Origin of the sequence: Methanofollis tationis (genome assembly GCF_013377755.1) — an archaeon.
Lineage (GTDB): Archaea > Halobacteriota > Methanomicrobia > Methanomicrobiales > Methanofollaceae > Methanofollis > Methanofollis tationis.
Genome location: NZ_JABXWR010000001.1, coordinates 1893154 through 2002548, shown reverse-complemented (window position 1 = coordinate 2002548; position 109395 = coordinate 1893154). Strand labels below are relative to the sequence as shown.

Genomic DNA, 109395 nt, shown 5'->3' with positions numbered 1-109395 from the left:
TCGATGGAGCGGGACTCCTTCATGAACTCAAGTTTTCTCGGGGACTGGCGGACGCCGTTGAACTTGTAGAACTCGGTCTTCTCGGACTGGACGTCCTGTCCCTGGAACTTCTCCTTGAGTGCTTTCAGGAAAAGCTTCTGGGATCTCTCAATCTTTGCCATTGTATTCACTCCTCCTTCGGCATGAAGCCGTATTTGGTCCTCAGCGAGTGGATCCGCTGGAGGTACTCGATGTATTCTGGGTCTTCACGGAGCGCAGTCCCGGCAAGGGAGTGGAAGATCGTGCTGTGCTCCTTGAGCCACGCTGCGTCCATGGGCTTGCCGACCTCGACCGGGCGGTCGAGGGGAACGCCGATCTGGTCCTTGACGTAGCGGACGATGCCGTCCTCACCGAGCACACAGCGCTGGAGAGCGTCGAACATCATGCCGTCTTCTGCGAGACGGAGGGAGTGACCGTGCACGGTCGCACCACGGCAGGAGACGGTCGCCGGGTCGAAGACCTCGGTCTCGATGAGGTCCTTGGCGTACATGTCGAGGTCGCGCTCGCGGCACTCGACGATCTGACGGCCGGAGAGGGTGCCGGGGTCGATGCCGCGGAAGCGGTAGCACTCCATGTAGGTGCGCTGGTACGGCTGGGACGGGGCGTTGAACATCGAGTCGGCAAACTGGACGTAGCGGACGCGGTCGCCGGCCTTTGCGCCCTCGGTGGGCTTGACCAGCTTGCGCATCGGGTCCGCGGGCTCCTGCTGCTCGGCAAGGGGCGGGTGGGCGGTCGGGTAGGCCGCGCCCGGGGCGCGGTGGCCGAGAACCAGGACGACGTCCTCGTCAGTAACTGAACGAAGTTTCGAGAGTTCATAGGTGGGGTTCATCTGGTTGCGCCGGTTCTGGGCAACGACAGAGGTACCCGGACCATACTGTGGTGTGTATGCCATTTTGTCACCTCAATTGAATGAATCTGGTGTATTTTCCATCTGCATATTGTCAGACAGACTTCCCCCGCTCTGCGCTGCCGGGATGATGATCGGTCCGTCCCGTTTTCTGGGATCAGAGAGTCCGATGACACGCCCATCGGCATTGGGCCCATAGCGTGCATAGTCCACCATGGTGGGACTGCTCTTCATGAACCGGCCGGTCTGGAGGCGATAGGGCATCATGGTGAAGAACTCGTCGCAGAGCGCCTTCACCGCCCTGATCGTCTCTTCGTCCTCGACTTCGAGGGTGACCGTGCCAGTCTGGATCTTCATCTCGAATGCGGCACCGCAGACCTGGATCGTTCGCCTGTTGGTATTGGGGTTGGCCGAGCCTCTCGCCGGGCCGTACGGGACGGTGGCCGGGAGGCCGGGACCGTTAAGCACGATCCGCCGGACTCCCGGGATCCCTGCAATCCGGGTGAGAAGCCGCTCTGCCGTTGTGGGCGAGAGAAGCCTCAGGGGAACGATCCTGCACTGGGGGAAGGCTGAATCAGGCAATAAGATCAACGCCCTTGGCGATCTGGTCCATCGGCTTGTTGAACACATCGATCTTGCCATAGGTCTCGCCCATCACCTTGGAGGTGCCTTCGGGCGTGAACATCTGGGTGCCGGCATCGAGGGCGCAGGCGGCGACCACACACGGGATGGCGACGCCGTTGGCGTGCCTGGTAACGACGTGGTTGCCGTTGAAGATACCCGGACCGCCGCCACCGTAGATCGAGTGGCTGAAGAACGAGAAACCGACGGCGGTACCCATCATGCGGCCGAAGTCGCAGGAGGGCAGGCCGGTCTCGTGCTCAATGAGGTCGTTGAAGTACAGCAGGGTCGAGGAGACAGCCTGGGCGAACCGGCCGGCACCACAGTTGACGATGGTGGCGGCGAGGGAGCCGGCTGCAACATAGGCGTTCCAGAGCATCGGGTCCTTGGTGTCGTAGAACTGGAAGTAGCCGCCCTTCTTGCCGGGCAGGATGACCTTGTCCTCGATCGCACGCTCGACCAGGGACTGGACGACAGAGCCGACGGTGCCGGTCTCGCCGTTTGCCTTGACAAGGTCGTAGACCATGTTGTTGGCGTTGAGGCCCTGGTAGGCGTAAGAGAGGAGCTGGTAGCGCTCGAAGGCACCGATGGCGGCGCCCATCTCGAACTCACCGGCGGTCTCGAGGGTCGAGGCGAGAGCGACGCCCTGGAGAGAGTTCCTGCCGGTCATCATGACAACGTGGTTGACCGGGACGTTGCGCAGGGCAAAGCCGATACCTTCGTTGTTCTGCGGGATGGACAGGATAGAGGAGACGAGTGCGCCTTCCATGTCCATGGTGTGCGGGTAGCCGCCCCAGCATGCGGCCTTGACGGTCGATGCGTTGAAGGCGTCGATGTTGAACTGGTCAACGATCGCATAGGTGGTCGCCGAGGCGACGGCGGTGATTGCCGCGTCGTAGGTGGCGGCGTTCATCAGGCGCTTCTTTGGAACCTGAACGAGCAGGAGCTGACCATTGTTGAACTCGAGGATCTCGGTATCGTCACCCTCCTCGACCTGCACCATCTCCTTGATCCTGGCGACGATGGCGTCCTTGTTCTCCATGATGGCGAGGTCGAGTTCACGGCCCCGGATCTTGCTCTTGCCCTTTCCAAGCTTTCCGGTCTTGAGAGCATTCTGAATGCCCCCGAGGTTTACATTAATCGTTCTCTTCGTCAGGTCGATGATCTTGCTGGTCGCGGGGTTCACCAGCGGGCTGATCTTATCGAGGGTGACGCCGCTTTTCAGCAGCTTCCCATCATCTGAATAGAGATCGATTGTTTCTGAATATGCTGCCATATCAGTTCATCCTTTTACCCTTTGCGCAGGAAGAAACGTTCCCATAGGATTCAGGCCGGCTAACCGGAACAAATCCCGGAGCGTACTACCTGCAAGCCCCGAATTGGGACATTAGATGTTTTCAGGAAGCCACATATAAAATTTCCTAAGTAAATTAGATATTTTAACAGTTCATGCTAAATTATAATCATCAATTATAAAAAAATAATATTAAAATAAGGCAACCATAAGCCTCAATATAGATATAGAGCAATTATTACTAAAATCTATCTAAAAACCAGATATAAGCCCATTTTTAATACATATTTAATCATAAATATTGTATTAAAAATCACATTAAGTAGTAAAAATATAGATAAAAAATAAACCATCAGAACCCACAGATCGAGGATATTAGCCAGAACAGGAATCAACATCTGCTTTGATAGCACTAAAAGGTCTGAATAACGATTAATAACCTTTTTGCCGCGCATAAATTACAGATATAAAGGAACAGCGCGGAAAAAGGCCCCAGAGGAGCATACACGCAGGGAGGCTACGGATGATTCAAAGAGGGACTCTTCACCATTGTGGAGGGGGGCTATACTCCCGTCTAACCATCCCACCGGCGAATCTGGATGATGGAGAGGATCGTACACGACAAGATGCGGGGTGCGATACCGGACGATCGCGTGGTTTTTCGGGAGAGGCTCACGCCCCAGGCGCGAATTCTGCGAAGCTAACCGGGACTCGATCCGGGCTTTGGTTCTTTGCGTGAAGAGATGCCGGTGCCGGGAGTCACCACCATGAAACAGAGGAGAACCGGAAACATTGCCGTACGCATATACTCCGGGAAACGGACAGACAGAATAAGCCCGGCTTCGGGCATAACAAAAGAAAAAAAATTAGTACCTGGGTTTCCTATGCTTGGGAAGGCACTCCCGGCAATAGACAGGTCTCCCCTCAGTCGGCTGGAAGGGCACTTCACATTCTTTACCGCAGTCAGAACAGACTGCCTTGTGCATATCGCGGGGGCCGCGGGAGAAGTTGTCTCCACCCCTCTGGCCACCAAATCTGTTGCCGTACATTACGCTACCTATGCAGTGGGATGCTGCAACAACCATTTGTCCCCTCAGTATAAATACTCATGCATGACACCAAAATATCCGGAATCGCAGCAGATACGCACAGTTCAGGCATAAAATCCAGAACCGGGTATAATAATGCAGATCAGACCTGGCAGTTCCCCCGACCGTACCCCCCGGAGCCAGGGATGCACGGGCGATTGCAGGAACACCGGCATACCGCAAAAAGGGCCACCAGACCGTTCGCCACAGCAACAAAACCCGGGAAACGGTTTTGATAGAGAGAAGTGTTTCCTCCCTTCCTCTGGCATACCCCCCCGGGGTTTTCGACCCTCTCCCCATGGGCGGAATCACCAGGGAGCAAAAATGTAAAATGGCAGGCCGCGCCATCCCCCAATGATTGAGATGAAGATCGTCGGGATCAACGGAAGCCCGCGCGGGCGGGAGAGCAGGACAGGCACGCTTCTGGACGCCGTCCTCAGGGGAGCACAGGAGGCCGGGGCCAGCGTGGAGCGGATCGACGCGGCGGCCCTCGACATCAGGTTCTGCACGGGGTGCACGCTCTGTTACGACCAGGGCGAGTGTCCGAAGAAGGACGACTATAAAGAGACCCTCGGAAAAATGATCGCGGCCGACGGGATCGTCCTGGGCTCGCCAAATTACATCAACAACGTGACCGCGCAGTTGAAGGTGCTGCTGGACAGGATGGCAGATGCGATCCACTGCCAGCGGTTCGTCGGAAAATACGGCTGCGCAGTCTCGACCGCAGGCGGATCAGGTGCAGGCGATGTGGCGAACTACCTCAATGGCGTGCTCAGGGTGCTCGGGGCCGACACGGTCGGCGCCGTCGCCGTCGATATCGGCGCCGACGCTGAAGCGCTCTTTATTGCGGAGGCGCAGGCATTCAGGCTCGGGCAGGACCTCGCCGCAGCGATCGCAGAGGGGAGGGCGTACCCGGACCAGGAAGCGTTCCACGCGGAGATGGCAGAGAGGATGAAAACGCTCGTCACCGCAAACAAAGAACGTTGGAAGCACGAATATGATTACTGGAGTGCAATGGCACAGAAATAAAAATCATATCGTTCATATATCGAAAATATGAAATAGATGTATGCGCAGAACAGCCATACTCCTCCTCCTGATTCTGACCGCTGCCTGTGCGGCCGGGTGCTCAGCCCCGCCGCCCGAAGGATCGCCGGCACCGACGACCGCGGCCACCCCGGCACCGGCAGGCAGCGAAGAACCCGACATTGTCGTTACGGTTGCGTCCCTCACCCCCCGCTACAGTCCTGACCGACCATTCGTCTTCACCGCCCGGATCAAGGCGGAGAACCAGGGAGCGATCGAGGGCCGGGGCGTCGTGATCACGGTCACCCTCATCGACGAGGAGGCGAACAGGATCACAGACACGAAAAACCAGTATATCGAACGGTTCATGCCCGGAGATACAAAGATCTTTGATATCACCCTCAGCAACGCCGACCCGGCGCGGGCCTACCGGGTCGAGACCGGCGTGATCTTCAATCAGCCCTGAGGTCAGGGACGGCGTCCTGGATCTGCCGGCGGATGCGCCGCGTATGCGAGCCCTCCCAGTAGAGGCGGCGGCAGAGGGGACACCAGTAAAACGAGAGCCCCTGCCGCTCTTTCGGCGCATAATCCGCACCCTCGACCTCCCGTTTTTTCGCCGGCCGAAGAGGCGTATTGCAGAGGGAGCAGCGGTCGAACCGCAGAGACGGCACGACAAGACCCATCGCCACAAGATGGCGCACCTGTTCGGTCGGATCCTCCGAAGCGAGATAGACCGCCCGCTCTCCGCCCCGCCGCGCCAGTTCGGCGTCGCGGGTTAAGAGGATACGCCCGTCAGAGACGGCGATCGAGAGGAGGACCGTATCCTCGCGCGGGTTGCCCGGAGAGAGGGCGTTCGCGCTGAGGGTGTCGTAGCCCATCAGCCTGAGGTACCGGGTCAGGGTCCCGAGCATCCGGTCGGCGACAAATCGCGCACGACCCTCAGGCCGGGAAGACACCGGGTATCCTCTCCCCGCAGGAACCGCATCGATCCTTCGAAAGCCCGACTGTCCTGCTCATAAACCCGGAGCGCTCGATCAGAAGCGACCCACAGGACGGGCAGAGGGTGTTCTCATACGGCCCCGGCGGGACATTGCCGAGATAGGGGTAGTGCGCGCCGAGTTCGCGCGCACGCCGGTAGATCCGCTCGAGGAGGGCAAACGGCGTCGGTTCCCGGTCCCGCATATGGTAATCCGGGTGAAAACGGGTAAAGTGCATCGGCGTGTCCGGGCCGAGGTTCTCGACCACCCACCTGATCAGCGCCTCCATCTCCTCCATAGAGTCGTTGAGGCCAGGGATCACCAGCGTGACCGTCTCGATATGCATCCGGTGTTCGTGCGCGGCGACCGCGGCGTCGAGCACCGGTTGAAGCCTGGCCCTGCAGACCTTCCGGTAAAAGTCGTCGGAAAACGCCTTGAGATCGACCCGGAAGGCGCCGAGCATGGGAGCGAGTTCCGCAAGCGCCTCCTCGGTGATATACCCGTTCGTCACATAGACGGTCTGGAGCCCCCGCGCTCTGGCGATCTTCCCCATCTCGAGGGGGTACTCGTGCCAGATCGTCGGTTCGTTATAGGTCCAGGCAATGCTGGCCGACCTCGATGCGAGCGCCCGTTCCACCCCTTCTTCAGGGTTGATCGTCATCAGCGGGAGGTCTTCAAGGCCGGCCTGCGAGATCTCCCAGTTCTGGCAGTGCTGGCACCGGAAATTGCAGCCCACGCTCCCGAGCGAGTAGGAGAGCGTCCCGGGAAGGAAATGAAAGAGCGGTTTTTTCTCGATGGGGTCCACCGCCTCGGAAACGACCTTTCCGAAGGTGGCGGCGTAGAGCGTGCCGCCGCGGTTGATGCGCACACCGCAGATCCCGTGTTTTCCATCGGCGATCGTGCAGCGGTGGGCGCAGAGCGAGCACCGCACCGTACCGTCCCCGATACGCTCATACTGGTGCGCTTCATGCATATGCCTGCCTGGGGCAGGGAAGAGGTTAAAGGTATTGGCATTGACGGCAGGTATCAACAAGATATATGTGAGTCATTATCAAACGGATAAGGTTGGATCAGCATGAAAAAGATCGTACTCTCTCTGGGCGGCTCAATACTTGTACCAGCCCTTGAATCCCACACAATCCCCGAGTATGCAGAGGTTTTGAAACAGATGGCCAGGCGGGGGCAGGTGTTCGTCGTCGTCGGCGGCGGCGGCGAGGCGCGGCGGTATATCGGCGTCGCCCGCTCGCTCGGGATCAACGAGGCGGCCTCCGACGAGATCGGGATCATGATCACCAGGATCAACGCCTCGCTCCTCTGCTACGCCCTTGGCAATGCCGCATATCCCTGCATCGCCACCTCGTACCAGCAGGCGCGGGAGTACGGCGAGTCAGGAAAGATCGTCGTCATGGGCGGCGTCACCCCCGGGCAGACGACCGACGCAGTATCGGCGGTGCTCGCCGAGAGTGTCGGGGCCGACCTCATCATCAACGGCACCTCGGTCGACGGCATCTACAGCGCCGACCCCAAGACCGACCGGACGGCGCGGCGCTATGAGAGGATGACCCCGCAGGAACTCCTGGGCATCATCTCGGGCGCTCGCCTCGACGCCGGGTCCAACACGGTCATCGATATCGTGGCCGCAAAGGTGGTCGAGCGCAGCGGCATCCCGCTCCTCGTCATCGACGGCAGAAAACCCGAAAATCTCGCCGCGGCGGTATGCGAGGGGACGTTCACCGGAACCATCGTCAGCGACGGTAAATGCACCCCGCTCCCCCTCTAAAACAAAAAAACACCATAATTATTTTAGGACAGACCACAGAAAGTATAGGGGCTGCGGGGTAGTAGGGTAGCCTGGTCCATCCTAGAGCGTTTGGGACGCTTTGACGGCAGTTCGAATCTGCCCTACCCCACTTTTATGGACGTTGCAACCCCCTGCGCAATCTACCGGGCACTGCTCCGGCACTATCCTGACACCATTCCTGGCGGCATCAGTTACGGCGATCCCTTCGAGGTACTGATCCTCACCATACTCTCGGCACAGACCACCGACCGCGCTGTCGAAGCCGTGCGGCCGATCCTGTTTTCACGCTATCCGACGCCGGCCGCCCTTGCAGCGGCCGACGAGGAGGAGGTCGGCGAGATCATCAGACCGACCGGATTTTACCGGGTGAAGGCGCGCCATATCATCGGCGCCGCCCGCAGGATCCAGGAGGAGTACGGCGGATCAGTCCCCCCCACCATGGAAGACCTGACCGGTCTCCCGGGTGTCGGGAGAAAGACGGCGAACATCGTGCTTTCAAACGCCTTCGGGATCGACGAAGGGATCGCCGTCGACACGCACGTGAAACGGATCGCCGGCCTGCTCGGGCTGACCGACGAGACCGACCCCGCAAAAATCGAATCCGACTTAAAGGCGCTCTTCCCGCAGGAGGCCTGGGGGCGGATCAACGCCCTCCTCGTCCAGCACGGCCGGGCGGTCTGCATCGCCGGGCGGCCGCGCTGCGCCGCCTGCATGCTCACGCCCTGGTGCCGGTATTATAGTGAGGGGAAGAAGATCGTGACAAGGACATAGCAGCCCCATGCAACCGCCGCCGAGGCCGGGACGGTCATCACCCATGCGGCAACGATGTCCCGCACAATCCCCCACTTCACCGCCGAATAGCCCTTGGTCGCCCCGACCCCCATGATCGCACCGCTCATCGCATGGGTGGTCGAGACGGGAACACCAAAGGCGGTCACGACCGAGAGTACCGCACCGCCTGCACTTGAGGCGCAAAAGCCCTGATACGGCTGCATTTTTGTGATCTTGTTCGCCATCATATCGACGACCCGCCACCCCCCAAGCAGGGTTCCAAGAGACATTGCAGCACAGGAGAGGAGGATCACCCAGAGAGGAACGGTGAACTCGGTAAGGATCCCTGCCGCAACCAGCATCGCCGTGATAATGCCCATGGCGTTCTGGGCGTCATTGCTCCCGTGCCCGATCGACTGAAAGGCGGCCGCCACGATCTGAAGTTTCTTGAAACCATGATTGAGCAGGGGGGAGTTCGAGTGAGAAAAAAGCCGCATAATGATAATGCCGAAACCATAGGCAACCATAAACCCGAGCATCGGTGAGACGACCATAAAGACGATGACACCCAGGATGCCTGATCTCGGGAGAAGGCGGGAGGCGACCAGGATCGGGATCAGGACGGTGATCCCGGAGAGCGCCCCGATAGGAATATACCGCGCCCAGTGTTCGCCGTGCGTCTTCGAGAGATATATTGCGACGGCGATCCCGCCAGCCGCACCGATCAGGAGCATCAGGACGAGTTCGACCACCAGCGTCCCCGAGGGCCAGAGGATCGATCCAATGCCGGCCCGGGCGGTCGCCGCCCCAATAAGGCCGCCGATGAGGGCGTGGCTGCTGGAGACCGGTATCCCGAAGTACGAGCAGAAGAACACCCAGAGCACCGCACCGATCAGGGCCATGAGTATGAGCATCGGGGTGAGGATGCCAGGGTCGACAAGGCCGCGCCCGATGGTCTTGGCGATCGCCGTCGTGAAGAGGAGGGGACCGACGAGATTGAAAAAAGAGGCGAGAAGGACGGCCTTGAACGGCGAGAGCACCTTGGTGGCGATCACCGTTGCAATGGAGTTTGCGGCGTCGTTGAGGCCGTTGACAAAATTGAACAACAGGGCCAGGGCGATACCGAGGATGATGATTTCCATGCTCTCACGAATGCCGGATCGCAATGTCTGACAGCACGTTCGCTACGTCCTCGCACTTGTCGGTGGCCACCTCAAGGTTCTCGTAGATGTCCTTGAGTTTGATGATCGTAATGGCATCGTTGGTGGCGAAGAGGCTCTTGATGGCATTGCCGAGCACGACATCGGCGAGGTTTTCAAGCCGGTTTATCTCGATGCAGTGCTGTTCCACGGCACGGGGGTCGTCGAGTTTGCGGATCAGGCGCACCGCCGTCTGGACCTCCTGGGTCGAGAGGAGAATGAGCCGCGCAAGCTCTTTCATGAAGTCGTCGGTCTCGGTTACGCCGTAGCCGTACATCTGCTGGGTCGTGCCGTCGATATAGTCCAGGATGTCGTCGAGCGCCGTGGCAAGCCTCGAGATCTCCTCGGGCTCGAGCGGGGTGATGAACGTCCGGTTCAACTGCTCGTACACCTGATGCGCGATCAGATCGCCCTGGTGCTCGATCTGCTTCATCTTGTGGCACTGGTTCTGAACGTCGACATAATTGTTGATGATAACGTTGAGAAAAACGGCGCCCTCGTTCACCATATCGGCCATCTGTTCGAAGAGGTCAAAAAATGCCTTATCCTGCGGCACAATCCATTCTTTCAGGCCCACAATACACCCAAGATTCATCGATCGCCACCGGGCAAAAAACCTCTGTCACATTCCCGGTGCGCACCGGCCTGATGGGCAGAGGCCGTATCGACCATTCAGAGGCATATTTTCAGTTCAAAGCTGCAAATCAGCACTATTTATCCGGTAAAACGGGTCTTTCCCGGATATTCGGACACTGTACGGACATGGGGCCGTCGCACGCCCGTACCGGGGTTAGGGCGCACTCAGCCCTTCTTCTCCTGGTTGCGGATAACGGCGGCGGCAAGGATGTGGGCGACACCCTGGAGAAAGTGTACGTCGTCCTCGGTGAAGAGGCGTTTATCTCCGGTGTGCGCCCCCAGCACGCCGAACGGCCTCTCCCTGCCACCGATGATGACGCTCATCCCGCTGACCACACCATGGTCGAAGAGGAGGGGCGGGCCGAAAAACCGTTTCTCGGTGCGCAGGTCCTCGACGATCACCGGGCCGCTGAAGAGAAGCGTGTAGCCGGCCTGCGACCTGACATCGGCATCGACCGCGGCGCACCCCACCAGACCGGGGCGCCAGCCGACACCGGCGCGGAGAAGAAAGGACCGACCGTCCGGCGCGAGCTCCAGCACCTTGGCGTATTCGACCCCGAGGGCATCGGCAACCCGGGCAACCGCCGCCTCCAGAAGAGTCTGGACATCGACGCCGGTCAGGGCCATCCGCCCGAGTTCGGCGACGACGGCCTGCTGGCGTGCCCGGATTTCAACGAGCGCCCAGGATCGTTTGAGATCGGTGATCTCCTCGGCCACGATGAGGAAGGCCCCGACAGTGCACCCATCACAACAATGAGGGATCACGGAAACCCGGAAGTATCGTGGCTGCCCGTCCTTCAGTTCGGCAACCTCTTCGTAGGTGAGATCGGCAGTGCAGGAAATCCCGGCCAGCCGTTCTCTGAGGCCCAGGTAGACGCGTTCAGAGATGATCTCCTTGATGTCCTTGCCGATGCACTCCTCCTCGGAGAGGCCATACCATTCGGCAAACTTCCGGTTCACAAACAGGCACCGCAGATCAGAACCGACATAGGACAACAGCGCAGGTATTTTTTCGATGATCAGCGCGAGTTGCTCGTGCTTGCTTTTCAGGGCTTCGGCCGTCCGTTTTCGTTCTACCGCCGTTCTGATCGCATGCGCCAGCTCGGCGTACTGGGCGCAGATCTCGCCCCCCTTCTGAATATAATAATCGGCCCCGGAGTTGATCGCCTGAATGACGATCTCCTCCCTGCCCTTCCCGGTGAAGATGATGAAGGGCGTGGTGTCCCCCGCATCCCGCAGCGCTTTCAGGAAGGCGATCCCGTCCATATCCGGCATCTGGTAATCAGAGACGATAGCGTCGAAGTGCTTCTCCCGGACCAGATCGAGGGCGATATGCGCTGAAATTGCGGTCTCGCAGACGATGTCGGGATAGGTTTCCGCAAGATAGATCGATGCGATCTCCAGCAGTGATGGTTCGTCGTCGACATACAATACCGATAGCAAAATGAAGTGAACCTCCTGCGGGGGAATGCTATGGTGACCGTAGTATTTCAAGTTCTTCATTTAATTCGCAGCAGGGCGGTTTACCTCTGCTGCCACGGTGTTGCCAGCGGCAGAGAGAAAAGACAGCCGAAACCACGTTTTTTCCCGGTGCCCGGCGATGCCGCGGGAGGAAGGGCGCATTATGGGGGTGGACATCCGCGGCACGAGCGTTGTTTCAGAACCCCGGAACAGACGGAAACCGGCCGGTACGGAAAAATGATCATGAAAAAGAATATTCGCAAAAACGAGTGGACCGAGCGGGAATTGAACCCGCGGCCTCTTCCATGCCAAGGAAGCGATCTTCCCCTGATCTATCGGCCCGCTGCTACCCTACAATGTTGAATTCCATCTAATAAAAGGATTGGGTTCACCCACCCCACAGAGGGGTCAAAAAGGGCACGTACGGTCAGAGGAGCGCGAGCACACGCGCCCGGGCCGCCTCCATGCCAGTGTCGCCGACGATCGTCCCCGCCCTGACCTGCGCAACAAGCATCGGGGCCGCATCCGCAGGCCCGGGTACAGATACGGGCAGGATCGTATGCAAACCGTCAGGGCGCTCCCACACCTGCTTTGTCCCGCTCCACTTGCCGCGCTTCGCGCAGGCCCGCCCTTCGATCTCGACGATATCAAGGGAGAAATCGATCACCTGGGCATTGGCGATAGCGCCGCCGACGCCGAAGGCGGTGACGATATCCCGGTAGGCGAGGACATCCTCCTCGGTGATCCCGCCGGAAAGGAAGATCCCGACGTCGCCGTGGCCGTGGGTGTCGAGTTCCCAGCGCACCTCCTCGAGGATGGCGCGCATATCCCCCCGCCGCGACCGCGGCGTGTCCAGACGGACGGCGGTCGCCACCCCGGTCTCGGCCGCCTTCAGGCACTCCTCCTTCTCGTCACCGAAAGTGTCGCAGAGCATCAGGCGCGGCACGCCCGGCGGCATATGGCGGTCAAAGGCAATCCACGCCTCTTCAGGCGAGGCATGGCACATCACATAGGCATGCGGCATCGTCCCGACCACCGGGATGCCGGGCGGTGCCGTGGTGTTCGAGACGCCGTCCACGCCCCCGATCCATGCCGCCCGCTCGATCATCGGGGCGATCGCCGGGTGCTGCCGCCGTGATCCAAAGGAGTAGACCTGCCGCCCGCCGGCCGCACCTTTGATCCGGGCGGCGGCGGTGGCGACGCCCGAGGCATGGCAGAGAAAGCCGAGGAGGGCAGTCTCGAACCGCCCGAAGTCCCGGTAGCGCCCGGCAATCCGCATTACCGGCTCGCGCGGGTAAAAGGCGCTCCCCTCAGGCATCGCATCGACGTCCACCGGCAGCCCCTCCAGCAGGGCCAGGGCGTTGTCCAGGCCGCAGAAGATCCCGCGGCCACCCGGGACGCCGGTCGTCGTCACCTCGACGGTGACGCGGGGATTTTTTCCCTCCTTTTCAAGAACCTCCTCGCAGCGGGCAAAATAGACATCTGTGCATCCGCCGCGGGCGATCGTATCGTCGTTTACGATATGAAACCGGCTCATAGCACTCCTCAACCCTCGTATTGAGACGACCCAGGGGAAAAAGGAGTGCTTTTACTCTCAGGCACCCAACCATTCCTGATGGCAGGCAGGCACATCGAGAGCAGGAGGTGCCGGTGATGCTCGGGATCATCGGCGGGACCAGCCTCCTCTACTGCACCCTCCCGGCACTCGAGAAACGAACGGTCGCAACGCCCTATGGCCCGGCCGAGGTGATGGCCGGAGAGATTGCCATCGTGCTGCGCCACCAGTTCGGAATGCCACCGCACCGGATCAACTACCGTGCCCAGATGGCCGCCCTCGCCCTCTGCGGGGTGGACCGGATCGTCACCTTCGGCTCGGTCGGTTCGCTGAAACCGGCGATCCCGCCCGGCACGGTGATCGTCCCGACCGACTATCTCAGCCTCACTGACATCCCGTCCTTCCACGACCACGCCATCGAGCATGTGATGCCAGCGCTCGACGACGGGATGATCAGGCATCTCTCCCGGGCCCTCCCCGGGGCGATGGTCGGCGGCACCTATGCGCAGACGCGCGGGCCGCGGATCGAGACGGTCGCCGAGGTGCGCGGCCTCGCGAAGGTCGCCGACGTCGTCGGGATGACCGTGGCCTCGGAGGCAACGCTCGCCCGGGAACTCGGCATCCCGGTCGCCGCCGTCTGCACCGTGGACAACTATGCAAACGGCCTCTCCGAAGAGGTGCTCACCTACGAGCACATCCTCGCCACCTCGAAGAAATTTGCGCAGAGAACAGAGAATATCGTCGAATCGGTCATCAAAGAAATGGGATAAGGGGTAATCATGACAGAAATACCGCAGGGAGAGAGCGTCCTGATCAGGGATGTTGAGATCGGAAGAGCGCGGGTGAACATCAGGGTCGAAGGCGGCCGGATCGCCGCGATCGGTGCCGATGTCGGCGGCGAAGCGGCAGTCGTCATCGAGGGGGGCGGCGCCGTCGCCCTGCCCGGGCTGTACAACACCCACACCCACGCCGCAATGACCCTTTTACGCGGCTACGCCGACGACATGCCCCTGCAGGACTGGCTCTCCACGAAGATATGGCCCCTCGAAGCGCACCTGACCGGGGAAGACGTCTACCGGGGAACAAAACTCGCATGCCTCGAGATGATCAGGTCCGGGACAGTCGCCTTCAACGACATGTACTTCTTCATGGAGGATGCGGCGCGGGCCGTCGACGAGATGGGCATGAAGGCGCAGCTCGCCTACGGCTTTATCGACCTCTTCGACGAGGAGAAGCGGGAGAAGGAGATCAAAGCGACGGAAAAAACCGTCGCCGCGATAAAGAGAAGAGGAAACCCCAGAATCCGGGCGGCGGTCGGCCCACACGCCGTCTACACGGTCTCGCCCGAAGGGCTGCGCTGGTGCGCCGAGTTCTCGCGCCAGCAGAACATCGGGATCCACGTCCACCTCTCCGAGACCGAGGGGGAGGTCAAAGACTGCATCGAAAAGACCGGGATGCGCCCGCCGACCCTGCTGGACAAATGCGGCTGCATCAACCCGAGGACCGTCGCCGCACACTGCTGCTGGCTGGACACCGCCGACTGCACCCTGCTCGGCGACCGCGGGGCCCATGCCTCGCACAACCCCACCTCCAACATGAAGCTCGCCGTGCACCGGGCAATGCCCTATGCCTGGCTGAAAGACGCCGGGGCCGGGGTCTGCCTGGGAACCGACGGCTGCGCCTCCAACAACAACCAGGACATGTTCGAGGAGATGAAGTTCGCCGCCCTCCTCCAGAAGTTCTTCTGGAACTCGCAGACCCTCCTGCCCGCCGAGCAGACGCTTGCAATGGCGACGGCGAACGGTGCGGCGGCGATGGGCTTCGACGGCGGCCGGCTTGAAAAAGGGGCGGCCGCCGACATCGTGCTCCTCGACCGCAACGCCGCCTGCAACACCCCGCTCCACAATCCGGTCTCGAACGCCGTCTACTCCTGCAACGGATCGGCCGTGACGACGGTGATCTGCAACGGCAGGATCCTCATGCAGGACCGCTTCGTACCGGGCGAGGAGGAGATCCTGGCAGGGGCGCGGACGGCGGCGGCCGGCCTCCTTGCCCGCGCCGCCGAGAGCCAGACAGAAGAATAACTTTTTTTCCGCGCACCCACCGATCAGCCGCGTATCAGGGATGCAAGGATGCGCTGGGTCTCTTCCGGTGTTCCAGCCGTGTTGACCAGGACCACATCAGCCGCCACGCACAGCGCAGAGAAGAACTGCCGCCTCAAATCCTCCTTGAACGGCGATCTCACGAGGAGATGGGGGTTGAACCAGCCGTTTTCCTCGAGCAGCGAAAGCGTCTCCCCGGCAGAGGGATGCCTGGGGGTAAGGGGCGCTTCCGGGTCGCGGTAGAGGATGAACACCTGCCGCAGCGTCGTCATCGGAAGGATGCGCCCCTTGCCGGTGACAAGACGGAGGTCGACGACTGCCCGCCCCTCGGCGTCGAAGTCGGCCAGGGCAAGAAGATCGACGTACGCCGACCAGACCGTGGCGAGGTCGGCCCTGATGTAGAAGTTCTTCTCGGAACCGTAGGCGAAGACCTCCTTCCCGTAGATGCGGGCATAGAACCAGTCGTCGGCGACGACCCGAGTCGTCCCGTCCCGCAGAAGACCATAGGTCTGGGTGGTCTTTCCGGCCCCTGACACCCCGATAATGCAGCATCCCCGGCCGGCTACATCGATGCAGGCGCCATGGACAGAATAGATCCCGTGCCCGTCCTCGAGGACATCCCCGGCCACCGAGAGAGCGAGAGACTTGATCCAGCCATAATAACTGATGTTGATCAGAAAGGCCGTCTTTGAGGCCGGGTCGTAGAGCACAGTGTCCTCAGGAACCCCCGGGTCGGCGACGACGTAGAGCCGCCCGTGAGACCGGATGCCCTGCGAGATGAAATAGAAGTTCTCCTCCCACCGTTCCTTCACCGTTTTATCATCGGTCAACAGTTTTATGCAGCAGCCGTAGACCTCGGACTTCACCTCGTACCTGACCTGCGGGGCATAACGCTCCACATATTCCTCCTTCTCCCTGATCGGGATCAGGTGCACCGCATAGACCATGCGTGAAGATGGCGCCCCCGGCAGATAAAACCAGGCTCGAAAAAAAGGATAATCAGGCAGTCTCGATCTTCGAGTCGGCCTCAAGCCCGAGCTCCTCGATCGCCATCTTCTGCATCTTGAACTTCTGGATCTTCCCGGTGACCGACATCGGGAACTCGGTGACGAACTTGTAGTATTTCGGGATCTTGTAGCGGGCGATCTGGCCGGTGCAGAACGAGATGATCTCATCGGGCGTCACCGTCATGCCGGGCTTTGTGGCGACCCACGCCATCAACTCTTCGCCGTAGCGCTCGTCAGGGACGCCGATCACGTAGGCGTCGGAGATCTTGGGGTGGTGGTGGAGGAACTCCTCGATCTCGCGCGGGTAGATGTTCTCGCCGCCGCGGATCACCATCTCCTTGAGGCGGCCTGACATCTTCACGTAGCCCTCCTCGTCCATGACGCCGAGGTCCCCGGTATAAAGCCAGCCGTTGGCGTCGAGCGTCGCACGGGTGGCCGAGGGGTTGTTGTAGTAGCACTTCATCGACATGTAGCCGCGGGCGCAGATCTCCCCGACCTCGCCGCGCGGTAGGATCCGCTTGGTATTCGGGTCGATGATCTTGATCTCGGTGTGCGGAAACGCCCGTCCGACCGTCCCGACCCGCTTTTCCAGGGGGTCGTCCACGGTGGTCATCGTCACGCCCGGCGAGAGTTCGGTCTGGCCGTAGACGATGACGATGTCGCGCATGTTCATCAGGACGTTGACCTTCTTCATCACCTCGATCGGGCAGGGCGATCCGGCCATGATCCCGGTGCGCAGGGTCGAATAATCGTATTTGCCGAAGTTCGGGTGCGAGAGTTCGGCGATGAACATCGTCGGCACGCCGTGCACGGCGGTGCACCGCTCGTTCTGGAGCGCCTGGAGCACGGCCTCGGCGTCGAAGACCGGGCAGGGGATCACCATCGTGGTGCCGTGGGTGACCGAGGCCATGTTCGAGAGGACCATACCGAAGCAGTGGTAGAAGGGCACCGGGATGCAGAGACGGTCCTTCTCGGTAAAGCCCATCCCCTCGCCGATGAAGTAGCCGTTGTTCATGACGCCGTGGTGGGTGAGGACGACGCCTTTCGGGTAACCGGTGGTGCCGCTCGTGTACTGGATGTTGATGGCGTCGTCGAAGTTGAGCGACTCCTCGCGTTCCCTGAGTTCGTCCGGGCTGATGCCGGCGCCCTTTGCGATCAGTTCGTCCCAGGTGAACATGCCGTTGTACGGGATGTCGCCCATGAAGACGACGTTCTTGAGGAAGGGGAATTTCTCGGAGGAGATCCTGCCGGCGCGGGCGTCGATCGCCTCGGGGCAGGCCTCGTAGAACATCCCCACGTAGTCCGAGGTCTTGAACCGGCCCTGGAGGATCAGGGTCGAGACTTCGGCCTGCTTGAGGGCGTACTCGAATTCATAGACCCGGTAGGCCGGATTGATGTTCACCAGGATGGCGCCGATCTTTGCAGTGGCGAACTGCGTGAGCGTCCACTCGGCATAGTTCATCGCCCAGATGGCGACGCGGTCGCCGCGCTCCACGCCGAGGGCCATCAGACCCCGTGCAAGAGCGTCGGCCCTATCACGGAACTCCCTGTACGTCCAGCGGATGTTCTGGTGGACCGAGACCAGCGCCTCGTTGTCCGGGTATCTGGCGGCGATCCGGTTCAGCATATCGCCGATGGTCTCCCCCATCAGCGGTTTGACCGAGTGTCCGCATGCGTAACTGCCGGTGACCATATGATTCGAAGTACATGGGGAAGGGAGACCATATATGATTACTGTTCTGGAAACGTAATCATTAAATCAGGGAAAGCCGATTCTATAAGGTACGTAAGGGGTCGTGGCCTAGTCCGGAATGGCGACGGGCTCCAGCGGTCTTTGCGTGTGATGAACAATGGGTCTGCTGATGATGATGATGACCCGTTGGAGCACTGATGCGAGTCGTGCTCCCCGCGCATGTTCGGAGAGACCCGTCGATCGTGAGTTCAAATCTCACCGACCCCACGTTTCTGTACCATCGTCTGCTTTTGTCTGTCTGTTCTGCTGACCGTAAGGGCAAGATACCCCATTGCGCCCGGCCGGTTTGCCGCCATATCCACCTGTTGACTGCCAGGAGGGAGCGGTCGCCGGGACGAACTGCCAGGGGTGGAGCCGGAGGATTTTCCCCGCAAACCGACGGTTTTCCCGTGTCGCCAGCCGGGCGGGACCGGCGGCTCCCGTCACTTTATCTATCAGCCCGCCCCATCTTCATACAGCATTTGAAGGGATTGTCCATGTATCTGATAGGTGAAGCTCTCGTAGGAACCGGTGCCGAACTTGCGCACGTCGATCTCGTGATGGGCGACAAGGAAGGGCCGGTCGGGATGGCCTTTGCGAACAGCATCTCGCAGCTCTCCGCAGGCCACACCCCGCTCCTGGCCGTTGTCCGCCCCAACCTTCTCACCAAGCCCGCCACCCTCGTGATCCCGAAGGTGACGCTGAAGAAGGGCGAGCAGGTAAAGGAGATGTTCGGCCCGGTGCAGGCGGCGGTCGCAAAGGCGGTCGCCGACTCCGTGGAGGAAGGCGTGTTTGAGGGTATCGATATCGAGAATACCGTCATCCTCGCAAGCGTCTACCTCGCACCCGAAGCACAGAACTACAATATGATCTACCGCTACAACTACGGCGCCACCAAGCTCGCGATCCGCCGGGCCCTCCAGCAGTTCCCCGACGTCGAGACCCTGGTCTACGAGAAGGACCGCGCCGCCCACGCCGTGATGGGCTTCAAGGTCCAGCGGCTCTGGAACCCGCCGTACCTCCAGGTGGCGATGGACCTCGTGGACCTGAAGAGGGTCGAGCAGGTGCTCACCGCCGTACCGGAGAACGACCACGTCCTCTTCGAGGCCGGTACCCCCTTGATCAAGCAGTTCGGGCTCAACGTCCTCGCTGAGATCAGGCGCATCCGCCCGAACGCATTCATCATCGCCGACCTCAAGACCCTGGACACCGGTAACCTTGAGGCACGGATGGCCTCGGACGCCGGCGCCGACGCCGTCGTGATCTCGGGCCTCGCCCCGAAGGCGACGATCGAGAAGGCGATCGAAGAGACGAAGAAGACCGGCATCTACTCGGTCATCGACATGCTCAACGTGGACGACCCGGCGGCCCTGGTCGCCGCCCTGAAGGTGAAGCCCGATATCGTCGAGCTCCACCGCGCCATCGACGCCGAGGGCGACGAATACGCCTGGGGCAATATCCCGGCGATCAAGAAGGCCGCCGGCGGCAAACTCCTCGTCGCAACAGCCGGCGGGATCAGGCAGGACGTCGTTTCCAAGGCCGTCGCCTCGGGCGCCGACATCCTGGTCGTCGGCCGCGCGATCACCGCGAGCAAGGACATCCGCCACGCCGCCGAAGAGTTCATCGAGAAGCTGGACTCCGAAGAGATCGACCAGTTCCGCGTGATGACCGATTTCTAATCGGCCATTGCCGGGGTGCGCTCGCAAGAAAAAATACGGGGCGCAACCCGACCCTTTTTTTAAGAGTGTCATTTATCCGGTTCTTCGCCCTTTCACGATCGGGCAGGGCCTCCGTCTATGAAAAATGATGGGTGGGCGTGTTTATGTGTTGGCCTGTTTCCGCTCCAATAGCAGTTTTGCGGCGCACCGATCCCCCATCTGCTCCCGGAAACTGCCATACCCCAAAAAAGAGGGCTCTTCGCTACTGTGTGTGGGTAGCCCTGATATCTTCATTTGACTCCTCTCAGGTGACACGGGATAATGGGCTGACCTCACAAAGCAGGTCGCGATTGAGAAAGCGAGGAGTGTTTCCAGATTAAAAGGAGTTGATCCCTGTGCTGGTGCCTGGAGGCTGGCTTGCCCCGCTGATCTGCGATAGGGGGGATGGGCGTAATCCCTCAGGATCCCGTGTGTGCCTTCCCGGTCCAATCGTACGCGGGGGTCCGGGGGTGCAACCCCCGGCGTGCAGTGTGGGGAAGGCGGTTGATCGATAGGCACGTGTGAAAGCGTTACCCACATGAAACAGCGAAGAGCCAAAAAGAGAGAGGTGCCAGAAAGATCCGGCGGCAGATGAGAGGGACGGGCGGCCAGGCCGCCGCGCTGCGATTTCGACGCCCTCACGGGTCATGGGTCTCGCCGGGTCCGGGTTTGCCGACCTCCAGGCAGTCATCCGTCTCCTGGTACGGCACCTCCCGGATCGGCGGCGGCCGCACAGTCTTCATATCGGCATTTAACGTGTTGTTGAACCAGAGCTCCCGCTGCGGGAAGGGGATCTGGATGCCGTTCTTCTCAAGCTCCACCTTGATCTTCCAGAGCAGTGCTGTCCTGAGGTCCCACCAGAAGAGAGAGGGCGCCCAGACCTTGACGACGATATTTACGCTTGATTCATCGAGTTTATCGACATAGACCAATGGACCAGGGCTCTTTAAGGCATAGGGCTGCCTGTCGATCAGATTTTTTATCAGGGCGATCGCCTTTGCCGCATCGTCCTGATACCGGATCCCGACCGTGTACTCGAACCGGCGCGCCGGATGGGCGACAAGATTTGTGATATCGCTGGTGAACATCTTCGAGTTCGGGATCCTGACATAGATCCCGTCATAGGTCCGGACGATCGTCGACATGATCTGGATATTCTGGACGGTGCCGGTCAGGCTCTCGATGCTGACATTGTCCCCGATCTTGATCGGCCGCTCGAACATGAGAAAGAGCCCTGAAACCAGGTTCGAGACGATGTTCTGAGTGGCAAACGCAAGCGCCAGGGCGACGATCCCTCCGGCGACAAAGAGGCCGGAGAGGTCGAAGTGCAGATAGGGAAGGAGGAGGAGGATCGTGATCAGGTAGATGAGGTAGGTCGAAAGCGTCATCACGAAGTCGAGATCAGACTTGGGGAGCTTATCCCCGAAACTCCGTTTAAGGCGATTTCTAACAATACGGATGATAATAAATCCGCCCAGGACGATGAGAACAATCGAGATGATGTCAGTGGTCGTCGTCTCCCCGAAAAGAGAGATATTGTGGTAGTACTCGGCAACGGCATTGAAGACCACTCAGTGCACCCCCGCATCCATCGTAAAGGTGAGGGCGCTCTCGCTCAGCCCGATCGTGCGTGTATAGTAGAGCTCGATCGATTTACGCATTCCTTCCCGGATCGGAGAGCGGATACAGCAGGTCTCTGCAATCGTCGACTTGATGACCCTCATCTGTGCCTTTATCGAGACGAGGTTCCCATCATAGTATATTTTCATCCCGTAATTCTCCAGGACGACACGAGAGACCTCCACCCATCCTTTTGTCGTATTCACGATATCGAGTTCGACGACGCCCTCGCAGCAGGGATCAGGTGCTGGCAGTGCAAGAGACAAAGGACTCCAGTGATACCGGGTGATCACGCCGGTGTCAGTCGGGCCATAGAGGGAATACTTCGGCTGGGCGCGTGAAAAGATGTCAATGCACCGGAACGCCGCCTTCTTCGAGATAAATACCCCGATCTCGATGGGGAAGGTGAGATAGATCCGGCGGGTCGCCCCGGGTTCGATGATGATCGACTCGAACCTGATCTCAAGGAACCGTGTCACCTCGTCAGGGAGGTTGAGAGGCTCCACCGGGTTGATGATCACCCGCCCGCCATCCGAGGCGATGATCCGCTCCATCGTCGAATCACCCAGCGTTCGGGAATAACGGACGACATCGCCATCTCTTGAAAAACAGATCTTTAAATCGCCTTTCTCGATGCAAAGATCATAGCCGTAGCGACCGTACACAGGAAAGATCTGGTATCCTTCAGTCAATAAATCTTGTCTCATTTCGGGATTTTTTCAGAGAAATAAAAATGAATTGGCCTTCGATCCGGATCAGGTCATGCGAGGATCTCCGGGGGGGGAGAGGTGCGGCGATTCGCCCCCCCATCCGAAACTCCCATCATCTCCCAGACACAGACACTCCTGCAGGAGAGACCATGCCAGAAGACCGGATCAGATACTTCGACCACTCGGCCACGACCCCCACCCACCCCGACGTCGTGGCGGCGATGCTCCCGTACTTCACCGAGCATTTCGGCAATCCCTCCTCGCTCTACGGCATCGCCGAAGAGTCGAGGGAGGCGATCGCGCGAGCGCGTTCACAGGTCGCCGCGGCGATCGGCGCAACCCCCGAGGAGATATTCTTCACCGCCGGCGGGACCGAGTCAGACAACTGGGCGATCAAGGGGATCGCCCATGCGCACCGCGACCGGGGCGACCACATCATCACGACGGCGATCGAGCACCACGCCGTCCTCCACACCTGCGCCTTTTTAGAAGAGCAGGGCTTCTCGGTCACCTACCTCCCGGTCGACCGGGAGGGGCGGGTCGATCCGGCGGCCGTCCGGGATGCGATCACCGACCACACCATTCTGGTCACGGTGATGACCGCCAACAACGAGGTCGGGACCGTCCAGCCGATCCGCGAGATCGGCGCCATAGCCCGCGAGCATGGCATCCCCTTCCACACCGACGCCGTCCAGGCGATCGGCAACCTCGAACTCGACGTCGATGAGGACAACATCGACCTCCTCTCCCTCTCGGGCCACAAGTTCTACGGCCCCAAGGGCATCGGCGCCCTCTACATCAAGAACGGAACAAAAATCGCAAACCTCATCCACGGCGGCGGGCAGGAGCGGGGCCGGCGCGCCGGCACCGAGAACCTCCCCGGCGTCGTCGGCCTCGGGGCGGCGATCGAACGGGCGTGCACCGACATCCCGGCCCACGCGGCGCGGCTTGCCGGGCTGCGCGACCGCCTCCTCGCCGGCATCATGGAGGGGATCCCTGACGTCACCCTCAACGGCCACCCGACCGAACGGCTCCCGGGAAACATCAATCTCTCCTTCGGCGGCATCGACGGCGAGGCCCTGCTCACCCTCCTCGCCATGAAGGGCATCTGCGCCTCCACCGGCAGCGCCTGCTCCTCGGGGTCTGATGCGCCCTCGCACGTCCTCCTCGCCATCGGCACATCCCCGCAGCGCGCCCGCGCCTCCCTGCGCCTCACGCTCGGCGACCTCACCGCAGACGAGGACGTCGACTACCTCCTCGCCCTCCTCCCCGGCGCCGTCGAAAAACTCAGGAGGCTCTCGGGCGCCGGGGCCTGATCGAGAAAGGTTTAGACAAGAGGCGCCCAAGGGAGATCAGCATGCAATTCACAGAGAAAGTCATGGACCACTTCGAGAACCCGAGAAACGTCGGGGTGCTGGAAGACGCCAACGCCGTCGCCGAGGTCGGGAGCAAGGAGTGCGGGGACACCACCACCCTGTACCTGAAGATCCGGGACAACCGGATCGTGGACGTGCGGTTCAGGACCCTCGGCTGCGCCGCCGCCATCGCCTCATCGAGCATGGCGACCGAGTTGATCAAGGGAAAGACCCTCGAAGAGGCATGGGCGCTCACCAACACCGACGTCGTCGAGGCGCTCGGCGGCCTCCCGGAGCCGAAGATCCACTGCTCGGTCCTGGCCGAAGGGGCGATCAGGGAAGCGATCAACAATTACCGGCGTTCGCAGGGGCTTGACCCCTGGTAACGCCCAAAAATCTTTTTTCCCAGAATAAAAAGGATTTTAGACCTCGACGCTCTCGCCCGGCGCCAGGAGGATCACGCGTATATCGGCGGTCAGTTCGAGCGCCTCTTTAAAAGCAGAGAGGTCCTGCTTGATCGCCGGCCAGGTGTTGTAGTGCATCGGGATCACGGTCCCGGCCCCGACAAACTCCGCCGCCATCATCGCCTCGGCCGGCCCCATCGTAAAGCGCCCCCCCACCGGCAGGATGGCGACGTCGGGATGGTAGAGCGCCCCGATCAGTTTCATGTCGGAGAAAAGCGCCGTGTCGCCGGCATGGTAGACGGCAATGCCGTCCATCCTGATCACATACCCAGCGGCCACGCCCCCATAATACCCGCCGCCCGCACACTCCAGCCAGGAGGAGTGGAGGGCCGGCGTCATCGTGAACGAAACCCCGGCGACCTCGATCGTCCCGCCGATGTTCATCGGCTCAGCCGGAACGCCGCGTGCAGCCAGGTACTTTGCAATCTCGTTCACTGCCACGGTGGGCTTCTGGAAGCGCACCGCCTCGCCGAGATGATCGGCATGGGCGTGGGTGACCGCCACGATATCGGGGTCCGCCTCGATCCCGCCCTCAGGCACAAAGGGATCGATCAGCACGGTCCTGCTGCCCTCGAGGAGAAAACATGCATGTCCAAGCCATCGGATCTTCATGCCAACCCATTCTTCACGCAGGGTTAAAAAAGGGGGGTGTGCACCCGAAGGGATCAGGTGACGTCGATCATCTCGGCCTCGGTATTGTCGATCGCCTCCGAGAGCCCATCGTTTACAAGACCGCGCGTCATCTGCTCGGTGAGGTCGCGGTCCTCGAGCACGTCCTTGATCCGCTCGAGATAGGGGTCGAGCGTGGCGTCCTCGTCCATTGCGATCACATGGCGATATTCACGCAGAGAGGACGAGCTGATCCCCAGGATCTGCGAGACGTCGTTCATCGTCTTCCCGGAGTCGATCAGATCAGAGAGTTCACGCCGTTCAAAGGGCATGTCAAAATCTGAATCGCGGAAGAGTTTGATGCGTACTCTCGCCCGCGCCACCGTCTTGGCCAGTTTCTCATTGCCGAGTTCACGGGCGATCTCGGTGTCATTTTTTCCTTCGTTGAAGGATATGACAAGGGTGGCAAGCTGGCGGGGCGAGAGCTTCGTCTGGAAGAAACCCTGATCGAGGATCTCGCGCATAATGAGAGCGACTTCCCGTTCGACCGCGTCCCGGTCCCTGAGACTCCCATGGATCTTCTTCATCGGCTCGACAATCTCGGTCTTGCTCGTGAGATCCTGGAAGAGTGCGAGGAGTTCCTTCTTTCTCTTGTCTGCAGGCATGACATTACCAGGTAGTGTTTCAGATCTTCTGTAATTCGTCTGAGCCCTGTCTCCTTGTTTGATCATTCCCCCTCCATCGTCAAATATCTTCTGCCGGTCACCCACTCCTCATTGATGTCCATCAGGATGGATCCTGCCAGCCTGAGGAGTGACTCTTCATTGGGAAAGGCCCCTACAACTTTGGTTCTCCGTTTCAGTTCCTTGTTGACTCTTTCCATCATGTTCGTCGTTCGGATCCGCTTTGCGTGCTCTTTCGGGAACGCCGTGTAACTCATAAGTCCCGGGATGAATCTCTCGATCGTATTGGCCGCTTTCCGATATCCTCGTTCGTTCAGATCGTCTGCAAGCTCCTGCAGTCTCTCCTCGTCCCCATATGCCTCCTTCAAGGACTCAGCAACTTCTTTCTGATGTTTCCGTGGAATATTCTTTAAAACCGCCCGGGTGCAATGGACCGAGCACATCTGCCACGATGCGCCGAGGAAGGTGGCTTCCGCCGCCTTCTGGATCCCGGCATGACCATCTGAGACAACCATCTTGACACCCACCAATCCTCGTTCTTTGAGGTCTTCGAACAATCCCGACCAGAACATCTCATTCTCGCAATCAGTGATTCTGGCTCCCAGGATTTCGCGGTAGCCATCCATTCGAACACCGGCGATCACCAGAAGAGCTTTGGTGATGTAGCGTGGTCCCTCTCTGACTTTGTAGTACGAAGCATCCACAAAGAGATAGGGAATCTCCTGTTCAATAGGCCTCTGAAGGAATGCATGGACCTGTTCATCGAGGTCCTTTGCTATCCTGGATACTGAAGCAGGAGAGAGTTGTTCGATGCCAAAATGAGCAACAATCTCCTGGATCCGGCGGGTTGAGACTCCCTGAAGGTAGGATTCAAAGATAGCATTCTCAAGAGCCTTCTCAACCCGGGAATAGCGTCCAAATACCTGTGTTTCGAAGGGAAATTCTCGGAACTGCGGTTTCTGGAGGATCGTTTCTCCATATCGGGTTTTCAGAGATCGCTTCTTGTAGCCGTTTCGGTGAGCCTTCCGCGCATCGGTTCGTTCATACTGCTCGGCTCCCGCCTGGTGGAGGGCTTCGAGCAGCATCACCTGGTTGAGGAACCAGGTGATGAGGGTCTTCATGCCATTCTCATTATCGGAAAGATAATCTTCGATTAACGCTAAGGGATCCATGGCCCTGTTTCTCCTTTCTGCAAATCTAGGTTGGATTCAGGGCCAAATTATTTTTACAGAAGATTCGTTACACTGTCCATTACCACACTAGGTCTGAAATACAATACGCCTTATTATATTTAAAAATTCTCAATATGGCCTGGACACAAGGGGCGAGGGCATTTTCCATCTTCACGCACAATATAATTATATGACGGAAAAAGAATTTTAAAACAAAAAAGAAACTTTTAATAATCTGAAATAGATTTCATTGAATTTCCGGTGAGGGGAGGCAAGAAGAGAATGAACTGCAGGGCAGATCCGGGAAATTGTCGCCCTGAGCAATCATATCGAAGGCACAATACACCCATTTGTATATAATTATTTGCATAATAAATATCGTCGTCCCTCGATCCGTTGCACCCTGCACCAACCACTCCCCGACGTCCGAAGAGAACACGCGGCCTTTTTGCAAAAAAGTCGCCTTTTTAATCTTCAAGTTAAAATAGAATACAGGAATTGATCGCTGTGAGTGACACGTACGATAAAGTCATAGAACTTGCAAAGCGTCGCGGTTTTGTGTGGCCTTCAGCCGAGGTCTATGGCGCTGTTGCAGGGTTCATCGACTACGGCCCCCTCGGGGCGATGATGAAACGGCGGGTCGAAGAGATCTGGCGGCACTACTATGTCATCAGAGAGGGTTACTACGAGATCGAGTGTCCGACCGTTGGAACAGAGTCCATCTATATCGCATCAGGGCATGTGAAAGGGTTTGCCGACAAAATGTGCGAGTGCCCCCACTGCCATGAATATTTCAGGGCCGACCACCTGGCCGAGGCCTGCGGGATCGCGAGCGCCTCCCATCTCACCAGAGAGGAACTTGCGGCGGCGATTGAGGAGGTGGCATGCCCCGGGTGCGGCGAGGTCTTCGGCAAGACCGAGGTCTTCGACTTCAACCTGATGTTCCAGACCACGATCGGCCCGGGCTCACAGCGGAAAGGATATCTCCGCCCTGAGACCGCACAGGGTATCTTCACCGACTTCTCCCGTCTCTCCCGCTTCTACCGGATGAAATTGCCCTTCGGGGCCGTCCAGATCGGCAAGTCCTACAGAAACGAGATCTCGCCCAGGCAGGGGATGATCCGCCTGCGTGAGTTCACCCAGGCCGAGGCCGAGATCTTCGTCAACCCGGAGAGCAAGCGCCACCCGAACTTCGGGCGCTATGCCGACTACGCGGTCGACCTCTGGGGGATCGAGCAGCAGCAGCAGAACACCGAACCGGTCAGGAAGACGATGCGCGAGGCCGTGGACGAGAGGATCATCGCAAACGAATATATCGCCTATTACCTTGCCCTCACCCACGACCTCCTCACCTCCATCGGGATCGACAGAAACCGCCTGCGGTTCAGGCAGCACCTCCCTGACGAGCGGGCGCACTACGCCATCGACTGCTGGGACGCCGAGGTCAGGTCTGAGCGCTTCGGCTGGGTCGAGACCGTCGGCATCGCCGATCGGACCGATTACGACCTCCGCGCCCATTCCGGCGAGAGCGGCGACACCATGACCGTCTTCGTCCCCTTCGACGAGGCGAGAACCGAGAAGAGAAAGAGGATCGTCGCCGACATGGGCGTGCTCGGCCCGAAGTACCGGGGGAAGGCGAAGAAGATCGCCGACGCCCTGGCCGAGGCCTCGCCAGGCCCGGACGGCGCCGAGGTCACCGTCGACGGCGAGACGTTCTTCATCCCCGGAGACCTCTACACCGTCCACGAGGAAGAGGTGGAGGTCAGGGGTGCCGACGTGATGCCCCACGTGATCGAACCCTCATACGGGATTGACCGGATGATCTACGGCGTCCTCGAACACTCCTATGACGAGGAGATCGTGGAGGGCGAGGAGCGGCGGGTGCTCCGCCTCCCCGCCTGCATCGCCCCGGTGCAGGTCGCCGTCTTCCCGCTCGTGAACAAGGACGGCCTCGAAGAGATCGCACGGACGATCACCTCAGATCTGCAGGACGCCCGGATACTTGCCGACTACGACGACAACGGCGCAATCGGCCGCCGGTACCGGCGGCAGGACGAGGTCGGAACGCCGTTCGCCGTGACCGTCGACTACGAAACGAAGGAGAAGGGCACGGTCACCCTCAGGGACCGGGACTCCATGGAGCAGGTGCGCATCCCTGCAGGCGATCTCGTTGCAACCATCGGGTCGCTCATCAGGTGCCGCACCGCCTTTGCAGACCTGAAACAATGAGCCACATCAGCCACCCCCTCATCAGGGCAGAGAGCCTTGATGAGCGGCGGTACCAGCTCGCGATCGCCCTGCAGGCGCTCGACCGCCACACCATGGTGGTCCTCCCCACCGGCCTCGGCAAGACCGCCGTCGCCCTGATCACGGCGGCGTCAAGGCTGTACCGCGAGGGGGGGCGGCTGCTCGTCCTCGCCCCCACCAAACCCCTGGTCGAGCAGCACCTCCGCTATTTTTCCGAACGCCTCGCCCTCCCCGAGGAGGGGACGTGCGCCATCTTCACCGGCGACACCGGCCCGGACGAGAGAAAGGCCCTCTGGGACCGGGCGACGGCGATCTTCGCCACGCCGCAGGTGATCAAAAACGACCTGATCGCCGGGCGCTACACCCTCTCCGACGTCACCCTGATGGTGGTGGACGAGTGCCACCGGGCCGTCGGCAACTACGCCTACGTCTTTCTCGCCCGACGCTACCTCCAGACCGCAGAAAAACCCCTGCTCCTTGCGATGACCGCATCGCCGGGCGGGGACCACGGCAAGGTGGAGGAGGTGATGGCGAATCTCGGGATCGAGGGGGTCGAGACAAGGACCGAGTCAGACCCGGACGTCGTACCGTACGTCCATGAGCGCGAGGTCGAGCACCGTCAGGTGGACCTCCCCGAAGAACTTGCCGCGGCCGTCGGCGACATCAACATCCTCATCGACTCCCGGCTTGCGGCACTGAAACGGGCCGGGTTCTTCGCGCCTGACCGGAGCAAACTCTCGATGAAGGCGCTCAACCAGATCAACGCCGAGATCCAGGGGCGGATCGCACAGCGGGACACCGCCGCCTTTACGGCGGCGTCGATCTATGCCGAACTGATGAAACTCCGCCACGCCGTCTCCCTCGCCGAATCGCAGGGGAGCCGCGTGCTCTCCGGCTACCTCGAAAAACTCTCAAAGGAAGGGCAATCAGCGACCGGGACAAAGGCAAGCCAGCGGCTTGCAGGCGACCCGGTCTTCCAGCGCCTCTGCCAGCGATCGGTGTCCTGGCAGGGCGAACTCCACCCAAAGGTCGGCCTCACCGTCGCGCTGGTGAAAGAGCAGGTGGCGCTCCACCCGGAAAGCCGGACGATCGTCTTTGCGACCTTCAGGGACACCGTCGCTCTCCTTGTCGAGGCCCTGCGCGAGGCCGGGATCGGCGCCGAACGCTTTGTGGGCCAGGCGTCGCGGGACGCCGAGAAAGGGCTCTCGCAGAAGAAGCAGATCGACGTCCTCCGCCGGTTCAGGGAGGGCGAGTTCCCGGTGATCGTCGCCACCTCGGTCGGGGAGGAGGGGCTCGACGTCCCGTCCACCGATCTTGTCGTCTTCTATGAGGCGGTACCCTCGGAGATCAGGAGCATCCAGCGCAAAGGGAGGACAGGGCGGAGCGGCACCGGCCGGATCGTCGTTTTCACCACAAAAGGCACCGCCGACGAGGTCTACCGCTACGTGAGCCAGCAGCGCGAACGCTCGATGCAGAAAGGGATCAGGGCGCTCGGGGGCGGCGGCACAGGAAAGGGGCAGACAAACTTCGGGTCCTTTGTGGCGGCGGCGCCCGAAGGCCCGTCGATCACGGTCGACGACCGGGAGACCGCCTCGCGCGTTGCCGAGGTGCTCTCCGACCTCGGACTGCACATCGCCCTCACCCGCCTCGAGGTCGGCGACTACGCCATCGGGGACCGCATCGTTGTCGAACGTAAGACCGTGCAGGACTTCGCCGACACCCTGGTCGACCGCGACCTCCTCGGGCAGGTGCGGGCCCTCGCCGCCGCGGCGCCGCGGCCGGTGATGATCGTGGAGGGCGAGGGCGACCTCTACGCCGCGCGGGACATCCACCCCAACGCCATCAGGGGGGCCCTCGCCGCGATCACGGTGGACATGGGCGTCGCCGTGATCCGGACCAAGAATGCGGAAGAGACTGCAGAGATGCTCGCCGTCCTCTGTCGGCGCGAGGAAGGCGAACCTGGCGACCGCAGGGTGCAGACGAAGAAGACCTATACGACCGGAAAGGAGCAGCTGGAGAACATCGTCGCCTCGTTCCCCGAGATCGGCCTGAAAGGGGCACGGGCCCTCCTCGAACATTTCGGATCGGTGAAGGCCGTCGTCGAGGCGGAGAAGGACGACCTCACCGCGGTAAAAGGTGTGGGGAAAAAAACGGCTGAGTCTATCTGGGAAACGGCACGCCGCCCCTACGGCTGACGCAGCAGCCTGAGCGCCTCGGCGCCTGCACGAACGGCCTCCATCAGGGTGAGGCACCGCCGCTCGTCCCCTTCCTCAGCCACACGCGCGCAGAGCGAGACGATCGCCGCCTCGATACCGGCACCGGCCTCGCCGACAGGGGCGGCCGGCAGGAGAGGAAGTTCCGGAGCCGGGGCCTCTGGAGGAGCGCGCTTCTCGCCTCGCCCCTGTTCGGCACAGACAACGCAGAGCGTTTCGCCCTTGATCTCAAAGAGGGGCGAACCGCAGACCTTACACTCCTTTGCGAGCATTTTCTCACCCTTCAGAAGGTGGTCAGCCATGATATCCTCGGGTTTTCTCTCGGTCAATGCCGTCACCTGCCGGTCAGACAAATCAATCTATATAAGAATGGCAGGGACATAGTATAAAGGGTGATTATGAATGGCCACTCCACAGGAAACAATAAACGTATGCATCCAGATGCTCCAGCATATATCCGACGATAACACGATTCCCCGCAACATCCGCAGAGTTGCTGACCAGACGAAGTCTCTTCTCACAAACGAACAGAAAAGCATCGGTCTGCGCGCCGCCGAAGCGATCTCCACCATCGACGAGATCAGCAACGATCCCAACATGCCGGTTCATGCCCGCACCCGCATCTGGGAACTGGTCTCGCAGCTCGAGAGCATACCTCTCGATTAACCGGATCTTTTTTCCGAGATACCATCTTTTTACGGCAGGACGGTGCAGACGACCGTCCGCTCGCGCCGCGGCCTGACATCGAGTTCGAGGAGGACGACCTGCTGCCAGGTCCCGATGACCGGGGAGCCGTCGCGCACCGGCACGCTCAGCGCCGGTCCGACAAGCGATGCCCGAACATGCGACCGCCCGTTGCCGTCTCCCCACCGACGGTCGTGGGCATAGACCGCATCCTTCGGGGCGAACCGTTCGAGCGCCTCGCGCAGGTCGTCGAGGACGCCGTCCTCGTACTCGATCGTCGTCAGGGCCGCCGTCGACCCGACGACAAAGAGGCTGCACACTCCCCCATCAATCCCACTGTTACCGACGCACCGCCGCACCGCCGGAGTAATGTCGACGATGTCCCCCTCGCCGCCGGTACTAACGATGATCTCTTCCTGGTAGACCATGCGACATCATCGGCGGACAGGTAAAAAAGGGTGACGGCAGGGGAAGGGGCACCGCAGGTGACGTCCTGTCACTCCCCGCCGCCCGTCGTCCGCTCCTCTCCAAGGATCCGGCGCTCGGCCGCCCGCAGGATCATCCCGATCATCCCGGGATAGGAGATGCCGGCGATCCCCGCCATCTTCGCCAGGTGACCGTCCCAGCACCAGCCCGGATTGGGGTTCACTTCAAGCAGCTTCGGCTCTCCGGCGGCGCTCAGGCGCCAGTCAAACCTGCAGTAGTCCTTGCAGCCGAGCCTGACCGCAAGGCGGGTGCTCCACTCGACAATCGCCTTCTCGGTCTCCTCAGGAAGATCAGCCTTCACCGAGGTGATCTTCCAGTACGGCGACTCGGGCAGCCATTTCGCCTCATAGCCGCAGATGCGCGGAAGCCCCGCGGGCAGGGCCGAATAGTCCTCCTCGATGATCGGGAGCACCGTATAGGACTCGGGCGGATTGCCGACGATCCCGACCGAAAGGTCGGGGCCGGTGAGGTACTCCTCGATCAGCACGGGGCGATCAAACCCGTAATAATCCCTGAACCCGGCGATCGCCGCCGAGAGGTCCTCCACCGTCCATGCCACACTCCGCTCGGTGATCCCGAAACTCGAGTCCCCGGCATTCGGTTTGACGATTGCCGGCAGCCTGAACGGGAGGTCGCAGATCGTCTCCCCGCCCCGCAGGAACACCGCTTCAGGGACCGGGATGCGCATCTCCCTGGCCGCACCCCGCACAAGAGACTTGTCATAGCAGGCGGCCAGGCACTGGGGCCCGGCGCCGGTGTACGGGATGCCGAACATCTCGAGGAGCGCCGGGACGTGCAGCTCCATCCGCGGGTCGTTGAAATACCCCTCGTCGCAGAGGTTGAAGACATAGTCCACCGACCCCCGCAGTTTTCCGAGGTCAGCGGGCAGGGTGTCGTGGGTGTCCAGGAACCTGAACCGGTAACCCTTCAGTTCGCCGAGCGCCGCCTTCAACTGGTTGAGGGTGAAGAAGTCGTCCTCGTCGAAGACGCAGTCGGGTTTGATCTCGTCGCGCTGCCTGGGATCGCCAAAGACCACGGCCACCTGCTTAAGACCGGCTTTCGCCCCGGGGGCGGCCGGCGACCAGGCCTTGGCGATCGCGGCGGTGACGATGATCCGCCGTTCCATCATCCCGAGGTCCTGCCCCCGCCCGGACTCGGTGGCGATCTCCCCGTGGACCTGCACCCCGGAAAAACCGGCCGCACGAAGAAGGGCGACGATCTCATCGCGGGTGTACAGCCGTTCGGCATAGAACTGGTCGGCGATCACCCCATGGTCGGAGCGGGTGATCACCTCGCGCGAGATGAGGCGCGTGCCGTCCGAGGAGAGGGAGCGCTCCCGGCAGACAAAGTGCTTTTTGTCGATCCACTCCCAGGAACGTTTCTGAAAGTTTTCCTTCAGCCATCCCCCGTCTGCAATGTCGAGAAGGACGCGCCCACCCGGTGTGAGCACCCGCGCAACCCCTTCGAGCACCCGACGATCGTCCTCGCCGCTCTCGAAGTAGCCAAAACTGTTCCCGAGGAGGAGGATCACGTCAAAGGAGTCCGGCCTGTACGGAAGTTTCCGCGCATCGCCCTCCCTGAACCTGACGTTCAACCCATCCTGCCTGGACGCCGCCCTCGCCTTCTGCACAAGATAATGGGAGCGGTCGAGACCCTCGGCGCGATAGCCCCGGCGTGCGAGTTCCAGGGTGTGCCGCCCCTGCCCGCAGCAGAGGTCGAGCACACGGTCGTCTGCCTTCAGGCCGAGCGCCCTGCAAAAGAGGTCGGTTTCCCGCCCTGTCAGGAGGGCGTCCCCGACCACATCCCCGTCAGTCTTGAGATAGAGGTGGTTGAAGATCCCGCGCCACCATTCGGGCCGCACATGGGCCTCCAGATTTTCAACCGGTCCAAGGGAACATCCCTGCACCCGCTTTTTTTCCTTATCAACCGAGCCGTTCAATTTGCCTTTGTTCATTCCGGCAGCACTCCGCCTTGACCTGATAGAGAAACGCGACGATTATCTCCCGATTCCAGATTGCCAGGAGGTCCGCCGGATTTCATTGCCATCTGCTATCGGTGGTGGGGCAACCGATATAGGACTTTGCCGGCAGGGGCGGGAGGCGCAGAAGATGCCCGGCATTGCCGCGAGATACGCCACCGCCGGAGAGGTGGAGCGCCGAAAAAAAGGAGCGATCTGTTCAGGGGGCGCTCTTGCCGCCGGTTGCAGGCGGCGTGAATACGCGCGTCGCCAGTTCGCGGTCCAGCATGAAGAGGGCGTTTGTCTCCTCCCTGATCATCTTCAGCCTCTCGATGATCCCGGTATCGTTCGCCTCCTCTTCCACCTGCTCGTTCACATACCACTGCAGGAAGTTGTAGGTGGCATAATCCTTCTCTTTCTGGGCGAGTTCGACCAGGTCGTGGATCATCGCCGTCACCTTCTGCTCGTGGGCATAGGTGGCCTCGAAGACCGCAAGCGGGGACTCCCATTCGGACGGCGGGGCCTCGATCGCCTGCATGATCAGGCGTCCGCCCCGGGCGACGACATAATCGTAGAACTTCAGGGCATGGAACTGCTCCTCCTGCATCTGCACCCGCATCCAGTTCGCAAATCCCGGCAGGTTCCGGTTCGAAAACCATGCCGACATCGAGAGGTAGAGATAGGCCGAGTAGAGCTCCCGGTTGATCTGGCGGTTCAGCGCCTCAAGCATTGTCTGGCGGATCATGATATCACGATTCCCGCATGGGCCCATGCCATATAAATAAGTTATGACCGGGTGCGCCCGCACCCCCGGGCACCCGGAAGAAAAGATCAGGTCTTCTCCAGCAGGATCCTCCTGATCTCCTCAGCCCGCTCTTCTGCCCCCCCGCCATTCATCCGGGGCCAGGGATCCGAGGGGGCGTCTGAGTCGTAGATGACGCCGAGAGCGATCGGTGCGTCGGCCGAGTAGTCCCATTCACGCGCCAGCCGCATTGCCGCATCGAAGTCTCCGGCGTCGTGCCCCTCGACCTCGTAGACCCGCGGGGCATAATAGTCGGTGAGGTTGTTGTAGGTGGCGCAGATCTGCAGGACGTCGATAAAGGAAAAACCGCGGTGAAGGATGGCCGCTTTCAGGACGGTCTTCAAGTGGTCGATCTTTCGCGTATAGGCGCGCGCGACAAAGGTCGCCCCTGAGGCGAGCATCAATTCGAGCGGGTTGATCGGGCGCTCGCGGACGCCTTCGGGCGTGGACCGGCCCCTGAACCCCTCGTACGAGGTGGGCGTATACTGGCCGGTGGTGAGGCCGTAGACCCGGTTGTCATGGACGACCGCCGTCATCTCCGTGTTCCGCTTTGCGGCGAAGATGAGATGATCGAGCCCTTCCGCGTAGGCGTCACCGTCGCCGGCGCAGGAGATCACCCGCAGGTCCGGGTTTGCAAGGGCGATCCCGCCGGCAACCGCCGCACCCCTGCCGTGGATGGAGTAAAAAGAGTTCATCGCCATATAATCGGCAATCTTGGCGTGGCAGCCGATCCCGGAGACGAGCACGAACTCTTCAGGGCGCATCCCACCGGCGACCAGGTCTTCGAGGACCGCCTTGAGGGCATGCTGTATGGCGAAGTTCCCGCAGCCCGGGCACCAGGTGTTCTGCGCCCCGGTGATCCAGGCCATCAGATCACCTCCCCGACCCGCCGCTCCAGGTCTTCGAGGAAGAAGGGACGCCCGTCATATTTGCCGATCCGTTCATCGACCCGGATACCGTGGCATCCGACGAGGCGGGAGAGCTGGCCGTCGATGTTCTCTTCAACGGCGATAAGCCGGCCCACCCCCAGAAGCGCCGATGCGAGCTGCTCTTCCGGGAAGGGTGAGAGCACCACCGGCCGCACCACCCGGAGGCCGAGGCGCCCGGCCACTTCGGCGCAGACACCGGCGACCGAGCCCCAGCAGAGAAGAGCCGTGGCGGCGGTGCGGTCGCCGGCGACCTCCACGCACGGGTATGCCGCAAGGGCTTTTGCCGCCGCACGCTCCTTCTCCCTGCGCTTCTCGGCCATCGCGGCGATCGTCGTCGCCTCCTCGGTGGTGATCCCGTCGGCGTCGTGGGCATAGCTGTTCACCTTCACCGTGATGCCTGATTCTCCCGGGAAGGCAAGGGGGGAGATGCCGCCCGGACCGTCCTGGTAGCGCCCGTACTTCCCGTCCCCCTCCCGGAGCACCGGGGCAAGCGGCGGGCGCGGCGGCGCCCCGGCAAAGGAAAAGAGCCCCTCGCCAAGATTTTTGTCGGTCAGGAGGATCGCCGGGGTCTGGAACCGCCATGAAAGGTCCATCAGGGCCCCGGCCCAGTACCATGCCTCCTCGACGCTCCCCGGCGCCGCAACGATGCGCGGGAACTCGCCCTGCCCGGCAAAAAGGGCAAAGAGCAGGTCGCCCTGTGCGGAGTAGGTGGGTACACCGGTGCTGGGGCCGGGCCGCTGGGCGAGCACGACCGCGACCGGGAGTTCTGCCATCCCGGCAAGGGAGAAGCCCTCGGTCATCAGGCAGAACCCGCCGCCCGAGGTGCCGACCGCCACGCGCCGACCCGCATAGGCGGCGCCGAGGGCCATGAGCATCGCCCCGGTCTCGTTCTCCGGGTGGACGACGCTGATCCCGAAACGACCGGCATACGAGGCGAGGGTATGCAGGATGCTCGACGACGGGGTCATCGGGTAGGAGATGTAGCCTTCAAGACCGGCCTCCACGAGCCCGAAGGCGATCCCCTCGTTGCCGGTGAGGACCGGGAGGGCTTCCCGACCATTCACCCGGATCCATGAACCGGGCGGAGAGGCGTCATAGCCCCGGCGGGCCACCCTGAGGTTGGCGTCCAGCTCCCGCGGGATCGCCCGCGCAAACACGGCCTCGACGGTCGCCCACGGAATTCCGGCCGTCCTGCAGAACCCTCCGATGATCCCGGCGCTCCGCGTGATCGCCGGCGCCTCCTCCTCCTTCACAAAGGCGTCGAGGGTGAGGCCGGTGCCCCCGGCCTTCACGACCCCCGAGTCATAGATGACGGCCGTATCCTCCCGCACCATCCCTGCGTGAAGCCGGATAGTCTCCTGGTTCAGGGCGAGCAGCACATCGACCGTCTCCCGGGTGCAGAACGTCTGATCGTCCGCGGCCCTGATGACCGCAAAATTGTTCCCGCCCTTGATCAGGGAGGGATAGTCGTAGTACATATACACACAAAGACCACAGGCCGATAGCAACCGTGCAATCACCGAACCTGCGATATTGATCCCTTCACCAGCCTTTCCCCCGATGAGTACGGAAAAATCCTGCATTGTCCACCTCATCCGGTCAATGTGCCGGGGCCGAAATATATCTTTTGCCACCAGAATTCCGAAAGCCTCAAATACCAGTAATTCTCACAAACGCGCATGAAAAGAGTAACCATTCTTCTTGTTCTGGCGGTGCTCGCCGTCACGGCCCTGGCCGCCGGCTGCACGGGCACATCACCGGATACAACGCCCGCTCCGACCACCGGACCCCAGACCACCACCGCTCCCGCCGCCACCACAGCAGCGCCGATCTCCCTGGTGCCTGAACCGACCGACGCGATGCCGGCCGACTACACCGTTTCGGCAACCGCACAGAAGGATCCGATCTATAAGACCATCACCGTCACCTTCAATGGCGGCAAGGGCCAGGAGAACGTCCGCCAGCTGACCGCAACAGTCACCCGTTCGGATGGGACCACCGAGACAAAGAGCCTGACCAAACCCTCGGGGGCGTCGCTCTCCCGCGGCCAGACGATCGAGTTCACCGGGACGGCCGCACAGGACCGCGTCCAGGTCTGGGTCACCATGGACCGCCCGCTGGGGCCGAACAGCGCCACAGAGTTCAAGATCTACGACGTCGTCCTACCCCCGAAGTGACCGATCTCCCTCCTCTTTTTTCACCTGCCAGGTCAGGAGCACGCCGTCGTCGATCCGCTCCACGCCAGCCAGAATAAGGCGCGGGAACTCACCTTCTGCAAGAAAACCGTCCCCATCCGCCGGTGTCGGCGCCCCAGAACCGCCGATGACGACCGAACCGACATAGGTGCGCAGTTCGTCGACAAGTCCGGCCTTAAAGAGCCCCCAGATCAGGGTGCCGCCCCCTTCGACCATCAGCCGCCTGATCCCGATCCCGGCGAGGGCCTCCATCAGGGCGGCGAGGTCGACCGTCTGCTCGCCGGCAACGATGACCTCGGCGCGCTCCCTGAGGGCATCGACCCGGTCTGCGGGCGCTGCCGCCGATACCGCCACTATCCTCTTCCCGGCCCCTTTGACGAGGATATCGGCGTCGACCGGGGTTCTCGCCATCGAGTCCACGACGATCCGGGCCGGGTTCTCTTCCCGTCCCGCGGCCGTCCGTTCCCCTTTCCGCCTTGAGGACTTCACGGTGAGCGAGGGGTTGTCGGCAAGCACCGTCCCGATACCGACCATGATCGCGTCGGCGTCCGCTTTGATCAGGTCTACCCGTTCAAAGTCTTCAGGTCCGGATATCTTCACCTGACGCCGTTCCCGCGTCGAGATCTTCCCGTCCGCACTCATGGCAAGGTTGACAAAGACATATGGGCGCATGAAAGGATCTTGGCTACACCACTTTTTATCTTGTGGGGGCAGAGCGGGAAGACGCCGTACGGCAGGTGCAGAGTGGTTCACGCCGTGTGGCACAGGAGAACGCCGCATCAAATGAAAGCGCATAAATAACGCCGTACCTAATACCTCTTCATTCCAATGGCCGAACGGGGATTTTGTCCGGAACCTGCTTTTTTTCCCCCGTGTGGTTCCAGACTGTACAGAATAGGGATCAATGGCGGGTTTGTTGCAATTCTTGCCATAATCCTGATCTATTCCATCCTTTTTGCCGCCGGGATCGCCTTTTCACACCTCTATTACATCCCCCTCGTCGCGATCGCCGTCTGGTACTCGAACCGTTCGATCTGGACGGCGGCCGCGCTCTCCCTCGCATATACCACGGTGACGCTCTACCTCGCATTCGACGGCTACATCATCGACCCGGTCATGATCTTTCTCTTTACGCTTCTCTACCTCTGGGGGATGACCGCGGTCACCCTCTTCCAGCCGCGCGGCTTCCAGGATATGACGAGAAGCACCAGGAACAATCCTGCGTTTACGCTCGAACGCACCTCGTTCATGATCACCAGTGCAACACCCGCTTTTGCCGCCCTCCTCGGATACACCAGAGAGGCGCTGGAAGGGATGGAGATCGGCCTGATCTGGACCAGTGACAGTGACAGGCAGGCGTTCTGCGGCATGCTCGGCAGGGGCGTCGAAGTAAGAAACTTCGAGACCGTCTTTACCGGTATGGCAGGAAACGCCGTCCCTGTGCTCCTTGCCGGCCGGCCCGACCAGATGGAGCACTCCTGTTCGGCGCTCGATCTCTCATCGCTCGCCTCGTACAGGGCCGCACGGACAGGCGAGGAGGAGGCGACCAGGAAGATCGCCGTCGAGGAGACCTGGAGACAGGACTTCGTCACCACGGCTGCGCACGAACTGAGGACACCGCTTCAACCGGTCCTCGGCTATCTTCATCTCCTCATCGAAGATCGCGAGCGCTACGGCATCGGCGACGATGCCGGCCGTCTCCTGAAGATCTGTCTGGACAATGTCCACCGCGAGCGCATCATCGTGAACCGGATGCTCGAACTCTCCCTTCTCGACAGCGGAAAGGTTGCCTGCGCCCCTGAACAGGTGCACCTGCGCGGCCTGGTCTGCGAGGTGCTCGCCCACCATGACGTCGGAAGCACCGCAGAGGTGCGCCTCTATATTCCAGACGACGCCTGCATCTCGGTCAATCGAGAGCAGTTTTTCCTTGTGCTGGAAAGCCTTGTACTCAACGCCGTGCAGTACAACAGGCCCCCGCGCCGGGTCGAGATCGCCTACCAGGAAGACGAGGATTACCAGGCCATTATCGTGAGAGACAATGGTATCGGGATCGAGCCTGAAAAACTGAAGGCGATTTTCAAACCGTTCTATCTCGCCGACGAGCAGGATCTCAGCCGCGACTACGACCGGATGGGGCTCGGCCTCCCGATCGCCGAACGCTACGTACGCCTGAACGGCGGGACAATCGCCGTGGAGAGCAGGGTTGGAGAAGGCAGCACGTTCACCGTGGCCCTGCAGAAGAGGGGGGGAGATGGGATATAACATCCTTGTCGTGGACGACGACCGGGTCACCCTCGAGATGATGGACCTGATCCTCCACAGGATCGGCTATGAACCATTGATCCCGCAGAGCATCCCTGATGCGCTGGAGATCGCCGGGAAAAGGAGGCCGGACCTGATCCTCCTGGACGTGCAGATGGCGCCGGTGGACGGATGGAAGTTCCTCGACGCACTTTTTGAGGGGAGAACAGGAGCGGATATCCCGGTGATGCTCTTCACCGCCCGCCACCTGCTGCCAGAAGAATATGCACGATACGGACGGCGCGTCGTCGGGGTGCTGGAAAAGCCGATCTCTCCCCTCGAACTGAAAGAGGCACTGGACAGGTATTTTTCAGGAGCAGGGACAGGCAAGTGAAACGGGTCGGAGAGGAGGCGGATCCCGGCACCGGCGTGCCCATCAAACGCTTTCTCCAAACCCGCGCTACGGGAGGGCGTCATGCACAGGTGCACGCATGTGACTGCTCCCCCTCCTCTCGTCGGGGGCATCCTGGGTTACCCCTGAGATTGCAGCCCCAATCTCATAATGTTGATCGCCGCGTTCTGGTCGCGATCCATCACCAACCCACAATGCGGGCAGGAATGAACACGATCAGAAAGTGTCTTTGCGACGATCATCGATAGTGTAACGAATTTTCTGTAAAAATAATTTGGCCCTGAATCCAACCTAGATTTGGACAAAGGAGAAACAGGGCCATGGATCCCTTAGCGTTAATCGAAGATTATCTTTCCGATAATGAGAATGGCATGAAGACCCTCATCACCTGGTTCCTCAACCAGGTGATGCTGCTCGAAGCCCTCCACCAGGCGGGAGCCGAGCAGTATGAACGAACCGATGCGCGGAAGGCTCACCGAAACGGCTACAAGAAGCGCTCTCTAAAAACCCGATATGGAGAAACGATCCTCCAGAAACCACAATTCCGAGAGTTCCCCTTCGAAACACAGGTATTTGGACGCTATTCCCGGGTTGAGAAGGCTCTTGAGAATGCTATCTTTGAATCCTACCTTCAGGGAGTCTCAACCCGCCGGATCCAGGAGATTGTTGCTCATTTTGGCATCGAACAACTCTCTCCTGCTTCAGTATCCAGGATAGCAAAGGACCTCGATGAACAGGTCCATGCATTCCTTCAGAGGCCTATTGAACAGGAGATTCCCTATCTCTTTGTGGATGCTTCGTACTACAAAGTCAGAGAGGGACCACGCTACATCACCAAAGCTCTTCTGGTGATCGCCGGTGTTCGAATGGATGGCTACCGGGAAATCCTGGGAGCTAGAATCACTGATTGTGAAAATGAGATGTTCTGGTCGGGATTGTTCGAAGACCTCAAAGAACGAGGATTGGTGGGTGTCAAGATGGTTGTCTCAGATGGTCATGCCGGGATCCAGAAGGCGGCGGAAGCCGCCTTCCTCGGCGCATCGTGGCAGATGTGCTCGGTCCATTGCACCCGGGCGGTTTTAAAGAATATTCCACGGAAACATCAGAAAGAAGTTGCTGAGTCCTTGAAGGAGGCATATGGGGACGAGGAAAGACTTCAGCAGCTTGCAGATGATCTGAACGAACGAGGATATCGGAAAGCGGCCAATACGATCGAGAGATTCATCCCGGGACTTATGAGTTACACGGCGTTCCCGAAAGAGCACGCAAAGCGGATCCGAACGACGAACATGATGGAAAGAGTCAACAAGGAACTGAAACGGAGAACCAAAGTTGTAGGGGCCTTTCCCAATGAAGAGTCACTCCTCAGGCTGGCAGGATCCATCCTGATGGACATCAATGAGGAGTGGGTGACCGGCAGAAGATATTTGACGATGGAGGGGGAATGATCAAACAAGGAGACAGGGCTCAGACGAATTACAGAAGATCTGAAACACTACCCGATCATCCCACATCTGGAGCACATTTGAGACGTGTTTCTGGGGTTCACCAGGATCACGCGTGAGCCAGCATCCTCCGCTTTGCTCTCTGTGATCGTGATAAACATATTCCAGGCAACATCTGCAATGCTTTTTGCCAGATAGTGGTTTTTCTGCATATTCTTGACGTTCAGATCCTCGAACACAATCGTGCCAAACCGATCCACTAATTGACGGGAGATCTGGTGAGCAAAATTGAGCCGCCTGTTGGCGATACGTTCGTGGACGTGTGCGACGATCTTCCGGGCTTTCTTCCGTTCAGGAGTTCCTTTCTCTGCCTTCGAGAGTTTCCTCTGTGCTTTCGCAAGGGCCTTCTCGTCGGTGCGGAAGAACCGCGGGTTTTGGATCTTCTCTCCGCTTGAGAGTGTGGCAAAAGACTCAAGCCCGACATCGATCCCGACTGTGGTCTCCTTCTGCGGTGCAGGCGTGGGATCGTACTCGACCGAGAAGCAGGCATACCACTTTCCGGTTGCTGAGCGTCGGATTGTAAGGGTCTTGATCGTCCCTTCGACCGGACGGTGGAGGACGATCCTTACATCTCCGATCTTTGAGAGATGAAGACGATCGCCATCGAGTTTGAATCCATACTGCGGATACGTGATACTGTCGTATCGGCCTTTCCCCTTGAACCGCGGGTATCCCGGGCTCTCCCCTGCCTTCACCCGCCGGAAGTACGCTTTGAACGCAAGATCAACGCGCATCTGGACATTCTGAAGAACCTGAGAGTGAACCTGGTTTAGATCGGGTCGTTCTTAGATCGGGTCGTTCCTTTTTCCATTGGGTCAGGATCTTGTTGGTTTCATAGAGAGAAATGGAATGCTGTTCCTGTTCCCACGCCTTTTTTCGCAATGCGAGCGTATCGTTATAGACCCATCGACACATCTCAAGCGTCTGCTCAAGGAGAGGAGCCTGAGACTTTGTGGGATAGAGTCGATACCGATATGCCTTAAGCATTGGGCGGTTATGTGTCTTAATACGTAATAATGGTGTCGGGGGGACGGCATTCATCCCCCCACTGAAGTGGGGGGCATTCTGCCTGTTTTCTTCGTAAAGGGCCACACCATTTCATCGGGCCTATCATACATGCAAAACGGCACAAAAGTCCTTATAAAATGAAACTTTCACAAAAATAAGAGTGCCCCAGCCCGGATTTGAACCGGGGACAACCAGATCTTCAGTCTGGCGCTCTCCCAGTCTGAGCTACTAGGGCGACCTATACATGTTGTCATTTCAGATTAATAAACCGTGCGGTTCTCACCGCCGCCCTTATTATGCCCCCGCCCCCAGAATGTAGGTAATGGTAAGTGTCATTGACGGACGGAAGACCACCGACGAGGACCTCACCGGCGCCGTCACCGGAAGAAAGGCAGGAATCGTCCACCTCACCCACAACGATCTCGACGCCGCCGGCGCCGATGCCATCCACCGCATGAAATACGGGACGATCACGACGATCTTCTCCTCGGTCGGCCGGTACTCTGCGATCTTCGCCCTGATCGCCGCCCTGCCCGGAAAAGAGGACGTCCTCTCCATCTCCGACCTTGGTTACCAGAGCGGGATCGAGGAGACGGTGAAGGCGGCGGCAGAGAACGGCTGGCGGATCGAGTGGCGGGACCACCACCGCTGGACCGACGCCGAGGCCGACGGGGTCAGGCCACACTGCGCCCTCCTCCACATCGACACCTCGGTCTGCGCCACCGCCATCGCCGCCCGCGACCTGATGCCCGGCGACGCAAAGGCCATAAAGGTCGCCCGCCTCGTCTGCGACTACGACCTCTGGAAAAAAGAAGACCCACAGGCCGACGTTCTCGGACAGGTCACCCAGCGCCGCCAGCACCTCACCTATGTCAGGAACCTCCTCGCACAGGGAAAGGTCACCGACCGGCGCGTGGAGGGGATCTACGCCGAGATCCGCGCGGGGATGGACGCCGATATCGGGGCGAGCATCAGGCAGACAAAGATCTACGGGAAAAAATACCGGATTGCCTTCGCTCCGCTCCACGGCTACCCGAGCGAGACGGCGCACGCGATCAGGGACGCCATGAAGACCGATATCGAGGTGATCGTCTCCGCGAACGGCCGGTTCTCTATCAGGTCGGTCCCGCCGGTCAGCCACCTCATCGCGCGCCAATACGGGGGCGGCGGCCACCCGAACGCCGCCGGCGGGACGTTCTCCTTCAGCCTGATCGACCGCTTCCTCTTCTGGCTCCTCAAACGGAACCGCCACTTCAACGACCTGGCCAGGATCGCTGAGACTATCTGAGGATATACGCACCGGCGCGGAGAAGAGCCCAGCGATCCTCCTCACCCTCCGCCGTATAGCCCCCGGCCGTGATCTCCTCGGGGTCGAAATACGCTGAGGCCGCCGTCAGGTCCTCATGGGTCGGGTGCAGGAGGGAGAGTTCCCGCACCTCGTAGCGCTCTGCAAGCGCCTCCAGACGGGAGAGTGCCTCCGGGTCGAGGGGGAGGAGGCCCTGGTGTTCGAGGAGGGCTTCGAGGCAGGGAACATCCCGCACCGTCGGGAAAAACACGACTTTTTTCCCGGCCAGACCTTCCAGTTCGGTGTCGACAACTCTTTCCGCAATGAGCACATGGCCCCCGGCGCCCGCGTCCCGCATCTCCCGGATCAGCAGGCGAAAGGCCCGTATGACATCCTCCTCCATCTCGTCGGGATCGCCGTAGCAGGCGTCCTCGAGTTTGAGAAGGGACGGGGCGGGCAGGGCGAACCTGACGCCCTTCTGGCGCCGCACCAGAAACCTCACGTCCTCCAGCACGGCCGAGGGCTCGACGCCGACCTCGCCGGTCACCCGCCGCCCCTCGACGCCGGCCAGGCATTCGAGCAGACGTTCGCCATAGAAAAGCCCGCCTGCACAGGGCAGATTGATCCCCTCCTGAAGGGCGAGCGAGCGTTCAAGCTGAAACGAGAGAATGTCACCGCCGATGCCGCGGCGGGCCGGGAGCATGCGGGCGAGATCGGCGGCCCCGGGCACCCCGGCTTCTGCACCGAAGGAGCGGGTCCTGACCGGGATCTGTTTCATGAGAAGAGAATCGTCCCGGACCCATATAGAGATGCTGAATAGAAAGGCAGATGAAATCGGCCGACCCAGCGGTGATCATGGATGATGACTTCTCGATCAGGAGAATGGAACGCGAAGACGTCGATTTCGCCATCGGGCTTGCACGGGAAGAGGGCTGGAACCCGGGCATCCACGACGCCGATGCCTTCTATGCCCAGGACCCGGACGGCTTTCTCATCGGCGAGGTCGACGGCGAACCGGTCGCCTGCACCTCCATGGTGCGCTACAACGACACCTTCGCCTTCTGGGGCCTCCTGATCGTGAGGGAGGAACACCGCGGGCGCGGCTACGGGCTTGCCGTCTCGAACGCCGCCCTAGACCATGCCGGGGACCGGATCATCGGCGGCGACGGCGTTGTCGCCATGCAGCAGAAATACCGCGACCGCCTCGGCTTTGAGATCCTCTACCGGAACATCCGCTACCAGGGCATCGGCGGCGGGGAAGCACCACAAGAACTCATCCAGGCATCTGAGATCCCCTTCAACGACCTCAGCGCCTATGACACCGCTATCTTCTCGGCGCCCCGGCCCCGTTTCCTCAGGCCCTGGCTCTTCCAGGAAGATGCCACTGCCCTCGCCTCCACCGGCCCGGACGGCGAGGTCAGGGGCTACGGTGTCATCAGACGATGTTTCGACGGGCACAAGATCGGCCCGATCTTCGCCGACACCCCGGCGATCGCCGCCGCCCTCCTGGACGGCCTCGCCGCCGCTGTTCCGGGCGAAGCGTTCTTCTTCGACGTCCCCGAGCCCAACGCCGCCGCCGTCGCCCTCGCACAGGAGCGAAAGATGGAGACGGTATTCGAGACAGCCAGGATCTACCGGGGAGGTGCGCCCGCCGTCCCTCTGGAACGGGTGTTCGGCGTCACCACCTTCGAACTCGGATAACAAATAATCTATGTATATCTTCACCGCCAAGAGGATACGAATGAGTGGCAAACCGTTGCTGGTGACATGCGGCCTCCCCTATACAAACGGCCCCTGTCACCTCGGGCATCTGCGGACCTATGTCCCGGCCGATTTCTACGTCAGGTACCTCCGCCGCTGCGGCGAGGACGTGGTCTTCATCTGCGGGTCAGACAACCATGGGACGCCGATCGTGATCAGCGCCGAGCAGGAGGGAGTGAGCCCGCGGGACCTTGCCCTGCGCTACCACGACCACTTCGACCAGACCTTCAAACGGATGGAGATCGCCTTCGACCACTTCGGGATGACCGACGATCAGGCCAACCACCACCGCACGCAGTCGATGGTCAGAGCCCTCATCGACAACGGGTATGTCTACGCCGAAAAGATCCAGCAGAGTTACTGCCAGAAATGCAAGCGCTTCCTCCCCGACCGCTATGTCGAGGGGATCTGCCCGTACTGCGGGGCCAGTGCGCGGGGCGACGAGTGCGACCGCGGCTGCGGCCGCCACCTCGAACCCGGCGAGATCAAAACCCCGGTCTGCAAGGTCTGCGGTTCTCCGGCCGAGATGCGCGAGCAGGAGCATTTCTTCTTTAAACTCGGCGACTTCAGGCAGTACCTGCTGGACTACCTCGAAGGGCTCTCGGGCACCTCAAACGCCCGAAACTACGCCATCGGCTGGGTAAGAGACGAACTCCACGACTGGTGCATCACCCGCACCCTCGACTGGGGCGTGAAGTTCCCGGGCAGGACCGATCTGGTGGTCTACGTCTGGGTGGACGCACCCATCGGCTACATCTCGTTCACCGAGGAGTGGGCGGAAAAGACCGGAAACAACTGGAAACGCTACTGGTGCGGCGACGGCGAAATCACCCACTTCATCGGGAGCGACATCATCTACCACCACTGCATCTTCTGGCCGGCCCTGCTCAAAGGGGCGGGCTACGGCACGCCTCATGCGGTCGTCGCCTCGGGCATGGTGAAGATCGACGACCAGAAGTTCTCGAAGTCGAGGGGCTATGTCGTCTGGACGAATGACGACTACCTCGACAAGGGCCTCCCGGCAGACTACCTCCGCTACTACCTCCTCTCGTACACCAGCCACACCAAGGAGCTGAACTTCTCCTGGCAGGTCTTCCAGGAGCGGGCGAACGCCGAGATCGTCAACACCCTGGGCAACTTCCTGTACCGCACCCTGCACTTCGCCCACACGTTCTTCGACGGCGTGCCCGATGTACAGCCGGGCGAAGAGGCGATGGCGGCGATCGGCCGGTGCCTCGACGAGGTCGACGCCGCCGTCCGCGGCTACGAGTTCAAGAGCGCCGTCGACGCGATCATGGCGCTTGCAGCCTACGGCAACACCTACATCCAGAACACTGCACCCTGGAAGCTCGTCAAGACCGACCAGGCCGCTGCCGCGCAGGTGATCGCCGACGGCCTCCAGATCGCAAAGGCCCTCACGCTCCTCATCGAGCCGGTGATGCCCGACGCCGCCGGGCGGGCATGGGCGATGCTCGGCCAGAGCGACGCCGTTTCAGCCCACAGCATCGGCGAGGCCACCACACCCCTCGCGGCCGGCCCCCTCCCAAAACCCGATCCCCTGTTTGCCAAACTCGAAGACGACCGCGTGGCGGCGCTCGAAGAACTCCTCCAGAAACGTGTGCGTGAAGCAAGAATGAAAGAAACACAACCCCAGGAAGAGACCGGCGAGGTCTCGATCGACGACTTTGCAACAATGGACCTCCGGGTCGCCCGCGTGATCAGCGCCGAGGCAGTAAAAGGCTCGAAGAAACTGCTGAGGATCATGGTCGACCTCGGCGGCGAAGAGCGCCAGGTCGTCTCCGGCATCGCCCCGTTCTACTCCCCGGAGGAACTCGTTGGAACCCCGGTCGTCATGATCGCAAACCTCAAGCCGGCAAAGATCTTCGGGATCGAGAGCCGGGGCATGATCCTGGCCGCCGGCGAGGAGGCCTCCCTGCTGATCCCCCGCCGGGACGTGGCGCCCGGGACAAAGATCAGATAACACTTTTTTTTGTTCTTCGCCCTTTCGCGCGGGTAGCCCCCCTGGCACCTGCCGATCGTTCAACCACCTTCCCCATGCTTTTTTGCCTGCCTGGGTCCGTCCACCCCAATCACGCAATCGGCAGGAGGTCCGGGGGCAGCAGGCCCCCCGGCACAGGCACGCCAGAACAGAAGATCTATGGCGTTGTCTTCATGAAGCAATCGCTCCTCCAAGAAGGTAATCCTACCGGATTCGGGTCGTGCCTTCCTACAGCGCCACGCTGAGTTCAGAGGCGACCGCATCGTCACGCAGGGGCACGATCTCGATCATCCATATGCCCCGCGGTTCAAAGGGTTCGACGCTCTCGATATATGTCCGGGTAAAGACCATCTCCGTATCGTCGGTGATCCAGTATTCCGGCGCTCCGGCCTCGGGGCGTTGATAATGAAAGATATACCATACCACGCTCTCCGACGAGCCGAAGACCCCTTTCCCGACGACGTGATACATGCCGTCGGGATCGACCAGATAGATCCGGGCGTTGCAGAGAACGCCACCATCCGGACAGGGGGCGGTGATCTGGATCACAGATCCGCCCGGGATCCCGGCCGTGACGGCTACTGCCCCGAACTCAGATGCAACGGCGTCACAGGGCCTGGAGAGATCGACAAGGAGGGGATAGCCGAACAGAATTACTGCTGAGATGAGACAGAGAAGAAGGATGATGCCCCGCGGAGATTTCACCATGATGCTCTGTCTATCAAAAATATATGCCTTACAGAATCGAACGGGCCTGGAGGGATTCGAACCCCCGGCGTCCGGGTTAGAAGCCCGGCGCTATGTCCTGGCTAAGCCACAGGCCCAGCGGCCCAATACTTTTCGCACTCCAGGATAATAAAACTGTTGAAAAAACAATTCAGACGGCGCGATAATGCGCCGCCATAACAACGTCGACCTCGGTCGGGTGGCAGAGAGAACCGGCACTCACCGACTTCACCATCGAATTACCACAGTATCTGACCTGTATTCTGGCTGAAAGCCGCTCGCGCTCCTCGTAATACACCGGGTGGATGATGTCGATCATCCGCTTCATCGTGATGTTGACCGAAAGCACCTTCACGATAATGCCCATATCGCCCGGCGAGATGTCCTCAAGATCGACGCTCGTGAGAAAGAGATGGGTGTCAGGCCCGGGTTCGAGAGAGGCGACAGAGACGACGTTGTTTGCGCTCTGCAACTCGATGGTCCTTGGTTTTCCCATCTTCAACTCGCTGATGACCGTTCCAGAGATCCCGGTTAAAGCAGTAATCTTCATCTCTGATCACCCGTACATCGGCAGGTGCTCTTTCTTCTGCATCGGCTCCGCGCTCTGGACTTCCTCTGCGAGTTTGTGCATCGTCGCCTCGATCTCCTCGGCCTGTTCGAGCAGGGGATCGATATCGATCTCAAGTCCGTAGATGACCTTGAGCACATTCAGGGCGGCGGCCGCCGATCTGGGATCAGGGGTGGCGACCGTCTCGCCGAGGAAGCCGTAGCCCGGAATATTCCGGATCTTGCACTCGGTGAGGACGCTCCCGGCGATCCCTGAGATACTCCCCATCGGGAGTATGACTGTATGATCCGTGATCCGCTCCAGCATCTCCTCCTGGGTGGCGACGCCAAAAACACGTTTTTCCGGCTCGTTGGTGACGATACCGGCGATGGTGGCTACCTCTCGCACCGGAAAGGTGGAAAGCCAGTCGATGATGCCGTTTGCGACCTCATAGCAGATCATCGGGTGGATGGGAATGTCGGCAACGATTGCCACGGCTTCATCCTTCTCATAGATCCTGACCGGGACGTTGATCACACCCTTCGCCATCATGGCGACGGGCGGGAAATATTTGCTCGTGATATTCCCGATCTGGTTGAACTCCATCTGCTCCACGAGGTACTGAAGAGCAATGCTCCCGACGAGGCCACTTCCGGGAAATCCCATCATAACTATGGGGTTTTCCCCGCTGAGCGGCTTAGAAGTGATTTTTATCTCAGGCTCGACCGTCATTACGTTACCATAGACAGCGTATGATAAAAACATTCTTCACCGCCCGGCCCCTCCAGGAAAGCGTCCACCCCCCACCCGGAGGGGGGGTTCGAATTATTTTCAGGTTATCCCAGGGCAGGGGGTGTCCACCCCCCACCCGGAGGGGGGGTTCGGAAGGTGGACGCACAACGCGCGGCCGACAAAGAGGCGCTCATTGGTATATCAATGCGATCGACGCGCCAGGGAGGGAGGAAGCATGACAAATTTATGCAGGCGAATACAAAGAAGAGAGCATGCAGGAGTACCAGATCAAACGGGGATTTAAAGACGGACTGGAAGAGCGGATGATCACCTCCCTGTCTGAGTGCTTTGGGACAGAGCCGTCGGAGACGGACGGACGGTACACCATCTCGTTCGGTGCCCTCAAGCACCTTGAGGTCTGCCTCGGCCCGAAGGGAAACACCGTTCTCGTTGACACCGAGTCCGACCTCTCCGCCGACGACGAGACGATTCTGGATACGAACCGGCGGTTCAGGCGGTACCTCGACGCCGTCACCGGTTACAACTCCAAAGAGCGGGCAAAAAAAATGCAGAAATCCGATTAAAAAAAAGTCTATATCATTTTTCAGACCTCGGCAGCGGCAAGGGAGAGGGCGTCACGTCGTCGAACGCAGCAGGATAGATGACCGTGCCCTCGATCCCGTCGAGCGCACCCTCCACCAGTTCGAGCGCCATGAAGGCCCGATCGGGCACGGAAAACGAGGCGGTGATCCCGTAGGCGGACGCCGGCACACACCCGAACCGCGGGAAATACTCCGGGTGGCCGAGGACGATCACGGCGCCGTAGCCGATGGACGCCGCCGCGGTGAGGGCCGCCCGTATAAGGGCCAAACCGATCCCCATCCGCTGGAAAGCGGGCAGAACGGCGACAGGAGCAAGGGCAAGCGCAGGGACGTCCCGGTCAGGGGTCTGGATCACGATGCCGGAGAGGACGACATGGCCGACGATCCTGCCCTCTCTTTCAGCAACCAGGGAGAGACGGGGATCGAACCCGGCAGAAGACCTGATCCGCCCGACCATTCTGGATTCTCCGTCGCCGCCAAACGCCGCAACGTCCAGATCAAAAACGGCCCCATAGTCTGCCTGGACCTCGGGCCTGATACGGAGTGATGCGCTCATGCTCACGGCACAGTTTGATGTCAGAGCAGATACATCTTGCCCATCCTCAAAAAAAGGGGGTTATTCGATCACGATCGCAGGCTTGAACGGGAGGGCGGCGTCGGCCTTCGCCTCCTCGCTCCCCTCTGCATCCAGGATGTTCACCTGGACACCGAACTCGCGCTCCAGGAACTCACGGGCGGCGGTAAAGACCGCCTTCTCGTCGACGTTGTCCGAGACGAGATCGGCGACGAACTGCGGCGGGAGGCGGTGGATGAACTTCGTGATCTGCCTGGCGGCGTTCACGGCCGCCTTGCCGCGGGCCTTCAGCCCGTCGTCTGCCATCACCAGCCGGACAGCGTCGGTCCGGTCCTCGGCGGCGGCAACCATCTCGAAGATCTGCCGTTTCCACGCCGGCGCCACATAGAGGTTGATCGCTTTCGGCTCCATCTGGATGAGCTTGATGATCGACTCGAGGTCCTCGACCGTACGGGCAAGGACCTCTTCGGCGATTTCGGCCGCCATATCGATCTTCGCAGCGTCCTGAACCGGCCAGGGGGCAAAGGCCACGGAACCCTCGTTGCCCATCAGGTGCCAGAGTTCCTCGCAGGTGTACGGCACGATCGGGGCGAGCAGACGCACCCATGCCGAGCAGAGTTCGCGGACCGCAGCCGAACCCGGCGCGATCGTCGGAAGGCGGCGACGGTACCACTTCAGATCGGCCTCGATCCCGAAGAAGCTCTCCTGCAGCGCCTGCCGTGTCTGGAAGTTCATCATCGCACCGGTGGCGTTCTCGATCCGGTGCTGCAGGCGTGAGATGAGCCAGCCGTCGATCTCGCGGCCGTCGTTCTCCTCGACGGCGATCCCCTCGGTGACTTCGTTCCAGAACCGTTCGATCTGTTTCTTCGCCCCGATCACCAGTTCGTTCCGCCAGTCAAAGTCCTGCCAGGGCTCGGCCGAGCCTATCAGGAACATCCGCACCGTGTCAGACCCGAACTCGTTCAGGGCGTCCTCCAGCAGGACGACATTGCCCTTGGAAGAGGACATCTTCGCCCCGTTCAGGAGACCCATACCGAAGATCACCATTCCTTTCGGCTGCCGGTCCTCGGGCAGGACCGCAAGGTGGTGGAAGAGCTGGAAGGTGAGGTGGTTCGAGATGAGGTCCTTTGCCGAGAAGCGGTACTCATAGGGGTACCAGTAGAGGCACTCCTGCCTGATCGCATCGAGGGTCTCCCTCGGAACGCTCGTCGGGTTCCCGATCCCGAAGACGATGTACTCGAAGACGTCGGGCGTGAGTTTCTCCGGCTCGATCTTCTTGATATGGTGGGCGATCGTGTAGAAGAGCATGTACAGGGTTGAGTCCGAGAGGGGCTCGATGATCCATGCCGGGTCCCAGGGGAGCTTCGTCCCCAGGCCGACCCGCCGGGTGCACGCCCAGTCCTTCAGCCAGTCCACCGTCCGGTCGAACTCGGCACGGGTCTCGGTCGGCACGATGCTCATCCGGTCGATCTGGCCGTGGACCTGCTCCTTCCAGACAGGATCCGAGTACTGGAGGAACCACTGGTCATGGAGGATCTTCACATAGACGCGGCCGCCGCAGCGGCAGATCACAGCGCGGGTATCGAAGTCGAACATCTCCTTCGAGCCGTACGCCTCGATCATCAGGGCGGCAATCGTATCACGCCCTTCTTTGACCGGCTTCCCTGAAACAACGCCACAGGTATCGAGCAGCCTCCCCCGGATCAGTTCTGCCCCGTATACCTCGCGCGTGACCTCGTCCATTCTCGGATCGTTCTGGTTCAGGATTCCGGCTTTTTCTACAGCATCCTTCGCCGGGAACTCCCCGTATCCCTCGGTCTTGATGATCGCCACCGGGGCGATCTCCCCATACCGCCCCTCCTTCTGGAGGTCGCGGAGGGCGATGTAGTCGAAGGGCGCATGGGCCGGGACGCTCATCACAAGACCCGAGCCCATATCGGGATCGACAAAATCCGCGGGCAGCACCGGCACCTCGCCGCAGAGCGGGTGCGAAGCCTTCGACCCGACGAGTTCTGAGCCTTCAACCTCGCCGGTGACTTCGACGGCGTGGTCCTGCATCTCAAGTTTGTAGGCCGCCTCGCGGGAGAGCACCCACTCTTCCCCGTCCACCTTCGCCCGCACATAGGTGAGGCCAGGGTTCGCCCAGAGGTTTGTGACTCCGTAGATCGTCTCGGGCCGCAGGGTGGCGCAGGGGATCTTCGCGCCCTGCCAGTCGAAGACCACCAGGGTGAACTTCATGATCTCTGCCTTATCGCCCTCGAGCAGATCGTGGTCGCCGACCGGGTTGTCGCAGGAGGGACAGTACTTCACCGGGTGGACGCCCCTGACCACATGCTCGCCCTCGTGGAGGTGGTGATACTGCCACTCGATGTACTTCGAGTACTGGGGGTCGACCGTGATGAACCGGCGCCGCCAGTCGATCGAGAGCCCGGCCCGGCGCATCAGCCTCTCGTACTCCCCGGCAAAATAACGGACGATCGTCATCGGATCGTCAAAGCGGTCAAGCACGTCCTGCGGCACCCGGTAGAGGTCGCGGTAGAGCCGGATCGTTCCGGCATCCCCTTTTGCGATCCGGCGCGATATCCCGATCACCGGCGTGCCGGTTACGTGGAAGCCCATCGGGAAGAGTACGTTTTTCCCCTGCATCCTCCAGAAACGGGCGATCACGTCGGGGACCATATAGGTGCGGCCGTGCCCCACATGCATCGCACCGCTCGGGTACGGGAAGGCAACGTTCAGGTAAAACTTCTCTCTTCCATCGGGGTCTGCCTCGAATGCTGCAGGCCAGATATCCCGGTACTTCTCTTCCAGTTTCTGTATATCCCATTCAGCCACGCTTTGTCACTCCCAAGATCTTTCACGTCATACCGGTCTCAGTCTGATCGTCTCGTTGTCGTTGTATCTGCGTATCAATTCCTGTGCGATGCTGCTGCTTTTTGCAAGTTCAATCTCGCCTTTCTCATTTACCGTCGCCGTAAAGAGATATTCCTTGCCGGAGAACACATCGACGATCGCTTCCTTGAACTCAGGGGCGACCAGGGTGAGGTGCCTCTTCTCGATACGGATCTTCAGCCCGCCGCTTGCAGGCACCTCTTCGACCTGGTTGATCTCAGGGGGCGGGAGTTCAGATCTCGGTCTGATATCAATACCGATCCCGAGTTTGTTCACGATCCCTGCAATATTCTTGCCGCCGCGCCCGATCGCGGCCGGGACGTCCTTGTCCTCGATATAGGCGACGGCCTTGGTGTCGCTCTTCATGAATACGTCGACAGGGCCGTCGGTGAACCTGGAGAGTTCCCGCTGAATATCGCGCTCTGATGCATGCCACGGGGTATCTCCGGTTTCCTCCTCAGGCATGGAGGCATACCGTTCCTCGGGTTCAGCCTGGACGGGCTCTTCGATCTGCGCCTCCAGAACGGGCATTTTCTGCACAGGGGGTGCCCGGGCCGGGGCCTCCTTCTGGAGACCGCGTGCCGGCATCACAATCGTCTCGCCCTCATACTTGAAGACCTCACAGGCGATCGCACCGGTTGAGGTTTCCCTGACCGTCGTCACCGGCCTCATATGCAGTTCGGGGTGCATTCCTTCGGGCACCTTGATCGAGAAATCAAGGTCGTATACGCCGGTGATCTCGCCGCTATCGACAAAAACGATGGTGCCGATGATCTGAGGCAGAACACCGGCTTCAATCCGCTCGATGACCCTCTGGACGGCGTCCTGCACCTGCATCGCGTGGACGACACCGATCATACCCACACCGGCGAGACGCATGTCGGCAAAGACCCTGAAGTCCTCGCTCTTCCGGAGTTCGTCAAAGATCACGGCATCGGGGCGGACCAGAAGCAGCACCTCGGCGGTGTTCGTCATGCTCCCCTCAAGGGCCGTGTACTGGGTGATGTTGTCGGGCACCTGAAGGTCCCGCGGCGCTTCCATGGTCTTGACGATAAAACCGTTCTCCGAAAGGAATGTGGCGATGCTCTGGGCGAGCGTGCTCTTGCCGGCACCCGGCGGTCCGGCGATCAGCACGCCGCACCGGTTGTCGGTGATCCGCTCCTTGATCAGATCTGCCATGGCGTACTGTTCAAGGGTGACATCAACGATCGGGCGAACGGCGGTGATCTCCATCCCGTCCGAGAACGGACGGCGGGCGATGGAGATTCTGATCGACCCGATCTGGACGACGGTGATCCCGCGGCGTTCGATCTCGATAAAGCCGTCGGGATCGCGTTTAGCCCGTTCGAGGATCTCCTGCGCCATGGTGCGCAGTTCGTACTCGGTCATGGGAGCGTCCCTGATCTGCACAAGGTGCATATCATGCATGGTGCCTTTCTTTGCCACGGGAGGAACGCGCTCTTTGAGATGTATGGCGATCGTATTCTCGTCGAAGAAACCGTCAAGAATGAGCGGGGTCGATTCACCGATCTGGGGTTTGAGATAGATGACGTCGAGCCCTTTCGCCTTCGCCACCTCTGACTGCACAACATCGCTGGTGATGAAGGTGGCGTCATATTCAAGAGCGACGTTGCGGATCAGGGCGTCGATCTCCCCGCCGCTCGCCAGCTTCACCTGATCAAGGCTCGGGCGCACGCCGACATATCTGAGTTCAACAGTTCCTTCGGCCGCCATCCGGGAAAGATTCTGAAGTTCGGTCAGTCCGGAAAAGCCAATCTCGCGCCCCTGGTTCGCCTGGGCTTCGAGCTCGGCAACCACTGCCTCCGGAACGATTATTGTGGATCCTGTATATTCCCCGGTTTTTATCATTGAGGTGATGCGTCCGTCGATGACGACACTCGTATCAGGCACTATTTTCATAAAAAATTCACCATATTTTACGTGTCTTTATTCCTTATTAGCATATACTTCTGATGGATCGAGAAGAGGGCGCGCGAGTTCCCCGCCGTCGATATCCCGGTAAAAACAGGAGTAATGGCCCGTGTGGCAGGCGGCACCCTGCTGCTCGACAAGATAGAGAAGGGTATCCTCATCACAGTCGACGCGTATCTCGGTTACAATCTGAAAATGTCCGCTTTCCTCTCCCTTTTTCCAGATCTGTTTCCGGCTGCGCGACCAGTAGTGGGCATACCCGGTCTCCCGCGTCAGCCGCACTGCTTCCTCATCAGCCCATGCAAGCATCAGCACCTCGCGGCTCACCGTGTCCTGCACAATCACCGGGACAAGCCCGCCGGTATAGTTCAGTTCCATTGTTCTAGACTCCTGCAAGCATCTTCATGATCATAAAGACGATATCGCCAATAAAGAGTGCACAGAGGAAGCCCGCGGTTATCGGAATGATGAAGGGGACGGCATAGGAGATCCAGACTTTGCCAGCCCGTCGGTACAGGGCGAGCTCCTTCCGGTAGCGCTCGGGGTGCTCGCGCAGGTCTTTTGTGTACATCCGCCGCTCGCCCCCGCGCACCGTCCGTTTCAGCATCTCTCGAAGACGCATAAACCTGCGGACGAGCGTTCCGTTCTCGTCCTCCCTGATCTCCTCCATTACAAAGCCGAAGTGGCGCTGGATCTCAGCACCGTCCACCGGGTAGCCGAGGAACATAGAGGGAAACGGCGCCCGGTTGCCCCGAAGGAGATTGTAGCAAAAGAGGATGAGCGGCGCCGCAAGGTTGAGCAGAAGAGCGTCGACCAGCACGGAAAACGGGAAAAAACCCGCCGGCGGGACGCCCCACAGCGGTTCGAAGGGGAATGCCGGGACGGTGAGACAGAGGAAGATGAGCGCCCAGGCATCGGCCCCGCCGAAGAGGTGGAAGACTGCGAAGGCGTAGAAGAGCGCAGAGAAGAGAAGGGAGAGGGCGATCAGGTACAGGGCCGCCCCGCCATTTCCCCCCATGACCAGACCGGCATAGAAGAGGCAGACGCATGGGACGGCGACGGCGAGCATCGGATACCAGGTCACAAACGGGACCCGCCGGTCGCGGTGGTCAAGGACCGATGCATACAGCAGCGTCAGGGCCACTGCAACCGAGGCAATGGCAAGCGGAAGCGATATCATCTCGATTTCTCCATTTTTACCATATTATAGGAGCAAACAATTATCAATAATTATTAATACAGGTGAATAGGACAGTTGATGTATCCTGTACTGTATCTGGTGGTGTGAGTGATAGAGATATCTGTCGATGCTGCTGCCTGCAATGGCTGTGGCCTCTGTGTAAAAGACTGTCCGATGCGGGTCTACGAGCTCAAAGAGGGGGTCAGTGTCCCGGTCAGGCCTGAAAACTGTATGGGCTGCCTTTCCTGTCACGAGATCTGCCCGGCTCAGGCACTCGAGCATCGCGGTGTCTACCCCTCGAAACGTCATTATATCGATATACGCGTCTGCGAAATGATCAACCGGGTGTTATGATGACAGAAATGACCGTTGACGAAATGAACCGGCAGTTCAAGACCGGTACGGTCTTCCGTGCCGAAGACGTCCCGATGTCCTGCTCTCCGAGCGCAAAGGACATGGAGCAGACCCTCCACGGCGTCATGAAGATGAACGGACTGATCATCAAGTCCCTCGAAGAGATTGCCGGACGGGGCGCGAACGCCGTCACCTACCGGGCGGGAAAGAAGTTCGGTCATGAGGTGGCGAAATATTTCCAGAAGAACGAAGACATCGAAGAGGCACTGCGCGAACTCTCCTATATCCTCCACGGCCAGTACACCTTCGAACTCTGGAAACCCGAGGACAAGGAACACTATGTCGTCACCGAGAACGGCGAGACCTTCATCTATCTCGTCTTCCACGACTGCATCGTCCGCCAGACCCTCCGCCGCAACGGCATGGAGCAGGGCGGCCCCCTCTGCCAGACGCTCTACGGCTATGTGGTCGGGGCGATCGAGGAGATCACCGGTCGGCGGGCGAAACTGGAGATCGTGCACACCGGTCCGAACGCCTGCCTGAAAAAACTGATCCTGAAGTGATTGGCCATGAAAATCGCAATCGAAGAACTGGCCGGGTGCTCGGGCTGCACCATCTCCATCCTCGACCTCCATGAAGCCCTGCTCGACGTGGTCGCTCAGGCCGATATCGTCTACTCGCCCGTGATCATGGACGCCAAGGAGCCCCCCGAAGGGATCGACATCGCCTTTGTCACCGGGGCGGTGAGGAACGAAGAGAATGAAGAGCGCCTGAAACTGCTCAGAAAACGCTCGAAGAAGCTCATCGCCTTCGGCACCTGCGCATGTTACGGTGGAGTATCTGGCCTCTCCATGCTTGGAAAGGCAGAAGACCTCTTTGCCTGCGTCTATCAGGGCGTGGAGACCGCAGAGAAAGGGAATATCATACCAAAAGACGTCCCTGCATTCCTGTACCGGGCGTTTGCGGTCGGAGACCTCGTCAAGGTGGACTACTATATCACCGGATGCCCGCCAAAGGAGAAGTTCCTCAGGACGATCCTCCCGGCCCTTATTGCCGGAGACCATATCGAGCTCTCCAAGAAATCGGTCTGCTCGGAATGCGACCGGAAGATGGGGGACGTCAAAAACTGGCACCTGAAACGGCGCTACGAGGGAACGCCCGATCGCGAGCACTGCCTCCTCGGGCAGGGCTATCTCTGTCTCGGCCCGGTCACCTTCGGCAGGTGCGGGGCCGCCTGCCCGCACAACAACATCCCCTGCCACGGCTGCAACGGCCCGTCCCTCGATATCCTCAGGGAGCCCTGCCGGGACATCCATAACATGATGGTCAGGCGGATCGCCGACCTCACCGATATACCTGAAAAAGAGATCGAAAAACAGCTCTACGACGTGGCGCACACGATGTATCCCTTCACCATCGGGAGCCTGATCATGGAAGACAAGGAGATATCAAAGATCCGCGACCTCGTCAAGGGGGACGGCGCATGACCCGCCTGACCATCTCGCCGGTGACGCGGATCGAAGGACACGCGCAGGTGCGCATCGACCTCGACGAGAAGGGCGAGGTTTCGTCCGCCCACTTCAACGTCGTCGAACTCCGTGGGTTTGAGAAGTTCCTGGTCGGTGCGGCCATCGAGGAGGCGCCGCGGATCACCCCGCGGATCTGCGGCATCTGCCCGACCTCCCACCACGTCGCAGCGGCACGGGCGACCGATCAGATCTTTGGTGCCCAACCGCCGCAGACCGGCAGGATGTTGAGAGAACTCCTGATGGCCGGGCAGTTCATCCACTCGCACGCCCTCCACTTCTTCATGCTCGCCGCACCGGACTTCCTCCTCGGCGATGCCGCACCTGAGGAGCGCAACGTCATCGGGCTTGCGAAACGCTCCCCTGAGATCGCGAAGAAGGCGATCGAGGTGCGAAAACTCGGCCAGCGCATCACCGAGGCGGTCGGCGGCAAACCGATCCACCCGTCAAACGCCATCCCCGGCGGCATGTCCCGTCCCCTCACCGCCGATCAGCAGCAAACGCTCCTCCAGTCTGCAAAAGCGGGCCTCGTGATCGCCGAAGAAGGATGGGAGATCGCAAAAGGCATGATGGACAACTTCGACACCTCCTTCGGGGCCGTCGAGACCGCTTTCATGGGCATGAGCGAGAACGGCACCCACGCGATCAGCGGCGGCGAGGTGCAGATCGTCGGTAAAGACGGCAAATCCCTGGGGTCATTCACCGGCAAGGACTACCTGCACCACGTCAGGGAGTACTCTGAGGACTGGTCCTACCTGAAATTCTGCAGACTCGCCTCAGGGGAGCACTACCGGGTCGGCCCCCTGGCGCGGCTGAACATCGCGGAGAGGATGGGCACGCCGAAGGCCGACGCCGCCCTTGCCGAATACCGGAAGGTGTTCGGGCGTTTCTCCCAGGCGGCCCTTGCCTACAATGCGGCGCGCTACATCGAGTTCCTCTCCGCATGCGAGCGGACGGTCGAACTCCTCGAAGACGCCGGCATCACCGGCACCGATGTCCGCACGCCGGTGAGCGGCGTGGTAGAGCGGCGGGGCGTCGGGATCATCGAGGCCCCCCGCGGCACCCTCATCCACGATTATTCGGTCGATGAGAACGGGATCATCGAGCGGTGCAACCTGATCGTCGCCACCTGCCAGAACAATTATGCCATGGACCGGGGTGTCGAAGACGTTGCCAGAAAAGTGATTAAAAATGGCGAGCTCACGGAAGAGGCATCAAACCGGATCGAAACTGTCATCCGTGCCTATGATCCATGCATCTCCTGTGCGACCCATGCGATCGGCCGGATGCCCATGCGGATCGAAGTGTGCCGTCCAGACGGCAGAGGGGATAAAAAAGTCATGATAAGAGAGGTGAACTGAGGAATGGAGATACTCAAACAGATACTGATGGAATTTCTCAGGCTGGATGGCGTAACAGCTGCCGTCGTCGTCGGCCGTGACGGTTTCGTGATCGAAGACGCCATTTCGGGCGATATCGACACCGACGCCCTCGGCGCCATGGCATCCACCGGCATGGGCACGTCAGAGGCGATGGGTGCCGAACTCGGCAAGGGACAGCTGAACCAGATGCTCGTCGAGCTGGAAAACGGCCCCATCCTCCTCTCACCCCTCTCAGAGGACGAGATGATCGCGATCGTCGCAAATGACGGCGTGAACATCGGCAGGATCAGGTACGAACTCAAAAAGAACAGGGAAAGGATAATTGCAGCACTCTAACATGACCCTACCTGAAGGAAAGAATTTCGGGAGGATGAAAGCACCGATCGATGAGGTGCTGCCCTTCACCGAAGCGTTCTATGCAATCGTGCGGATCCAGAGCGGAGGAGGAGAAGGTTTTGTCCTCTCAGAGAGAGGGAATCCCGTTGCCGCCGGATTTAAAGACAGATCACGCGATCTTGCCGCAGACCGTGCGATCTCGTCCCTTTCCGATGAAAAGTGCCCGGTATGCATGCTCTTCAGGTATGACGAGAACGAATACCGGGAGGCGCTCCACCGGTGCAGAGAGAGCGGGCATGCCCTCATAAAAGAGACCGAGGCCCGGTCCTTTGCCATCCCTGAAGAGAGATCCGCACCTTCCCTGACCGACGGAGCCCTCGACCTGATCCTCTCGCAGCCCGGCGTGATCGCCGTCTCAGCGTTTTTTGAAGGGTTTGCAGTCCAGTCTGCCGGGGCCGCAGACTTCGATCGGATCGCCGCCGTTGCGGAGGATCTGCTCAGGGCCGGATCGAAGATCGCCAGGGACCTGGAAACCGGAGACCTCGACCAGATCATCCTTGAAACGCCAGGCGGAAAGCTGATCATCGCCCCGTTCGGCGACCTCTCCATCTGCATCCTCACCGCCTCGAACGCAAACCTCGGGCTGGTCAGGCTTGCTCTCAGGAGCATACGATGGGGTGAATAGGTGCGTCTCCCAATATCCGGCCAGCCTGCCCATTGTCTGAGGCTTCCTCTGGAGGAGATCGCCTCACGGTGCCGGAGCAACGGCTTCACCGGAGCGCTGGCCTTTGACGCCGGGGATCTCAGGGGCGCGGTGCTGTTTAAAGCCGGCGTTCCGGTCTGTGCAGAAACGGGCGGCCTTGCAGGCCGGCAGGCACTCAGGGAGATCGAGGCCTCGAACGCCGTCGTCAGGGCCGGTCTCCATGCGTTTCCGGCACATGACATCGATACGCTCATCCTGTTCAATGAAGGCATGAAGGTTGAGGAGGAGGATGGCCCCGTGGGCATGACCACCATAAAAGCGGTCAAAATAGGCCACAACACACGGAACGCCACCATACGGATCATAAAAACAGATGAAACCGAGAAAAATACTGAAAACCGGCTACAAAAACACGATAACTGCCATGAACACGAGAAAAAACAGGTCCTGAATACATCATCCATAGAAGCCATTAGAAAACTCTCTGAAAATTTCGAAGCCGACGCATCTGACCTGCTCAGGGAGATGCATATGGAGCACCTCATCTCCAGGGAGAAAAAAGAGGACCCCTGACCCTTAACCCCCCATTCTAAAGTTCTTTGCTCTAATGTTAGATTAATGGACAGTAACGGCCAGCGACAAATTGAAAATTTTTAAATACCATAGTTCACAATCAATGGAGTAGAAGGTGGCGGATTGATCAGGGCATTTACCATCGCATCCGGGAAGGGGGGGACCGGGAAGACAACAGTAACCGTCAATCTCGGGACATCTCTCGCCCAACTCGGCAAAGAAACCTATATTCTTGATGCTGATATCGGAATGGCAAACCTGGGGCTGGTCCTCGGGCTGGAAGATGCACCGGTGACACTGCATGAGGTTCTCGCCGGCAGGGCAAAGGTAGAGGACGCCATCTACGAAGGCCCGAACGGGGTTAAGGTTGTGCCAAGCGGAATCTCTCTCCAGGGTTTCCAGAACGCGGATCCCGACCATCTGCGCGAAGTCATGCGTGACCTTGTCGACCGGTGCGATTACCTTCTCGTGGACGCCGCCGCCGGGATCAGCAAGGACGGCGTCGTGGCACTGGCCATCTGCGACGAGGTAATCCTTGTCGTGAACCCGGAGCTCTCTTCGATGGCAGACGCGCTCAAGACGAAGATCCTCACCGAAATGGTGGGAGGAAAAGTCTACGGCGCCATCATCAACAGGTCGGGAATGGAAAACACCGAGATCAGGAGACACTCTGTTGAAGACGTGCTTGGCGTGCGGGTCATCGATATGATCCCCGAAGATCCGAATGTCAGACGTTCAGCCGCATACAAGACACCCGTTGTCGTCAAATATCCAGCATCCGAATCCTCACGGGCTTTCAGGCGGATTGCCGCAGATATTGCAGGCGTGGAGTATGCCGAGGAAACCGAAGAGAGAAAACAGAACTTCATCGACAGGCTTGCCCACACCCTCTTCGGAGGGGGCCATTAAAGGGCCCGGCCGAATCTCCGTTTTTCCGCAGGAGCGGGTACACATAAAGCCGCTGCCAGGAGCAGACCGGCGATAACGGAGTGGTCGGGTATGATCCAGAACAGGGGGATGGACCATGGAGATCATGGACGTTATCAATGAAATCCTCGGCCAGTCGCGTTATCTGGGGTCATACCCCTATTTTGCCACGGTCAAGCAGGGAAAGAGCGAGGGCGGTGCAATTGCGATCGTCGTCGACGGCGACAGGAGCGCCGTGATCCTTTTTTCCCGCGGGGAACCGACGGGCGCGATCTATAAGGACAGACAGGGGGCGCTCTATGGAGATTCGGCGGTATTGAAAATATCAGACCAGGACGACTACGAACTGTATGCGGTCGACAGGAAGGCTGTCGAGATCGTGGTCGCACACTGCCGGGTATTCAACCGCGGCCATTTCCCTCACAATTTATCCGCAGATATACCTGAGATCGGCGCGAAGAGAAGAATGCCCGGCGTGCTCTCACTTTCCATCGTCCAGAACGATCTTCAGCAGTCAGGAGTGCGAGTATCGATCAGAAAAGGCCGGCAGGTCATCGCGAGCGACGTGACCACAGGGGACGGGAAAGTCTCGTTCAGGCTCATTAACGGCCCCTATGACGTTGTGGTCGCCAGCAGGACAGGGGAGACGTATTCGTTCCTTGTCGATTTCAATGGAAAGAGGAGTGAACTCATCATAGAACTGGGCGGTATGACCGATGACTAAGAATACAGGCTCAAGAAAACGGTTGCACGACATCCTGACAAAGATAAACCGGATTGAAGAGGAAAAAGCGGCACCTGCCGATACCCCGGAGCAGAAACCTGCAGTGGGCGGAGGGGACGATTTTGATGTGCTCAAATCAATGGTCGGGGGAAAAGATCAGTTAAAGATCACCGACCTGATCAGAGACCCGCGCGAGATGGGGCCCATATCAGACAAAGGGCCAGAAGAGAGAGAGACCCGGCAATACCAGGAGATCTCCCATGAAGATGCCGGAGAAGAGCCTGAAAGCCTGGAGACGCCTGTGGACGACCCGGTGATCGATCCCGAAAACCTTGAGGCGCTGAAGTCGGTCGTCGACGCCCTCTTCGGAGAAGAAAAAACCGCGGCGAACCCCGTGGAGGAGGATGAGGGGGGAATTGATCCGATGCCGGCATTGTCAGGAGAGGCCCTCAAAAGCGTATGCGCCTCCCTTCCCGGAGCCACCGCACCCCGTTCCCGCACCACTCAGTGGTCAAAAGGAGCGGCAGATCTGCCGGCCGATGCCGCACCCGGGATCGCCGACGCAGATGACATCGGCTCCCTCTCCGAACTCATCCTGCCCAGAGCGGCGACCTTCGACGTCGAAGAACTCGCCCTTGATTTTGAGACACGGACCCATACCCCCGGCTTGAGCGGAGTTCCACCCGAGATCGATAGCCTCTGGAACAAAAATATATCAAATATTACCGATGAGGCCAGAAATGTCGTCATAGGCAGGGACAACGAAGATACCGGCGGCCTTCTCAAGAAGTTCAATCTGTTCACCAAACTCCGCCACAGCGTCGAGGAGTACAACCCCCGTCTCCACGGCCCCCTTGTCGACCTCACTTTCAGCCCGGCGCCTGGGATCGAGGAGATCGAACTCTATCCGGTCAACGAGCCCTACGCCTACGTCAGGATCATCTATGACAACACGTCGCACGAATACACCTACGAAGTGATCGAGCCCGAGATTACAGAGGCCGAGAAGGAGTTGCTCGGCGAGATCAAGGACCGCCTCTTCGAACGCCTCGACGTCAATACCAAAGAGGTTTCCCGCACCGAAGCGCAGAACCTGCTCCGCACCTATTCGGACGAGATCATCTCGGATTACGGCATCAATCTCACGCCAGTCTCCAGAGAGAAGATACTATACGCAATCGATCGTGATTTCCTCGGCGATGGCCTCATCGATGCGATCATGCATGACAAGTATATCGAGGACATCTCATGCGACGGTCTGGACAACCCGATCTTCATCTACCACTCGGGCTATGAGTCGATCAAGACGAACCTGATGTACACCGACGCCCTTGATCTCGACTCGTTCGTCACCAAACTCGCCCAGCGGGCCGGCAAATATATCTCGATCGCAGAACCGATGCTCGACGCCACGATGTCAGACGGGTCGCGTATCCAGATGACCCTCGGCAAGGAGGTCACCGCCCACGGCTCGACCTTCACGATCAGGAAGTTCAAGGACGAACCGATCTCCCCGACCGACCTGATCGAGTGGGGCACCTTCTCGCCTCTCTCCATCGCATTCCTCTGGCTTGCAGTGGAGTCGGGGAACTCCGCAATCTTCGCGGGCGGCACGGCGTCAGGAAAAACGACGTCGCTCAACGCCATATCGCTCTTCATCCCGCCGCAGGCAAAGATCGTCTCTCTCGAAGACACCAGAGAACTCAAACTCCCGCACCCGAACTGGATCCCCTCGGTGACGCGGGACTCCTTCGACACCGGCGGCAAGGGCGAGATCGACATGTACGAACTCCTCCGAGCCGCTCTCCGTCAGCGTCCCGAGTATATCGTGGTCGGTGAGGTGCGCGGCAAAGAGGCCCAGACCCTCTTCCAGGCGATGTCAACCGGTCACGTCACCTATGCTACGATGCACGCCGATTCGGTCGCCTCTGTCGTCCACCGGCTTGAAAACCCACCCCTGAATGTGCCCAGGAACATGCTCAACGCCCTGAACCTCGTCTGTGTCCAGGTGCAGGCGCGCGTCGGCGGTCAGCGGATCAGACGGAACAAACATATGATCGAGATCCTGGACATCGACCCGAGGACAAACGAACTCATCACGAACGAGGTCTTCTCCTGGCACCAGGCGACGGACGAGATCAGGTACTCGGGCAAATCGTATGTGCTCGAGGCGATCATGGAGACGCGGGGCTGGAGCGAGGCGAGGATGCGAGAGGAACTGAAACGGCGGCAGGAAATCCTAGAATGGATGCGCATGAAAAAGATCAGGCACTACCGCGACGTCTCGAAGATGCTCATCTCCTACTTCCGCGACCCGGACGCAGTGATGAAGATCGTCAGGGGTGATCTCTATGAATAGCTTTGAACGGTTCAGTTTCAACCTGCTGGGGGCGCGGGCGAAGAGCAGAAGGGACGATTTCGTGGAACTCAGGAGTGACCTGATGCAGGCGCGGATAAAAACGCCCTTCGAGGCATATCTCTCCACAGCCTACCTCTCGTCCCTCATCGCGGGGCTGGGGATGGCCCTCCTCATCGGCACCGTCACCTTCCTGTTCGACATCCCATCGATGATCACCTACCGGGGAGCGGTGCCGGGCTTTCTGACGGTCTTCGCCGATTTCAAGATCCTGATCGGCACATCGGTCGCCGTTATTCTCTCCCTCCTGATCTTCGGCGGGATCACCTATCTCTCCTTCATGATGTACCCGAAGGTGCTGGCCGGAAACCGGCGGCGCAACATCAACGCCACCCTTCCTTATGCGATCAACTACGTCACCGCCATGTCCACGGCCGGGATCACGCCGGCCGAGGTCTTCAGGCTGCTGGGCGAGAGCCCGATCTACGGTGAAACCGCTGTCGAAGCGCGCTTTATCACGCGCGAGATCGACATGTTCGGCAAGGACCTCATCGAGGCGATGAGAATCGTATCGACTTTTACCCCGAGTCCGCGGATGAAGGAATTTTTGCAGGGGGCGATGGCGACGATCTCCTCAGGCGCGAACCTCACCAATTACTTCAGGAACAAGGCGACCCAGTACACCCACGAGAACCACCAGGAGCAGAAAGGTTTCCTTGAAACCCTCGGGCTTATCGCCGAATCCTATGTCACGGCGATGGTGGCGGGCACCCTCTTCCTGATCATCCTCCAGTCGATCATGTCGATCATCGGAGGGGACGCAAGCCCGATCTTTCTGATCATCATCATCTACCTGATCGTCCCGTTCGGGAGCATCATGTTCGTCATCCTGATCAGTTCAATGACCCCGGAGGTGTGAAATGGGCTTTAGAACACTGGTAAACGACCTTTTTAACCGCGGGGAGAGAGGCAACGCCCCGGTTCAGCCCTCTGAACTCGACCGCTACGAGCGGCAGGAACAGGAGATCATCGCCAGGATCGATACACGGCGGAAGATGCAGAGCGGTATCGGCCGGTTCCTGAAACACCCCTTCGAGGTGCTCACCGAGACCCCGACAAACAGCCTGATCGCCACGCTCCCCCTGGCGTTCCTCGTCTTCATCGTGGGCTTCTCCTTCATCATCGTGGATTACGGCTGGTGGGCCCTCTTCAGCACCACGATGATCGACGACGTGATCGTGATCACCGTCCTGATCCCGGTCGTCCCACTTGCCGCTCTCGATTTTATCGAGGCAAAACGGGAGAAAAGCCTGGAGAATGCCCTGCCAAACTTCTTCAGGGACGTCGCGGGCATGAACGATTCCGGGATGACGCTCCCGAACGCCGTCCATATCGTCGCCAGGGGCGAGTACGGCACGCTGACACCGTACATCAGAAAACTTGACGTGGACATGTCGTGGAGCATCCCGTTCGTCGATGCGATCTACACCTTCGGCAAACGGCTCGGAACCCCTCTCGCCGAGCGTTCGGTCGACCTGATCGCAAAAGCGAGCAAGGCCGGCGGCGACGTCTCCGAGGTGCTGCGAGCAGCCGCCGTCGACAGTTACGAGTTCATCAACCTCAAGACCGAGCGGGCAAACAACATGATCATCTATGAGGTGATCATCCTCGTCTCCTTCTTCGTCTTCCTCTTTGTGATCCTGGTCCTGGAGACCACCTTCCTGACCACCATGGCAGAGGCCGGCGCCGCATCGGCGGCGTCTGGAGCGGGATCCACCTTCATGGGCAACGTAAACATAGACCTCTACAAACGCCTGTTCTCCCATGCAGCAATGATCATGGGGTTCTTCTCCGGCCTGGTCGCGGGCCAGATGGGCGAGGCCAGAGCGACCGCCGGACTGAAGTTTTCGGCGATCATGCTCATCATCGCATGGGTGACCTTCAGGTTTATGGCCTGAAGAGAGACGAACCCTTTTTTGCTCTTCTCTCTTTCGTCTGACTGCACTCAGGAAAATCGAGATAGAGGGGATGACCTCCCTCAATAGGGTGCAAAGTTGTTGAGAGCGTTTCAGGGCTTTTGCGTCCATAGCACGAACAGAGGGAGTGCCGCGGATGGCAGGCGATCTCTCCTTCGCTTCTATTTTTTCCCGTTCACTCCACAACAATGAGGTGATATCCCCGGCGCGTGAGTCTCAGGGAAGGTAGCATTAATAAAAAGAAGGCATTCCAGCACCGTGCTGAGCGAGAAAATCAGAAGCAGATCGATGACACCAGATACAGAAAAATAGCAAAAATAGGGGAGGAGGTTAGTTTATCTGCTCCAATTTATACCCCTTTTTGGCAAGCAGTTCCTTAACACGCTCTTTGTGATTGCCCTGAAGTTCGATGGACGTGTCCTTCACCGTCCCGCCACAGGCAAGTCTAGCTTTAAGGAATTTGGTGAGGTCGACAAGGTCGATATCATAGGGATCAAGGCCTTCGATGACGGTGACTTCTTTGCCGTACCGACGTTTATTGATCTTCACCTGGATCCTCTGCTGTTCTTTCGCGACCTCCTCACAGATGCACAGTTCCTTTGGTAGTCCGCATTTGGGACAGATACCACCATTCATTGATTATACCTTCAAGTTCTCGTTATATATTTCTTGGCATGAATTATCGCGCCCATCAGATGGGCCGAAGCCTCTTCGAGGGTGATCGATGCTGGATCCTTCCTGAACGATCGCACTCGTTATCCGTCTTGACGCTCAAACTCTCACCCTGATGTCGCTGATGGTACTCGGGACAGCATCGCATGTCGGAAAAAGCACGGTCGTTGCCGGCCTCTGCCGCGCCCTCAAAAACCGGGGGATCACAAACGCACCCTTCAAATCGCAGAACATGAGCCTCAATTCATGGGTGACGGAAGACGGCGCGGAGATCGGCATCGCCCAGGCAGTTCAGGCAAAGGCGGCAAAAGTCGAACCGACAGCCGAGATGAACCCCGTCCTCTTAAAACCCAGAGGGGACGCCAGTTCCCAGATCGTGCTCCTCGGTCGGCCGTACCGGGACGTACACATTAAAGACTACTATTCTGAGACCGATACCCTCCTTGAAGAGGCCCTGAAGGCTTTCAGGCACCTTGAAGAGCGCTACGGAACCGTTGTCGTTGAGGGGGCAGGCGGAGCGGCCGAGGTGAACCTCTACGACCGCGACATCGCAAATATCAGGCTCGCCAGGGCGCTGCGTCTCCCGATCATCCTGGTCGCCGACATCGAGCGCGGCGGGGTGTTTGCTCAGGCCTATGGCACCGTCAGCCTCCTCCCCGAGGATATCCGGCCCCTTGTCGCCGGCATCATCGTGAACAAATTCAGAGGGGATCCCGACCTCTTCTCTTCAGGCGTCGGCCTGCTGGAAAAACTCTGCGGTGTCCCGGTCCTCGGCATCCTCCCGTACGCCGACCTTGCGATCGCCTCCGAAGACTCCCTCTCCATCGGGGACAAGGAGGCTGGCAGGAGCCCGATCAGGATCGCCGTCATCAGGCTTCCCCGCATCTCGAACTTCACCGACTTCGAACTCCTTGAACGCCACGCCTCCGTCTCCTACGTAGCGCCCGGAAAACCCCTTTCAGGCTACGACTGCATCATCATTCCCGGGACCAAAAACACCATCGAAGACCTCAAAGTGCTCCGCATTTCAGGGATGGCAGATGAGATCTACCGGATGCGGGATGCGGGCGTGCCGGTGATCGGGATCTGCGGCGGGTTTCAGATGCTCGGGCAGCGCCTTGCCGACGCCGGGTATGAATCCGGAAAACCAGAAGAGGCAGATGGACTCGGCCTCCTCGACGTCAGGACTACCTTCTCCGCCTACACCAAAACCACGCGCCAGGTGCGGAGCCGGGCGGCCGACGCCCCGCCCATCCTCTCGCGGTTCGGGGAGGTGGAGGGCTACGAGATCCATATGGGCGAGACAGAGAACAGGGGGTGCACCCCGGCTTTCGAAAACGACGGAGCGGTCAGTGCCGACGGCCTGGTCTTCGGCACCTACCTGCACGGACTCTTCGCCAACCCTCAGGCAGTGGACGGGCTGCTCTCGTACCTTGCCGGAAAAAAAGGTCTCCCCTATACCGGCGCCGCCAGCGAGGGCGACCCCTATGACCGTCTTGCCGCACTCCTGGAGGCGCACCTGGACATGGAGGCGATCGCCGCCCTTTCCCGACAGGACGGCACTGCCATCTTTAAGACGGCAGGAGGCCCACCATGATCAGAATGCCGGCAGGCAACGCATGGAGTGAAACCGTATGGTGATGAGATGCTCCTTCACCCTTGACCCGGAAATGCTTGACAGCATTGACACCTTTGCAAAGAAGCACAATATCGAGAGAAACGAGGCGATTCTTGAACTTATCGAGGCGGGATTCGCACGCTTCCAGGAAAACGGCGAGGTGGAAATAAAAACGCAGCGCACATTCGAGGAGTTCGCCATCATCAGGAAAGACCTGGATGACCTCAGGGCCCTGGTACAGAATATGCGGGACGAGGTTCGCCTCGTCCACCATACCCTCGAATCAGATTACGAAAAGGAAGCCCGTTGCGTGCCGTACCAGAGCCGCTATCCCTGGGAGTTCTGGAAACGCGATTAACTGATGATCGACATCATGCTCCTGAACCCCTCGCCCCTGTCGTCGTCGCACTCGACGGCGGTCACCTTCGCGAGATCGACCTCGTCGGTCGATCGCGAACGCATGCAGTAGGCCCGGGCAGGCGAGGCCACCCATCGCCCTTTTTCAAAGAACCGCGTGGAATGGACGCAGAACCGGCAGTTCTCCAGGCTGCGGGGCACACCCTCCTGGCAGGAAACGCGCCCCTCTTCTACCTTCAGCACCCTCATCGATCATGATGGCGGCGCCGTTCCGGTTAAATCCTCTGCCTCGACGTACCAGACAGGATCGTAGCCCGCCCCCTCAAGAATCCGGGCCGCTTCGGAACGTCCCTCCCGATCCTGCAGGTCAAGAGGGACGATCCGCTCCTCCCACAGGGCCGAGAGGGCGGCGTCTTCAGTCTTCAGGCTCGTCTTCCCCCTGAGTTCCCCGACGACGGCGCCGCCCTTCTCCACGCGCATCCGCACGCAACGGTACTCCCGGCAGAACGGCGGGCGGGAGGCTCGGATCGTGCAGAAATAGGTTTCTCCGTCCTGCCTGAGAAACGGGCACGCCGCCAGATGCGTCCACTGCACCGACGGCCGCGCAAAAAGAGGGAGGTAGCGATCCTCGACCCGTGCGGTGAACTCCCGGCGGGTGATCGTCTCCCTGCACCTGTACTCCTGCGGGCCGGTCTGCTTCAGAACCACAATGTAACGGCCAGATCCCATGCAGCACCGGCCACAGAGGGTGCAGGAGAAGGGTTCCTCTCTCATCGCAGGATCCTTGCCCGGTGCATAGATAGCCTTTGTGCCCGTCGCCCCTCAGACAGGACACGCTCCCCCTGCACCAGACGTCAACGACCACGCTCTACTCCCCACAAATTAAAATCCCAACGCACGCCACTATTCTCTATGAAGGTCTGCATCATGTGCGGCGGCGAAGGCACGCGCCTGCGCCCCCTCACCTTTGAACGCCCAAAACCCTGCATTCCAATCGTGAACCGGCCGTCGATCACCCACCTGGTCACCCACCTCGCCGACCTCGGCTTCACCGAGATGGTGGTCACCCTCGGCTATAAGGGGGACGACATCGAGCAGGCCCTCGGCGACGGATCACTCTTCGGCGCCGAGATCACCTACGTCCACGAGGACGTCAAACTCGGCACCGCCGGCAGCGTCAAAAACGCGCAGCAGTTCCTCAACGGCACACCCTTCCTGATCGTCGGGGGCGACCACGTGGCAGACTTAAACCTCCTCGAATTCTATCGTGAACACTTAAAAAGCGACGCAGTCGCCACCATCGGACTCATCTCCATCGACGACCCCTCGGAGTACGGCATCGCCGAGATCGACGTCACCTACGCGATCAAGCGCTTCAAGGAAAAGCCCGGCCCTGGCGAGATCTTCTCGAACCTCGCCTCGACCGGGATGTACGTCTGCAACCCCGAGATCTTCGACTATATACCAGCCGGGGAGAAGGTGGACTTCGCACGGGACGTCTTTCCCCGCCTCCTCGCCGAAGGGAGAACAATCAAGGGCTGGCTTGCCCGCGGCAACTGGACCGACGTCGGCAGCCCGCGCTCCCTGCGGCAGGCCGAGCGCTGGAAACTGCAGGAGATCACGACGACGAACATCGCCGGCGACCTTCATGTCAAGGGAGCAAAGATCATCGGCCCGGTCTCCCTCGGCGGCTCCCTCTCCCTGGGCACCAACTCCCAGATCATCGGCCCGGTCTCGATCGGGCGCGGCACCACCATCGAGAGCAATGTCCTGATCGGCCCGTACACAAGCATCGGTGAAGACTGCGTGATCAAGAGCAATGCAAAGATCTTCTCCTCCTCGATCTACAACCAGGTGGTCATCGGCAACCGCACCACGGTCTCAGGGGCGATCATCGACAACGACACGATCATCGGGGACAACGGCTCCATCGAGAACGATACGGTCATCGGCCCGAGAGTGGTCATCCAGAACAACGTCACCATCCACTCGGGAACGCGGCTGTGGCCCGAGGTGATCGTGCCTGACGGCTCCGTGGTCAAGGAGCACCTGCTCAATGAAAAATATGATCTGCGGTGTGAGGGCTCCTAGTTCTGCCGCACAAGCCTGTGAGTGATGGCGACGAGCGGGTGGCGGGCATAATCCATGACCTTGATGTCGTCGAGGGTCCTGAGGTTCTGCGCCTGCGCTGTTCGTTCCATGCCGAGCTCCAGGTTCTCCGCGATCAGGATGATATAGGCGTCGAGCGTTTTGTATCCAAGCCGCTTCGCCGCGATCGCCCGGTGGTGACCGTCGACCAGGATATACCGCCCCGGGCGCTTCACCACGATCAGCGGTTCGGCAAGCCCCTTCTTGATCTCGTAGATCCGTCCTTCGAGCTCGTCCTCGTAGATCCGCGCCTGCGTGGGGAGGAGTTCGTCAATCGGGACGTATCCCCGTTTGACCGTCGGCTCGATCCCGTGAAGGCGCCGGAGGATGTCCATGAAGTTGTAGACCTTTTCAGGGGAGACGTGCTCGATCTGCGACCTGATCACGTCGGCATTCGAGATGATCCCGATGAGACGGTTGGTCTCGTCCACCACCGGCAGTTTCTGGATGCCCGACCTGAAGATCACCCGTGCGGCGTCGTTGATGCTCATCTCAGGGTCGGCGACGATGAGGTGGCGGCTCATGATCCGCTCGACCGGCGTCCCCGGATGGACAGCAAGAAGATCCCGTGCCGAAATATATCCTACAACCTCTTTCTGGTCATTCACAACCGGAAAACCGTCGTGCTTTGTCTTCTGGATCTTTTCAATGACATCGCACCCGGTCGCCTGCACGTCCACCGTGACGACATCGTAGGTCATGTAATCTTTGACCCGTTTTTTGTCCATCATCATCTTGTTTTGACCAACGCTACTTGAAGGATTCGATACATATATACTTTTGGAGAAAAGGAACACCCGTCCGGCCGGAGAAATCGCGGAGGGGCGGGCAACCCTGAAGAAAAAAGAGGAGGGCCCTCACTCGATAGAGATGACCGATCCCTTCTGAGCCTCGGCCTTCTTCAAGCGGACTTCTAAAACACCGTTCTTGAAGCTGGCATGGGCCTCTTCCTCTTTCACGTCCACCGGCAGGGCGATCATCCGCTTCATCCTGCCGTACACCCGCTCGCGGACATAATAGCCCTCTTCAGAGTCTTCCTTCTCACCTTTCTGCACGGCGGAGATCTCAAGGATCCGCGGTGTGACAAGCCGCAGAGAAATGTCTTCTTTCTCGGCGCCCGGCAGGTCAGCGACCACGACCACCTCGTCTTCATGGGCGCAGACGTCCACCCGCGGCCCCTCGGTGCGGAGCGCGGGGAGGTACCTGCCTGCGCCGGTATCGGCCAGCATGGACTGGAACCGGCCCTCCATCTCGGCCCGCATCTCGTTCATCATCTCGTCGAAATCGCTCCAGAACGAATGAAATCCACCTCTCCGTACCATTTCAGTCTCATCTCCCGGTGTCCGGAACCGGACACTAACAGAGAGTAAACATATCACAAATATAAAAATTTCGGATATCTCGAACCAGAGTCCTTATGGGTTCAGGATACCATTGAATACATAATGGTTGCAAAGCCTCAGAAACGCACCCCCGAAACAAAGAGTTCGGGAAAGAGGACGAGGACCCAGCTTATCATGCTGGTCTTCGGCGTCCTCTTTGCCATCGCCATGGTGGGCTCGTATCTCGCCCCGGCGATGGGCATATTCAAGAGCGTAAAGCCAGGAGATTCCGCCATCATCGACTACACGATCAGGGACGCCGCCGGTGTGGCGGTGCTCACCACAAGCCAGATCGTCCTTGTCGACACCTACAACAGCGGCGACGTGAGCTTTCTGACCTCCCAGATGAGTCTCGTCGGCGGGGCAAACGCCTCCTCCCGCGTAACGGCCGTACCCATCTACCTGCCGGACGGCACAACCGCAGATTTCGCCCTCCTTGAGTCTGACGTGACCGACCTCACAAACGGCATCCTCGGGATGCATGAGCAGGAGTCGAAGACGATCCCGCTCACCCTCTCGGATCTCCCCCAGCAGATGAGCGCTACCAGCGCCGACCAGATGGGCATCAACTTCACCGAGTCGCAGGTCGGCGACCGCTTCACCATCGCCATGACGATCACCGACGATCCGACGATCTTCACCGACCCGGAGAACGAGATCTCCTATATCCGCGTCGGCACGATTACCGGAAAGACGAACGACACGCTTTTGGTCAACTTCGGGTATTCAACAGCCGAAGTGAAGGTCCTGAGCATCGCGCAGGCGTAAACCCGGTGGGTATTTATACCGCCCCTCCTTCTTTTTACCCATGCCAGTACGGATCCTCTGCTATTACCAGGAAGGCTGCATGGGGTGCATGGAGCAGGAGCCCATCAACCGGCAGGTGGAAAATGAACTCGGGGTCACCATCGAGGAGATGGATGCCCTCGAACACCCCGACGATATCGCCGCCTACGGCCTGAAGGTGACGCCGACCATCCTCGTCATCGTCGATGGTGCGGTCAGGGAGCACTTCGAAGGCGTCATGCACCGGGAAACGCTGGAGAATGCGATAAAAAAGTATCTATAAGCGGGCCCCGTAGATCCGCTTGATTTTTTTTGCCACGGTCTTCCACCCTTCCTTCCTGAGCACCTGCCCCTCCCGCATCTTGATATGGGAGATCCTGAAGCGGACGTTTCCAAAGGTGTACACGCCGTCCACGGCGAAAGGCTCCTCGCCGTCGCAGAGTTTGTAGAGTGGATAGGTCTTCCAGCCCTTATGGACCGAGGCGCGGACGACGACCTCCTCGATCACCCGCGTCCAGAGGGCCGATATCTCGGGTGCGGAGGCCCTTTCAACCCTTTTGTCCCCGGACTCGATCGAGGTCACCTCGACCGACAGCCCTTCGTCGCCGCAGTCTGCCACCATATAGTCGCCCACCGAGACGATATCCTCCTCAAGGAGTTCGACGGTGCAGACCTCAGACGAGGCTTCTCGGCTCACGATCGCCTTCACGGTAAGGAGATTTTCCTTCGGTATCGGGATATGATGGACTGCCCCGCACGCGGTGCAGCGGACCAGGAGGTCCCCGCTCTCCTTGAGCACCTCATGATCGCTCTCCTCGCCGCACTGCGGGCAGATGGTGGTGATGTACATTGTATAGAATAGCGTACATAGATATTTAAGATGAAGGCACGGGACGTCATCCACTGTTCAGGTCATCCGAATGTGCGGGCCCTCCACCCCACCACCTTCGAGGTGACGACTGAGCCCTCGCTCTCTCCGGCCGGCGACTGCATCATCGGGGTCTGCGCGGACCGGGGGGCTTCCGACCTCAATCCCGACCTGAAAACCCTGCTCGCCGACGACCGTGCGATCGTCACCACGCGCCTGAGCGTAGACAGGATCGAGGCGGTCGTCATATCGCGGGGCAGCGCCGGTCTCACCCTCGACCACCCAACCGACCTGGTCTGGCGGCGGAGCGCCTTCGTATGCGGCAGAACGGTCGCCGTCGGATCGGACACCGTGGCGCGGACCATCGATCGCCGCCTGATCGAACTCCTCGCCGGAGGGGCCGATCTCGTCGTCGAGATCGAGGCCTCTATTCCTGAGTGAGGGTGGCAATCGTCAACTCGGCCTCGGCGAGGAGGCGTTCGCATTCCCGGATCAGGGCTTCGCCCCTCTTGAAGAGGGCGATGCTCTCCTCAAGCCCGGTGTCGTTGTCCTCGATCGTCCGCAGGATCTCTTTTAATTCAGTTATCAGTTCCTCATAGGTCTTCTGCATCATACACATCCTCCACAACAACCGTGCACCCGCCGTCGGCAAGCCGCAGGGCGATCCGGTCGCCGGGCAGGAGGCCGCGCACCGATCCGACCACCGCCCCGCTCTTTGTGGCGAGAGCGTAACCGCGCTGCAGCGGGGCAAAGGGGTTGTCTGCCCTGAGCCTTGCCTTCATCTCAGAGAGGGCAAGGCCGCGGCGCTCGACACCCTGCATACATCCCCGCACGATCCGCTCCTCGAGGTCGGAAAGACCCTGCCGCTGCTCGGCGATCCGCCGCCGGTATCGATCAGGCCTCAGGCGCAGGCGGAGATTTTCGAGTTCATCCCGTCGACGCTCGATCTGCCTGAACATGCCATCGGAAAGCCGCACCCTGTCTCGCCCGAGCCCCGCAAGAAGGTCGGCGCGGTCAGGGACGGCGAGTTCAGCCGCGGCAGAGGGTGTCGGCGCCCGCAGATCGGCGGCGAGGTCGGCAAGGGTGGTGTCCACCTCATGACCGACGGCGCTGATCACCGGCGTCGTGCAGGCGGCGATCGCCCGCACCACCTCTGGCCGGTTGAACGGGAAGAGGTCCTCGAAGCTCCCCCCACCGCGTCCGACGATCATCACGTCGGCCAGCCCGTCGGCGCGTCCGATCGCCGCGGCGATCTCGATATGGGCGAGATCGCCCTGCACCGCCGTCGGCGAGAGGATGACCTCCACCGGGTAGCGGCGGGAGAGGACATTTGTGATGTCGTGCAGCACGGCGCCCGTCGCCGAGGTGACCACGGCAATCCGCCGCGGGAAGGCGGGCACGCCCTTTTTTCTGCCAGGATCGAAGAGCCCCTCGGCGGCGAGTTCCTTCTTCCAGCGCTCGACGAGGAGGTGCTTTTCCCCCTCCCCGGCGCGGCGCAGGTCCTCGACATAGAGCTGGCACTTCCCCTGCGCCTCATAGAAGTCCACGGTCCCGAACGCCAGCACATCCATGCCGTCGGCAGGGTCGAACGGGAGGGCGGCGGCGTTCCCCCTGAACATCACCGCCGGGATCACCGCACTCTTCCCGCCCCTCGTTTCGGAGAGAGAGAAGAAAAAATGGCCGGCTGCGCTCCGTTTGCAGCCAGTAACCTCCCCGCGCACCCAGCAGCCCGCCAGAGCCGGGATGTCGAGCGCACCCCTGATGATCCCGGTCACCTCGGCGACCGTGAGGACCGCCGCCTGCCCGTCGACCGGCAGACCCGGGAACAGACCCATTGAATTTATCGTGCGTCGGCGTCCTATATCAACCTGATACCATGGTCCGTCTCGCCGTATCGAGCATGTTCTTTCATGAATATCCCATCGACGAAATATTTGCATCAGTCGACGAAGCAGGCCTTACCGGCATCGAGTTCTGGATAGAGACACCCCATTTCTGGCTCCGCGACCTCCCGACCGGCGACCTCAACGCCGCCGTCCACGCCCACCCATCCCTCGCCCCGATCACCGTCCATGCGCCGGTCCTCGATCTCAACCCCTGCTCCATCAACCCGCGGGTGGCCGCCGCCTCCCAGCAGTACGCCGTCGAGGCCGTCGCCCTCGCCGAAGAAGCAGGCGCAACGGTGGTGACGGTGCACCCGGGCCGGAGGACCGCAAAGAGAACCCCGAGCGCCTACGACTATGAGCGCTTCGAGATCTACCTCGCCAGGCTCCATGAGGCCGCAAAAGGCAGGCGGGTGCGGGTAGCGATCGAGAACATGGAGCCGAAGGTGAACTCCCTCCTCTGCACGCCCGAAGGGGTGCGGGAGGTGCTCGACGCCAACCCCTGGCTCGATTTCACCCTCGACGTCGCCCATGCGATGAGCCTCTCCACAGGAGAGGTATACCGGTACATCGATCTCTGCATCGACCGCATTGCAAACGTCCACCTGAGCGTGGTCGAAAACGGAAAAATGCACCTCCCGGTCATGGGAAGCAGAGCCGCTGCCGCCATCGTCCGCGCTCTTTCCCGCGCCGGCTACGACGGCTGCCTCACCCTCGAGATCGAGGACCGGAATTTTGCGCACCCTCTCTCCCTGGAGGAGAAGATCAGCCTCCTGCAGGACGAGCGTACCTTCCTCGAAGGCTGCCTTTCCTGAACGCTGGATTTAATACCTCTCAACACAAACGCCAATTAACAAACATTTATGAACGATAGTTGGAATACAAGCCGGAGCCCGGCGTGGCGGCGATGACACCAGACGAGATCTTTCTTATTGGCCTGTTCGTCGTCTGTCTGATCCTCTCAGGTTTTTTCTCCAGTTCTGAAGTGGCCCTCATATCGATCACCAAGGCCAAGGTCAGAACCCTTGTCAACGAGGGAAGAAAAGGAGCCGAAGCGCTGGCGAAACTGAAAGAATATCCCGAACATATCCTGATCACCATTCTCATCGGCAACAACGTCGTCAATGTCGCGGCGGCGTCGATCGCCACCGCAATCGCCATCGAACGGTTCGGCGACGCGGGGGTCGGGATCGCCACCGGCCTGGTCGTGATCCTGATGCTGATCTTCGGCGAGATCGGACCCAAGACCTATGCCTCGCGCTACACCGACCGCCTCGCTCTTTTCACCGCCCCGGTGATCCTCATACTGGCACGGGCGCTCATGCCGATCCTCTGGGTCTACGACCGCCTCGGCGAGCGCTTCTCCCTCAGGACCGGCGTCGCCGAGCCCTCGATCACCGAGGAGGAGATCAAGGAGTGGATCGATGTCGGCGAAGAAGAGGGGACGATCGAGGAGGAAGAGCGGCAGATGCTCTATTCGGTCTTCAAGTTCGGCGACACCACCGCACGGGAGATCATGACCCCTCGCGTGGATGTGGTGCTGATAGAGGACACCAGTTCGCTGGAAAATGCAATCACACTCTTCAACGAGACCGGACTCTCCCGCATCCCGGTCTATCACGACCAGATCGACAACATAGTCGGCGTCCTCAACATAAAGGACGTCTTCGCCGCAGAGTTCTCGAAGAAAGAGGCCACGATCAGGGAGATGATGCATGACGCCTATTTCATCCCCGAGTCCAAGATGATCGACGAACTCCTCAAGGAGATGCAGGTGCGCAAGGTGCATATGGTCATCGTCCTCGACGAGTACGGCGGGTTTGCCGGCGTGGTCACCGTCGAGGATATCCTGGAGGAGCTGGTCGGCGAGATCCTGGACGAGTTCGACGAGGAGGAACCCACCATACAGAAGCTTGGCGAGGGGGTGTACATGGTCGACGCCCAGGTCTGGGTCGAGCACCTCAACGAGGAACTCGGGATCGCCCTCCCAATCGGCGAATCCTACGAGACCGTCGGCGGCCTGCTCTTCACCACGCTCGGCCACATCCCGCTCAGGGGCGAGGTCGTCAAACTCGATGACGGCATTACCCTCGCCGTCGTGCAGATGCGGGGCAGGAGGATCATCAAGGTGAAACTGATCCTGCCGCAGGCCCAGGGCTGAAAATGAGAGAACGGTTAATACTGTACCGGACCGACGTGTGAGCATGAAGCGTATCGCAGTACTGGCATCAGGCAGGGGATCGAACTTTCAGGCAATTATCGATGCCATTTCGGCCGGTACGCTCAGGGCCGAGTGCGTCCGCCTGATCACCGACAACCCCGGGGCCTATGCAATCACGCGGGCAGAAGGTGCAGGGGTGCCGGTGACGGTCCTGGACTACCGATCGTACGCCACCAAGGGGGCATACGAGGCCGACCTGCTCGCGGCGATGAAGGACTGCCGCGCCGACCTGTTTGTGCTCGCAGGCTACATGCGGATCATCGGGGAGGCAATCACCGATGCCTTTGCCGGAAAGATGATCAACATCCACCCGGCCCTTCTCCCGGCCTTTGCCGGCCTTCATGCCCAGCGGCAGGCGATAGAGTACGGCGTGAAGGTCGCCGGGTGCACCGTCCACTTCGTTGACGGCGGCATGGACAGCGGCCCGATCATCCTTCAGGTCTGCGTCCCGGTGCTCGAGGGCGACGACGAGGATAGCCTTGCAGAACGTATCCTTGTCGAAGAACACCGGGCCCTGCCGGCGGCCGCCGCCCTCTTCTGCGAAGGGCGGGTTTTTGTCGAAGGGCGGCGCGTACGGATCCTTCCGCCCGGGGACTGACATGGCAAAGACAACGCGCCGGGGGAGTTCACGCACCCCCGACACGAACAGGATCGCAAAAGAACGGATCGAGCGCCTTTTCGCCCTCGCAGAGGAGGTTTCCGGGACGGATCCGACCCGTTCAAAGCGATATGTGGCGCTTGCCCGCCGTATCGGAATGCGCCAGCGCGTCCGCATCCCGGCGGATCTGCGATTCCGGTTCTGCCGGCGCTGTTCGGCATACCTCGTTCCGGGCGCCAGCGCCAGGGTGAGGGTGCAGCACGGGAAGGTGATCGTCACCTGCCTGGTCTGCGGTCATCAAAAACGATATCCGGTGGTGAAAAAACATCGAAAAGAATGAGTTATTCCAGGAGATCAAACCGACGATCTGGATCGGGAAACGAGGCTATTCGGAGACGCTGATCGATGAAATCAGGGCCCAGTTGAAGGTGCGCAAATACGTGAAGATCAAATGGCTTCGCACCGCCGAGATCGATCCCGAAGAGATCGCACGCCGCGCCGGCGCCGACCTTGTGGGCGTGCGCGGACGGACGATGGTGCTTGCCGATCGAAGCGGCGGCGGCCAGAAGGCCTGATCCCTCCCTTTCTTTTACAATAGGATTTCCGGCCAGATTGCCGGAAAAACGGCAGGATTCGTTGCTCGAAATATATAATAACTGCCATGTCAAATAGATACAGACTGGTAACAATCGATCGTTACCGTGAGGTTAACCAATGACAACTGTATATGACATCCCGGCAGAGATGCTGATCCCGCAGGTAGCCCGAGAATTGAAGGAGCTCCCTGCCATCCGGCCTCCAGAATGGGCGGCTTTTGCCAAGACCGGGATCCACAAGGAGATGCCCCCTGAAGATCCCGACTGGTGGTATGTCAGGGCCGCGTCCATCCTCCGCCGCATCTATATCGACGGCCCGGTTGGCGTGGAGAGACTGAGGACTGCATACGGCGGAAACCGCGACCGCGGCTCGAACCCGAACCAGTTCAGGAAGGGGAGCGGCTCAATCCTGAGAAAGGCACTCCAGCAGCTCGAAGCCGAAGGCTTTGTCGAAAAGGTCAAGGGCGGCAGGCAGGTCTCTGCAAAGGGGCAGTCTTTCATCGACGGCGTGGCGCACAGCCTCAGAGAGGCAGCGACAAAGGCCACCCCTGCGCTCGCGCAGTACTGATGCAGGTGAGGGATACTGATGGGTGACGACGAACTTTCTGATATCAGACGGAAGAGAATGGAGCAGCTCCAGCGGCAGGCGACCGAACAACAGGCGATGCAGGACGACATGGAGCAGCAGAGAAAACGTGCTGAGTCAGAGTTGCAGCTTGCGCTCATGCAGATCCTGGAACCCGAAGCGCGGGAGCGACTGAATACGATCAAACTCACAAAGCCAGAATTCGCCCGGGCAATCGAGCAGCAGCTTGTGCAGCTCGCCCACAGCGGCAGGATCCGGCAGAAGATCACAGACGAGCAGTTGAAGGCTCTGCTCCTGCAGATCGCCCCGCAGAAAAAAGAGTTTCGCATAACACGGAAGTAGATGAAGGCCGGTCTTCTGTTCAGCGGAGGAAAGGACAGCGCACTTGCAGCGGTGATGCTCGCCCGCGACTATGAGGTCGAACTCAATACCTTTGTATTCGACCCGGCGCGGGAGATGCCTTCTGTCAGGGCGGCAGCCGACGCGCTGGGATTGCCCTGGCAGAAACGGTCGTTCGGCCCTGAACTCCTCGAGGAGGCGGTCCAGATGGTGATCGCCTCGGGCTACCCGAACGACGCCATCACCATGATCCACCGTCAGGCAGTGCGCCTGCTGGCGCAGGAGTACTGCGTGGTCGGGGACGGCACGCGGTTCAACGACCGCGTGCCGATGCTGACCAGAAGCGATGTGTTGAGCCTTGCCGACCGCTATGGCTGTTCGTATGTCCGGCCCCTTCTGGGGTACGGAAAAGCCGAGGTGGAACGGCTGGCAAAGCGGCACCTCCTCGTCTCCTACGGCGAGACCGGTACCATCGAAAACGGCGATTATGAGTATGAGATCAGGGCCGCAATCGAGCGCGCCGGGAAGAAGTGCGCAGACCTCTTTCCGATGCACCACGAGCAATCCCTGGTCACAGGTGCAACCGGCACCTGAGAAGAACCCACGGTGATAATCATGAGCAAGCTGACAAAGGGCCGGAAGATCCGGCTGGCAAAGGCATGCATGCAGAACCGCCGCGTGCCTGGATGGGTAATGATTCGGACGAAGCGCCAGGTGGTATCCCACCCGAAGAGGCGCATGTGGAGAAGAAGCACGCTGAAGGTGTAGAGCAATGGTAGAGGTACTCAAAGAGCAGATCTATAACGTCCCCCTCCGCAACACGAAGCGCGCTCCCCGGTGGAAGCGCTGCAACGTTGCAGTCAAGGACATCAGAGCATATCTGGTCCGTCACATGAAGAGCGAGAACATCAAACTCGACAGCAGCATCAACGAGAAGGTCTGGGAGCGCGGCAGTCAGAAGCCCCCGGCGCAGATCAGGATCCGCGCCATGAAGTTCGAGGACGGGCAGGTCCAGGCCGAACTCGCAGAGGAATGAGATGAAAAGAACGATCGACTTTGCCGCAGACCCGCACATCGGCGTTTTTGCCCGCGCCTTTGAAGAGTTTGCCGTCGTCCCCCCTACCGCGTCCGAAGAATTCACCGCAGCCATCGCCGAAGCACTGGATGTCGAGGTGGTGAAGACGACGATCCAGGGTTCATCGATCATCGGCTCGCTCCTTGCCGGAAACTCAAACGGTATGGTGGTGAGCGGCCTTGTTACCGAGGATGAGCGCGCCGTGCTCGCGGAGTACGGCGAGGTGATGACCCTCGGGACCTCGATGAATGCAGCCGGGAACGTGATCCTCGCAAACAATACTTTTGCAGGAGTGCACCCTGAGATGCCGATCGATGTGGCAGAGGAGATCGGAACATTTCTCGGGGTGCCGGTCAGGCGTCTCACCTTCGGCGGGATCAAGACCGTCGGCATGGCGGCAGTGGCGACAGACCGCGGCGTGTTCGTTCATGCGCGGAGCAGCGACACTGAAATCGAGCGCCTTGCCGGGTGCACGGGCGACCTCCAGATCGGGGCCGGAACCGTGAACATGGGCAGCGGGCTCGTCGGTACCGGCGTGCTCGCAAACAGCAAAGGATATATCGCCGGGATCAGGACCACTGGTTTTGAACTCGGGCGGATTGAAGAAGTATTCGGTTTTCTGGAGTGAGTGGAATGGAGAATCAGCAGTATGAAGTAACGGGCGCCTGCCAGATCGGCGGCGTGTGGCAGCCCTTCACGAAGGTCATCGAGGCCCAGAATGAGAGGATTGCAAGAGAGCACGTCTACACCGACATCGGCAGCAAACACCGCCTTAAGAGAAATTATATCACAATCAAGGGCGTTACCGTAGTAGGTGAGTAAAGTCCATGAGTGAGGCCGACCCGAGGGAGCTGCAGTCGCTCCAGTATTATCTGAACGAATACGGACAGCAGGCAGAGATCTTCGCCCGGCAGCTGGAGATGCTGGAGCAGCAGAGGGTCGAGTCAATAGCAGCGATCGAAACCCTCCAGGCTCTCGGCTCTGCACAGGACGGGACGGTCCTCCTCCCGCTCGGCGGCGGGGTCAGCGTCCGGGCCACGATCCCGGATCCCGAACATGTGCTTGTCGCCATCGGGGCAGATGTCACTGTCGGGCGGGACAATGCAGGCGCCGTCTCGTACCTCGAAGACCGGGCACGAGAGCTTGAGGCCTCGGAAAAGAAAATCTCTGAGATGATCGAGAACATCCGGGCCCAGATGAATGATATTGCCGCCCGGCTCGATGCGGCCTACCGCGGGCAGCAGCAGCAGGTTCCGGGCAGGTAATCCCCATGTTCGAGGGCCTCAGGAGCAAACTGCAGAATATTCAGAAGAAGTTCGGGCGCTCGATCGAGGAGGCGGCAGGCCCTGATGTGGTGGTCGAGGCGCCTTCACCGGTGCCGCAGCCTGAGGCCAGCAGGCCCGCCGTCGTACCGGACACCCTTTCCTCCGCAACCATTCCGAAGCCTGAGAAGAAGGCCGAAGGGTTCGTCGCGAAGGTGAAAAGCCTTATCATCGAGCGCGAGCTGATCATCTCAGAAAAAGACATCGCAGAACCCCTTGAGGAGCTCGAGATGGCGCTTCTGGAGAACGATGTCGCCCTTGACGTCTCGGACGCCATCATCGGCTACATGAAAGAGGATCTCGTCGGGAGCCACCGGAAGATCGGCACCTCGGTCGATACCGTTGTCACCGCCGCCCTCAGGGGCGCACTGCTCCGGGTTCTCGGCGAAGGCTTCGATCCGATTGACTACGTCCGCGCCCACGAGCGCCCGGTGAAGATCCTGATCACCGGGGTGAACGGCACCGGAAAGACGACGTCCATCGCCAAAATGGCGCATTATTTTAAGAAAAATGGTTTTTCCGTGGTGCTCGGCGCAGGGGACACCTTCAGGGCCGGTGCGATCGATCAGATCGCAGAACATGCCGCAAGGCTGGGCGTCAAGGTGATCCAGCACCAGGAGGGTTCTGATCCCGCGGCAGTCCTCTACGACACGGTGGAGTATGCAAAGGCCCACGAAATCGACGTGGTGCTCGCAGACACCGCCGGGCGGTTCCACAACAGGAAAAATCTGATGAGCCAGCTCGACAAGATCAGGCGGGTAATGAAGCCCGACCTCGTCGTCTATGTCGATGAGGCGGTGGCCGGCAACGACGCCGTCGTGCGTGCGAAAGATTTCAACGACCTCGTCGGGACCGACGCCGTCATGCTGACGAAAGCGGACATGGACCCGAGAGGCGGGGCCGCCATATCCATCGCCCAGACGATCGGCAAACCGATCCTTTTCCTGGGCACCGGGCAGGGCTATGACGACATCGTTCCGTTCCGCCCTGAAAGAGTCGTCGATGAACTCATCGGCGCGGAGGGATAAACCATGCTCGATTCGCTCAGTTCATCGCTCAAGGACGCGCTCAAGAAGATTGCAGGCAAGACGGTCGTCGACCGCGCAGCGGTGGAGGAACTCGTGCGGAGCCTGCAGCGTGCTCTTTTGCAGGCCGACGTGAACGTCAAACTCGTCATGCACCTCTCCCAGTCCATAAAGAGGCGGGCGCTCGAAGAGGAGCCGCCAAAAGGGATGAACCTGCGGGAGCACGTCCTGCGGATCGTCTACCAGGAACTTGTCGCCCTGATGGGCGGCGCGGGAAAGGTGGACCTCTCGCAGCAGACGATCCTGATGGCCGGGCTGCAGGGGAGCGGCAAGACGACGACGACGGCGAAGCTTGCCCGCTATTTCCAGAGGAAGGGGCTGAAGGTCGGCGTGATCTGCGCCGACACCTTCAGGCCAGGGGCGTATAAGCAGCTCTCGACGCTCTGTGCAAAAGTCAACGTCCCGATCTTCGGCGATCCCACAGAAAAAGATGCCCTTCTGATCGTGCGCGAAGGGATCAAACGGTTTGCCGAGACCGAGGTCGTCATCATCGACACACAGGGGCGCCACGCCCTTGAAGACGATCTGATCCAGGAGATCATCGACATCAACGAGATCGCAAAGCCCGAGCACCGCTGGCTTGTCATCGACGCCGCTCTCGGCCAGCAGGCGGCCGAACAGGCCCGCAGGTTCAACGAGGCGATCGAGATCGACGGCGTGCTGATCACCAAGATGGACGGCACGGCAAAAGGCGGCGGCGCCCTTTCCGCAGTATCCGAAACGAAGAGCGGGATCGTATTCATCGGTGCCGGCGAGACGATCGACGACCTCGAACGCTTCGATCCCGACGGCTTCATCTCCCGTCTCCTTGGTATGGGCGACCTCAAGGCCCTGGCCGAGCGGGCCGAAGAGGTGATGGCCGACGAGGAGATGGATGTCAACGCCATGCTGCGGGGGAAGTTCACCCTCAGGGACATGTACAAACAACTTGAAACGGTGAACAAGATGGGGCCGCTCAAGCAGGTGATGTCCATGCTCCCGCTCGGCGGCATGCAGATCCCCGACGACGCCTACGACGTCACCTCCACAAAAATGGAGCGCTACAAGGTAGTCATGGACTCGATGACAAGCGCCGAGCTCGACGATCCGCAGATCATCTCGGGATCACGGGTGCACCGTATCTCGCGGGGCGCCGGCGTCGCCCCCGAGGACGTGCGCGAACTCCTGAAGTATTACCGGGTCATGCAGCGGGCGCTGAAGGGCATGCGGGGAAGCAAATTCTCCATGCAGCGGATGATGAAGCGATTCGGGAAGACTCAGTAGATGAAACGTTTTGTCGTGGTAGGCCACCTGGGAAGCACCGACCCTGATTTTTCCCTGAACAATCTTCCTGGCGCCGGCAGGATGGACGAGCTCTGCCGGTGCGTCGCCGCATCCCTCTGTCTCTCGCATGGAATTCGCCGGGACACCGAGTGTCTGCTCGTTCTCCTCGGCGGACCGAAGGCCCCGAAGACTATCCGTTTTTCAGGCGAGAGCGTGCGCAGCCTCAGCCCGGACGAAAGGAATGTTGCCGGGCTGATCAAAAAGGCGCTCGCCCTCCCCTGCGGCACCGTCTTCAGGGAATCGAGCCCGGGCGTCTCGGTACGAAAAGGAGGACTTGAAGAGGTGCTCGCCGAATGCAGGTGTGCTGTTCTGGATGAAAGAGGGGAAGACATCAGGGGCGTTGAGACCGTCCCGGAGACCTTCGTCCTCTCAGACCACCAGAACTTTTCAGAGGAGGAGCGCGGGCTGATGCAGGACCTGCCCGCCTGCTCCCTCGGCCCCTGCATCCTGCACGCCGACATGGCGATTGTGGTCCTGCACAATGAACTTGACAGGAGAGAGAGCGGATGGACCTGATTGAAACGATCGGGGCGATTCTGGACTATGGCCCTATATGCGACCATTGCCTCGGACGCTTCTTTGGAAAGCGCTCGTTTGGACTGACCAATGCCGAGCGGGGCCGTGCCCTCAGGACAGTCCATGCCCTTGTAAAAAATGAACCCTATACCGGCGAACCCGATGAATGCTGGGTCTGCAACCGCCTCTTCGACGGGATCGATCTCTGGGCCGGGCGGGTCGTGGAGGCGCTGGAAGGGACAGAACACGCCACCTTTCTGGTGGGGACACGGGTGCCGCCGCTCATCGCCGAGAGCGAGGAGATGGTGTGGAGCGACCTCTCCCTGACCGATCCCGAGCCGATCAAATCCGAGATGAACCGCGAGACCGGCAAAGCAGTCTCGGCCCTGACCGGGAAGGTGGTGGACTTCAAGCGCCCCGACGTCGTCGCTGTAATCAACCTTGCCGAAGACCGGGTGGAGATCGAGATCAACCCGGTGTATTTCAGTGGGCGCTATATGAAGTATGAGCGGGGCATTCCCCAGACGCACTGGGACTGCCGGATCTGCCATGGAAAGGGGTGCGAACGCTGCAATTACACCGGGAAGATGTACGCCGACTCGGTCGAGGAACTGATCGGGGGGCCGGCGATCGAGATCTTCAATGCAGAAAACGCCGTTCTCCATGGTTCTGGTCGGGAGGACATCGATGCACGGATGCTCGGGACCGGCCGCCCCTTTGTCATGGAGATGATGCATCCCCTGCGGCGGGATATCGACCTTGCCAGACTGGAAGAGGCGATCAACGCCAGTGCCGATGGAAGGGTAGGGGTGAAAATCACCGGGTGGAGTTCGCACGCCGAGGTGGAAACCCTTAAATCGAACAAAGCGCATAAAAAATACAGGATTCTCGTTGAGGTCGACGGTACGATCTCTCTGGACGAACTCAAATCCGCTCTCGCCTGCTTAAACGGCGTGGTGATCCATCAGCGCACACCGCAGAGGGTCGCACACCGCAGAGCCGACCGGATCAGAGAACGCAGGGTGATCGATATACAGTCACCCGGGATGCAGGACGGGAAGTTCGTCATTGATGTCGTCGGCGAAGCCGGCCTCTATATCAAGGAACTGGTCTCGGGGGACAACGGGCGAACACAACCGAGTCTTGCAGAAATCCTGGGTAAAGACGCTCATGTCACCAGCCTCGATGTAGTGCTGGTGGAGGAACCAGGGAGTGGTGAATGATATGGCTCATCATAACGGTCCACGAAAGAAAACACGCTATAAGTTCAAGAAAGATCTCAGACGCCGCGGCATCCTGCCGGTTACCGCCGCGATCAGGAACTTTGAGATGGGACAGAAGGTTCACATTGTCTGCGAGCCGAGCATCCAGAAGGGTATGCCGCACAGGCGGTTCCACGGGAAGACCGGCACCGTTGTCGGGCAGCGTGGTCGCGCCTGGCTTGTCGAGATCCCGGACGGAAATGCCACAAAACTCGTCATATCCAGAACGCAACATCTAAAACCTCAGAAAGTATAATGTCCACCGTGTGATTGGCATGAAGGTAAAAGGATTAATCAGCGATGAGCGAATTACTCTCCCGGAAATGAGAGAGCAGCTCGCGCAGGTCGAAGCACAGCGCCATGAGGCCGGGCAGGAAATGTCCTATGAACTCCGCCAGAGCATTGAGCATGCCAATCACCTCTCCAAGACCACTGCCGAGAAGGCCCGTGCCCTTGTAAACGAGCTCCTCGCACTGGAAAAGATGAAACCTGACATCGCGTTCAGGATCGCCAATATCATGCCCCAGTCGCGGGACGAACTCAGGGCGATCTACGCCAAGGAGCGTTACACGCTCACCGGCGAGGAACTCGATGTGATTCTCGAGATGGTGATTACCCACCTCTGAGGGGTTGCGATGAAGACGGAGAAAAAGGAGATCTACGCAGTAGTTGTGGATGTGCTCCTCCAGGGACGTGCAGATGACCCGAAGCCGGTCTTCAAGCGCGAACCTATCGTTCAGGCAGTCGGAAAGGATCAGTTCAAACTCCTTGAACTGATCCCGAAGAAGGGTGCCGACATCCGGATCTATGATACGGTCTACATCGGCGATGAAGAACGCAAGCAGATCGAACGGGTGAAAAGGCGGATCGGGTACGGCGAACTGACGAACACCGGGCGGGTCGAACTCCCCTTTGCAATCGAGGCGATCGTGAAGGAGAACGAGGCCAGGTATGTGGAGTTCTTCAATAAAGCCGTGCCGATCACCTCGAAACTCCACACCTTCCACCTCCTCCCCGGCATCGGGAAGAAACTGATGTGGGAGCTGCTGGAAGAACGGGAGAAAAAGCCGTTCGAGAGTTTAGAGGACATCGCCCTGCGCATCAAGTCTCTGCCGAATCCGGTGAAGCTGATCGTTGGGCGTGTGCTTGAAGAGCTCCAGGAACCCGAGATCAAGTATCGTCTGTTCACGGCACGATGAAGGCGCGGCACGACCAGCATTTCCTCAGGGACCGCCGGGCGATCGAGCGGATCGTTGCTCTTTCAGAGGTTTCGGGACGCAGTGTCCTTGAGATCGGGCCCGGAGAAGGGGTGCTGACCGCAGCTCTCCTTCAGGCAGGTGCAAAGGTCACGGCGATCGAACTCGATCCCTCCCTTGTCGCCGGGCTTGAAGAGCGGTTCGCCGGCGAGATCGGGGCCGGAGCGTTCACGCTCATCCACGGCGATGCGGTGAGGGTTCCCTACCCCGCCTTCGATATCGTCGTCGCAAATCTTCCCTATTCTGCGTCTTCACCAATCACGTTCAGGCTCCTCGAGGCCGGGTTCGAGCAGGCCGTATTGATGTACCAGCGCGAGTTTGCCGAACGGATGGCAGCGCCGGTGGGAACACCGGAGTGCGGGCGGCTCTCGGTGATGGTCCAGACCTATGCAGACGTGAAACTCTGCTTCAACCTCCCGCCCGGTGCCTTTTCGCCGCCGCCGCAGGTCGCCTCGACGGTTGTCCGTCTCACCCCGCACGAGCCCCCCTATTATATCGCCGACCGCGAGGTGTATGCGGCGGTGGTCAGGGAACTCTTCTCCCACCGGCGAAAGACGGCGAGAAACGGGCTGCGCGGCGGGCGGGGCGCTCTTGGGGCTGAGAACGTGGAGCGGGCTATCGCCGGGCTCCCCGAGGAGATCCTCTCGATGCGGCCGGAAGAGTTGTCCCTGATGGTGTTTGCGATGATCGCAAACCTGTGTACAGGCGAGAAGAAACCCTCACCTCAGTAACCGCTCGCATAATACCACCCTCCCTCCTCCCTGATCCGCACCGGGACATCGAAAAGCCCGCCGATGACGTTATCGGTCAGGACCTCATCCTTCGGGCCGTCGCCGCAGATCCGCCCCTCCTTCATCAAGACCACCCGCGAGATCTCCGGGATGATGTCGTGGAGGTTGTGGGTGACCATGATCACGCCGGTGCCCGAGCGGGCGATCTTCTGGAGCGTCGAGCGGAAGTGGTGGAGGGCGTGGAGGTCCATGCTATTCGTGGGTTCGTCCAGGATGAGCGCAACCGGGTCGTGGACGAGCGCCCGCCCGATCAGGAAGCGCCTCCCTTCGCCGCTGGACATCTCCCTCATGGAACGGTCTGCGAGGTGCTCGATCTCCAGGAATCCGAGGATCTCGTCGGTCTGCTCTTCCATCGCCGCGGTGACTTCATGCCTGAAGAGCCCGACGCTGGAGAAGAAACCGGAGAGGACTGCCTCGCGCCCGGTGAACTCCCGGGTGAAGGTGAACTGCAGTTCGTTCGATACAATGCCGAGCATTGAACGCAAGGCGCCCACCTCCCAGACTTCCTTTCCCATGATCAAAAACCTGCGATCGGGGTGCGCCAGCGGGTAGCACTCGCGGGTGATTGTCCTGATCAGGGACGACTTTCCCGCGCCGTTCGGCCCGAGGATGGCGAGGTGCTCGCCGGCACCGACCGTGAGGGAGAGGGTGTCGAGGACTTTTTTGTCGCCCCTCATCACGGTGATATTGGCGAAGTCGAGCAAGGGGGGAGAGGGAGCCGTCGCACCAGGAGAGATCTGCGTGTTCATCGTGCAGGTACCTCAGATCTGCCTGCAGATACGGGTTATGGCGCCGACCGCAGGACTGAAAAACGGCGGCGATCCATGATACGATCATGCAGATCCCCACCCCTTCCCCGGACGACCAGGTCTATGCACCGGCGGAGGACACCTTCCTCCTCAGGGACGCAGCGCTCGCCGGGGTCAAACCGGACGACCGCGTGCTCGAGGTCGGGTGCGGGAGCGGTGCGGTCTCGGCAGCCCTGCTCGGCCGGGCAGCATCGGTCGTGGCGACCGATATCAACCCCCATGCGGTGCGGGCCGCACGCACCCTCGGCGTCGAGACGGTGCGGACCGACCTGATGGCGGGAGTCCGCGGCCCCTTCGATCTCGTCCTCTTCAACCCGCCGTACCTGCCGACTGCTCCGGAGGAGCGCATCGACGACTGGCTTGAATATGCGCTGGACGGCGGGCCGACGGGCCGGGAAACAATTGAACGTTTCGCCGCCGACGTCGGGCGGGTGATTGCCCCCTTCGGCCGGATCCTCCTGCTCGTCTCTTCCCTCACCGGGCCTGAGGAGGTGCAAAAGATCTTTTCGGGCCTCGGCTATATCGTGCTCCTCGCCGCAAAGGAGCGGGTGGAGGGCGAGGACCTCCTCGTGCTGCGGATCAGCCGGGACCTCTGCTGCTTCTCAGGGTGACGGCGCTTCAGCCAGAGGGTTCGATCCTGAAACCGCCTGGCAGCACCGCGATCGCAAAGCGTGAGCCCGACCCCGCCGTCCCGGTCTTCTGTCTTTCAGCGTATTTCAGAGGATCAGATACAGCAGATAGAGGATGAGCAGCACGGCGACAAGCTTTATCCAGAGAGGAACCGTGAAGCGCTTTTCCTCTTCCTCATGGACCTGTTTCTCAGGCGGTGGGAGTTCATCCTCAGACTCGATGACAAAAGATCCGGTGTATCCGCACTGCTTGCAGCGGTAGCGAAAGCCCCCATAGCCCCCGAGTTCCTCGTAAAGATCAGGACTCCCGCACGCCGGACACCTGAGCATGACAGAGATCGGATCTTGTCGGCAATCACCTTTGCGGAGAGAGACTTCGCCGTGCCGCCGTCCACCCCAAACAACTTAACCGCGAACCCTCCATGATTCTGGTGATAAGGCATGGGAGCAACCCTCGTAGAGAAGATCTTCTCCTCCCGCTGCGGGAAGGAGATAGAAGCGGGCGATGTGGTGATGGCGGCAGTGGATAAGGCAATGATCCACGACATCACCGGCCCCCTTGCCGTGCAGAAATTCCGTGAGATGAACGGAAATGTGGTCTTCGACCCTGCGCGGATCGTGATGCTCTTCGACCATCAGGTCCCGGCCGACTCCATTCAGGCGGCCGAGAACCAGAAATTTATGCGGGAGTTTGCGCTCAGCCAGGGTATTCACAACTACGACCTTCGTGAGGGCGTCTGCCACCAGGTGGTCCTGGAGAAAGGGCATGCGGCGCCCGGCGAGATCGTCGTGGGCTCTGATTCCCACACCTGCACCTACGGCGCTGCCGGAGCGTTTGCGACCGGCATCGGGTCGACCGACATGGGCTTTGTCCTCCGCTTCGGCGCCCTCTACTTCAGGGTGCCCGACTCGATCCGCGTCGAGGTGAACGGCGCTTTCGCCCCCCGCGTCGGGGCGAAAGACCTGATCCTCGATATCGCCGGGAGCATTGGGGCGGACGGCGCCACCTACCAGGCCCTCGAGTTCACCGGCGAGACGTTTGCGTCGATGCCGATGCCCGGGCGGATGACCTGCGCCAACATGGCGATCGAGATGGGGGCGAAGGCGGGGATCGTCCCGCCCGATGCGATCACCTGGGAGTACCTGAAAGGGCGCCGCCCGGATGTCCGGCCGTTCACGCTCGAAAACGACGAGGAAGCCACCTACGCGGAGTGGCGCGAGTTCGACGTCACCGACCTGGTGCCAAAGGTGGCGGTGCCGCACAACGTGGACAACGTCGTCGACGTGGAGGAGATCGCCGGCACGCATATCGACCAGGTGTTCATCGGCTCCTGCACGAACGGGCGCTACGAGGACTTCGCCGAGGCGGCCGAGGTGCTCGGCAACCGGACGTTCTCCGACGACGTGCGGGTGATCCTGATCCCGGCCTCGCGGGACGAGTACCTCAAGACCCTCAGGGCCGGGCTGATCGAGCGATTCGTCAAGGCGGGCGCCCTCGTCGAGGCGCCCTGCTGCGGCCCGTGCATGGGCGGAGCCTTCGGGCTCCTCGCACCGGGCGAGGTCTCCCTCTCCACTTCGAACCGGAACTTCCGGGGGCGGCAGGGGAGCACCGAGGCCGAAGTCTACCTCTGCTCTGCGGCAACGGCGGCGGCGAGCGCCATATATGGCGAGATCACCGACCCGAGGGAGGTGGCATGATGCGGATCTGGAAATTCGGCGACGACATCGACACGGACGCAATCATACCCGGGAGATACCTCACCGAGTACGACCCGAAGAAACTCGCGGAGCACGTCTTCGAGGGCACCCGCGACGACTTTCGGGCGGGCGTGCAGGAGGGAGACGTCCTTGTCGCCGGGAGGAATTTCGGCTGCGGCTCCTCGCGGGAGCACGCCCCGCTCGCCCTTCTCGGGGCAGGGGTGAAGATCGTGGTGGCCGAGTCCTTCGCCCGGATCTTCTACCGCAACGCCGTCAACACCGGGCTTCTCCCCCTGATCTGCCCTGAGGCAGGCGCACTCGTCGAGGGGCACGAGGCCGTGGTCGATATCGCCGGCGGCTCTATCGAATCTGACGGCGTCTGCCATGCGACCGAGGCGGTGCCCCCGTTCATGCAGGAGATCGTGGACGCCGGCGGACTTGTGGAATACGCGAAAAATCTAGAGGAGGTGGAACTGTGTACAGGGTCGCATCGATAGGCGGCGACGGCATCGGGCCTGAGATCCTCGTAGAGGGGAAGAAGGTCCTGGACGCCGCGGGTGAGAAGTATGGTTTTGATATCGAGTGGACCGACTACCCGATCGGGGCCGACCGCTATCTTGAAACCGGCACACTCGTCACCGAGGACGAACTGAAGGAACTCTCGGCCTACCGGGCGATCTACTTCGGGTCCATCGGCGACGACCGGGTGCGGCCCGGCGTGCTGGAGAAGGGAATCCTGCTTGCCCTGCGGTTTTATTTCGACCAGTACGTGAACCTGCGGCCGATCAAACTCCTGCACGGCGTCTCGACGCCGCTCGCCGGAAAGGGGCCTGAGGATATCGACTTCGTCGTCGTGCGGGAGAACACCGAGGACTTCTACGTCGGGATCGGCGGGCGGTTCAAAGGGCGCCACCACGCCGACCTCCAGGTTGTAAGGGACCTCTACTCGGTGAAGTTCGGCCTCGACGCCGAGAGCGACGCCGAGGAGATCGCCTACCAGATCGGCGTCCTCTCGCGGGAGGGAAGCCGCAGGGTGATGGAGTACGCCTTCGACCTGGCCGAGCGCCGGGAGAGGAGGGTCACCTCAGTGGACAAGGCGAACGTCCTCTCAGACGTCTATGGCCTCTGGCGGGAGGTCTTCACCGGAGTCGCCGCCGCCCACCCGGACGTCTCGACCGAGTTCAACTTCGTCGACGCCGTCACGATGTGGTTCGTGAAGAACCCGGAGTGGTTCGACGTCGTCGTCACCCCGAACATGTTCGGCGACATCATCACCGACCTCGGGGCGATGATCCAGGGCGGTCTGGGCCTGGCGCCCGGCGGCAACATCAACCCGAAGGGCACCTCGATGTTCGAGCCGATCCACGGTTCGGCCCCGAAGTACAAGGGTCTCGGCGTCGCAAACCCGATCGCCACGATCTGGGCGGGTTCCCTCCTCCTCGACCACCTGGGCGAGCACGAGGCGGCTGAAGCGGTCGTCCGTGCGATCGAGGGGACGATCAGGGACGGCGTGGTGACAAAGGACCTCGGCGGCACGGCGCGGACCTCTGATGTGGGCGGGCATGTCGCCGCGTTGATCGGGTTCTGAAGACCTCTTTTTTTATCCTGCAGGGGCGATTTCAATCGCCGCTTTTTCTGATATGTCTCTTTAAGACGGCGATGAAGTCGGCCATCCTGTACGGTTTGGCGATGACGTCCACAAAGCCGTACGATCTGTAATCAGCCATCACCGGATCGTCGGAGTAACCACTTGAGACAATCGCCCTCAGGCCGGGGTCATAGGCCAGGAGTTCCCGGACTGCTTCTTTTCCCCCCATACCTCCAGGGACCGTGAGATCCATGACGACGACGTCGAAGGGCGCGCCCCCCTCCTGTGCGGCGCGGTAGCGGTCGATCGCCTCCAGCCCGTCCGCGGCCCCTTCCACGACAAAACCCCGCCGCCGGAGCAGCGCCTCGGCAACACGGATGATCTCCTCATTGTCATCCATCACGAGCACCTTCCCCATCCCAGATGCGCTTTTTTCCGGGCGTTCAGCAGGGCAGGCCCCTTCCTCCGGTTTTTCCGGCGGTTTCTGCGATGCCGGCAGGTAGACCTTGAAAGCGGTCCCCACTCCCATCTCGGTTTGGAGTTCGATGAAACCACCGTGGTTCCTCACGATCGACTGGCACGAGGCAAGGCCAAGACCGTTTCCTTCTTTTTTCGTTGTAAAGTAGGGGTCGAAGATCCGGCCCCTGATCTCCTCAGGGATACCGGTCCCGTGGTCTCCAACAGTGATCCGCAGGTACCTGCCCGGCCCGATCGGGGGTTTCTCCTGCTGAACCAGAATGTTTTCAGCCTTCACCTCAATGGTGCCGCCCTCGGGCATCGCCTGGTCGGCATTGATAATCAGGTTCTGGATCACCTGGCTGATCTGGCCGGTATCCACGTCCACCCGACAGAGGTCGTCGGCAATCATGATGCAGAGCGTGGACTTCCGCCCGCGCAGAGAGAAACGTGCAGTCTCCCGAACGAGCTCGCCGATCTCGGCGGTCTTTTTCACCGGGGCTCCACCCTTCGAGAAGGTGATCAGTTGCTGTGTGACGTCTCTGGCCCTGAAGGCGGCGGCCTCGGCATCGCAGAGGTGGGAATAGGCAGGAGAATCTTCCGGGACGTCCATTCTGGCGATCGAAAGATTGCCGGTGACGGCGGCAAGCATGTTGTTGAAGTCATGGGCAATCCCACCGGCAAGCGTCCCGATCGACCTGATTTTCTCCTGCCTGCGAAGCTCTTCCTCGTATTTCAGTGTCCCGGTGATATCTCTGAAGATGACGACGGCACCGGCGACATTTTCACCCTCGTCATGGATCGGGGATCCCGAGATGGAGACCGGGATCTCAGAGCCGTCCTGACCTGAGAGGGTGAGATCCCTGGAGAGCGTGAGAACCTTTTTTCCCGAGAGCACCTCTTCGAGGAGGCGTGCAGCAACCTCTTTTCCCTGCGCATCGCGGAGATGGAGGACGGATCCAATTCCCATGCCGCAGGCCTTTTCCCTGGTGAAGCCCGTCATCGTTGTAGCGATCTCGTTGATCAGTACGATACGCCCGCCAGTATCGGTGGATATCACGCCCTCGGCAATGGACGAGAGCGTCACTGACAGCCGTTTCTTCTCCGATGCCAGTCTTTCCTCGGCCCATTTCCGGTCGATAATCTCCTGGTTCAGGCTGGCGTTCGCCCTGATCAGGGCGTCGGTCCGCTCCCTGATCAGGTCCTCAAGATGGTTGCGGTGGAGGTCCAGCTCCTCCTCGGTCCGGCGCAGCTCGGTGATATCGCGCGCAATGCCAAAAATCCAGGAGTGTTCCCCCTGCCGCTGCGGTTTCAACCGCACCTCGAGGATATGCAGCCAGCCTGATTTTGACAATATGCCAATTTCAACCGTCTTCTCCTGTACCTTTTCGATCTTTCCGGTCAGGCTCCCCTCAATAAGGTGCAGGTAGGGCGGGGCGATAAACTCGCGTACCGGCCTGCCGATCAGGTCGTCCCGGCTCCGGCCGGTGAGGTCTTCAGCCACCCTGTTGACCGAGGTGAGGTTCCCCTCCAGATCGAGGGTGAAGATGATCTCCTTTGCCTCGTTGATCACCCTGCTGTAGCGTTCCCTGCTCTCGTCCAGGAGGGACCGGGCGTTCTCAAGCGAGGCGAGCATGCCATTTACCGAAGCGGCGACCGTGGCGATCTCGTCCTCACCGTCGACATCGAGCCGCGCCGAAAGATTACCGCCTTTTCCGATGCCGGCGATCCGGCCTCCAAGGATCTCCAGCCGCGAGATGAACGTCTTCTGGAGGAGGAGGATCATCAGGGCGCTGAACACTCCTCCTATCAGGAGAATGGCAATGATGACATAATGCACGGCGTTCTGCCCTTCCCGATAGATCTCACGCGGCGCATCGATCTCCAGGAGCAGGGCCGGGGCGCCCATCACATCGCGGAGAAGGGCATAGCCGGCGATCCGATCGTCCCCTTCGGTCAGGACTACACCCGCACCCCCTCCCGACACCAGTCGCTCCCCCACATCAGAGATTCCAGAAGGAAGAGCGAGTTCGTTGATGGAGAGGGAGAGGGCGGTCTGCCTGGAGAGCCGTGCGATCTCGACCTGATCAAGGAACCGCCCGACGGTCACCCTGCCGCTCACCCCCCCGCTGTCCCCTGCCATGATCGGGCGGGAGGCGATCATCATCGGCCCTGAGCTGAGCATGAGGATACCGCTGATGGCCTCGCTACCAGTAGCAGGAGAAAGGGCCGGAACCTGTTCGAGGAGACTTTTTGGTGTCGGCATCTCGTGTTCATAGACCAGGTTCACATATTTGTGCCAGACAATCTCCCCGTCGGCATCGGTGATCATAAAGAGATTGAAGTCCGAGCCCACGAAGTTCTCGTCGGGAAAATTTGAGCGGAGGTATGAGGCATCCCTGTCCCCCATAAACCTGCCGGTATCATCTGCCTCTGCCCAGGTGAAGGCGATCATATCGAGTTTTGAGAGATCTTCGGCGATCGCGTTCTTTGCCCGGGCAAGATTCTCCTGCATGGCCTGCTCCTCCAGTGCGGTGAAGCCGCCGAGCATGAGGGCCTGCGAGGTCAGGGCCATGACAATGGTGAGGGCGACCGAGGTGGCAAAGATGATCAGGGCAGTTTTGATCCTGAGAGAGGAGAAGGCGCGGAAGAGCGGCCCATAAAACGGGCGGGTATCCTGATCGCCAGTTCCATAGCCGACTGCAGTCCGATCAGCATCAGGATATAGTCCCATGAATGAAAACCGTTGATCAGAAAGAAGCATATAGTTTATCTCCAGAATATATCTGGACTATAGATATACTATATCTCCACGGCGGGCCCCTCACGCCACCCTCTCATCGGCATGCGATGAGCATAAAAAAAGATTGCACGATTATTTACACCGAATATGTTCAAAAGAAATTCCAATGCCCGTATTCCTCGAGAAATTACCCAATACCACAATAGATATTTTTAAAAAACTATATATTTGTGTTCGTCCATTCATTCAATTGTCAGGCTTCCTGAACCCCATACAAGGTGAGCACGATGCATCCTTACAGCAAAGACGGAGTTTCACTCTCTCATAATCAATACCTCGGCATTGTGGCGCTGCTCCTGATCACCGCCATTGTTGCCCTGGTCTTCCTTTTCCCGCCCCTCTCCCCAGGCACCGGCGCAGGCACGCTCTCGCCGGCCAACCTGACCGTTGCGGGATCCACAACGATCCAGCCGATCTCAGAGTACCTCGCTGCTGATTTCATGGCGCACCACCCCGACGTCAGGGTTGTTGTCGAAGGGGGAGGTTCTGGTGCAGGGATCGCGCGCACCGTCGACGGAACGGCAGAGATCGGTTCGGCCTCCAGATCTCTCGAAGCCACGGAACGGGAACAGTATCCAAACCTTGTCGTCCACCCGATCGGAGGGAGCGGCGTTGTACTCATTGCGGGCAGCGGATATCCCTCGTACGAGATCTCCTGCGAGGAGGTGGCACTGCTCTATAATACGGTGAGCGAGGACCTGACAGCAATGCCGCACCTCTCTGAGGTGAGGGCGGTTGTCCAGAGAAGTGACAGTTCAGGCACTGAAGAGATCTTTGCCCAATGGCTGTACGGAACGGCGGCAAAAAATCTCGATGCTTCTCTCCCGACGGCAGACACGGGAAAATACGGGACGATCCAGCAGATCGAAGCAGAGGGCAGTGCTGGCGTCCTGAAGGCCGTCGCGGATAACCCCGGTGCAATCGGTTTTGTCGACGTCGGGTATGCGGAAGGGGCGGCGCAGGTCCACCCCCTCAGGGTGATAGACCGGGGATCAGACCTGGCCCTCCCCTCTCCGGGCACCTCGTTCAGGGAGGCGATCCTCGGCGAACTCGCACACACGGATGACGAGGAGGAGACCTACATACAGGCGCTCACCAGGCCGCTGAACTACCTCACCAACGGCACACCCACCGGAGCCCAGGCCGCCTTCATCCAGTTTGCCACCTCAAAAGAGGCAGAGCGATATTTCAAGGATGTCGGCTACTTCTCGATCAGGGAGATCAGGGAAGCGATGGGGGTCGGGGCCTGAACCGTCACCCATTTTCAGAGAGGGGATCAGGCCACTCATTGTAGCCTTTCCCGAACTCCCCGACCATAGAGTCCGTGAACTACCACGCCCTAAAGGGCGTGGCTTCCCACTTCAATGACCTTGCCTCGGAAGAGGTCTTACCAGATAGATCTCCATGGGCGTTGATTATACTGTTCGGGCAGTCCCTGCCCTACAGTGACTTGAAATGCCAGGCTGCTTGGTTCTCGCAACGTAGACAAACTATGATAGGATGCAGGAACATAAAAAAAATGTATCGTTAGAAGACCAACTGACATAGGAAGGGCGGTTCCGCTTTCATCCCCGCACCTGTTGGCCGGGGTCTTCTCGCTCCGCCCTGAACGCCCCCACAAGATAAAGATCGTCGAAGAGGTGGAGGCGCTCGGGCGGGAAACACTCGCGCATGTCCTGGTTGCCGAAGACGTGCTTGCCCTCAGAGTTGACCGAGGTATCGGCAAAGAGGGCGAGGCGCATCCCGGCATGATAGTCAGGCGGGCACCCAACGCCCTGGCGTTCGCCGCCCTCTGCATCCCGTTCGCCCTCTTATTCCCCTGAAGGGCGGCGGGAGCGGCACGCCGTGAGCACGTCCTCGATAAAGGCGAGAGAGCCCTCGATGCCCGTAATCGGACGGGCATGGAGGCGCACCCTGCCCCGCTGCGGAAACGTCAATCCCACGAACGGGATCTCAGGCGCCACGGCCTGCTCGTACGACGAGCCCAGGATCAGGTCGGGTCCGGCCTCCGCGATCAATTCCTCAATCTCCTCCAGAGAGGTGACTGCCCCTTCCCCGGTCCTGGGAGCGAGCACCGCGATCTCGGCGTCGAGATATCGCCTCAGGGTGGCGGCGGCAAACGCCGCATAGGAGTCCTCCGCAAAGATCGCCACCGCCGGCGGATCGAAGCGGGAGAGATATTTGTCGCAGGCCCGGTCGATCTGTTCCCCGGCCTCTTCCGCTTCCTGGAGGACCGGCCCGGCGTCAAGACCACAGAGGTCGGCGAGGCGCGAGAACGCCGCCTTCGTCGGATCCAGGCCAAGAAGGTAGCCGACAGAGCGACCGACGCCAGCGGAGAGGCCGGGGTTGGTGCCGACCGAGACCCGGCCGCACGCCTTGATCCCCTCAACCGGCCCGGCCGCAAGCGCCGCCGCAACCCGCCCGCCTGCCATCCTGATCATCCGTTCGGCCTCCAGCAGGTTGCCCCGGTAGAACGGGTCGATCGGGTTGAGGCCGTCGACCGTTATCCCATCTACTCCTTCCCCCACCGCGGGGCCAAGCGCCGCCATCGCCCGCCGGTAACCCTCCTCCATCCCGCCGGCAAACCCCGGGCTGTCGATGACGATCACGCCCTCATCGTCGAGCATCGCGGTGATGTCCTCGCCGGTCACCGACGGGACGCAGGTCAGGACGACGGCCACACGCTTCCCCCGCCCCCTGATCTCGTCGACCACCTGACAAAGCCGCTCCTCTGATCCGAATATCACTTCCTCTTCCAGGATCATGGTTGCGTGAACCGGCCTCTGGATGAGCGATGCCGGATAAAAGTAGCAGCCCGACGAGCCGTGGATGACCACGTCGATCCCGGAAAAACCTGAAAGGCAGGAGACCGCTCCGCACATGGCGCACGGCCAGACCGGGTTGGCGCAGGGGCGTTCAGGCATGTGCCCTCCTCCTCCAGCGGTGGAGCAGACGCCTGATCCCGGCCGTTCCCACGGGCGGGCTGTACGGCAGGGAAAGACTGGCACCGCCGCTATCGGCCTTCAGGTCAAGCGCCGCCATCACGCGCCTGACCGGGGCGTACTCCAGCGACCCCAGGGTCAGGGGGTCGGGGGAGACCGCCGTCCCGCGCATGTCGGCAAAGGACGAGAGCATATCGGCCTGATGCCTCCTCTCAGCCTCAACCGACGGGCCGGCATCGAGCCCCATGATCGCGGCGGCCTCCTCCAGAAACGATATGCCCCCCTCAAGCCCGATAGGAAATGAATCGATATATGGCGTCCCGAAGCGCCGCTTCAGCGCCTCGCCGACCGGCCTGAGGGCAGGTTCCCTGAGAACAGTGAGGCTCCCCGAGCCGAGACGCTCAAAGTCGGCGAACCGCATCTTCCGCACAAATCTGACGCCGACCCGGAGACCGAGCAGCCCGAGCAGCCTTTCAACCTCAGCAAAATTCTCCTCGACCTCGAACTCAAGATTCTTCTCCCCGATGACGGTAACCGTCTGCTCCTCCACACCCTCGCTCCCGGCAAGGGCGGCAAGAGTATTCAGCGCCGCGTTCAGGCCGTCAGAGAAGGCGCCGCCGAGAAAACCGGCCGTCGGGACCGGGATCACCGGCAGCCCGAAGTCACGGGCGCAGACAGAACAGATATCGTCCCCGATCGTCTCGGTGATGCAGGTGGAGAGCACGAAGATCGCCGCCGGCCCGTCGTCGGCGACGCGCTGAAGCGTCCTGGCGAGCGCCTCCTCGCCCCCGAAGATGATCTCGCTCTCAGCAAGGTTGGTCGAGACCAGCGGGGGGAGGGCACAATCGTCCTGCTCCGCGGCGATCGCATGAAGAAGAGAGAAATTGTGGTGCGTGCACCCGGTCGGGCCGTGGACTACCGTGACGGCGTCCCGTACCTGCGTCGTAACAGAGAGTGCGCCGGTGAGGGTGCACCCCTCATACCTGAGCGAACCTGCGGGCGAGTTCTTCGAGTTCATCAATTTCAAGGGGTGTCGGTATCGATGTCCGCGTATTCTTCATGATATCTTCGGCAAGGCGACGGTACACGCCTGCCTGCTCGGATTCAGGGGCATATTCCATCACCGTCTGCCGGTTCAGCTCGGCAAGGGTCACCGTGCGGGACCGCGGGATGTAGGCCACCATCGCGGAGTTGATGCGTGAGGCAAACTCCCTGACGAGGTCTTCCTCCCCTTCCATGTTCTTTGAGTTGCAGATCACGCCGGCGAGGGCACAGGTCTGCCTCGACCGCTTTGCGAGCCTGGCGATCGCCTTTGCGATGTTGTTTGCTGCATACAGGGACATCAACTCGCCCGAGGTGATCAGGTAGACCTCTTTTGCATACCCCTCGCGCATCGGCATCGCAAACCCCCCGCAGACGACGTCGCCGAGGACATCGTACACGATCACATCGCCGTTTAACGCACCGAGACGTTCGAGGAGCTGGAAGGTGGCGATGATCCCCCGGCCCGCACAGCCGATACCCGGTTCAGGGCCGCCGGCTTCGACGCAGCGGACACCGGCGTAGCCCGTAAAGACGACGTCGTCCGTGACGATCGCGGCATCGCCCCGCTCCCTGACCAGGTCGAGAACGGTTGGTATCCAGGCACCGTGCATCAGCATCCTCGTGGAATCGTGCTTGGGGTCGCAGCCGATCTGCAGGATGTCGAGTCCGGTCTCACCCAGAGCGGCGGAGAGGTTCGCGGAGGTGGTGGACTTGCCAATCCCGCCCTTCCCGTAGAGGGCGATCTGTTTCATGTCATCTCTCATGGGCGTGCATCCGATATATAGTGCATTGATATTAACGCAAAAATATTTGGTCCCGACTCAGTCAAAACCCTTGATCAGGCCCATAAACAGGACGAGGACCGGGACGATCTCCAGCCTCCCGAACCACATCAGAAAGATAAACGCCCATTTCGAGCCGAGGCTCATGTCAGGATTGACAAAACCGGTTGAAATGCCGTTGTTGCAGAACGCCGAGACGACCTCGAAGATCACCTTCGAGGAGTCGACGGTCGTCTGGGCATCGAAGTGGAGGATGGCGATGGTGCAGAAGAAGACGCTGACAAAATAGAGGATGATGACGAGCATATTCTTTGAGACCTCGATCTCGGCGATGTTCTTCTGCACGGTTCTCCCCTCATGCCTGAAGGGGACAATCGCCTTTCCTGATACGAAGATCCGCCTGAACCACCAGGCAAGCCCCTCCAGCCCCAGGATCACCTTCGAGATCTTCAGGCCGCCGGCCGTCGAACCCGACGATCCCCCGATGAACATGAACATGACAAGAAAAAGCGTGGTCACCGCCGGCCAGACGTGCAGGGAGGAGTTCTGGAAGCCGGTGCTCGTGATTCCTGCCGTCGCCATGAAGATCCCCTCGCGCAGGGCGGTGAAGAGATCGCGTCCCATCAGGAAGACGAAGTCGGCGGTGAGGACGAGAAATCCGATGAGGGTGAAAGCAAGAAGAGCGACGGCCTGGCGGTCCCCGAAGAAGCTGACCTTCCGGTGAGAGTACATCAGGTAATAGAGTTTGAAGGGCATGGCGCCTGCGAGCATCACCGGGACGAGGAGGAGTTCGAGAAGGGGGTTCTGATAATACGGGATCCCCGCGGAGTGGACAGAGAAACCGCCGGTGGCGATCGCCGTGAGGGCGAGGTTCACGGCGTCCCAGAGCGGCACCCCGGAGAGGAGGACAAGCCCGACTGAGGCGAGGGTGATGATGATATAGATCCGCCACATCGCCATGCCGGTGCCGACGACGCTCGGCATGAAGGCTTCCGACCGCCCTTCCGAGCGGTAGAGACCGCGCTGGATCAGGCCGGAGCGGCTGGCGAGGGCGACGGTGAAGGCGACGATACCGATGCCGCCGAGCCACTGCATGAACGAGCGCCAGAAGAGCAGGGTCTTTGGCGTATGCTCAATGTCGGTCAGGAGGGTGAGGCCGGTATCGGTCCATCCCGACATCGCCTCGAAGACGGCGTCGGTCACCGGCATCTGAAGGCCGACGATGAACGGCACCGAACCGATGAGGGCGGACGAGAACCAGATGAGCGCCACCGCCGTCAGGGCGATGGAAAGGCGGGCCTCACGGGCCGGATGCGGCACCCGCACGAGAAGACTGCCGACGAGCAGAAAGATCAGGGGTACGAGCGCCATCGGCACAAACATCTCCCACTCGCCGTAGATGACGGTGACGGCGAGGGGGAGAGAAGTGACCACCGCCATGAACCGAAATATCTGCCCGATATCAGGAGCGATAATCGAGAAATACTCAAGCCGGTCCATTTGAAAAAAGGTAAGGCTGCTGAGTTCTTATCCTTTTGCGTGCGCCGACCTCGCCGCCTCCAGCACATGCCAGCGGTTGAGGATCCGCCAGGCGAGGATCAACTCGGCGATCTCCCCCGCGGTCACATACTGCCGGTCGGCGAAGAGGTGCACCGCCTCGGATCTCGTCTCACGGCCGATGGTGCGGGCAAGTCGCCGGATCGCCGAAGCGGCCAGTTCTCCGTCAAGAACGAGAGCACTCAGTCCCCTCCCGTCAAGGGACGATAACCCGAACTTCAGCAGGAATGGGCGTTCGCAGAGCCTGAAGATCTCGCCGAGATCGAGGGAGAGGCCGATCTCCACCATCTGTTGCAGAAGTTTTTTCTGGAGGATGGTGACCCGGTAGACGTTTTGCTCCTGGCTCGCCTCCTCGCCGTAGCCCGAGCACGCGATCTGGATCACCACATCGGCATACGCACGCTGCGGGGCGATATACCGCTCATAATCGGGTTTTCTCTCCTCCATCTCCGCCATCACCTCGGCACGGCTGTAGCCGCGCCGTTGCATGTCCCGCCGTATCTTCCAGAGGGTCTTGACAGCAGGGTCGGGGTCCACAAAGAGTGAGAAGTCCAGGAGGGAGCGGAGTTCTGGGGTAAAGAGCGTGTGCAGCCCCTCGAGGATGAGTACCCGCGCCGGCCTGAACAGGACCGGGGGGTCGAACGTCCCGTCCGAATGGTTGTACACCGGCTTCATAACCGCATTGCCGCCTTTCAGGGCGCGTATATGATCGGCAAGCAGGTCGAGGTTATTCGCCTCGGGGACGAGCGGGGTGATCCTCAGGTCTTTCCGCTCTTTTCGATCGTAGCGGTGATAGTCGTCGAGGGTGATGGTGGCGACGAGGTCGGCGCCGACGATCTCCCGTATTGCTCGGGTAAAGGTTGTTTTGCCCGATCCACTATCTCCTGCGACACCGATCACAAAGACCGCATCGGACCGGGAGATCAGGTCCCTGAAGACAGGTGTGTCCATCAGTCTGGGGGTGCGGTGCCGGAGGAGTTAAAGGTTACCGGAGAGGGACGGGCAGAAAAAAAGGTTATTTTCGGTTTGTCCAGAGCCCATGGATATTGCAGTAGATCCGGGCTTTGGCATTGACGTCATCGATCGGGAAGACGGCCTCGGGTGCGTCGCCGGGGTTGAGTTTATGCACATAGAGTTTGCGCCCCTTCCTCACTTCGATCCACTCGATGTAGTGCTTCTCCTCCATCGGATGCGGCACATCGCCGACCTTCACCTTAACGCCGCCCTCGACCTTCTCCAGCACGGGCACGTGCTTCTCCTTTCCGACGTCTGCGGTCTTCTCCTCCATCCTGACCATCGGAGCGCCGCAACAGACGAGCTCACCGTCTCCGGCATGCGCAATCTTCACGACATTCCCGCATTTCTCACATTTGTAGACTTCAAGCAGTTCGGTCATCCAGATCCCTCCTGTGATCGGGTCAGTAGTCCCTCATGCTTCTTAAGAATTGTGTCGGCAAGAACGTTGAGCGCTGCAAGGTCCTCACCCGTCGGGTAGCCCCTGATGTAGACCGGATCGATCACCTCGGCACTGAGGTGTGAGAGCGTATCAACGAGGGTCTGGACGGTCTTGCCGCCCCAGCCAAAGGATCCGATGACAGAGATGAACTTCGTCTTCGGCCGGAGGGCGGAGAGGATGTAGGCGGCGTTGAGCGCCACCGGGTGTGGGCCGAAGAGCACGGTCGGCGTGGCGATGACGATCGTCGCCGCATCGAGCGTGGTCATGGCGATATCCCCGAGGTCGGACTTTGAAAGGTCGTAGGGCTGCACCTCGATCCCCCGCTCGATCAGGGCGTCGGTGAGGTACGAGACCATCTTCGCCGTGCTCCCGTGCATCGAGACGTAGGGGAGGAGGACCAGGTTTTTCACCGTATCCGAGGTCCATTCCGCATAGACGTCAAGAATAAGCGAGGGGTCGTCGTACAGGGGGCCGTGGCTCGGGGCGATGATCCTGACATCCCGCTCCGCCACCTTCTGCATCGCCGCCAGAACGCTTGAACGGAACGGCATCATGATCTCGGCGAAATAGCGTTTCGCCATGCGCTCGACCTTTGTGAAGTCCCTGACAAAGAGTTCGCTCGTCGCAAGATGGGATCCAAAGAGATCGCAGGAGAAGAGGATACCGTCTTCCTTCAGATAGGTCATCATCGTCTCAGGCCAGTGGACCCATGGGGCGACGATGAACTCAAGCGTCTTTCCTCCGAGATCGATCGTGTCGCCGTCCTTCACAACGGTGACGCGGTCTTCAGGCACGTCGAGAAGACGGCCGAGGAGGTCCCGGCATTTTTCATCGGCGACCACCGTCGCCCCCGGGAACATATCCAGGAGCAGGGGGAGAGAGCCCGCATGGTCCTGCTCGGCATGGTTGATGACGATGTAGTCGAGCGAGGAGATCCCTATCCTCATCAGATTCTTCAGGAGAGATTCTTCGAACGCCGGGTCCACGGTATCGATCAGCGCCGTTTTCCCGGTTCCCTTCACCACAAAAGCGTTGTAACTCGTCCCCTCCGGGGTACCGATCAGGGCATCGAAGAGGCGGAGGTTCCAGTCAATCGCCCCGATCGAATAGACGTCGGGGGAGATGGTACGGACAGCCATTTCACACCACCCCTTTAAACTTCTCCTTTGCCGCCCCGCAGACCGGGCAGACCCAGTCAGCCGGGAGGTCGGCAAAATCGATACCTGCTTTGAGACCCTGTTTCGGCTCTCCTTTTGCCGGGTCATACACATGACCGCAGATCATGCACTTGAATTTCTCCATGGTATCATCCCCTCAGTCATCTTTTTCAGGTATTAAGTCTTCGTGCAGAAGTCAGAAATCCAGTATGAGGAGATAAAGAGGTGATGCCCCCCATACACCCGCCCCCATCTGTTCAGCCCATCCGTGCAAAATTACTCTTCGCCGCCCCGCAGACCGGGCAGGACCAGTCATCCGGGAGATCGTCAAACGCTGTTCCCGGAGCGATCCCGGCATCGGGATCTCCTTTTTCCGGGTCGTAGATGTAGCCGCATACCATGCACTGATACCGATCCATGATGCACCTGAACTCTTCTGGCGTTTAATATTTTATATTTTTACCGAAAGAGGCCACGAAACATTACAACAGGGCCAACCATGCGATATAGACCGCCGCCTGCATCAGGGTGAGCGGCAGACCGACCTTCATGAACGCAAAAAATCCCAGGTGGACCCCGCGGCGTTCGGCCCCCTGGATGATGATCACATTGCTCGCCGCCCCGATAACGGTGAGGTTTCCCGCGATCGTGCTCCCGGCCGCAAGGGCGAGCATCCCGGCCTCCCCGACGCCGGCATCGACGAGAATCGGAAGGGCAAGGGCAACAAAGGGGACGTTGGAAACGAACTGGCTGAGGACGATCCCGAGCGTGATGATCGCCGGGATACCGACCGCCGCCGGTCCGAGATCCTGGAAGATTCCGGCAACAGCGCCGCTCTCCCTCACACCCTCCATGACGACGAACATTGCGGCAAAAAAGATGAGGGTCGGCCAGTCCACCTGCCTGAGCAGGTCGAGACGGCGGCTGGAGAAGAGGACAAGAGGGAAGGCGGCGACCATCGCAATCGCGGGCAGAGGGATACCAGTCCCGCCGCAAAGAGAGAGTAAAACGGTTGCGGCGATGAGGACGGCGATGACGATGAGAGAAAGGCATGCGAGGCGCGAGAGGCCGGGATCGGCAACGCTCACCTCAGAGATCGTCCGGTCGATACGCAGGTGCAGGAGTGCAGGGTCGATCAGGAGGAGAAAAAAGCATACAAGGAGGAGGGCAATTGCGGTCGGCGGTGCAAGAGCGATAAAAAACGTCACGACCGGGTCGGAAAACCCGCCCGCGGTGGCGACCAGGAGGTTCTGCGGATTTCCGATCGGGCTTGCAACGCTGCCGGTGGTGACCGAGAATGCAAGGGCGAGAAGAAGCACTTTCGGGCTGGCGCCAGTCATGCGGGCATAGCCAAGGACAAGAGGCGTCCCGATAACGGCAAGGGTGTCGTTCATCAGGATTGCAGACCCGATACCCGCGGCAAAGACGAGGATGAGGATGAAACGGGGCCCGGTTCCGAACCGCCCGAGTACGGCGCCGCTCATCCGGACGAGAAGCCCGCTCTCCTCAAGCGCCGCCCCGACGACGAACATACAGAAGAGAAAGACCATGATCCCGA

123 protein-coding genes, 5 tRNA genes and 1 pseudogene (2 of these 129 cut by a window edge) are annotated in these 109395 nt (G+C 60.2%); 68 read left to right on the top strand and 61 right to left on the bottom strand.

Annotation, left to right across the window (positions count from 1 at the left end; translation table 11 throughout):
* The 5 genes from mcrA to HWN36_RS10485 form a co-directional block, all read right to left on the bottom strand.
* A protein-coding gene (mcrA, locus tag HWN36_RS10505; protein ID WP_176789290.1) for a coenzyme-B sulfoethylthiotransferase subunit alpha crosses the window boundary here: on the bottom strand, positions 1-161 show its start. Its footprint begins 1546 nt before the window's first position; the window shows 161 of its 1707 coding nt (coding positions 1-161); it begins with the start codon at positions 159-161; its stop codon lies off the left edge, out of view.
* Between the two features lie 5 nt (positions 162-166).
* Positions 167-931, bottom strand: a complete 765-nt coding sequence (gene mcrG, locus HWN36_RS10500; RefSeq protein ID WP_176789289.1) for a coenzyme-B sulfoethylthiotransferase subunit gamma — start codon at positions 929-931, stop codon at positions 167-169.
* 9 nt (positions 932-940) lie between these two features.
* Positions 941-1468 carry a methyl-coenzyme M reductase operon protein D gene (mcrD, locus tag HWN36_RS10495; protein ID WP_176789286.1) on the bottom strand — a complete coding sequence of 176 codons (528 nt, stop codon included), beginning with the start codon at positions 1466-1468 and terminating at the stop codon, positions 941-943.
* Positions 1461-2783, bottom strand: a complete 1323-nt coding sequence (gene mcrB, locus HWN36_RS10490; protein ID WP_176789284.1) for a coenzyme-B sulfoethylthiotransferase subunit beta — start codon at positions 2781-2783, stop codon at positions 1461-1463. The genes mcrD and mcrB overlap by 8 nt, the downstream gene beginning before the upstream one ends.
* Before the next feature lie 884 nt (positions 2784-3667).
* Positions 3668-3850 (bottom strand): CxxC-x17-CxxC domain-containing protein, encoded by a 183-nt coding sequence (locus HWN36_RS10485; RefSeq protein ID WP_083838699.1) that lies wholly within the window; start codon positions 3848-3850, stop codon positions 3668-3670.
* Positions 3851-4243: 393 nt separating this feature from the next.
* Here HWN36_RS10485 and HWN36_RS10480 point away from each other — a divergent pair, with 393 nt between their 5' ends.
* On the top strand, positions 4244-4918 hold the full coding sequence (locus tag HWN36_RS10480) for a flavodoxin family protein (protein ID WP_176789283.1): 675 nt from the start codon (positions 4244-4246) through the stop codon (positions 4916-4918).
* Between the two features lie 40 nt (positions 4919-4958).
* Positions 4959-5381: a hypothetical protein gene (locus HWN36_RS10475; protein ID WP_176789280.1), complete on the top strand. Its 423-nt coding sequence runs from the start codon at positions 4959-4961 to the stop codon at positions 5379-5381.
* On the opposite strand, the gene HWN36_RS10470 is transcribed toward HWN36_RS10475, so the two are convergent.
* Positions 5368-5871, bottom strand: a complete 504-nt coding sequence (locus HWN36_RS10470) for a Mut7-C RNAse domain-containing protein (RefSeq protein ID WP_343044973.1) — start codon at positions 5869-5871, stop codon at positions 5368-5370. The genes HWN36_RS10475 and HWN36_RS10470 overlap by 14 nt on opposite strands.
* Positions 5855-6865: an AmmeMemoRadiSam system radical SAM enzyme gene (gene amrS, locus HWN36_RS10465; protein WP_176789278.1), complete on the bottom strand. Its 1011-nt coding sequence runs from the start codon at positions 6863-6865 to the stop codon at positions 5855-5857. The genes HWN36_RS10470 and amrS overlap by 17 nt, the downstream gene beginning before the upstream one ends.
* Before the next feature lie 102 nt (positions 6866-6967).
* On the opposite strand from amrS, the gene pyrH reads away from it, so the two are divergent.
* The 3 genes from pyrH to nth all read left to right on the top strand — a co-directional run bounded on the left by pyrH (position 6968) and on the right by nth (position 8464).
* Entirely contained in the window at positions 6968-7672 is a 705-nt protein-coding gene (pyrH, locus tag HWN36_RS10460) for a UMP kinase (protein WP_176789276.1), read from the top strand.
* A 55-nt stretch (positions 7673-7727) separates the two neighbouring features.
* A tRNA-Pro gene (locus HWN36_RS10455) sits at positions 7728-7802 on the top strand.
* A gap of 5 nt (positions 7803-7807) precedes the next feature.
* The gene (gene nth, locus HWN36_RS10450; protein WP_176789275.1) at positions 7808-8464 is read left to right on the top strand and encodes an endonuclease III; all 657 of its coding nucleotides are present in this window, start codon (positions 7808-7810) and stop codon (positions 8462-8464) included.
* On the opposite strand, the gene HWN36_RS10445 is transcribed toward nth, so the two are convergent.
* The 5 genes from HWN36_RS10445 to HWN36_RS10425 form a co-directional block, all read right to left on the bottom strand.
* A complete protein-coding gene (locus HWN36_RS10445; protein WP_176789274.1) occupies positions 8428-9606 on the bottom strand; it encodes an inorganic phosphate transporter in 1179 nt (392 codons plus the stop codon). The two genes, nth and HWN36_RS10445, sit on opposite strands and share 37 nt — an antisense overlap.
* Before the next feature lie 4 nt (positions 9607-9610).
* Positions 9611-10258, bottom strand: a complete 648-nt coding sequence (locus HWN36_RS10440; RefSeq protein WP_176789273.1) for a DUF47 domain-containing protein — start codon at positions 10256-10258, stop codon at positions 9611-9613.
* Positions 10259-10464: 206 nt separating this feature from the next.
* On the bottom strand, positions 10465-11742 hold the full coding sequence (locus HWN36_RS10435) for a response regulator (RefSeq protein WP_176789272.1): 1278 nt from the start codon (positions 11740-11742) through the stop codon (positions 10465-10467).
* Positions 11743-12030: 288 nt separating this feature from the next.
* Positions 12031-12102 (bottom strand) — tRNA-Ala (locus tag HWN36_RS10430).
* Between the two features lie 85 nt (positions 12103-12187).
* Positions 12188-13297, bottom strand: coding sequence for a nicotinate phosphoribosyltransferase (locus tag HWN36_RS10425; RefSeq protein ID WP_176789271.1), 1110 nt, complete (start codon positions 13295-13297; stop codon positions 12188-12190).
* A 116-nt stretch (positions 13298-13413) separates the two neighbouring features.
* On the opposite strand from HWN36_RS10425, the gene HWN36_RS10420 reads away from it, so the two are divergent.
* Positions 13414-14085, top strand: a complete 672-nt coding sequence (locus HWN36_RS10420) for an MTAP family purine nucleoside phosphorylase (RefSeq protein ID WP_176789270.1) — start codon at positions 13414-13416, stop codon at positions 14083-14085.
* Positions 14086-14094: 9 nt separating this feature from the next.
* Positions 14095-15399 (top strand): amidohydrolase, encoded by a 1305-nt coding sequence (locus tag HWN36_RS10415; protein ID WP_176789269.1) that lies wholly within the window; start codon positions 14095-14097, stop codon positions 15397-15399.
* A 23-nt stretch (positions 15400-15422) separates the two neighbouring features.
* On the opposite strand, the gene HWN36_RS10410 is transcribed toward HWN36_RS10415, so the two are convergent.
* Both HWN36_RS10410 and HWN36_RS10405 read right to left on the bottom strand, forming a co-directional pair.
* Complete coding sequence (locus HWN36_RS10410) at positions 15423-16364, bottom strand: HPr kinase/phosphorylase (RefSeq protein ID WP_176789268.1); 942 nt, start codon at positions 16362-16364, stop codon at positions 15423-15425.
* A 52-nt stretch (positions 16365-16416) separates the two neighbouring features.
* Positions 16417-18117 (bottom strand): AMP-binding protein, encoded by a 1701-nt coding sequence (locus HWN36_RS10405; protein WP_176789267.1) that lies wholly within the window; start codon positions 18115-18117, stop codon positions 16417-16419.
* Positions 18118-18214: 97 nt separating this feature from the next.
* Between HWN36_RS10405 and HWN36_RS10400 the strand changes: the two genes are divergently transcribed.
* Positions 18215-18384: transfer RNA gene (locus HWN36_RS10400), tRNA-Trp, on the top strand.
* A 269-nt stretch (positions 18385-18653) separates the two neighbouring features.
* On the top strand, positions 18654-19835 hold the full coding sequence (locus HWN36_RS10395; RefSeq protein ID WP_176789266.1) for a bifunctional 5,6,7,8-tetrahydromethanopterin hydro-lyase/3-hexulose-6-phosphate synthase: 1182 nt from the start codon (positions 18654-18656) through the stop codon (positions 19833-19835).
* A gap of 656 nt (positions 19836-20491) precedes the next feature.
* On the opposite strand, the gene HWN36_RS10390 is transcribed toward HWN36_RS10395, so the two are convergent.
* Together HWN36_RS10390 and HWN36_RS10385 are read right to left on the bottom strand one after the other, a co-directional pair.
* Positions 20492-21424 (bottom strand): mechanosensitive ion channel domain-containing protein, encoded by a 933-nt coding sequence (locus tag HWN36_RS10390; protein WP_176789265.1) that lies wholly within the window; start codon positions 21422-21424, stop codon positions 20492-20494.
* Complete coding sequence (locus HWN36_RS10385; RefSeq protein WP_218133224.1) at positions 21425-22138, bottom strand: DUF432 domain-containing protein; 714 nt, start codon at positions 22136-22138, stop codon at positions 21425-21427.
* A gap of 194 nt (positions 22139-22332) precedes the next feature.
* Between HWN36_RS10385 and nifS the strand changes: the two genes are divergently transcribed.
* Together nifS and HWN36_RS10375 are read left to right on the top strand one after the other, a co-directional pair.
* Positions 22333-23499, top strand: coding sequence for a cysteine desulfurase NifS (gene nifS, locus HWN36_RS10380; protein WP_176789263.1), 1167 nt, complete (start codon positions 22333-22335; stop codon positions 23497-23499).
* Positions 23500-23540: 41 nt separating this feature from the next.
* Complete coding sequence (locus HWN36_RS10375; protein WP_176789262.1) at positions 23541-23924, top strand: iron-sulfur cluster assembly scaffold protein; 384 nt, start codon at positions 23541-23543, stop codon at positions 23922-23924.
* 36 nt (positions 23925-23960) lie between these two features.
* On the opposite strand, the gene HWN36_RS10370 is transcribed toward HWN36_RS10375, so the two are convergent.
* The 3 genes from HWN36_RS10370 to HWN36_RS10360 all read right to left on the bottom strand — a co-directional run bounded on the left by HWN36_RS10370 (position 23961) and on the right by HWN36_RS10360 (position 26466).
* The gene (locus HWN36_RS10370; protein ID WP_176789261.1) at positions 23961-24614 is read right to left on the bottom strand and encodes a metal-dependent hydrolase; all 654 of its coding nucleotides are present in this window, start codon (positions 24612-24614) and stop codon (positions 23961-23963) included.
* Between the two features lie 53 nt (positions 24615-24667).
* Positions 24668-25276 carry a response regulator receiver protein gene (locus HWN36_RS10365; protein ID WP_176789260.1) on the bottom strand — a complete coding sequence of 203 codons (609 nt, stop codon included), beginning with the start codon at positions 25274-25276 and terminating at the stop codon, positions 24668-24670.
* A gap of 62 nt (positions 25277-25338) precedes the next feature.
* A complete protein-coding gene (locus HWN36_RS10360; protein WP_176787296.1) occupies positions 25339-26466 on the bottom strand; it encodes an IS256 family transposase in 1128 nt (375 codons plus the stop codon).
* Positions 26467-26973: 507 nt separating this feature from the next.
* On the opposite strand from HWN36_RS10360, the gene glyS reads away from it, so the two are divergent.
* Complete coding sequence (gene glyS / locus HWN36_RS10355; protein WP_176789259.1) at positions 26974-28695, top strand: glycine--tRNA ligase; 1722 nt, start codon at positions 26974-26976, stop codon at positions 28693-28695.
* The gene (locus HWN36_RS10350; protein WP_176789258.1) at positions 28692-30908 is read left to right on the top strand and encodes a DEAD/DEAH box helicase; all 2217 of its coding nucleotides are present in this window, start codon (positions 28692-28694) and stop codon (positions 30906-30908) included. Before glyS ends, HWN36_RS10350 begins: the two co-directional genes overlap by 4 nt.
* Here HWN36_RS10350 and HWN36_RS10345 read toward each other — a convergent pair.
* Positions 30899-31264 (bottom strand): Sjogren's syndrome/scleroderma autoantigen 1 family protein, encoded by a 366-nt coding sequence (locus HWN36_RS10345; RefSeq protein WP_343044972.1) that lies wholly within the window; start codon positions 31262-31264, stop codon positions 30899-30901. The genes HWN36_RS10350 and HWN36_RS10345 overlap by 10 nt on opposite strands.
* A 64-nt stretch (positions 31265-31328) precedes the next feature.
* On the opposite strand from HWN36_RS10345, the gene HWN36_RS10340 reads away from it, so the two are divergent.
* On the top strand, positions 31329-31592 hold the full coding sequence (locus HWN36_RS10340) for a UPF0147 family protein (protein WP_004039501.1): 264 nt from the start codon (positions 31329-31331) through the stop codon (positions 31590-31592).
* A 29-nt stretch (positions 31593-31621) separates the two neighbouring features.
* Here HWN36_RS10340 and HWN36_RS10335 read toward each other — a convergent pair whose 3' ends face one another.
* The 5 genes from HWN36_RS10335 to HWN36_RS10315 form a co-directional block, all read right to left on the bottom strand.
* Positions 31622-32038 carry a secondary thiamine-phosphate synthase enzyme YjbQ gene (locus tag HWN36_RS10335; RefSeq protein ID WP_176789257.1) on the bottom strand — a complete coding sequence of 139 codons (417 nt, stop codon included), beginning with the start codon at positions 32036-32038 and terminating at the stop codon, positions 31622-31624.
* 68 nt (positions 32039-32106) lie between these two features.
* Positions 32107-34050: a methyltransferase domain-containing protein gene (locus tag HWN36_RS10330; protein ID WP_176789256.1), complete on the bottom strand. Its 1944-nt coding sequence runs from the start codon at positions 34048-34050 to the stop codon at positions 32107-32109.
* Positions 34051-34273: 223 nt separating this feature from the next.
* Positions 34274-34798, bottom strand: a complete 525-nt coding sequence (locus HWN36_RS10325; protein WP_176789255.1) for a ferritin — start codon at positions 34796-34798, stop codon at positions 34274-34276.
* A gap of 86 nt (positions 34799-34884) precedes the next feature.
* On the bottom strand, positions 34885-35724 hold the full coding sequence (locus tag HWN36_RS10320; protein ID WP_176789254.1) for a thiamine pyrophosphate-dependent enzyme: 840 nt from the start codon (positions 35722-35724) through the stop codon (positions 34885-34887).
* Entirely contained in the window at positions 35724-37379 is a 1656-nt protein-coding gene (locus tag HWN36_RS10315; protein ID WP_246269900.1) for a 2-oxoacid:acceptor oxidoreductase family protein, read from the bottom strand. The genes HWN36_RS10320 and HWN36_RS10315 overlap by 1 nt, the downstream gene beginning before the upstream one ends.
* Before the next feature lie 84 nt (positions 37380-37463).
* Between HWN36_RS10315 and HWN36_RS10310 the strand changes: the two genes are divergently transcribed.
* Positions 37464-37961, top strand: coding sequence for a hypothetical protein (locus HWN36_RS10310; protein ID WP_176789253.1), 498 nt, complete (start codon positions 37464-37466; stop codon positions 37959-37961).
* Here the strand turns inward: HWN36_RS10310 and HWN36_RS10305 are convergent.
* Entirely contained in the window at positions 37947-38651 is a 705-nt protein-coding gene (locus tag HWN36_RS10305) for a 2,5-diamino-6-(ribosylamino)-4(3H)-pyrimidinone 5'-phosphate reductase (RefSeq protein ID WP_176789252.1), read from the bottom strand. The genes HWN36_RS10310 and HWN36_RS10305 overlap by 15 nt on opposite strands.
* 156 nt (positions 38652-38807) lie before the next feature.
* Here HWN36_RS10305 and HWN36_RS10300 point away from each other — a divergent pair, with 156 nt between their 5' ends.
* Both HWN36_RS10300 and HWN36_RS10295 read left to right on the top strand, forming a co-directional pair.
* Complete coding sequence (locus tag HWN36_RS10300) at positions 38808-40241, top strand: sensor histidine kinase (RefSeq protein WP_176789251.1); 1434 nt, start codon at positions 38808-38810, stop codon at positions 40239-40241.
* Positions 40231-40614, top strand: a complete 384-nt coding sequence (locus HWN36_RS10295; protein ID WP_176789250.1) for a response regulator — start codon at positions 40231-40233, stop codon at positions 40612-40614. Before HWN36_RS10300 ends, HWN36_RS10295 begins: the two co-directional genes overlap by 11 nt.
* A gap of 137 nt (positions 40615-40751) precedes the next feature.
* Here the strand turns inward: HWN36_RS10295 and HWN36_RS12335 are convergent, their stop codons facing one another.
* A complete protein-coding gene (locus HWN36_RS12335) occupies positions 40752-40874 on the bottom strand; it encodes a zinc ribbon domain-containing protein (protein WP_218133222.1) in 123 nt (40 codons plus the stop codon).
* Positions 40875-40952: 78 nt separating this feature from the next.
* Here HWN36_RS12335 and HWN36_RS10285 point away from each other — a divergent pair, with 78 nt between their 5' ends.
* On the top strand, positions 40953-42080 hold the full coding sequence (locus HWN36_RS10285) for an IS256 family transposase (RefSeq protein ID WP_176787304.1): 1128 nt from the start codon (positions 40953-40955) through the stop codon (positions 42078-42080).
* 47 nt (positions 42081-42127) lie between these two features.
* Here HWN36_RS10285 and HWN36_RS10280 read toward each other — a convergent pair.
* The 3 genes and pseudogenes from HWN36_RS10280 to HWN36_RS10270 form a co-directional block, all read right to left on the bottom strand.
* Positions 42128-42904 (bottom strand): annotated as a pseudogene (locus tag HWN36_RS10280) (RNA-guided endonuclease InsQ/TnpB family protein); the annotation flags it as partial.
* Positions 42861-43124: a helix-turn-helix domain-containing protein gene (locus tag HWN36_RS12330; RefSeq protein WP_176789248.1), complete on the bottom strand. Its 264-nt coding sequence runs from the start codon at positions 43122-43124 to the stop codon at positions 42861-42863. The gene HWN36_RS12330 and the pseudogene HWN36_RS10280, both read right to left, overlap by 44 nt.
* 182 nt (positions 43125-43306) lie before the next feature.
* A tRNA-Phe gene (locus tag HWN36_RS10270) sits at positions 43307-43380 on the bottom strand.
* Between the two features lie 87 nt (positions 43381-43467).
* Here HWN36_RS10270 and HWN36_RS10265 point away from each other — a divergent pair.
* Positions 43468-44433 carry a DHH family phosphoesterase gene (locus tag HWN36_RS10265; protein WP_176789247.1) on the top strand — a complete coding sequence of 322 codons (966 nt, stop codon included), beginning with the start codon at positions 43468-43470 and terminating at the stop codon, positions 44431-44433.
* Here HWN36_RS10265 and HWN36_RS10260 read toward each other — a convergent pair.
* On the bottom strand, positions 44426-45208 hold the full coding sequence (locus HWN36_RS10260; protein ID WP_176789246.1) for a hypothetical protein: 783 nt from the start codon (positions 45206-45208) through the stop codon (positions 44426-44428). The genes HWN36_RS10265 and HWN36_RS10260 overlap by 8 nt on opposite strands.
* A gap of 50 nt (positions 45209-45258) precedes the next feature.
* Between HWN36_RS10260 and HWN36_RS10255 the strand changes: the two genes are divergently transcribed.
* The gene (locus HWN36_RS10255) at positions 45259-46131 is read left to right on the top strand and encodes a GNAT family N-acetyltransferase (protein WP_176789245.1); all 873 of its coding nucleotides are present in this window, start codon (positions 45259-45261) and stop codon (positions 46129-46131) included.
* 40 nt (positions 46132-46171) lie between these two features.
* The gene (gene metG / locus HWN36_RS10250; protein WP_176789244.1) at positions 46172-48172 is read left to right on the top strand and encodes a methionine--tRNA ligase; all 2001 of its coding nucleotides are present in this window, start codon (positions 46172-46174) and stop codon (positions 48170-48172) included.
* 246 nt (positions 48173-48418) lie between these two features.
* Here metG and HWN36_RS10245 read toward each other — a convergent pair whose 3' ends face one another.
* From HWN36_RS10245 to HWN36_RS10230, 4 genes are all read right to left on the bottom strand, one after another.
* Positions 48419-48898: a hypothetical protein gene (locus HWN36_RS10245; RefSeq protein WP_218133221.1), complete on the bottom strand. Its 480-nt coding sequence runs from the start codon at positions 48896-48898 to the stop codon at positions 48419-48421.
* 41 nt (positions 48899-48939) lie between these two features.
* Positions 48940-49014 (bottom strand) — tRNA-Arg (locus tag HWN36_RS10240).
* A gap of 53 nt (positions 49015-49067) precedes the next feature.
* Positions 49068-49466, bottom strand: coding sequence for a DUF473 domain-containing protein (locus HWN36_RS10235; protein ID WP_176789242.1), 399 nt, complete (start codon positions 49464-49466; stop codon positions 49068-49070).
* 6 nt (positions 49467-49472) lie between these two features.
* Positions 49473-50195 carry a proteasome assembly chaperone family protein gene (locus HWN36_RS10230; RefSeq protein WP_246269899.1) on the bottom strand — a complete coding sequence of 241 codons (723 nt, stop codon included), beginning with the start codon at positions 50193-50195 and terminating at the stop codon, positions 49473-49475.
* Positions 50196-50467: 272 nt separating this feature from the next.
* Here HWN36_RS10230 and HWN36_RS10225 point away from each other — a divergent pair, with 272 nt between their 5' ends.
* The gene (locus tag HWN36_RS10225) at positions 50468-50779 is read left to right on the top strand and encodes a DUF5611 family protein (protein WP_176789240.1); all 312 of its coding nucleotides are present in this window, start codon (positions 50468-50470) and stop codon (positions 50777-50779) included.
* Positions 50780-50792: 13 nt separating this feature from the next.
* Here HWN36_RS10225 and HWN36_RS10220 read toward each other — a convergent pair whose 3' ends face one another.
* Genes HWN36_RS10220 through HWN36_RS10200 form a run of 5 tightly spaced genes read right to left on the bottom strand, consistent with a single transcriptional unit; the run spans position 50793 to position 57375 of the window.
* A complete protein-coding gene (locus HWN36_RS10220) occupies positions 50793-51353 on the bottom strand; it encodes a GNAT family N-acetyltransferase (protein ID WP_176789239.1) in 561 nt (186 codons plus the stop codon).
* Positions 51354-51413: 60 nt separating this feature from the next.
* Positions 51414-54206, bottom strand: coding sequence for a leucine--tRNA ligase (gene leuS, locus HWN36_RS10215; protein WP_176789238.1), 2793 nt, complete (start codon positions 54204-54206; stop codon positions 51414-51416).
* A gap of 27 nt (positions 54207-54233) precedes the next feature.
* Complete coding sequence (locus HWN36_RS10210; RefSeq protein WP_176789237.1) at positions 54234-56183, bottom strand: PINc/VapC family ATPase; 1950 nt, start codon at positions 56181-56183, stop codon at positions 54234-54236.
* 27 nt (positions 56184-56210) lie between these two features.
* On the bottom strand, positions 56211-56573 hold the full coding sequence (hisI, locus tag HWN36_RS10205) for a phosphoribosyl-AMP cyclohydrolase (protein WP_176789236.1): 363 nt from the start codon (positions 56571-56573) through the stop codon (positions 56211-56213).
* A 4-nt stretch (positions 56574-56577) separates the two neighbouring features.
* Positions 56578-57375 carry an A24 family peptidase C-terminal domain-containing protein gene (locus HWN36_RS10200; protein ID WP_176789235.1) on the bottom strand — a complete coding sequence of 266 codons (798 nt, stop codon included), beginning with the start codon at positions 57373-57375 and terminating at the stop codon, positions 56578-56580.
* A 108-nt stretch (positions 57376-57483) separates the two neighbouring features.
* Between HWN36_RS10200 and HWN36_RS10195 the strand changes: the two genes are divergently transcribed.
* The 6 genes from HWN36_RS10195 to HWN36_RS10170 are packed head-to-tail and all read left to right on the top strand — an operon-like array spanning position 57484 to position 61658.
* Positions 57484-57729 carry a 4Fe-4S binding protein gene (locus HWN36_RS10195; RefSeq protein ID WP_176789234.1) on the top strand — a complete coding sequence of 82 codons (246 nt, stop codon included), beginning with the start codon at positions 57484-57486 and terminating at the stop codon, positions 57727-57729.
* Between the two features lie 8 nt (positions 57730-57737).
* Positions 57738-58292, top strand: a complete 555-nt coding sequence (locus tag HWN36_RS10190) for a hydrocarbon binding protein (contains V4R domain) (protein ID WP_246269898.1) — start codon at positions 57738-57740, stop codon at positions 58290-58292.
* A gap of 6 nt (positions 58293-58298) precedes the next feature.
* Positions 58299-59216 (top strand): NADH-quinone oxidoreductase subunit B family protein, encoded by a 918-nt coding sequence (locus HWN36_RS10185; protein ID WP_176789232.1) that lies wholly within the window; start codon positions 58299-58301, stop codon positions 59214-59216.
* Complete coding sequence (locus HWN36_RS10180) at positions 59213-60616, top strand: Ni/Fe hydrogenase subunit alpha (protein WP_176789231.1); 1404 nt, start codon at positions 59213-59215, stop codon at positions 60614-60616. Before HWN36_RS10185 ends, HWN36_RS10180 begins: the two co-directional genes overlap by 4 nt.
* Before the next feature lie 9 nt (positions 60617-60625).
* A complete protein-coding gene (locus tag HWN36_RS10175; protein WP_048104189.1) occupies positions 60626-60973 on the top strand; it encodes a roadblock/LC7 domain-containing protein in 348 nt (115 codons plus the stop codon).
* A 1-nt stretch (position 60974) separates the two neighbouring features.
* A complete protein-coding gene (locus tag HWN36_RS10170) occupies positions 60975-61658 on the top strand; it encodes a roadblock/LC7 domain-containing protein (protein WP_218133220.1) in 684 nt (227 codons plus the stop codon).
* A gap of 63 nt (positions 61659-61721) precedes the next feature.
* Here HWN36_RS10170 and HWN36_RS10165 read toward each other — a convergent pair whose 3' ends face one another.
* Positions 61722-61913 (bottom strand): hypothetical protein, encoded by a 192-nt coding sequence (locus HWN36_RS10165; protein WP_176789229.1) that lies wholly within the window; start codon positions 61911-61913, stop codon positions 61722-61724.
* 33 nt (positions 61914-61946) lie between these two features.
* Here HWN36_RS10165 and HWN36_RS10160 point away from each other — a divergent pair, with 33 nt between their 5' ends.
* The 6 genes from HWN36_RS10160 to HWN36_RS10135 all read left to right on the top strand — a co-directional run bounded on the left by HWN36_RS10160 (position 61947) and on the right by HWN36_RS10135 (position 68214).
* A complete protein-coding gene (locus tag HWN36_RS10160) occupies positions 61947-62249 on the top strand; it encodes a hypothetical protein (RefSeq protein WP_176789228.1) in 303 nt (100 codons plus the stop codon).
* A gap of 123 nt (positions 62250-62372) precedes the next feature.
* Complete coding sequence (minD, locus tag HWN36_RS10155) at positions 62373-63158, top strand: cell division ATPase MinD (RefSeq protein WP_176789227.1); 786 nt, start codon at positions 62373-62375, stop codon at positions 63156-63158.
* A gap of 115 nt (positions 63159-63273) precedes the next feature.
* Complete coding sequence (locus HWN36_RS10150; RefSeq protein ID WP_176789226.1) at positions 63274-63900, top strand: hypothetical protein; 627 nt, start codon at positions 63274-63276, stop codon at positions 63898-63900.
* Positions 63893-66259 (top strand): type II/IV secretion system ATPase subunit, encoded by a 2367-nt coding sequence (locus HWN36_RS10145; RefSeq protein ID WP_176789225.1) that lies wholly within the window; start codon positions 63893-63895, stop codon positions 66257-66259. The genes HWN36_RS10150 and HWN36_RS10145 overlap by 8 nt, the downstream gene beginning before the upstream one ends.
* Positions 66252-67175 (top strand): type II secretion system F family protein, encoded by a 924-nt coding sequence (locus tag HWN36_RS10140; protein ID WP_176789224.1) that lies wholly within the window; start codon positions 66252-66254, stop codon positions 67173-67175. Before HWN36_RS10145 ends, HWN36_RS10140 begins: the two co-directional genes overlap by 8 nt.
* A 1-nt stretch (position 67176) precedes the next feature.
* Complete coding sequence (locus tag HWN36_RS10135; RefSeq protein WP_176789223.1) at positions 67177-68214, top strand: type II secretion system F family protein; 1038 nt, start codon at positions 67177-67179, stop codon at positions 68212-68214.
* A gap of 348 nt (positions 68215-68562) precedes the next feature.
* Here HWN36_RS10135 and yciH read toward each other — a convergent pair whose 3' ends face one another.
* Positions 68563-68868: a stress response translation initiation inhibitor YciH gene (gene yciH / locus HWN36_RS10130; protein WP_176789222.1), complete on the bottom strand. Its 306-nt coding sequence runs from the start codon at positions 68866-68868 to the stop codon at positions 68563-68565.
* Between the two features lie 151 nt (positions 68869-69019).
* On the opposite strand from yciH, the gene HWN36_RS10125 reads away from it, so the two are divergent.
* Positions 69020-70501, top strand: a complete 1482-nt coding sequence (locus HWN36_RS10125; protein WP_176789221.1) for a cobyric acid synthase — start codon at positions 69020-69022, stop codon at positions 70499-70501.
* A gap of 37 nt (positions 70502-70538) precedes the next feature.
* A complete protein-coding gene (locus HWN36_RS10120) occupies positions 70539-70880 on the top strand; it encodes a type II secretion system protein E (RefSeq protein WP_176789220.1) in 342 nt (113 codons plus the stop codon).
* Here HWN36_RS10120 and HWN36_RS10115 read toward each other — a convergent pair.
* Complete coding sequence (locus tag HWN36_RS10115) at positions 70877-71128, bottom strand: hypothetical protein (RefSeq protein ID WP_176789219.1); 252 nt, start codon at positions 71126-71128, stop codon at positions 70877-70879. The two genes, HWN36_RS10120 and HWN36_RS10115, sit on opposite strands and share 4 nt — an antisense overlap.
* A 3-nt stretch (positions 71129-71131) precedes the next feature.
* Positions 71132-71653, bottom strand: a complete 522-nt coding sequence (locus HWN36_RS10110) for a YkgJ family cysteine cluster protein (protein ID WP_176789218.1) — start codon at positions 71651-71653, stop codon at positions 71132-71134.
* A 138-nt stretch (positions 71654-71791) separates the two neighbouring features.
* On the opposite strand from HWN36_RS10110, the gene HWN36_RS10105 reads away from it, so the two are divergent.
* Complete coding sequence (locus tag HWN36_RS10105; RefSeq protein ID WP_246269897.1) at positions 71792-72970, top strand: nucleotidyltransferase family protein; 1179 nt, start codon at positions 71792-71794, stop codon at positions 72968-72970.
* Here HWN36_RS10105 and HWN36_RS10100 read toward each other — a convergent pair.
* Positions 72967-73755 (bottom strand): CBS domain-containing ParB/RepB/Spo0J family partition protein, encoded by a 789-nt coding sequence (locus HWN36_RS10100; protein WP_176789217.1) that lies wholly within the window; start codon positions 73753-73755, stop codon positions 72967-72969. The two genes, HWN36_RS10105 and HWN36_RS10100, sit on opposite strands and share 4 nt — an antisense overlap.
* 129 nt (positions 73756-73884) lie before the next feature.
* Positions 73885-74349 carry an Hsp20/alpha crystallin family protein gene (locus HWN36_RS10095; RefSeq protein WP_176789216.1) on the bottom strand — a complete coding sequence of 155 codons (465 nt, stop codon included), beginning with the start codon at positions 74347-74349 and terminating at the stop codon, positions 73885-73887.
* Between the two features lie 123 nt (positions 74350-74472).
* Here HWN36_RS10095 and HWN36_RS10090 point away from each other — a divergent pair, with 123 nt between their 5' ends.
* Complete coding sequence (locus tag HWN36_RS10090; protein WP_176789215.1) at positions 74473-75177, top strand: hypothetical protein; 705 nt, start codon at positions 74473-74475, stop codon at positions 75175-75177.
* 40 nt (positions 75178-75217) lie between these two features.
* Complete coding sequence (locus HWN36_RS10085; RefSeq protein ID WP_176789214.1) at positions 75218-75478, top strand: thioredoxin family protein; 261 nt, start codon at positions 75218-75220, stop codon at positions 75476-75478.
* On the opposite strand, the gene HWN36_RS10080 is transcribed toward HWN36_RS10085, so the two are convergent.
* Positions 75473-76045: an HVO_0476 family zinc finger protein gene (locus HWN36_RS10080; RefSeq protein WP_176789213.1), complete on the bottom strand. Its 573-nt coding sequence runs from the start codon at positions 76043-76045 to the stop codon at positions 75473-75475. The genes HWN36_RS10085 and HWN36_RS10080 overlap by 6 nt on opposite strands.
* Positions 76046-76075: 30 nt before the next feature.
* Here HWN36_RS10080 and HWN36_RS10075 point away from each other — a divergent pair, with 30 nt between their 5' ends.
* On the top strand, positions 76076-76504 hold the full coding sequence (locus tag HWN36_RS10075) for a DUF371 domain-containing protein (protein WP_176789212.1): 429 nt from the start codon (positions 76076-76078) through the stop codon (positions 76502-76504).
* Here HWN36_RS10075 and xseB read toward each other — a convergent pair.
* Together xseB and xseA are read right to left on the bottom strand one after the other, a co-directional pair.
* Positions 76491-76676, bottom strand: coding sequence for an exodeoxyribonuclease VII small subunit (gene xseB / locus HWN36_RS10070; protein ID WP_004039596.1), 186 nt, complete (start codon positions 76674-76676; stop codon positions 76491-76493). The genes HWN36_RS10075 and xseB overlap by 14 nt on opposite strands.
* Positions 76657-77898, bottom strand: a complete 1242-nt coding sequence (gene xseA, locus HWN36_RS10065) for an exodeoxyribonuclease VII large subunit (RefSeq protein WP_176789211.1) — start codon at positions 77896-77898, stop codon at positions 76657-76659. The genes xseB and xseA overlap by 20 nt, the downstream gene beginning before the upstream one ends.
* Before the next feature lie 65 nt (positions 77899-77963).
* Here xseA and HWN36_RS10060 point away from each other — a divergent pair, with 65 nt between their 5' ends.
* The 21 genes from HWN36_RS10060 to rsmA all read left to right on the top strand — a co-directional run bounded on the left by HWN36_RS10060 (position 77964) and on the right by rsmA (position 90856).
* Positions 77964-78761 (top strand): sugar phosphate isomerase/epimerase family protein, encoded by a 798-nt coding sequence (locus HWN36_RS10060; protein WP_343044971.1) that lies wholly within the window; start codon positions 77964-77966, stop codon positions 78759-78761.
* Positions 78762-78853: 92 nt separating this feature from the next.
* A complete protein-coding gene (locus tag HWN36_RS10055) occupies positions 78854-80107 on the top strand; it encodes a hemolysin family protein (RefSeq protein ID WP_176789613.1) in 1254 nt (417 codons plus the stop codon).
* Positions 80108-80150: 43 nt separating this feature from the next.
* Positions 80151-80765, top strand: coding sequence for a phosphoribosylglycinamide formyltransferase (gene purN, locus HWN36_RS10050; RefSeq protein WP_176789209.1), 615 nt, complete (start codon positions 80151-80153; stop codon positions 80763-80765).
* A gap of 1 nt (position 80766) precedes the next feature.
* Entirely contained in the window at positions 80767-81105 is a 339-nt protein-coding gene (locus HWN36_RS10045; RefSeq protein ID WP_176789208.1) for a ribonuclease P protein component 4, read from the top strand.
* Entirely contained in the window at positions 81092-81340 is a 249-nt protein-coding gene (locus tag HWN36_RS10040) for a YhbY family RNA-binding protein (protein WP_176789612.1), read from the top strand. Before HWN36_RS10045 ends, HWN36_RS10040 begins: the two co-directional genes overlap by 14 nt.
* A 139-nt stretch (positions 81341-81479) precedes the next feature.
* Entirely contained in the window at positions 81480-81929 is a 450-nt protein-coding gene (locus HWN36_RS10035; RefSeq protein ID WP_004039618.1) for a 30S ribosomal protein S19e, read from the top strand.
* Between the two features lie 18 nt (positions 81930-81947).
* Positions 81948-82289 carry a DNA-binding protein gene (locus HWN36_RS10030; protein WP_176789207.1) on the top strand — a complete coding sequence of 114 codons (342 nt, stop codon included), beginning with the start codon at positions 81948-81950 and terminating at the stop codon, positions 82287-82289.
* Positions 82290-82880: a DUF7411 family protein gene (locus tag HWN36_RS10025; protein WP_176789206.1), complete on the top strand. Its 591-nt coding sequence runs from the start codon at positions 82290-82292 to the stop codon at positions 82878-82880. It abuts the gene before it with no gap.
* A 21-nt stretch (positions 82881-82901) separates the two neighbouring features.
* Entirely contained in the window at positions 82902-83054 is a 153-nt protein-coding gene (locus HWN36_RS10020; RefSeq protein ID WP_004039624.1) for a 50S ribosomal protein L39e, read from the top strand.
* 4 nt (positions 83055-83058) lie between these two features.
* Complete coding sequence (locus HWN36_RS10015) at positions 83059-83322, top strand: 50S ribosomal protein L31e (RefSeq protein ID WP_004039632.1); 264 nt, start codon at positions 83059-83061, stop codon at positions 83320-83322.
* A gap of 1 nt (position 83323) precedes the next feature.
* Positions 83324-83989 (top strand): translation initiation factor IF-6, encoded by a 666-nt coding sequence (locus HWN36_RS10010; protein ID WP_176789205.1) that lies wholly within the window; start codon positions 83324-83326, stop codon positions 83987-83989.
* 5 nt (positions 83990-83994) lie between these two features.
* Entirely contained in the window at positions 83995-84183 is a 189-nt protein-coding gene (gene rpl18a, locus HWN36_RS10005; protein ID WP_176789204.1) for a 50S ribosomal protein L18Ae, read from the top strand.
* A gap of 5 nt (positions 84184-84188) precedes the next feature.
* Positions 84189-84626: a prefoldin subunit alpha gene (pfdA, locus tag HWN36_RS10000; protein ID WP_176789203.1), complete on the top strand. Its 438-nt coding sequence runs from the start codon at positions 84189-84191 to the stop codon at positions 84624-84626.
* A 5-nt stretch (positions 84627-84631) separates the two neighbouring features.
* Positions 84632-85711: a signal recognition particle-docking protein FtsY gene (gene ftsY, locus HWN36_RS09995; RefSeq protein WP_176789202.1), complete on the top strand. Its 1080-nt coding sequence runs from the start codon at positions 84632-84634 to the stop codon at positions 85709-85711.
* Between the two features lie 3 nt (positions 85712-85714).
* Positions 85715-87031 (top strand): signal recognition particle protein Srp54, encoded by a 1317-nt coding sequence (locus HWN36_RS09990; protein WP_176789201.1) that lies wholly within the window; start codon positions 85715-85717, stop codon positions 87029-87031.
* Positions 87032-87607: a tRNA (pseudouridine(54)-N(1))-methyltransferase TrmY gene (gene trmY / locus HWN36_RS09985; RefSeq protein ID WP_176789200.1), complete on the top strand. Its 576-nt coding sequence runs from the start codon at positions 87032-87034 to the stop codon at positions 87605-87607.
* A complete protein-coding gene (locus HWN36_RS09980) occupies positions 87598-88830 on the top strand; it encodes a tRNA pseudouridine(54/55) synthase Pus10 (RefSeq protein ID WP_176789199.1) in 1233 nt (410 codons plus the stop codon). Before trmY ends, HWN36_RS09980 begins: the two co-directional genes overlap by 10 nt.
* 1 nt (position 88831) lies before the next feature.
* Entirely contained in the window at positions 88832-89125 is a 294-nt protein-coding gene (locus tag HWN36_RS09975) for a 50S ribosomal protein L21e (protein ID WP_004039657.1), read from the top strand.
* 19 nt (positions 89126-89144) lie between these two features.
* On the top strand, positions 89145-89495 hold the full coding sequence (locus HWN36_RS09970; RefSeq protein WP_004039658.1) for an RNA polymerase Rpb4 family protein: 351 nt from the start codon (positions 89145-89147) through the stop codon (positions 89493-89495).
* A gap of 9 nt (positions 89496-89504) precedes the next feature.
* Complete coding sequence (locus tag HWN36_RS09965; RefSeq protein ID WP_176789198.1) at positions 89505-90068, top strand: DUF655 domain-containing protein; 564 nt, start codon at positions 89505-89507, stop codon at positions 90066-90068.
* Positions 90065-90856, top strand: a complete 792-nt coding sequence (rsmA, locus tag HWN36_RS09960; RefSeq protein WP_176789197.1) for a 16S rRNA (adenine(1518)-N(6)/adenine(1519)-N(6))-dimethyltransferase RsmA — start codon at positions 90065-90067, stop codon at positions 90854-90856. Before HWN36_RS09965 ends, rsmA begins: the two co-directional genes overlap by 4 nt.
* On the opposite strand, the gene HWN36_RS09955 is transcribed toward rsmA, so the two are convergent.
* On the bottom strand, positions 90850-91665 hold the full coding sequence (locus HWN36_RS09955) for an ABC transporter ATP-binding protein (RefSeq protein WP_176789196.1): 816 nt from the start codon (positions 91663-91665) through the stop codon (positions 90850-90852). The genes rsmA and HWN36_RS09955 overlap by 7 nt on opposite strands.
* Positions 91666-91751: 86 nt before the next feature.
* Between HWN36_RS09955 and HWN36_RS09950 the strand changes: the two genes are divergently transcribed.
* Genes HWN36_RS09950 through HWN36_RS09930 form a run of 5 tightly spaced genes read left to right on the top strand, consistent with a single transcriptional unit; the run spans position 91752 to position 95640 of the window.
* A complete protein-coding gene (locus HWN36_RS09950; RefSeq protein ID WP_176789195.1) occupies positions 91752-92336 on the top strand; it encodes a HemK2/MTQ2 family protein methyltransferase in 585 nt (194 codons plus the stop codon).
* A 60-nt stretch (positions 92337-92396) separates the two neighbouring features.
* Positions 92397-92780, top strand: coding sequence for a hypothetical protein (locus HWN36_RS09945; RefSeq protein ID WP_176789194.1), 384 nt, complete (start codon positions 92397-92399; stop codon positions 92778-92780).
* Positions 92781-92795: 15 nt separating this feature from the next.
* Positions 92796-94052 (top strand): 3-isopropylmalate dehydratase large subunit, encoded by a 1257-nt coding sequence (locus HWN36_RS09940; protein WP_176789193.1) that lies wholly within the window; start codon positions 92796-92798, stop codon positions 94050-94052.
* Positions 94052-94549, top strand: coding sequence for a 3-isopropylmalate dehydratase small subunit (locus HWN36_RS09935; protein ID WP_176789192.1), 498 nt, complete (start codon positions 94052-94054; stop codon positions 94547-94549). The genes HWN36_RS09940 and HWN36_RS09935 overlap by 1 nt, the downstream gene beginning before the upstream one ends.
* Positions 94528-95640 carry an isocitrate/isopropylmalate family dehydrogenase gene (locus tag HWN36_RS09930; protein ID WP_176789191.1) on the top strand — a complete coding sequence of 371 codons (1113 nt, stop codon included), beginning with the start codon at positions 94528-94530 and terminating at the stop codon, positions 95638-95640. Before HWN36_RS09935 ends, HWN36_RS09930 begins: the two co-directional genes overlap by 22 nt.
* Positions 95641-95671: 31 nt before the next feature.
* Here the strand turns inward: HWN36_RS09930 and HWN36_RS09925 are convergent, their stop codons facing one another.
* Positions 95672-98830, bottom strand: coding sequence for a PAS domain S-box protein (locus HWN36_RS09925; RefSeq protein WP_176789190.1), 3159 nt, complete (start codon positions 98828-98830; stop codon positions 95672-95674).
* Positions 98831-99183: 353 nt separating this feature from the next.
* On the opposite strand from HWN36_RS09925, the gene HWN36_RS09920 reads away from it, so the two are divergent.
* Together HWN36_RS09920 and HWN36_RS09915 are read left to right on the top strand one after the other, a co-directional pair.
* Positions 99184-100149 carry a substrate-binding domain-containing protein gene (locus HWN36_RS09920; RefSeq protein ID WP_176789189.1) on the top strand — a complete coding sequence of 322 codons (966 nt, stop codon included), beginning with the start codon at positions 99184-99186 and terminating at the stop codon, positions 100147-100149.
* A 330-nt stretch (positions 100150-100479) separates the two neighbouring features.
* The gene (locus HWN36_RS09915; protein ID WP_176789188.1) at positions 100480-100722 is read left to right on the top strand and encodes a hypothetical protein; all 243 of its coding nucleotides are present in this window, start codon (positions 100480-100482) and stop codon (positions 100720-100722) included.
* Here the strand turns inward: HWN36_RS09915 and HWN36_RS09910 are convergent.
* The 10 genes from HWN36_RS09910 to HWN36_RS09865 all read right to left on the bottom strand — a co-directional run.
* Positions 100711-101823 carry a nitrogenase component 1 gene (locus tag HWN36_RS09910; RefSeq protein ID WP_176789187.1) on the bottom strand — a complete coding sequence of 371 codons (1113 nt, stop codon included), beginning with the start codon at positions 101821-101823 and terminating at the stop codon, positions 100711-100713. The two genes, HWN36_RS09915 and HWN36_RS09910, sit on opposite strands and share 12 nt — an antisense overlap.
* Positions 101816-102859, bottom strand: a complete 1044-nt coding sequence (locus HWN36_RS09905) for a nitrogenase component 1 (protein ID WP_176789186.1) — start codon at positions 102857-102859, stop codon at positions 101816-101818. Before HWN36_RS09905 ends, HWN36_RS09910 begins: the two co-directional genes overlap by 8 nt.
* Entirely contained in the window at positions 102819-103637 is an 819-nt protein-coding gene (cfbC, locus tag HWN36_RS09900) for a Ni-sirohydrochlorin a,c-diamide reductive cyclase ATP-dependent reductase subunit (RefSeq protein WP_176789185.1), read from the bottom strand. The genes HWN36_RS09905 and cfbC overlap by 41 nt, the downstream gene beginning before the upstream one ends.
* Positions 103638-103706: 69 nt before the next feature.
* A complete protein-coding gene (locus HWN36_RS09895) occupies positions 103707-105167 on the bottom strand; it encodes a TrkH family potassium uptake protein (protein ID WP_176789184.1) in 1461 nt (486 codons plus the stop codon).
* Between the two features lie 27 nt (positions 105168-105194).
* A complete protein-coding gene (locus tag HWN36_RS09890; protein WP_176789183.1) occupies positions 105195-106175 on the bottom strand; it encodes a phosphoribulokinase in 981 nt (326 codons plus the stop codon).
* A 64-nt stretch (positions 106176-106239) separates the two neighbouring features.
* On the bottom strand, positions 106240-106620 hold the full coding sequence (locus HWN36_RS09885; RefSeq protein ID WP_176789182.1) for a desulfoferrodoxin: 381 nt from the start codon (positions 106618-106620) through the stop codon (positions 106240-106242).
* Positions 106617-107819, bottom strand: a complete 1203-nt coding sequence (locus HWN36_RS09880) for an FprA family A-type flavoprotein (RefSeq protein WP_176789181.1) — start codon at positions 107817-107819, stop codon at positions 106617-106619. Before HWN36_RS09880 ends, HWN36_RS09885 begins: the two co-directional genes overlap by 4 nt.
* Before the next feature lies 1 nt (position 107820).
* Positions 107821-107982 (bottom strand): rubredoxin, encoded by a 162-nt coding sequence (locus tag HWN36_RS09875; protein ID WP_176789180.1) that lies wholly within the window; start codon positions 107980-107982, stop codon positions 107821-107823.
* A gap of 112 nt (positions 107983-108094) precedes the next feature.
* A complete protein-coding gene (gene rd / locus HWN36_RS09870) occupies positions 108095-108256 on the bottom strand; it encodes a rubredoxin (protein ID WP_176789179.1) in 162 nt (53 codons plus the stop codon).
* A gap of 63 nt (positions 108257-108319) precedes the next feature.
* Positions 108320-109395, bottom strand: partial view of an SLC13 family permease gene (locus tag HWN36_RS09865; protein ID WP_343044992.1) — the 3' portion only. It continues 121 nt past the right edge of the window; 1076 of the gene's 1197 nt are visible here — the last part of the coding sequence; its start codon lies off the right edge, out of view; it ends in the stop codon at positions 108320-108322.

What these genes read in the sequence shown, in the direction of transcription:
- mcrG (WP_176789289.1), bottom strand. Translation starts at nt 931, where the DNA reads ATGGCATACACACCACAGTATGGTCCGGGTACCTCTGTCGTTGCCCAG.
- mcrB (WP_176789284.1), bottom strand. Translation starts at nt 2,783, where the DNA reads ATGGCAGCATATTCAGAAACAATCGATCTCTATTCAGATGATGGGAAG.
- HWN36_RS10485 (WP_083838699.1), bottom strand. Translation starts at nt 3,850, where the DNA reads ATGTACGGCAACAGATTTGGTGGCCAGAGGGGTGGAGACAACTTCTCC.
- HWN36_RS10480 (WP_176789283.1), top strand. Translation starts at nt 4,244, where the DNA reads ATGATTGAGATGAAGATCGTCGGGATCAACGGAAGCCCGCGCGGGCGG.
- HWN36_RS10475 (WP_176789280.1), top strand. Translation starts at nt 4,959, where the DNA reads ATGCGCAGAACAGCCATACTCCTCCTCCTGATTCTGACCGCTGCCTGT.
- amrS (WP_176789278.1), bottom strand. Translation starts at nt 6,865, where the DNA reads ATGCATGAAGCGCACCAGTATGAGCGTATCGGGGACGGTACGGTGCGG.
- pyrH (WP_176789276.1), top strand. Translation starts at nt 6,968, where the DNA reads ATGAAAAAGATCGTACTCTCTCTGGGCGGCTCAATACTTGTACCAGCC.
- nth (WP_176789275.1), top strand. Translation starts at nt 7,808, where the DNA reads ATGGACGTTGCAACCCCCTGCGCAATCTACCGGGCACTGCTCCGGCAC.
- HWN36_RS10445 (WP_176789274.1), bottom strand. Translation starts at nt 9,606, where the DNA reads ATGGAAATCATCATCCTCGGTATCGCCCTGGCCCTGTTGTTCAATTTT.
- HWN36_RS10440 (WP_176789273.1), bottom strand. Translation starts at nt 10,258, where the DNA reads ATGAATCTTGGGTGTATTGTGGGCCTGAAAGAATGGATTGTGCCGCAG.
- HWN36_RS10425 (WP_176789271.1), bottom strand. Translation starts at nt 13,297, where the DNA reads ATGAGCCGGTTTCATATCGTAAACGACGATACGATCGCCCGCGGCGGA.
- HWN36_RS10420 (WP_176789270.1), top strand. Translation starts at nt 13,414, where the DNA reads ATGCTCGGGATCATCGGCGGGACCAGCCTCCTCTACTGCACCCTCCCG.
- HWN36_RS10415 (WP_176789269.1), top strand. Translation starts at nt 14,095, where the DNA reads ATGACAGAAATACCGCAGGGAGAGAGCGTCCTGATCAGGGATGTTGAG.
- HWN36_RS10410 (WP_176789268.1), bottom strand. Translation starts at nt 16,364, where the DNA reads ATGGTCTATGCGGTGCACCTGATCCCGATCAGGGAGAAGGAGGAATAT.
- HWN36_RS10405 (WP_176789267.1), bottom strand. Translation starts at nt 18,117, where the DNA reads ATGGTCACCGGCAGTTACGCATGCGGACACTCGGTCAAACCGCTGATG.
- HWN36_RS10395 (WP_176789266.1), top strand. Translation starts at nt 18,654, where the DNA reads ATGTATCTGATAGGTGAAGCTCTCGTAGGAACCGGTGCCGAACTTGCG.
- nifS (WP_176789263.1), top strand. Translation starts at nt 22,333, where the DNA reads ATGCCAGAAGACCGGATCAGATACTTCGACCACTCGGCCACGACCCCC.
- HWN36_RS10375 (WP_176789262.1), top strand. Translation starts at nt 23,541, where the DNA reads ATGCAATTCACAGAGAAAGTCATGGACCACTTCGAGAACCCGAGAAAC.
- HWN36_RS10370 (WP_176789261.1), bottom strand. Translation starts at nt 24,614, where the DNA reads ATGAAGATCCGATGGCTTGGACATGCATGTTTTCTCCTCGAGGGCAGC.
- HWN36_RS10365 (WP_176789260.1), bottom strand. Translation starts at nt 25,276, where the DNA reads ATGCCTGCAGACAAGAGAAAGAAGGAACTCCTCGCACTCTTCCAGGAT.
- HWN36_RS10360 (WP_176787296.1), bottom strand. Translation starts at nt 26,466, where the DNA reads ATGGATCCCTTAGCGTTAATCGAAGATTATCTTTCCGATAATGAGAAT.
- HWN36_RS10350 (WP_176789258.1), top strand. Translation starts at nt 28,692, where the DNA reads ATGAGCCACATCAGCCACCCCCTCATCAGGGCAGAGAGCCTTGATGAG.
- HWN36_RS10340 (WP_004039501.1), top strand. Translation starts at nt 31,329, where the DNA reads ATGGCCACTCCACAGGAAACAATAAACGTATGCATCCAGATGCTCCAG.
- HWN36_RS10335 (WP_176789257.1), bottom strand. Translation starts at nt 32,038, where the DNA reads ATGGTCTACCAGGAAGAGATCATCGTTAGTACCGGCGGCGAGGGGGAC.
- HWN36_RS10330 (WP_176789256.1), bottom strand. Translation starts at nt 34,050, where the DNA reads ATGAACAAAGGCAAATTGAACGGCTCGGTTGATAAGGAAAAAAAGCGG.
- HWN36_RS10325 (WP_176789255.1), bottom strand. Translation starts at nt 34,798, where the DNA reads ATGATCCGCCAGACAATGCTTGAGGCGCTGAACCGCCAGATCAACCGG.
- HWN36_RS10320 (WP_176789254.1), bottom strand. Translation starts at nt 35,724, where the DNA reads ATGGCCTGGATCACCGGGGCGCAGAACACCTGGTGCCCGGGCTGCGGG.
- HWN36_RS10315 (WP_246269900.1), bottom strand. Translation starts at nt 37,379, where the DNA reads ATGAGGTGGACAATGCAGGATTTTTCCGTACTCATCGGGGGAAAGGCT.
- HWN36_RS10310 (WP_176789253.1), top strand. Translation starts at nt 37,464, where the DNA reads ATGAAAAGAGTAACCATTCTTCTTGTTCTGGCGGTGCTCGCCGTCACG.
- HWN36_RS10305 (WP_176789252.1), bottom strand. Translation starts at nt 38,651, where the DNA reads ATGCGCCCATATGTCTTTGTCAACCTTGCCATGAGTGCGGACGGGAAG.
- HWN36_RS10300 (WP_176789251.1), top strand. Translation starts at nt 38,808, where the DNA reads ATGGCCGAACGGGGATTTTGTCCGGAACCTGCTTTTTTTCCCCCGTGT.
- HWN36_RS10295 (WP_176789250.1), top strand. Translation starts at nt 40,231, where the DNA reads ATGGGATATAACATCCTTGTCGTGGACGACGACCGGGTCACCCTCGAG.
- HWN36_RS12335 (WP_218133222.1), bottom strand. Translation starts at nt 40,874, where the DNA reads ATGATCGTCGCAAAGACACTTTCTGATCGTGTTCATTCCTGCCCGCAT.
- HWN36_RS10285 (WP_176787304.1), top strand. Translation starts at nt 40,953, where the DNA reads ATGGATCCCTTAGCGTTAATCGAAGATTATCTTTCCGATAATGAGAAT.
- HWN36_RS12330 (WP_176789248.1), bottom strand. Translation starts at nt 43,124, where the DNA reads ATGCTTAAGGCATATCGGTATCGACTCTATCCCACAAAGTCTCAGGCT.
- HWN36_RS10265 (WP_176789247.1), top strand. Translation starts at nt 43,468, where the DNA reads ATGGTAAGTGTCATTGACGGACGGAAGACCACCGACGAGGACCTCACC.
- HWN36_RS10260 (WP_176789246.1), bottom strand. Translation starts at nt 45,208, where the DNA reads ATGAAACAGATCCCGGTCAGGACCCGCTCCTTCGGTGCAGAAGCCGGG.
- HWN36_RS10255 (WP_176789245.1), top strand. Translation starts at nt 45,259, where the DNA reads ATGAAATCGGCCGACCCAGCGGTGATCATGGATGATGACTTCTCGATC.
- metG (WP_176789244.1), top strand. Translation starts at nt 46,172, where the DNA reads ATGAGTGGCAAACCGTTGCTGGTGACATGCGGCCTCCCCTATACAAAC.
- HWN36_RS10245 (WP_218133221.1), bottom strand. Translation starts at nt 48,898, where the DNA reads ATGGTGAAATCTCCGCGGGGCATCATCCTTCTTCTCTGTCTCATCTCA.
- HWN36_RS10235 (WP_176789242.1), bottom strand. Translation starts at nt 49,466, where the DNA reads ATGAAGATTACTGCTTTAACCGGGATCTCTGGAACGGTCATCAGCGAG.
- HWN36_RS10230 (WP_246269899.1), bottom strand. Translation starts at nt 50,195, where the DNA reads ATGACGGTCGAGCCTGAGATAAAAATCACTTCTAAGCCGCTCAGCGGG.
- HWN36_RS10225 (WP_176789240.1), top strand. Translation starts at nt 50,468, where the DNA reads ATGCAGGAGTACCAGATCAAACGGGGATTTAAAGACGGACTGGAAGAG.
- HWN36_RS10220 (WP_176789239.1), bottom strand. Translation starts at nt 51,353, where the DNA reads ATGAGCGCATCACTCCGTATCAGGCCCGAGGTCCAGGCAGACTATGGG.
- HWN36_RS10210 (WP_176789237.1), bottom strand. Translation starts at nt 56,183, where the DNA reads ATGAAAATAGTGCCTGATACGAGTGTCGTCATCGACGGACGCATCACC.
- hisI (WP_176789236.1), bottom strand. Translation starts at nt 56,573, where the DNA reads ATGGAACTGAACTATACCGGCGGGCTTGTCCCGGTGATTGTGCAGGAC.
- HWN36_RS10200 (WP_176789235.1), bottom strand. Translation starts at nt 57,375, where the DNA reads ATGATATCGCTTCCGCTTGCCATTGCCTCGGTTGCAGTGGCCCTGACG.
- HWN36_RS10190 (WP_246269898.1), top strand. Translation starts at nt 57,738, where the DNA reads ATGACCGTTGACGAAATGAACCGGCAGTTCAAGACCGGTACGGTCTTC.
- HWN36_RS10185 (WP_176789232.1), top strand. Translation starts at nt 58,299, where the DNA reads ATGAAAATCGCAATCGAAGAACTGGCCGGGTGCTCGGGCTGCACCATC.
- HWN36_RS10180 (WP_176789231.1), top strand. Translation starts at nt 59,213, where the DNA reads ATGACCCGCCTGACCATCTCGCCGGTGACGCGGATCGAAGGACACGCG.
- HWN36_RS10170 (WP_218133220.1), top strand. Translation starts at nt 60,975, where the DNA reads ATGACCCTACCTGAAGGAAAGAATTTCGGGAGGATGAAAGCACCGATC.
- HWN36_RS10165 (WP_176789229.1), bottom strand. Translation starts at nt 61,913, where the DNA reads ATGTGCCGGAAACGCATGGAGACCGGCCCTGACGACGGCGTTCGAGGC.
- HWN36_RS10160 (WP_176789228.1), top strand. Translation starts at nt 61,947, where the DNA reads ATGAAGGTTGAGGAGGAGGATGGCCCCGTGGGCATGACCACCATAAAA.
- HWN36_RS10150 (WP_176789226.1), top strand. Translation starts at nt 63,274, where the DNA reads ATGGAGATCATGGACGTTATCAATGAAATCCTCGGCCAGTCGCGTTAT.
- HWN36_RS10145 (WP_176789225.1), top strand. Translation starts at nt 63,893, where the DNA reads ATGACTAAGAATACAGGCTCAAGAAAACGGTTGCACGACATCCTGACA.
- HWN36_RS10140 (WP_176789224.1), top strand. Translation starts at nt 66,252, where the DNA reads ATGAATAGCTTTGAACGGTTCAGTTTCAACCTGCTGGGGGCGCGGGCG.
- HWN36_RS10135 (WP_176789223.1), top strand. Translation starts at nt 67,177, where the DNA reads ATGGGCTTTAGAACACTGGTAAACGACCTTTTTAACCGCGGGGAGAGA.
- yciH (WP_176789222.1), bottom strand. Translation starts at nt 68,868, where the DNA reads ATGAATGGTGGTATCTGTCCCAAATGCGGACTACCAAAGGAACTGTGC.
- HWN36_RS10125 (WP_176789221.1), top strand. Translation starts at nt 69,020, where the DNA reads ATGTCGCTGATGGTACTCGGGACAGCATCGCATGTCGGAAAAAGCACG.
- HWN36_RS10120 (WP_176789220.1), top strand. Translation starts at nt 70,539, where the DNA reads ATGGTGATGAGATGCTCCTTCACCCTTGACCCGGAAATGCTTGACAGC.
- HWN36_RS10115 (WP_176789219.1), bottom strand. Translation starts at nt 71,128, where the DNA reads ATGAGGGTGCTGAAGGTAGAAGAGGGGCGCGTTTCCTGCCAGGAGGGT.
- HWN36_RS10110 (WP_176789218.1), bottom strand. Translation starts at nt 71,653, where the DNA reads ATGAGAGAGGAACCCTTCTCCTGCACCCTCTGTGGCCGGTGCTGCATG.
- HWN36_RS10105 (WP_246269897.1), top strand. Translation starts at nt 71,792, where the DNA reads ATGAAGGTCTGCATCATGTGCGGCGGCGAAGGCACGCGCCTGCGCCCC.
- HWN36_RS10100 (WP_176789217.1), bottom strand. Translation starts at nt 73,755, where the DNA reads ATGGACAAAAAACGGGTCAAAGATTACATGACCTACGATGTCGTCACG.
- HWN36_RS10095 (WP_176789216.1), bottom strand. Translation starts at nt 74,349, where the DNA reads ATGGTACGGAGAGGTGGATTTCATTCGTTCTGGAGCGATTTCGACGAG.
- HWN36_RS10090 (WP_176789215.1), top strand. Translation starts at nt 74,473, where the DNA reads ATGGTTGCAAAGCCTCAGAAACGCACCCCCGAAACAAAGAGTTCGGGA.
- HWN36_RS10085 (WP_176789214.1), top strand. Translation starts at nt 75,218, where the DNA reads ATGCCAGTACGGATCCTCTGCTATTACCAGGAAGGCTGCATGGGGTGC.
- HWN36_RS10080 (WP_176789213.1), bottom strand. Translation starts at nt 76,045, where the DNA reads ATGTACATCACCACCATCTGCCCGCAGTGCGGCGAGGAGAGCGATCAT.
- HWN36_RS10075 (WP_176789212.1), top strand. Translation starts at nt 76,076, where the DNA reads ATGAAGGCACGGGACGTCATCCACTGTTCAGGTCATCCGAATGTGCGG.
- xseB (WP_004039596.1), bottom strand. Translation starts at nt 76,676, where the DNA reads ATGATGCAGAAGACCTATGAGGAACTGATAACTGAATTAAAAGAGATC.
- xseA (WP_176789211.1), bottom strand. Translation starts at nt 77,898, where the DNA reads ATGGGTCTGTTCCCGGGTCTGCCGGTCGACGGGCAGGCGGCGGTCCTC.
- HWN36_RS10060 (WP_343044971.1), top strand. Translation starts at nt 77,964, where the DNA reads ATGTTCTTTCATGAATATCCCATCGACGAAATATTTGCATCAGTCGAC.
- HWN36_RS10055 (WP_176789613.1), top strand. Translation starts at nt 78,854, where the DNA reads ATGACACCAGACGAGATCTTTCTTATTGGCCTGTTCGTCGTCTGTCTG.
- purN (WP_176789209.1), top strand. Translation starts at nt 80,151, where the DNA reads ATGAAGCGTATCGCAGTACTGGCATCAGGCAGGGGATCGAACTTTCAG.
- HWN36_RS10045 (WP_176789208.1), top strand. Translation starts at nt 80,767, where the DNA reads ATGGCAAAGACAACGCGCCGGGGGAGTTCACGCACCCCCGACACGAAC.
- HWN36_RS10035 (WP_004039618.1), top strand. Translation starts at nt 81,480, where the DNA reads ATGACAACTGTATATGACATCCCGGCAGAGATGCTGATCCCGCAGGTA.
- HWN36_RS10030 (WP_176789207.1), top strand. Translation starts at nt 81,948, where the DNA reads ATGGGTGACGACGAACTTTCTGATATCAGACGGAAGAGAATGGAGCAG.
- HWN36_RS10025 (WP_176789206.1), top strand. Translation starts at nt 82,290, where the DNA reads ATGAAGGCCGGTCTTCTGTTCAGCGGAGGAAAGGACAGCGCACTTGCA.
- HWN36_RS10020 (WP_004039624.1), top strand. Translation starts at nt 82,902, where the DNA reads ATGAGCAAGCTGACAAAGGGCCGGAAGATCCGGCTGGCAAAGGCATGC.
- HWN36_RS10015 (WP_004039632.1), top strand. Translation starts at nt 83,059, where the DNA reads ATGGTAGAGGTACTCAAAGAGCAGATCTATAACGTCCCCCTCCGCAAC.
- HWN36_RS10010 (WP_176789205.1), top strand. Translation starts at nt 83,324, where the DNA reads ATGAAAAGAACGATCGACTTTGCCGCAGACCCGCACATCGGCGTTTTT.
- rpl18a (WP_176789204.1), top strand. Translation starts at nt 83,995, where the DNA reads ATGGAGAATCAGCAGTATGAAGTAACGGGCGCCTGCCAGATCGGCGGC.
- pfdA (WP_176789203.1), top strand. Translation starts at nt 84,189, where the DNA reads ATGAGTGAGGCCGACCCGAGGGAGCTGCAGTCGCTCCAGTATTATCTG.
- ftsY (WP_176789202.1), top strand. Translation starts at nt 84,632, where the DNA reads ATGTTCGAGGGCCTCAGGAGCAAACTGCAGAATATTCAGAAGAAGTTC.
- HWN36_RS09990 (WP_176789201.1), top strand. Translation starts at nt 85,715, where the DNA reads ATGCTCGATTCGCTCAGTTCATCGCTCAAGGACGCGCTCAAGAAGATT.
- trmY (WP_176789200.1), top strand. Translation starts at nt 87,032, where the DNA reads ATGAAACGTTTTGTCGTGGTAGGCCACCTGGGAAGCACCGACCCTGAT.
- HWN36_RS09980 (WP_176789199.1), top strand. Translation starts at nt 87,598, where the DNA reads ATGGACCTGATTGAAACGATCGGGGCGATTCTGGACTATGGCCCTATA.
- HWN36_RS09975 (WP_004039657.1), top strand. Translation starts at nt 88,832, where the DNA reads ATGGCTCATCATAACGGTCCACGAAAGAAAACACGCTATAAGTTCAAG.
- HWN36_RS09970 (WP_004039658.1), top strand. Translation starts at nt 89,145, where the DNA reads ATGAAGGTAAAAGGATTAATCAGCGATGAGCGAATTACTCTCCCGGAA.
- HWN36_RS09965 (WP_176789198.1), top strand. Translation starts at nt 89,505, where the DNA reads ATGAAGACGGAGAAAAAGGAGATCTACGCAGTAGTTGTGGATGTGCTC.
- rsmA (WP_176789197.1), top strand. Translation starts at nt 90,065, where the DNA reads ATGAAGGCGCGGCACGACCAGCATTTCCTCAGGGACCGCCGGGCGATC.
- HWN36_RS09955 (WP_176789196.1), bottom strand. Translation starts at nt 91,665, where the DNA reads ATGAACACGCAGATCTCTCCTGGTGCGACGGCTCCCTCTCCCCCCTTG.
- HWN36_RS09950 (WP_176789195.1), top strand. Translation starts at nt 91,752, where the DNA reads ATGCAGATCCCCACCCCTTCCCCGGACGACCAGGTCTATGCACCGGCG.
- HWN36_RS09940 (WP_176789193.1), top strand. Translation starts at nt 92,796, where the DNA reads ATGGGAGCAACCCTCGTAGAGAAGATCTTCTCCTCCCGCTGCGGGAAG.
- HWN36_RS09935 (WP_176789192.1), top strand. Translation starts at nt 94,052, where the DNA reads ATGCGGATCTGGAAATTCGGCGACGACATCGACACGGACGCAATCATA.
- HWN36_RS09925 (WP_176789190.1), bottom strand. Translation starts at nt 98,830, where the DNA reads ATGGGACTATATCCTGATGCTGATCGGACTGCAGTCGGCTATGGAACT.
- HWN36_RS09910 (WP_176789187.1), bottom strand. Translation starts at nt 101,823, where the DNA reads ATGCCTGAACGCCCCTGCGCCAACCCGGTCTGGCCGTGCGCCATGTGC.
- HWN36_RS09905 (WP_176789186.1), bottom strand. Translation starts at nt 102,859, where the DNA reads ATGAACTCGAAGAACTCGCCCGCAGGTTCGCTCAGGTATGAGGGGTGC.
- cfbC (WP_176789185.1), bottom strand. Translation starts at nt 103,637, where the DNA reads ATGAAACAGATCGCCCTCTACGGGAAGGGCGGGATTGGCAAGTCCACC.
- HWN36_RS09895 (WP_176789184.1), bottom strand. Translation starts at nt 105,167, where the DNA reads ATGGACCGGCTTGAGTATTTCTCGATTATCGCTCCTGATATCGGGCAG.
- HWN36_RS09890 (WP_176789183.1), bottom strand. Translation starts at nt 106,175, where the DNA reads ATGGACACACCTGTCTTCAGGGACCTGATCTCCCGGTCCGATGCGGTC.
- HWN36_RS09885 (WP_176789182.1), bottom strand. Translation starts at nt 106,620, where the DNA reads ATGACCGAACTGCTTGAAGTCTACAAATGTGAGAAATGCGGGAATGTC.
- HWN36_RS09880 (WP_176789181.1), bottom strand. Translation starts at nt 107,819, where the DNA reads ATGGCTGTCCGTACCATCTCCCCCGACGTCTATTCGATCGGGGCGATT.
- HWN36_RS09875 (WP_176789180.1), bottom strand. Translation starts at nt 107,982, where the DNA reads ATGGAGAAATTCAAGTGCATGATCTGCGGTCATGTGTATGACCCGGCA.
- rd (WP_176789179.1), bottom strand. Translation starts at nt 108,256, where the DNA reads ATGGATCGGTATCAGTGCATGGTATGCGGCTACATCTACGACCCGGAA.